The organism is Mycoplasma sp. CSL7491-lung (genome assembly GCF_018913965.1).
In the GTDB taxonomy this organism is placed as follows: Bacteria; Bacillota_I; Bacilli_A; order Mycoplasmatales; family Metamycoplasmataceae; genus Mycoplasmopsis.
This window is the reverse complement of record NZ_JAHMHG010000001.1, coordinates 230,687-346,029: the sequence shown is the minus strand read 5'-3', so window position 1 is coordinate 346,029 and position 115,343 is coordinate 230,687. Positions and strand designations below refer to the sequence as shown.

At 25.2% G+C, this 115,343-nt stretch carries 81 protein-coding genes, 1 tRNA gene and 1 riboswitch (2 of these 83 running past the window's edge); of the genes, 37 read left to right on the top strand and 45 right to left on the bottom strand.

Annotated features, from left to right (window positions below):
- Positions 1-522: the 5' portion of a hypothetical protein gene (locus KQ876_RS01490; RefSeq protein WP_205851809.1), read on the bottom strand. The gene continues 138 nt to the left of window position 1, outside the view; 522 of the gene's 660 nt are visible here — the first part of the coding sequence; the start codon lies at positions 520-522; its stop codon lies beyond the left edge, outside the window.
- A 162-nt stretch (positions 523-684) separates the two neighbouring features.
- Positions 685-1,512 (bottom strand): PTS glucose transporter subunit IIA, encoded by an 828-nt coding sequence (locus KQ876_RS01485; protein WP_205851810.1) that lies wholly within the window; start codon positions 1,510-1,512, stop codon positions 685-687.
- Positions 1,513-1,771: 259 nt separating this feature from the next.
- On the opposite strand from KQ876_RS01485, the gene KQ876_RS04310 reads away from it, so the two are divergent.
- The 3 genes from KQ876_RS04310 (at position 1,772) to rplL (ending at position 5,672) form a co-directional block, all read left to right on the top strand.
- The gene (locus tag KQ876_RS04310) at positions 1,772-4,411 is read left to right on the top strand and encodes a type I restriction-modification system subunit M (RefSeq protein WP_216489980.1); all 2,640 of its coding nucleotides are present in this window, start codon (positions 1,772-1,774) and stop codon (positions 4,409-4,411) included.
- Positions 4,412-4,776: 365 nt separating this feature from the next.
- Positions 4,777-5,268, top strand: coding sequence for a 50S ribosomal protein L10 (rplJ, locus tag KQ876_RS01475; RefSeq protein ID WP_205851812.1), 492 nt, complete (start codon positions 4,777-4,779; stop codon positions 5,266-5,268).
- A gap of 32 nt (positions 5,269-5,300) precedes the next feature.
- Complete coding sequence (gene rplL / locus KQ876_RS01470) at positions 5,301-5,672, top strand: 50S ribosomal protein L7/L12 (RefSeq protein WP_205851813.1); 372 nt, start codon at positions 5,301-5,303, stop codon at positions 5,670-5,672.
- Positions 5,673-5,779: 107 nt separating this feature from the next.
- Here rplL and KQ876_RS01465 read toward each other — a convergent pair whose 3' ends face one another.
- From KQ876_RS01465 to efp, 5 genes are read right to left on the bottom strand one after another with little or no spacing between them, the layout of a single operon-like run.
- The gene (locus tag KQ876_RS01465) at positions 5,780-6,787 is read right to left on the bottom strand and encodes a nicotinate phosphoribosyltransferase (RefSeq protein ID WP_205852553.1); all 1,008 of its coding nucleotides are present in this window, start codon (positions 6,785-6,787) and stop codon (positions 5,780-5,782) included.
- A 36-nt stretch (positions 6,788-6,823) separates the two neighbouring features.
- Entirely contained in the window at positions 6,824-7,804 is a 981-nt protein-coding gene (locus KQ876_RS01460; protein ID WP_205851815.1) for an MAGa3780 family membrane protein, read from the bottom strand.
- Positions 7,805-7,815: 11 nt separating this feature from the next.
- Positions 7,816-8,142, bottom strand: a complete 327-nt coding sequence (locus KQ876_RS01455; RefSeq protein WP_205851816.1) for a hypothetical protein — start codon at positions 8,140-8,142, stop codon at positions 7,816-7,818.
- Between the two features lie 5 nt (positions 8,143-8,147).
- The gene (locus KQ876_RS01450) at positions 8,148-8,456 is read right to left on the bottom strand and encodes an MMB_0454 family protein (RefSeq protein WP_205851817.1); all 309 of its coding nucleotides are present in this window, start codon (positions 8,454-8,456) and stop codon (positions 8,148-8,150) included.
- Positions 8,456-9,019 (bottom strand): elongation factor P, encoded by a 564-nt coding sequence (gene efp / locus KQ876_RS01445; RefSeq protein ID WP_205851819.1) that lies wholly within the window; start codon positions 9,017-9,019, stop codon positions 8,456-8,458. Before efp ends, KQ876_RS01450 begins: the two co-directional genes overlap by 1 nt.
- 99 nt (positions 9,020-9,118) lie before the next feature.
- On the opposite strand from efp, the gene KQ876_RS01440 reads away from it, so the two are divergent.
- Positions 9,119-9,565 (top strand): hypothetical protein, encoded by a 447-nt coding sequence (locus KQ876_RS01440; protein ID WP_216489977.1) that lies wholly within the window; start codon positions 9,119-9,121, stop codon positions 9,563-9,565.
- Between the two features lie 24 nt (positions 9,566-9,589).
- On the top strand, positions 9,590-10,825 hold the full coding sequence (locus KQ876_RS01435; RefSeq protein WP_205852550.1) for an ECF transporter S component: 1,236 nt from the start codon (positions 9,590-9,592) through the stop codon (positions 10,823-10,825).
- 13 nt (positions 10,826-10,838) lie between these two features.
- Here KQ876_RS01435 and KQ876_RS01430 read toward each other — a convergent pair whose 3' ends face one another.
- The 11 genes from KQ876_RS01430 to trmB all read right to left on the bottom strand — a co-directional run bounded on the left by KQ876_RS01430 (position 10,839) and on the right by trmB (position 20,666).
- On the bottom strand, positions 10,839-11,849 hold the full coding sequence (locus KQ876_RS01430; protein WP_205851822.1) for an HAD family hydrolase: 1,011 nt from the start codon (positions 11,847-11,849) through the stop codon (positions 10,839-10,841).
- 50 nt (positions 11,850-11,899) lie between these two features.
- Positions 11,900-13,456 (bottom strand): MATE family efflux transporter, encoded by a 1,557-nt coding sequence (locus KQ876_RS04305; protein WP_205851823.1) that lies wholly within the window; start codon positions 13,454-13,456, stop codon positions 11,900-11,902.
- A 203-nt stretch (positions 13,457-13,659) separates the two neighbouring features.
- A complete protein-coding gene (locus tag KQ876_RS01420; protein ID WP_216489974.1) occupies positions 13,660-14,835 on the bottom strand; it encodes a hypothetical protein in 1,176 nt (391 codons plus the stop codon).
- A complete protein-coding gene (locus KQ876_RS01415) occupies positions 14,801-15,916 on the bottom strand; it encodes a hypothetical protein (RefSeq protein ID WP_216489973.1) in 1,116 nt (371 codons plus the stop codon). The genes KQ876_RS01420 and KQ876_RS01415 overlap by 35 nt, the downstream gene beginning before the upstream one ends.
- Before the next feature lie 142 nt (positions 15,917-16,058).
- A complete protein-coding gene (gene pgsA / locus KQ876_RS01410) occupies positions 16,059-16,679 on the bottom strand; it encodes a CDP-diacylglycerol--glycerol-3-phosphate 3-phosphatidyltransferase (RefSeq protein WP_216489971.1) in 621 nt (206 codons plus the stop codon).
- Positions 16,657-17,319: an MHJ_0274 family protein gene (locus tag KQ876_RS01405; protein ID WP_205851830.1), complete on the bottom strand. Its 663-nt coding sequence runs from the start codon at positions 17,317-17,319 to the stop codon at positions 16,657-16,659. Before KQ876_RS01405 ends, pgsA begins: the two co-directional genes overlap by 23 nt.
- Positions 17,309-17,680 (bottom strand): hypothetical protein, encoded by a 372-nt coding sequence (locus tag KQ876_RS01400; RefSeq protein ID WP_205851831.1) that lies wholly within the window; start codon positions 17,678-17,680, stop codon positions 17,309-17,311. The genes KQ876_RS01405 and KQ876_RS01400 overlap by 11 nt, the downstream gene beginning before the upstream one ends.
- Positions 17,681-17,705: 25 nt before the next feature.
- Positions 17,706-19,181: a magnesium transporter gene (mgtE, locus tag KQ876_RS01395; RefSeq protein WP_205851836.1), complete on the bottom strand. Its 1,476-nt coding sequence runs from the start codon at positions 19,179-19,181 to the stop codon at positions 17,706-17,708.
- Positions 19,181-19,777 carry a DNA integrity scanning protein DisA nucleotide-binding domain protein gene (locus KQ876_RS01390; protein ID WP_205851838.1) on the bottom strand — a complete coding sequence of 199 codons (597 nt, stop codon included), beginning with the start codon at positions 19,775-19,777 and terminating at the stop codon, positions 19,181-19,183. Before KQ876_RS01390 ends, mgtE begins: the two co-directional genes overlap by 1 nt.
- 1 nt (position 19,778) lies before the next feature.
- Entirely contained in the window at positions 19,779-20,009 is a 231-nt protein-coding gene (locus KQ876_RS01385) for a hypothetical protein (RefSeq protein ID WP_205851840.1), read from the bottom strand.
- A 48-nt stretch (positions 20,010-20,057) separates the two neighbouring features.
- Positions 20,058-20,666 carry a tRNA (guanosine(46)-N7)-methyltransferase TrmB gene (gene trmB / locus KQ876_RS01380; RefSeq protein ID WP_205851841.1) on the bottom strand — a complete coding sequence of 203 codons (609 nt, stop codon included), beginning with the start codon at positions 20,664-20,666 and terminating at the stop codon, positions 20,058-20,060.
- A gap of 72 nt (positions 20,667-20,738) precedes the next feature.
- Between trmB and KQ876_RS01375 the strand changes: the two genes are divergently transcribed.
- From KQ876_RS01375 to KQ876_RS01320, 12 genes are all read left to right on the top strand, one after another.
- The gene (locus KQ876_RS01375; RefSeq protein WP_216489969.1) at positions 20,739-21,956 is read left to right on the top strand and encodes a replication-associated recombination protein A; all 1,218 of its coding nucleotides are present in this window, start codon (positions 20,739-20,741) and stop codon (positions 21,954-21,956) included.
- A complete protein-coding gene (gene pheS / locus KQ876_RS01370; protein ID WP_205851845.1) occupies positions 21,956-22,930 on the top strand; it encodes a phenylalanine--tRNA ligase subunit alpha in 975 nt (324 codons plus the stop codon). Before KQ876_RS01375 ends, pheS begins: the two co-directional genes overlap by 1 nt.
- Entirely contained in the window at positions 22,920-23,603 is a 684-nt protein-coding gene (locus KQ876_RS01365) for a uracil-DNA glycosylase (RefSeq protein ID WP_205851846.1), read from the top strand. The genes pheS and KQ876_RS01365 overlap by 11 nt, the downstream gene beginning before the upstream one ends.
- On the top strand, positions 23,603-25,870 hold the full coding sequence (locus tag KQ876_RS01360; protein ID WP_205851848.1) for a phenylalanine--tRNA ligase subunit beta: 2,268 nt from the start codon (positions 23,603-23,605) through the stop codon (positions 25,868-25,870). The genes KQ876_RS01365 and KQ876_RS01360 overlap by 1 nt, the downstream gene beginning before the upstream one ends.
- Positions 25,871-25,882: 12 nt before the next feature.
- Positions 25,883-27,178 carry a serine hydroxymethyltransferase gene (gene glyA, locus KQ876_RS01355; protein ID WP_216489967.1) on the top strand — a complete coding sequence of 432 codons (1,296 nt, stop codon included), beginning with the start codon at positions 25,883-25,885 and terminating at the stop codon, positions 27,176-27,178.
- A 75-nt stretch (positions 27,179-27,253) separates the two neighbouring features.
- Positions 27,254-27,901, top strand: a complete 648-nt coding sequence (locus KQ876_RS01350) for a LemA family protein (RefSeq protein ID WP_205851852.1) — start codon at positions 27,254-27,256, stop codon at positions 27,899-27,901.
- Positions 27,902-28,009: 108 nt separating this feature from the next.
- Positions 28,010-30,292, top strand: coding sequence for a hypothetical protein (locus KQ876_RS01345; protein WP_216489965.1), 2,283 nt, complete (start codon positions 28,010-28,012; stop codon positions 30,290-30,292).
- Positions 30,293-30,620: 328 nt separating this feature from the next.
- A complete protein-coding gene (locus tag KQ876_RS01340; RefSeq protein ID WP_216489963.1) occupies positions 30,621-35,954 on the top strand; it encodes an MGA_1079 family surface serine endopeptidase in 5,334 nt (1,777 codons plus the stop codon).
- Positions 35,947-38,595: a hypothetical protein gene (locus KQ876_RS01335; protein WP_216489961.1), complete on the top strand. Its 2,649-nt coding sequence runs from the start codon at positions 35,947-35,949 to the stop codon at positions 38,593-38,595. The genes KQ876_RS01340 and KQ876_RS01335 overlap by 8 nt, the downstream gene beginning before the upstream one ends.
- Positions 38,596-38,738: 143 nt before the next feature.
- Positions 38,739-40,124: a dihydrolipoyl dehydrogenase gene (locus KQ876_RS01330; RefSeq protein WP_216489959.1), complete on the top strand. Its 1,386-nt coding sequence runs from the start codon at positions 38,739-38,741 to the stop codon at positions 40,122-40,124.
- Between the two features lie 190 nt (positions 40,125-40,314).
- The gene (locus KQ876_RS01325; RefSeq protein ID WP_216489956.1) at positions 40,315-43,251 is read left to right on the top strand and encodes a hypothetical protein; all 2,937 of its coding nucleotides are present in this window, start codon (positions 40,315-40,317) and stop codon (positions 43,249-43,251) included.
- Positions 43,252-44,239: 988 nt separating this feature from the next.
- Complete coding sequence (locus tag KQ876_RS01320; RefSeq protein ID WP_216489954.1) at positions 44,240-47,173, top strand: hypothetical protein; 2,934 nt, start codon at positions 44,240-44,242, stop codon at positions 47,171-47,173.
- A 99-nt stretch (positions 47,174-47,272) separates the two neighbouring features.
- Here KQ876_RS01320 and scpB read toward each other — a convergent pair whose 3' ends face one another.
- The 17 genes from scpB to KQ876_RS01235 form a co-directional block, all read right to left on the bottom strand.
- Positions 47,273-47,845 (bottom strand): SMC-Scp complex subunit ScpB, encoded by a 573-nt coding sequence (gene scpB / locus KQ876_RS01315; protein ID WP_205851863.1) that lies wholly within the window; start codon positions 47,843-47,845, stop codon positions 47,273-47,275.
- Positions 47,835-48,605: a segregation/condensation protein A gene (locus tag KQ876_RS01310; RefSeq protein WP_205851865.1), complete on the bottom strand. Its 771-nt coding sequence runs from the start codon at positions 48,603-48,605 to the stop codon at positions 47,835-47,837. Before KQ876_RS01310 ends, scpB begins: the two co-directional genes overlap by 11 nt.
- On the bottom strand, positions 48,592-49,359 hold the full coding sequence (locus KQ876_RS01305; RefSeq protein WP_205852538.1) for a 1-acyl-sn-glycerol-3-phosphate acyltransferase: 768 nt from the start codon (positions 49,357-49,359) through the stop codon (positions 48,592-48,594). Before KQ876_RS01305 ends, KQ876_RS01310 begins: the two co-directional genes overlap by 14 nt.
- Positions 49,343-49,678 carry a holo-ACP synthase gene (locus tag KQ876_RS01300; protein ID WP_205851868.1) on the bottom strand — a complete coding sequence of 112 codons (336 nt, stop codon included), beginning with the start codon at positions 49,676-49,678 and terminating at the stop codon, positions 49,343-49,345. The genes KQ876_RS01305 and KQ876_RS01300 overlap by 17 nt, the downstream gene beginning before the upstream one ends.
- Before the next feature lie 108 nt (positions 49,679-49,786).
- Positions 49,787-50,050 carry an HPr family phosphocarrier protein gene (locus KQ876_RS01295; protein WP_205851870.1) on the bottom strand — a complete coding sequence of 88 codons (264 nt, stop codon included), beginning with the start codon at positions 50,048-50,050 and terminating at the stop codon, positions 49,787-49,789.
- Positions 50,051-51,323: 1,273 nt separating this feature from the next.
- On the bottom strand, positions 51,324-52,664 hold the full coding sequence (locus KQ876_RS01290; protein ID WP_216489952.1) for an ABC transporter ATP-binding protein: 1,341 nt from the start codon (positions 52,662-52,664) through the stop codon (positions 51,324-51,326).
- Positions 52,657-54,525, bottom strand: coding sequence for an ABC transporter ATP-binding protein (locus KQ876_RS01285; protein WP_216489950.1), 1,869 nt, complete (start codon positions 54,523-54,525; stop codon positions 52,657-52,659). Before KQ876_RS01285 ends, KQ876_RS01290 begins: the two co-directional genes overlap by 8 nt.
- A 6-nt stretch (positions 54,526-54,531) precedes the next feature.
- The gene (locus KQ876_RS01280; protein ID WP_205851873.1) at positions 54,532-55,509 is read right to left on the bottom strand and encodes an ABC transporter permease; all 978 of its coding nucleotides are present in this window, start codon (positions 55,507-55,509) and stop codon (positions 54,532-54,534) included.
- A 5-nt stretch (positions 55,510-55,514) separates the two neighbouring features.
- A complete protein-coding gene (locus tag KQ876_RS01275) occupies positions 55,515-56,594 on the bottom strand; it encodes an ABC transporter permease (RefSeq protein WP_205851874.1) in 1,080 nt (359 codons plus the stop codon).
- A gap of 12 nt (positions 56,595-56,606) precedes the next feature.
- Positions 56,607-59,600 (bottom strand): ABC transporter substrate-binding protein, encoded by a 2,994-nt coding sequence (locus KQ876_RS04300; RefSeq protein WP_205851875.1) that lies wholly within the window; start codon positions 59,598-59,600, stop codon positions 56,607-56,609.
- An 11-nt stretch (positions 59,601-59,611) separates the two neighbouring features.
- Positions 59,612-67,591 (bottom strand): PDxFFG protein, encoded by a 7,980-nt coding sequence (locus tag KQ876_RS01265; protein WP_216489949.1) that lies wholly within the window; start codon positions 67,589-67,591, stop codon positions 59,612-59,614.
- A 17-nt stretch (positions 67,592-67,608) separates the two neighbouring features.
- A complete protein-coding gene (locus KQ876_RS01260; protein ID WP_216489947.1) occupies positions 67,609-70,800 on the bottom strand; it encodes a hypothetical protein in 3,192 nt (1,063 codons plus the stop codon).
- A gap of 102 nt (positions 70,801-70,902) precedes the next feature.
- A riboswitch (Lysine riboswitch) is annotated at positions 70,903-71,069 on the bottom strand.
- 322 nt (positions 71,070-71,391) lie between these two features.
- Positions 71,392-73,548, bottom strand: a complete 2,157-nt coding sequence (gene nrdE / locus KQ876_RS01255) for a class 1b ribonucleoside-diphosphate reductase subunit alpha (protein ID WP_216489945.1) — start codon at positions 73,546-73,548, stop codon at positions 71,392-71,394.
- Positions 73,541-73,996, bottom strand: a complete 456-nt coding sequence (nrdI, locus tag KQ876_RS01250) for a class Ib ribonucleoside-diphosphate reductase assembly flavoprotein NrdI (RefSeq protein WP_205851880.1) — start codon at positions 73,994-73,996, stop codon at positions 73,541-73,543. Before nrdI ends, nrdE begins: the two co-directional genes overlap by 8 nt.
- A gap of 1 nt (position 73,997) precedes the next feature.
- Positions 73,998-75,050 (bottom strand): class 1b ribonucleoside-diphosphate reductase subunit beta, encoded by a 1,053-nt coding sequence (gene nrdF, locus KQ876_RS01245; protein ID WP_205851881.1) that lies wholly within the window; start codon positions 75,048-75,050, stop codon positions 73,998-74,000.
- A 427-nt stretch (positions 75,051-75,477) separates the two neighbouring features.
- A complete protein-coding gene (locus KQ876_RS01240) occupies positions 75,478-76,368 on the bottom strand; it encodes a GIY-YIG nuclease family protein (protein ID WP_216489942.1) in 891 nt (296 codons plus the stop codon).
- A gap of 163 nt (positions 76,369-76,531) precedes the next feature.
- Positions 76,532-78,421, bottom strand: a complete 1,890-nt coding sequence (locus tag KQ876_RS01235) for a ribonuclease J (protein WP_216489941.1) — start codon at positions 78,419-78,421, stop codon at positions 76,532-76,534.
- 58 nt (positions 78,422-78,479) lie between these two features.
- Between KQ876_RS01235 and rsmD the strand changes: the two genes are divergently transcribed.
- Together rsmD and rlmD are read left to right on the top strand one after the other, a co-directional pair.
- A complete protein-coding gene (gene rsmD, locus KQ876_RS01230) occupies positions 78,480-79,100 on the top strand; it encodes a 16S rRNA (guanine(966)-N(2))-methyltransferase RsmD (RefSeq protein WP_374978436.1) in 621 nt (206 codons plus the stop codon).
- Complete coding sequence (rlmD, locus tag KQ876_RS01225) at positions 79,093-80,403, top strand: 23S rRNA (uracil(1939)-C(5))-methyltransferase RlmD (RefSeq protein ID WP_216489939.1); 1,311 nt, start codon at positions 79,093-79,095, stop codon at positions 80,401-80,403. Before rsmD ends, rlmD begins: the two co-directional genes overlap by 8 nt.
- A gap of 21 nt (positions 80,404-80,424) precedes the next feature.
- On the opposite strand, the gene KQ876_RS01220 is transcribed toward rlmD, so the two are convergent.
- Both KQ876_RS01220 and KQ876_RS01215 read right to left on the bottom strand, forming a co-directional pair.
- Positions 80,425-80,625 (bottom strand): hypothetical protein, encoded by a 201-nt coding sequence (locus KQ876_RS01220; RefSeq protein WP_216489937.1) that lies wholly within the window; start codon positions 80,623-80,625, stop codon positions 80,425-80,427.
- A 3-nt stretch (positions 80,626-80,628) separates the two neighbouring features.
- On the bottom strand, positions 80,629-81,483 hold the full coding sequence (locus KQ876_RS01215; protein ID WP_205851886.1) for a DegV family protein: 855 nt from the start codon (positions 81,481-81,483) through the stop codon (positions 80,629-80,631).
- A 142-nt stretch (positions 81,484-81,625) separates the two neighbouring features.
- On the opposite strand from KQ876_RS01215, the gene KQ876_RS01210 reads away from it, so the two are divergent.
- From KQ876_RS01210 to KQ876_RS01200, 3 genes are read left to right on the top strand one after another with little or no spacing between them, the layout of a single operon-like run.
- Positions 81,626-81,991, top strand: a complete 366-nt coding sequence (locus KQ876_RS01210) for a PTS sugar transporter subunit IIABC (RefSeq protein ID WP_205851887.1) — start codon at positions 81,626-81,628, stop codon at positions 81,989-81,991.
- A complete protein-coding gene (locus tag KQ876_RS01205) occupies positions 81,981-86,039 on the top strand; it encodes an AAA domain-containing protein (RefSeq protein WP_216489935.1) in 4,059 nt (1,352 codons plus the stop codon). The genes KQ876_RS01210 and KQ876_RS01205 overlap by 11 nt, the downstream gene beginning before the upstream one ends.
- Positions 86,020-86,388, top strand: a complete 369-nt coding sequence (locus tag KQ876_RS01200; RefSeq protein ID WP_205851889.1) for a helix-turn-helix transcriptional regulator — start codon at positions 86,020-86,022, stop codon at positions 86,386-86,388. Before KQ876_RS01205 ends, KQ876_RS01200 begins: the two co-directional genes overlap by 20 nt.
- 45 nt (positions 86,389-86,433) lie before the next feature.
- Here the strand turns inward: KQ876_RS01200 and KQ876_RS01195 are convergent, their stop codons facing one another.
- Together KQ876_RS01195 and KQ876_RS01190 are read right to left on the bottom strand one after the other, a co-directional pair.
- On the bottom strand, positions 86,434-87,702 hold the full coding sequence (locus tag KQ876_RS01195; RefSeq protein ID WP_205851890.1) for a hypothetical protein: 1,269 nt from the start codon (positions 87,700-87,702) through the stop codon (positions 86,434-86,436).
- Entirely contained in the window at positions 87,689-88,066 is a 378-nt protein-coding gene (locus KQ876_RS01190) for an RNA-binding protein (protein WP_205851891.1), read from the bottom strand. Before KQ876_RS01190 ends, KQ876_RS01195 begins: the two co-directional genes overlap by 14 nt.
- Before the next feature lie 163 nt (positions 88,067-88,229).
- Here KQ876_RS01190 and KQ876_RS04295 point away from each other — a divergent pair, with 163 nt between their 5' ends.
- The 7 genes from KQ876_RS04295 to KQ876_RS01155 all read left to right on the top strand — a co-directional run bounded on the left by KQ876_RS04295 (position 88,230) and on the right by KQ876_RS01155 (position 102,401).
- Complete coding sequence (locus KQ876_RS04295; RefSeq protein ID WP_216489933.1) at positions 88,230-93,626, top strand: PDxFFG protein; 5,397 nt, start codon at positions 88,230-88,232, stop codon at positions 93,624-93,626.
- Positions 93,627-93,644: 18 nt separating this feature from the next.
- Positions 93,645-96,689 carry an ABC transporter substrate-binding protein gene (locus KQ876_RS04290; RefSeq protein WP_216489931.1) on the top strand — a complete coding sequence of 1,015 codons (3,045 nt, stop codon included), beginning with the start codon at positions 93,645-93,647 and terminating at the stop codon, positions 96,687-96,689.
- Entirely contained in the window at positions 96,689-97,747 is a 1,059-nt protein-coding gene (locus KQ876_RS01175) for an ABC transporter permease (protein ID WP_205851894.1), read from the top strand. The genes KQ876_RS04290 and KQ876_RS01175 overlap by 1 nt, the downstream gene beginning before the upstream one ends.
- Before the next feature lie 2 nt (positions 97,748-97,749).
- Complete coding sequence (locus KQ876_RS01170) at positions 97,750-98,781, top strand: ABC transporter permease (RefSeq protein WP_205852523.1); 1,032 nt, start codon at positions 97,750-97,752, stop codon at positions 98,779-98,781.
- Positions 98,782-98,787: 6 nt separating this feature from the next.
- On the top strand, positions 98,788-100,173 hold the full coding sequence (locus KQ876_RS01165; protein WP_308699358.1) for an ABC transporter ATP-binding protein: 1,386 nt from the start codon (positions 98,788-98,790) through the stop codon (positions 100,171-100,173).
- Entirely contained in the window at positions 100,173-101,489 is a 1,317-nt protein-coding gene (locus KQ876_RS01160) for an ABC transporter ATP-binding protein (protein ID WP_374978433.1), read from the top strand. The genes KQ876_RS01165 and KQ876_RS01160 overlap by 1 nt, the downstream gene beginning before the upstream one ends.
- A gap of 147 nt (positions 101,490-101,636) precedes the next feature.
- Entirely contained in the window at positions 101,637-102,401 is a 765-nt protein-coding gene (locus KQ876_RS01155) for a hypothetical protein (RefSeq protein ID WP_216489929.1), read from the top strand.
- Positions 102,402-102,447: 46 nt separating this feature from the next.
- Here the strand turns inward: KQ876_RS01155 and KQ876_RS01150 are convergent, their stop codons facing one another.
- From KQ876_RS01150 to KQ876_RS01130, 5 genes are all read right to left on the bottom strand, one after another.
- Complete coding sequence (locus KQ876_RS01150; protein ID WP_216489928.1) at positions 102,448-103,671, bottom strand: hypothetical protein; 1,224 nt, start codon at positions 103,669-103,671, stop codon at positions 102,448-102,450.
- A gap of 252 nt (positions 103,672-103,923) precedes the next feature.
- Positions 103,924-104,895 carry a bifunctional oligoribonuclease/PAP phosphatase NrnA gene (locus KQ876_RS01145; RefSeq protein ID WP_205851899.1) on the bottom strand — a complete coding sequence of 324 codons (972 nt, stop codon included), beginning with the start codon at positions 104,893-104,895 and terminating at the stop codon, positions 103,924-103,926.
- Positions 104,895-105,860, bottom strand: a complete 966-nt coding sequence (locus KQ876_RS01140; RefSeq protein WP_216489927.1) for a bifunctional oligoribonuclease/PAP phosphatase NrnA — start codon at positions 105,858-105,860, stop codon at positions 104,895-104,897. Before KQ876_RS01140 ends, KQ876_RS01145 begins: the two co-directional genes overlap by 1 nt.
- An 8-nt stretch (positions 105,861-105,868) precedes the next feature.
- Entirely contained in the window at positions 105,869-107,008 is a 1,140-nt protein-coding gene (locus KQ876_RS01135; protein ID WP_216489926.1) for a hypothetical protein, read from the bottom strand.
- Positions 107,009-107,121: 113 nt separating this feature from the next.
- Positions 107,122-107,206: transfer RNA gene (locus KQ876_RS01130), tRNA-Leu, on the bottom strand.
- 483 nt (positions 107,207-107,689) lie between these two features.
- On the opposite strand from KQ876_RS01130, the gene KQ876_RS01125 reads away from it, so the two are divergent.
- The 8 genes from KQ876_RS01125 (at position 107,690) to KQ876_RS01090 (ending at position 114,152) form a co-directional block, all read left to right on the top strand.
- A complete protein-coding gene (locus KQ876_RS01125) occupies positions 107,690-108,202 on the top strand; it encodes a GIY-YIG nuclease family protein (RefSeq protein ID WP_216489925.1) in 513 nt (170 codons plus the stop codon).
- A gap of 9 nt (positions 108,203-108,211) precedes the next feature.
- Positions 108,212-108,487 carry a DUF4357 domain-containing protein gene (locus KQ876_RS01120; protein ID WP_216489924.1) on the top strand — a complete coding sequence of 92 codons (276 nt, stop codon included), beginning with the start codon at positions 108,212-108,214 and terminating at the stop codon, positions 108,485-108,487.
- A gap of 377 nt (positions 108,488-108,864) precedes the next feature.
- Complete coding sequence (locus tag KQ876_RS04285; protein WP_216489922.1) at positions 108,865-109,908, top strand: Fic family protein; 1,044 nt, start codon at positions 108,865-108,867, stop codon at positions 109,906-109,908.
- 89 nt (positions 109,909-109,997) lie between these two features.
- The gene (locus KQ876_RS01110) at positions 109,998-110,324 is read left to right on the top strand and encodes a hypothetical protein (RefSeq protein ID WP_216489920.1); all 327 of its coding nucleotides are present in this window, start codon (positions 109,998-110,000) and stop codon (positions 110,322-110,324) included.
- A gap of 516 nt (positions 110,325-110,840) precedes the next feature.
- Positions 110,841-111,023, top strand: coding sequence for a hypothetical protein (locus KQ876_RS01105; RefSeq protein ID WP_216489918.1), 183 nt, complete (start codon positions 110,841-110,843; stop codon positions 111,021-111,023).
- An 85-nt stretch (positions 111,024-111,108) separates the two neighbouring features.
- The gene (locus tag KQ876_RS01100) at positions 111,109-112,017 is read left to right on the top strand and encodes an IS1595 family transposase (RefSeq protein WP_216489916.1); all 909 of its coding nucleotides are present in this window, start codon (positions 111,109-111,111) and stop codon (positions 112,015-112,017) included.
- Positions 112,010-113,434, top strand: coding sequence for a class I SAM-dependent DNA methyltransferase (locus KQ876_RS01095; protein WP_216489913.1), 1,425 nt, complete (start codon positions 112,010-112,012; stop codon positions 113,432-113,434). Before KQ876_RS01100 ends, KQ876_RS01095 begins: the two co-directional genes overlap by 8 nt.
- On the top strand, positions 113,427-114,152 hold the full coding sequence (locus KQ876_RS01090; protein ID WP_216489911.1) for a hypothetical protein: 726 nt from the start codon (positions 113,427-113,429) through the stop codon (positions 114,150-114,152). Before KQ876_RS01095 ends, KQ876_RS01090 begins: the two co-directional genes overlap by 8 nt.
- A 227-nt stretch (positions 114,153-114,379) precedes the next feature.
- Here KQ876_RS01090 and KQ876_RS01085 read toward each other — a convergent pair whose 3' ends face one another.
- Positions 114,380-115,343: the 3' portion of an IS1634 family transposase gene (locus KQ876_RS01085; protein ID WP_216489909.1), read on the bottom strand. It continues 347 nt past the right edge of the window; 964 of the gene's 1,311 nt are visible here — the last part of the coding sequence; the start codon falls outside the window, past its right edge — the gene reads right to left on this strand; it ends in the stop codon at positions 114,380-114,382.

Below are 115,343 nucleotides of genomic sequence, written 5' to 3'. Positions count from 1 at the left end.
AAAACTAATTTCTGTTGAATTATCATCAACGCCCGGAATAAATTTATTTGCATCCATAAACTTTTCAATTCTAATTGCTATAACTCTTGCTAAATGTTTTTCTTTAGTAGGGTCTATTATTTGTTGAATGTCTTTTAAATGTTTTTTGAAATAATCTAATTCATTAGGAAAACGCAAGTCATCAATAATAAATAAACTATTTTTGTTTTCTTTTGCAGATTGCTCTGCAATCTCTGTAATACGTTCAAAAACACGTCCACATCAAATGTTATTGTTAATATTTCTTCCGACTTCACCCATCGCTATTCAAAGAGGTCTAACCACTTCTTTATCTTTTTTATCTCATTCAATTTCATCTAAAATTGGTTCTGTAATCTTTTTGATAGGTTCAGCAAAAGAAAGTATGTGAATATTATCTTCAAATTGCTTTGTTAATAATTTTTTAAGACCTTGACTTAAAATGCCTTTACCGCTTCTTCTTTTACCGTTAATTAAAATTATTACATGTTGTTTTGCTTTCATACATCGTCTCCTTTGATTGTTTTTTAAATTGTATTTTTAATATTATATATAAATTTCATTTAGTAACTTAAAAATTAAGTAATTTAATGAAATATTGCGTAAATAAAAACTCAGTAATAAGTTTACTAATATAAACTATTACGAGTTTTAATAATTTTTTTATTAGCTTAATTTAAATAATTTTTTACCAGAAACTGCTAATTCTTCTAGTTCTATAACTTTTTTAAGTCTTGAATCGCTTGTTGTTGAAATTATTAATGTTTTATCAATTTTTTCGTTTGTAAATTTTTCTAAATCTACTACAAATAATGTATCTCCCGCTTTAACTTCTTCATTAAGAGAAACTTTTCCTTCTATTCCTAAACCATCTAATTTGTAACTATCTTGACCAATTAAAACAATTAGTTCAACATCGCAATTTGTTTTAAAAATAAATTGAGTTTTTGATGCGGGCATACTTGTAATTCTACCATTAAAAGGTGCTAATAATTCAACTTTTGAATTACCTTCCATTTTAATTGCTAAACCATTACCAACTAAACCATTTGAAAACACACCGTCTTTTAAAGATTCTAGAGAAACTACTTTTCCGGATAATGGAGCAACTACTTCCATTTCTTTTGATGCTTTTTGACCTTTTGCATTAACGTTGTTTGTTGTTGTAACCAAATTGTGATCAGAATTATCTACAATAACTGAAGCATATTTTTTAATTACTTTATTAATTGTTTCAACAATATCACCCATTTCGACTTGAATATATTTTTGTTCTGTAAATAAATTTACCTTTTTTGCTCCAAGTTTTTTTAATAATTCTTCATTAACTAATGATGGATTTCTAAGATCATATCTTAATTGAGAAACACTATTATTGAAAGATACTATATTTTTTATACCACCCATAGCATCTGTTAATTCTTGAACTTCTTGTGGCGCATGTTCTAAATTTTTTGACTCTAAAAGTTCAAGTCATTTGTTTAAATTTGACATATTTCCTACCTTCTTATTATAAAAATATTTATTTAAGTGTTATATTTATGATATTTTACCAAAAATTGACTTATTTTTTATATTAAATTAAATTATTTTAAACAAAAATAAGGATTAGCTTTTTATTATAGACATTTAGTAAATATAATAAACACAATAAAAAAACTAAAAAAGAACAATTATTATAAAAAATATAGTTATAATTAATTTATAAAAAATATTTTAGAATTATAATTTACCATTTTAAAAAGGAGCACAAATGAAAAAAAGAGTCAATAAAAAAGAGTTATCAGCTAAAATATGAAATTCTGCTAATAAATTAAGAAATAATTACAACACAGAGGATTATAAATATATAATTTTGCCATTAATTTTTTATAAATTTTTATCTCAAAAAATAATAGATTTTGTCAACGAAAATGAGGGAATTACATTCGAACAAATGAATGAGTTAGACCCAGAATATTTAGATCCAAAAACAAACAAAACCCCAAATAATGGTTTCACAAAGGAAATTATTGAAAATATTGAAGAAGTATCTATTAGTGAAATGGGATATTATATACCATTTAAATACTTATTCCAAACATGAATCAAATTTGGAAACGATAAAAACTCACCTTTTAGTTTTAATATAGAAGTATTAAGAAAGGCAATAGTTAGTTTTGATGATATAGTAAACAAAAGTAATAATCAACAATTCAAAGAACTATATAAAGGTTTATTAAGAATAATTCTTGTAACGTTAGATAAATCTAATATAGAAAATGATAAAAAACAAACAGCTACAATGATGCAATTAATGGAAATAATTAATGAAATACCAGTTGATGGACAAAATTATGACGTCATCGGGCATATTTATGAATATTTATTAGGTAAATTTGCTACTGGTTCAGGTAAAAATGACGGAGAATTTTATACACCTCACGAAGTTTCTGTTTTAATGTCCGAAATAATTGGAAATCACATAAAAAATAGAGATAAAATAACAATATACGACCCAACATCTGGTACAGGTTCTTTATTATTAAATTTAGGTAAGGAATTTGAAAGAATAACAAACAGCAAAGACAAAGTAACTTATTATGCACAAGATAAAATGGATGCCGCTTATGTGTCAACTCGTATGAATTTAATTATGAACGGAATACAACCTTCTTTAATTAAAGTTAGACGTGGTGATACATTATTGGAAGATTGACCTTTTAAAAAGAATAATGATCCAAGCATTAGAGAGCCTCAAAAAGTTGATGCAGTAGTTTCTAATCCCCCTTATTCACAAGAGTGAAAACCTGATGATAACACAAATACCGATCCTCGTTTTTCATCATATGGTGTTGCTCCGAAAAGTAAAGCAGATTTTGCGTTCTTATTACATTCATATTATCATTTAGAAAACGACGGAATTATGGCTATAGTTTTACCACACGGCGTTTTATTTAGAGGCGGTAGCGAAAAAGAAATTAGAACTAAATTAGCAAAAGAATTTGCTATTGATACTATAATTGGTCTTCCATCAAATATGTTTTTCAATACAGGTATATCAACTATCATTATGATTTTAAAGAAAAATAATAATTCGAAAGGAAATATTCAATTTATTGATGCTTCAAAAGAATATGTTAAATTTGATAGTCAAAATAAATTTAACATATCTCACATTAAAAAGATTGCACATGCTGCGAATAATAAAACAGAAGTTGATAACTTCTCTAGAATAGTAAGTTATAAAGAAATCGAAGAAAACGATTTTAATTTAAATATTTCTAGATATATTGATAATTTTGAAAAACCAGAAGAATATGATTTATATTCAATTATAAACGGTGGAATTTCACAAGAAGAAATAAATAAATTTAACGAATATTGAAAAGTATTTCCTAATTTAAAAGATAAATTGTTTGTAAAATCTCAAAAACAAGAAAATTATTACCATTTTAAAGATATTGACAATATTAGCGAAACAATATGAAATAATCATGATATAACAGAATATCTAAATACTTATAATTTTGTTTTAAATAAAATAGATTTCTTTTTAAGAAATCACATAAAAGATATTAGCAACTTAGAGAATTTTAACTCAAAATCATTCGAAGAAGAGTTTAATAATTTTTTCTTTAGTGATGCAATTCAAATTCCACTACTAGAAAAGTATCAATTCTATCAATTATTACACAATATAATTGACTTAATTTCAAATGACATAGAAAAAATAAATTCCTTCGAAGAAAATATACCAAACAACTTCATAAAAGAATATGCAGAAATCTTAAACGAAAACGAATTAGAACAAGAAGCAACTAAAAATAAAAAGAAAACAAAAGAAATTAAAGAATGAGATATTCAGTTATTAGACTATAAAACAATAGCAAAATTTTATTTTAGTGATCAATACGAAAAAATTCAAAAACTACAAGAAGAACTTAATTCACTAAAAAGTAAAATAACTGAATTAAATAACGAATTGAAGCAAGATGAAGATTCTGATGATAAAACTGACGAAACAATAACAAGCACTAAAGATGAACTTAAAATAGTTAAAAACAACGAAAAAAATGCAAAACAAGAATTGCAAACATTAAAAGAACTATCAGTAAAACAAACTTGAGAAAAATTATTATCACTTTCAAATGATGAATTAATAGAAACTTTATTCTTTAAGTGAACTAATGACTCGTTTATTAAAATTAAAAATCAATCTAATGAAATAATTGATGAATTTATTTCAAAATTAAATATTTTAAATAGCAAATATAGCGAAACTCTCGAAGATATTAACAAATCTATAATAGAATCTCAAAATGAATTGGCTTCCTTATTAAAAGAATTAAGCGGTAGTGAAACCGATAACATCGCATTAAGTGAATTTATAAAGATATTAGAAGACAAATAGTAATTTAAAAATGATATGAATAAATTAAAGTTCATATCATTTTTCTAAATTTTAAAGTTTTTTAATTAACGATCAATTAATAAACAATCGGTTGAAAAAGTAAAAATGAAAATTATTAATTAACTTTGTTTATATTTTTTCTTGTTCCTTTAAACTTATTCTTTTTATGTTAGATTAAATTTTATAATATGAAAAATATAAAAATTAATTTCAAAAATATTTATTTTTATTTATCAAAAAATCTAATATAATTAAAAAGCAATACGTAAAGACAGTAACTGTGAAAACTTAAATATGTTACCTAATGTATATTTACTTACTATTTATTCCCGTATTGCAATAATTAATTTTGAAAGGGGGCATAAATGTCAGAATCAAAATTTAAAACAGCTAAAAGAGAAGTTGTTGCAGAAATCGTTGATAAAATTCAAAGCACACAATCAATAGTATTCGCTGAATACCGTGGACTTACAGTTGCAGAATTAGAATCATTGAGAAATGAAGCTGCTAAGGTTGGTGTAGAGGTTAAAGTTTACAAAAACCGTTTATTTAAAATAGCTGCTGAAAAAGTTGGTTTAGGTGATTTATCACAATATTTACTTGGACCTAACATTTTTGCATTTTCAGAAGATCCTATGGCTGCTGCAAAATTATTTGTTGCTTTCGCTAAGAAACACAAATTATTTGTAATTAAAGCAGGAACACACGAAGGCAATGTTGTTAATGCCGACGGTGTTAAAGTTGTTGCTACTCTTCCAACATATGAAGAAGCACTTGCTATCCTTGCACGTTCAATGATGCAACCATTACAACAACTTGGATTATCACTTAAAATGTATAGTGAAAAATCAGAATAATATAATAATTTAAAATTGAAAGGAAAAATATTATGGCAAAATTAACAAAAGAAACATTTATCGAATCATTAAAAGAAATGTCAATTAAAGAAGTTATGGAACTTGTTGAAGCAATGAAAGAAGAATTTGGAATCGACCCTATGGCTGCTATGGCAGTTGCTGCTGCTCCAGCAGAAGGTGGTGCTGAAGAAAAATCAAGCGTTAAAGTTGTTTTAAAAGCAGATAACGGTAAAAAAATCCCAGTTATTAAAGCGGTTCAAGCAGTTCTTGGTTTAACATTAATGGAAGCAAAAAAAGTTGTTGACAACTTACCAGCTGTTATTAAAGAAAACATTAGCGCAGACGAAGCTGAACCTATCCGTGCAGCATTAGCTGAAGCAGGTGCTGAAGTTTCAGTTGAATAATTTCATTTGATAAATAATTTAAATATAACTCTTTATTATTGGGTTATATTTTTTTATAAAATAAAAAAATATAATAAAAATGGAAATTTAATCTATTTCCATTTTTATTATATTGTTAATTTAATTAAATTTAAATTAGGACGATATTTTCTACCTTCTTTAGCTTGATGCTCGCCATTTAAAATTGTAGCATCTGCTGAAAAAGAGTTATTAAGTTTAAAAATTGATTGTCCTACTCCGTAATAATCAACAGGTACTTTTAAATCTTCGAATTCTTTTATTTTAGTTTCGTTGAAACCTGAAGAAACAACAATTTTATATTGTGTTGCACCCGCTTTATCCAAAGCTTTTCTTAAATTAAAAATTTGTGTTGGATTTACGCCATAATGTGGTTCAACATTATCAAACATATGATCAACCATATTCTGCGAAGTATCGATTCTAACACCTCACACTTTATTGCCGAAAGCTTCCCAAATTCTTAGGGAGTCTTTAATAATATCATTATGATAATCAACTAAAGATATTATTTTAGCTTCTGGATAATGCTTTATAAATGCTCTAGTAGCTTCAACCACATCTCCATTAAAACCTTGAATTAAAACATGCGGCATACTCCCAAAAACTGTAAACTCTTCTTGCTCACATCATTCTTTTTGCGCTAATGTTGAAACGATTTTTATTCCACCTATTTTGATTGCCTTACCATCTATTTCTTGATTTATATAATGGTCGGCTCTATCTCCCATAAAAATAACGTCTTTATTTTTGGCGGCTTTTTTCACTTTATATCCATTTGTAGCTATTGAAGTACTTCTTGATAAAATTCCATCAATAACCCCTTCTCAAATACCAAAATCTTGATAATGTCCCTCGAGTTCTAAAACAACATCTAAACTATTTATTTTTGAACCCTCGGGAAGATATTTTATTTTGTATTTAGAAACATCAGTGTTATGCTTTAAAAATTCTAAAACTTCATTGATACCAGCTAAGATAGAATCATCTTTTCTTTGAAAGAATTGCATAACAATAATATTATTTGGTTTTTCTTTTGCTAATATATGTGAAGTTTTATGAAAGTAACTAGCAACATATTTTTCATTTTTATTCATTTTTTCCTTTTCTAAAAATAAGTTACTTAAGAGTAACTATTTTTTATTTTCTTCCTTAGTTTGCTTTTTTATACCTTTATAAGAGGTTGGGGACACGAACCAAACTTTAGGTAAATTATTTTCGTGTGGTTGTCTAATTCTAAGTACTCTACGTAATATAAATCCTATAATTGGAGATGTTAAGAACGAAAATAGAACAATTAAAATGATATTTATAACTTTAAAATAAATATTAGACCCTCTATACCCTAAAGGATGTTGAAATGAAATTATAGAGTATATAGCAATACCACGATCTATTTCTCTGTTAAATCTTTGAGGAACATCATTTGGAAAATTATTCGATGACAACGGTGGTAATTTAACTAAACTATTAAAATTATTATATTTATATGAAACAAAATAAATTGTACTTGCAAATATAAGATATAAAACAGGGAAGACAAAAGTTACCCATATAGTTTTATTACTAATTTTAATTTTTTTTCGTTCTCAACACAAAGTTGATAAACCGATTAATGGACCTATAACGTGCCATATAATAGTCCTATAAATATCATTTTTACTCATATAACCTAAAATAGTAGAGTCTGTTATTGTTCCTGATCAAAAAACAATAACAACAATAATAATATATATCATACTTGAAAAATAAATTTTATGTGCAATCAAAGATTTATGATAAAAAGGTAATAACAAAATAGAAACGGCCATTAACACATTTGACATAAATGTAAATCAATGTGTGCTACCACCTCATAAATCATTTACTGCATTTGGTAATATATTCTCATATATTATTCTTTGTTTTTGAAAATCACTTTCATTATTTGCTAATTTATTAATTTCTCTAATGATTTCAGGGTTTTTATGATAAAAGTCTCAAACATCATCAGTTCTATCATTTCATTCTCAAACAACTGTAGAAATATATAAAAATATTAATATTATACCTATAATAAAAGTTAAAATATTTTTACTTTTATGACTTAAATGCAATTTAACTTTTATCCTCATAGGTACCTCTTTTATAAAAACGTAGAAAGTATTATCGAAATAACTAAAATCATAAATAAAATTCCAGCCAAAACTATATACTTAGTTATTTTTTTGATGTTATATTCTTTTTTTATTTTTAAAAAAGCAAGGTAATTGATTCTTAAATCCTCGCTTTTTATGACGTTATTATAAAGTTGAAATTTTAAATTTGATAACATTTTTAAATACTTATTATCACTTCTCTTTTTATTTTTGAGTTTTTCAACTTTTTTTATTTCGATATCAATATCATTAATAAACCTATTTCTTAAAATAGCAAAATTAATATCAACATCATTTCTTTTATTTTTTTTCATTTATTTTAATATAATGACAGTAATCTAATTTGAATATTTTTAGGAGTAACATTTATTAATTTTTTAACACTTGTTTCTATATTTTTTGTTAATTCTTTAATAATAATATTTACTTTTTTTTCACTATTCAATTTTACTTTTACATCTAAAAAAATATAACAATTATTTCTTTTTGAGTCAATACTAATTCTAGGTTTATTAATTAATTTTAATAATTTATTATTTAAAAAACATAATTTTATACAATCAATTATCGCACTTTCCTGAACTACATAAACCTGATCAGAATGATATGAAACATTAATTCAACTCATTATTTATTACTTTTTCCGGCGTATTTACCAGTTTCAGTAGAAACAATTATTTGATCACCCTCTTTTATGAACATAGGTGTTTCAAGTTCAAAACCAGTTTCTACAATAACTTTTTTTTGTGGATTTGTTGTTGTATTACCTTTAACAGCGTCAGGAGCAGAAGTAACTTCTAAAACTATATTTGCTGGAAGCTCAATATCAAGAACTTCTTCTTCAAATTTTCTAACTAAAACTTCAGAACCTTCTTTTAAAAAGTTCAACTCTCATTCTACTAATTTAATTGAAATTTCAATTTGCTCAAATGTTTCTCCATCCATTAAAATAATATTTTCTCCATCTGAATATAAGAAACTCATTTTTCTTTTATCGATATGAGCTTTTTTAACTTTGTCTCCACCTGTAAAAGATTTTATGGTTGTAGAACCACTTCTAAGGTTTTTTACTTTTGCTTTAACATTCGCTTGTCCACGACCTTGTTTTGAATGTTGAGCTTCTAAAACAATAAAAATTTCTCCGTCTAACTGAAATGTAATACCCGGTTTAAATTCATTAACATTTACCATATTTACTCCTTAATTTATAATTAATATATTAATTATACTTATTTTTTACTATTTTTGTTTCATTTTTATTCTTTTTTTAAATATTAATTGGAGGAAAAAATGAAAAACAAAAAAATAGACAAAATACAGTTGTTTAAACTTTACAAAATAAAAGATAGATTAAAAAAATCAATAGAAGAATACAACAAAGATAAAGTAGAATATTTATTACCTATAATGCGTGTAGATAATGACTTACTGCTTGGAAAAGTTATTTTTAATTATAATAAAGAAGATCAACAAAATTATATTGAACTATATGATCATAATTCATTATGAGAAATGTCGATGTTATTTGATAATTTTTATCGAATGAATGCAACTTTTTTTGAATTTTTATCGGAATTAGATGATCAATTTAAAAATGTTAGAGTCAGTGAGGTTAATGAGTTAGCAATTTTGGATAAAGTAAAATTTTATTTTACACAAGATGATAGTTTTACAAAACTAACATATGTATATCCTCAAAAAAAGGAAGTAGAAAAAAATTTATATAATTCACACTAATTGTTTTTGTGTTAAAATTAGTTGATGAATATAGAAAGAGAAACAAGTAATATTAAAGGATTTTGAAGCTCATTTTTAAAAAATTTATTTTTTACAGTTAGTTCGATTATTGTTCTAATTTGAGCCATTATAAATTCATTTACACATTTAGAAACATATAATTTTTTTGGATTAAAAGGTAGGGAGCAATTATCTTGAATTATATGACCAATATTTTTAATATTGTTAACAATTAATGTTTACACATCATACAGAGAATATTCGGTCTTTTCGAAAGTAAATACTAATAATAAATATTTAAAAAAATATAAATATTTAATTATAGGTAATATTTTTACATTACCGTTAAGGTTTCTTATCTTAGTAGGAACAGTTTACGAAGATGAAGTATTTTTCATAGATTATAAATTAGCAAAAAAACGAAGAAATGGATCATTTACAGTTAAAGAAATTAGTCTTGCTGGTGTATTTTTGGGACTTTTTATCATTTTAACAACAATCACCCATTATACAATTGCAAGAACAATAAGTTTTAGTTTTGAATATGTTTTTTACATAATATTTGCATTTTTTTTCGGTAAATATAAAGGATCATTATTATCATTTATTGCTGATTTTTTTGGATTACTTATTTCCGGAAAAATAGGTTTTTACCATTGGGTCTATGCTATTGTCCCTATAATTTCAACATTTACAATATCAATTTTTATCGAAATGTTTAAAAATAACAAAAAATTATCATATATTTTTATGGATATTTTTTTAATGTTAGTTTTTACAGCATTAATAATTATATTTATATATAAAACCGGAGATCCAAGAGTATCTAAAAAAGGTTATAAAATATCTGAATTTCTTGGGTTATCATATCTATCATTTGGTACTATGATAGGATTATCTATACTTTCAGGAATTTTACTAATAGCTTTTAATATAATGATTTTTTGAGCTTTTTTTACTAAGAATAAAAAAGTAAAAACTAAATTAAATTATATGATACTATTTTATTTTTTAATAGTTTCATTAATTGTTATATCTCGTTGAATTTGAGGACCGTTCGCATTTATCATTTTTGCAAACACATTCTTAGGAAAAGCATACACATTATCTAACCGCTATTTAATTTTAATGTATCCGATAGTTCTAAGATCTGTCATAATTATTCCTATTTATACTTTTGTGTTATACACCATTTTCGTTCCGTTATCATTTTTAAAAGAAAATAAATTATTAGACATTAAAAAAATAAGTTATTTTTAGATAACTTATTTTTTTAATTTATTTTACCTATAAAATCTGATAATCAATCAGAATCATTATTATCCATAGTTAATAAAGCGCTATTTTGAACAGATTTCATACCATTTGGCATAACACCGGAATATTTGGTTGCTTCAAACATCGATTCATCATTGTCCGCATCTCCAAAACTTATTGTTCTATTCACACTTAAATCATATAAATCTAGTAAATATTTAATGGCGTTGCCTTTTGTTGCGTTTATACTCATAATATCTAAAAATGGTTCTTGCGAAACGACTCCATATATTCCATCAAAATCTTTTTCTAAATTTAAAATTTGGTTTCATTTTTCTGCAGGATTACTTTCTCTTAAAACTAAAAATTTGCAAAAAGTTCAATCTTCAATCTCATTTGAAAAATCTCCCTCTTTATACTCTCCATCTCTAATTCTAGAAAAGTATTTTTTCTTTACAAAAAAATCAGTTTTATAAGTATTATATCCGGCCACAAATTCAGGAGTATAAACCAGAAAATCATATTCCAATTCGATTAATTTTTTATAAATTTGTATTGCTATTTTGTTTGGAATATGAAAAGTTTTTAATAAAGAATAATCATCATTCAAAATTATTGATCCATTAGCGAAAATTAAAGGATGCTTAGTTGGTACATTTTTAACAATATCTCAAGCCGTAAAAGGAGGTCTTCCAGTTGCGACAAAAATATTCTTATTATTTTCAATTAATGAATTAAGCGCGTTTAAATTTTTATCATTAATTTCTGTTCGAGAATTCAATAATGTACCATCTAAATCAAAGAAAAAGTTATCAATATCATTTAATTTAATTCAAAAAGGTTTTAATTCTAAAACGACATCATGACTAATAAAATTGATTGATTCAATGCTAAAAACTTGTTTATCAGTTGTTTTTGTTTTTAAAGTTATTAAATCATCAACTTTTAAATTAAATTTTTCCTTACAGTTTCTTAAAATAATTCTATTATCAATTAATTCATTATCTGTATAAAATTGTTTTATCATTTGACCCCTTAAATATAAGACATTATATAATAAAAAAACTTAGAAATAAACTAAGATTTTTTATTATTGTACTCTTTTGTTATGTTTCTTAACCAATCTAACTTAATATATAAAAACTCAATAATAAACATTTTTACTAAATCAGATAAGTAAAATATAAAGTAAAAGAAACCTACCGGATACTCCATTGATTCAATAGTATTCGGAACTATTAAATATGCAATTATAGCTAATCATGCCATTTGTAAAACTCCGGTTATAAAAACTGTTATTCCAGTAATATTATTTCTACCACCTGTTTCTAGAATTCTAACACTAGTTGCGAAGAAAATTCAACTAGGATTAAACACGGCAATAGAAATAGATGTTAATTGAACTTCTTTTAGATAATAATATGATGCTAAAAGTTTTTCTTTAGCGATTATTTCTTTATCAGTAACACCATCTACCATTAAACTCTTTGCAACATTTTCTTGAATACCGTTCGATAAAAATGTCATAAACGGAATAAAAATTATTACAAACCCAAAAATGGAAGATAATGTCAAGGCTAATGTAACATGAAAGCCTTTAAGTTCTTTTGCGTTTTTTTCTGCAAGTTCAAACTCATCATTACCTAATTTTTGACCAACAAAAAGAGCTATATTAGAACCAACAACACCAAATGCTGCTGTAAATATATTAGTCAATGAAGCCGTAATTCCTAATACATCACCAGAACTTAGACCTCAATGTTTATAATTTGAACTTTGTTGACTCCCTAGGGAACCAATTGGAAACGCAGCCGCTCACAAAAACACCCTTACTGCAACAAAGACAAAATTTGTTGAACTTAATAAAAAACTTGGCATTCTTTTTAAGAATTGTAATCAAATTTCCTTTGAAACTTTAAAAATCTTAAAAGGATTGATTAAATATTTTTTCGTCTTTAAACGAATAAAAATTAAAGCTAAAACTATTGATACTAACCCAGAAATTATTGTTGCATATGCAGATCCGACAACTTGAAATCTAGGAATTAATATTAAATTAAAAACTACATTAGATAATAACGAAGCGAGAGAAACAAAAAAAGATGCTCCACCGTTTCCAGTTTCTCTTAATATAGAAATAGTAGAAAAGTTAATTCCTGTAATTAATCACGAAAATGAAATTACTTTAATATATTCCGTACCTAAATTAACAACAGTTTTATAAGAAATATCATTTGGATCTCCTTTAGTAACTGATCTCATAAAAAATTCAGGAGCAGACATTATTACTACAAAGAATAAAATAGCTAATCCAAAAGATAAAATATACCTAGCTCTTACTACTTGTATAGACTCTTCTTGTTTAACGGAGCCACGATATTGGCCAAAAATAGATGTACCTACAATATTAATACTAATTAATAAACCTCTTATTATAGCTGAATATCCATTCGCAAAACTAAGAGCTGATACACCTCCTTCTATATTAGTAACCATAAAATTATCAATAAAACCATTTAATGATACAATGATACCCGAAAAAATAATAGGTATAGCTATTTTAGAATATAGGATTCATCTTTGTTTATTCGATGGAAAGTGAGATAAAAATGTATTAAGAATGCTTCTATACATTTTTATAATTTAAGTTATTGTTACTTAACTTACTTAAATATCCAGAAAAAATCTGGTTTATACGATTTTTTTCGCTCATTTTTAACTCCTCCAAACTATAAAAATAAAAAGTTAATTCAATTATAAATAATTATTATAAATAATTAAATATTTTTCTTAAAAAAATAATAAAAAAGCACTTTTATTGTACAAAAATGCTTTTTTTATTTTGTTTTTATATGGCCGTATAACTTTATATTTTCTCTATATGTTAAACTCTTTTTATCGTTTAAAAAACGAACATTATCAAGAATATCTGAATTATATATAATAACTATTTGTTCTGTTTGTCTACCGTAAAAATATTTGTATTTTGTATTTTTTCAACTGGATTCCTCTTTACTTTGAACTATTTTTTTATATTTTGATTTTCCTTTATTATTCAACTGATTTAAAATTAAATCAACAGCATCTGAACCATTATCATTAATTTCGGTTAAACCAACAATATCAAACCCTGATTTTTCTATAAAATAAGCGATTGCTTTGTATTTAAATTCCTTTTTATGTTTATATGTGTTTAAATTTTGATTTCCATAATTAAGGATATTTCAATGAGCAATTCTTAGTTGATTAGTATCTTTTTTTGGGTTTATTGAAGCGAAAGAGGTATTAATATTTTTGTTTGTTTTTATATTTAAATCAACATAAACAGGAGCGTGGTCAGATAAGCGATTTCTTATATTTCATCCTTCATCTTCATGATTGTTATATCATTTCATACTTTTAAATTCTTCTTTATTATTGAATTTTTTAAATTCTTTTATTATATCTATTTTAAAATCTAAATGAGGATCGTCGTTATCATTTACTAGGTCGTAATATTTATTTTCTCCATTTAAATAATAAATTTTGTCATAAGGTTGAACATAACCAGTACCATTTTTATTTAAAGAAGTAAAATATTTTTGCCCTATTCCATATGAATTTAAAACTTTATTAATTTCTGGGTCAAAATTATTATCTAAATTAAAATTTTCTTTTTCAATATTAGTATCCCCTCCAAAGATAACTAATGAATTTTCTTTTGAGTGCTTTTTATAGTATTTCATTAATTTAGGTATAGATAAAAATTCACTAGCTTCTTGTGAACCTAAAGAAGAACCATAACTTTTATATGCTAAATTACTTGTATTAGCTCCATATTCATTGTATCTACTATTATTTTTCTTTCCGGGACTATCTAAATGATCAAAAACGGTGACTATGTTAGGGAAATTTTTTTCACTTTTTAATTCAAAACTAGCACCAAAAGGGGGTCTTACATAAACCGTTTCTTCTGAACGTTCAACTTCATGGTCATCACTATTGGCTACTACTGGATGCGTCGGTATTGCCATCTTCTGCGGAATTCCCAGAAGATGTATTTGATAAATTTGAAGTAGATTCTGTCAAAATAAATGATTGTTCTACTAATTCATCATTATATTTGTAAGATATTTTTAGTTCTTTAGCGGAATCGTTTCATGTCGCAAAAATATTTTTTTTATTTGTTGCGCTTTTTATATTTTCTTCATTGTATTTTTTATTAATTGTAAATATATGATTTTGTTCATTATTTCCACCACCAAATATTCCATAATATTCAGAGTTTGCATACTTGTGTAAACGAACTTGATTTTTTCTAACTTTTGAATTAATTAAGGATATTAAATCATTTTTATTTAAGTTTTCATTTAAAACAAAAGCTTCAACATTATTATTATCATCGTTTTTGTTTGAAGTATTCTCATCTGAATTTGATTCACTTTCTGATTCTTCAGACTTTTCTGGTGTTGAATTTAAACTAGAATTATCTTCATTATTTTCAATTAATTCTTCTTCATCTTCGGATTTATTAGTTTCAGATGTATTATTAGAAGAATCATTATTAGAATCTAGAGAAGTTTTTTCTTCTGACGAATTACCTTCTTGATCATTATCTACTTGGTTATCATCTATTATTTTTTTGTCTTCAACATCTGAAGATTTCTGATCATCTTCTGATTCGATACTTTCTTTTTTCTCAACTACAGAATTTTTATCTTCACTAGTAGATGCATTATTATTAGGCTCTACATCTGCGACTTCTTCCTCACTTTTAGATGAAGTATCTTCATTTGAAGAATTATTATTGTCTACAACTTCATCTGATGAAGTTTTACTTTTTTCTTTTGAAGAAGCTTCCTCTAAATTACTGTTTTCATCACTACTTTTGTTATCGCTTATATTTGTTTCTAATTCTGTACTAGAATTAATGGTATTACCATTCGATTTTTCCTTAACTTCAATTTCAGATTTCACATTTATATTTTTTTCATTTTTTTCAATGTTTCTCTCTTTTTCCTTCACTTGAGATTGAGAACAACTTATAGTTGTGACCGCACTTACTCCAGAAATTGTTATTAATATATTTTTTATAATTTTTTTATTTAATTTCATTTATTAACCCCTTTTTAAAATGTTTTACAATTTATTATATATTAAATAAGACAGTAATTCAAGAGAATAAATTATTATTTATTTTTCCTTGTGTAATATGGGACTTTTTATGAAATATAAAAAAGAAGCTCGATAAGCTTCTTTAACTAAATAAAAATTGTTTGGCTTTTTTGTAATATAAATATCCCGAAAATGTCGATAATGTCACTGGTATTACAAAGTATATAGAATAAACCCATTTACTTCAAGTTCAATAATATAGAAAGTTATTTTCTGTATGTATATCCACTAAAATTAATATGAATAAAATCACTATAGCAATCGACAATGTCATGGTTTTTCACTTAGCAGTTTTAATAGCCTCTACTTTAACATTATTTTTAGACATAATTATTCTAAATGCATCTACAACTATATCTCTTAAAATAAGCAAAATTATATATGTATAGGGTAAAAAATTATTAACACTTAAAAAAATTAAAACGGAGGTTGTCATTAATTTATCCGCAATAGGGTCAAAAATTTTACCAAAAGTAGATACTACTTTTCATTTTCTCGCTAAATAACCATCAATAAAGTCAGTTAACATAGCAATAATAAAAAAAACTAATATCATTAAAAGTATAATTGTTTTGTTCTTTTGATCGAAACGGAGATAATAATCATTTGAAAAACATATCGCTAAACCTATAACAGGAATAATAAATAAAATACGTAAAATAGTTAGCAAATTAGGTACTTTATTTTTCTTGAAAATCTTCATTTAAGCTTTCTTTTTTACTTTTAATTAATGCTTCATTGTGCATATTCTTAAGTTCTTCTTTAATTAAATTTATGTCTTTTAAATCATCTATTTCTGTTTTATTTTGTTCTTTTACTTGTTTATGTATTTTATCTTCTTCTTCTTTAAAATAGATAATTATTTCGTTCAATTTTTTATTTCAAAGATTTGAGTTTAAATCTTTTAACATATTTATTTTTGTTTTTAAATTGTTTAATTTTTCATCAGGGATAACAAATGTTTTATATTCATAAGAGCTCATAATATTTTCTAATAATTCTCTTGTGGCATTATTTATTTGTCCCATTTTATATTCACCAATACTTACAACAAAATCATCGTGAATTTTGGTGTTTAATTCAATTAATTCATTAATTTTAACCATTAATTCGTAACGATATTTTAGAGAATCATTTTCAAATTCTTTAGCAGCAATTCTTGTTCTTTTTTTCTCTATTTTTTCTTTAATATATGAATATACAAAATAAACACCTATCAAGGATAAAAGAACACCTAATATTACTCAAATTATTATATTACCACTTCCTAGTGCACTAATAGAACTAGAACTTGTAGTAGTTGTATTAGTTTCTTCAAACATTCTATTGACTTTAATTAACATTTTTACCTTTCTTAATTGTAACTTTTCATTTTACTTCTTTTTCAATTGTGCATTCGCTTTGAATCTTATCTTTTAACTCTTCATCATTAGGTATTTTCTCATTTTCTCGATCAGCATCTATTATGATCTTATAGAGAAGATTTAAAAGCATTTTTCTATCCACTTTTGTTACTGTTGTTGCTGGCTTATAACTTAAAACACCACCATCGTTTAATCTTTCGTTAATTTCGAAGTCCAAGCCACCAAGTTCACTTTCAATTTCTTTTTTAATTCTTTTAGCTTCTTGATTATGATCGTTATATTCTTCCGCTAATGATTTTAATTTGTCAAAGTCTAAAACATTATCTAAATTTTTATCCATATTATTTCTCCTTCTATCATGTTGTTTATGATCCTAATAATCCGGCTACATAAGCGATATACATAACTAATATATTTAAACCAAAGAAAATTAATGTAGCTAAAGCATCTGATAAAGTTGTCAAAATTGGCGCCGACATCACGGCAGGATCTTTTTTTAATTTAATAGCCAAAAGAGGTATAACTGTTCCTAAAAATTTTGCCAAAATAACTACTATTCACAAAGAAAATGAACTTGCTATTATTATAAAAGATAATTCTCCTCATTTTAGAGAAGGATCTCTAAAAAAAGGAATTGAATAATAAATATATAACCTAACAATATTTACTAAAAACATTATTAAACCTATTATTAGTCCTATAGTAGTCTCTTTTCAAACTACCTTACCATATTCGTTATTCTTAAAATCACCTAAAGAGGCTGCACGAGTTACCGTAGTTGAAGATTGAGATCCTGCATTACCTGCTGCACCACTAATTATAGGAATTAATGAGGTTATTATACCGGTTGAAATAGTAACGTGCACCACACTACTAAAAAAACTTTCACTTATCGAAGTAAATTCTTGGATTATATATTGAGAAATTGTGGCCGATATCATCAAAATAATTAACCAAAAAACTCTTGCTCTTACTATATTTTTAATTGATTTTTTAATATAGCTATCTTCAACATTTTCATCGCGAATACCAGCCATTTTATAAATATCTTCAGTAGCTTCATCTTGAATAATATCAATAATATCATCAGAAGTAATCATACCTATTAATCTTTTATCACTAGAAACAACCGGTAATGTTGACCTATCATGATTAGAAAAGATTTGTGCTGCATATTCTTTATCATCTGTAGTTTTTACACTCGCAACAGCGTTGTATAATTCATCTAATAATGAATTTTCGTCCGAGAAGACCAACTCTTCTAAAGTTATATCTCCTACCAGTTTGCCTTGTTGATCTACTATATAAAAATTATGGCCCATTAAAACATTTTTATTATAATCTGCTCTAATTTTAGAAATAGCTTTTTTTGCAGTTCAATTAGATTTTAAAATAGAAAAATCAACGCTCATAAAACTACCTATTTGGTCATCCGAATAGGATAGTAATTGATTAATCTTATCTCTTTTATCTTTGGATGTATTGGATAAAATTTTTCTTGTTATGTTTACAGGTAAATCTTCTATAATATCAGCTAATTCATCAGTTTCTATTTCTTGTAAAACTTTTTCTCCTAAATCATCGCTAAATTGAATAACTAAATTAGTTTGAATTTCATCATCCAAATAAGAAAAAACTTCCGCAGCTTCTTCAGTTCTAAGTATTCTAAGAACATATATTTGTTGTTCGCTTGTCAACGATTCTACCGCTTTAGCAAAATCGGCGTGTGGAGTTTCTTCTTCCAATTCTCTTAGCAATTTTACGCTTTTTGTTGATATTAAGTTTTTTATTTCTTCATGAAGAATTTGGTTTTGTAGTTGTTCTATATTATTATTTTCCATTATGATTTTTCGATTAAATATTTAATCAATTCCTCTTGAAAATATTCAATTTTAACAGAACTAATATTACGATCCTTCATAATCTTAACGCTACCATTTTCTTCTGAAACCACTATTGTAGTTGCATCGCTTTGTTCTGAAATACCAATCGCTGCACGATGTCTAGAACCAAAATCACTCTCGAGTGATTTTTTAGTTATTTTATAAAAAGTTGATGCATAATAAATTTTATTATCACGTATAACAACTGCGCCATCATGTAATGGTGAATTTTTATTAAAAATAGAAATTAAAAGAGAACTAGAAATATTAGCATTCAAAATAATTCCGTCTGTTCTTAAATTATCAATATTGTCATTATTTTCTATTGTTATAAGAGCACCTATTTTATGTTTAGAAAAATATTCAACACTTTCTCTAAGTTGATTTATCAAACGAATTTGACTGCTACGACCTAATTTATCATACTTAGATTTTTTAAAATAATTACTAAATCAATTTTTTAAATGTGGTATTCCCACAACTAACAAACTAAGTAAAATTAAAATAAAAATCGCAATAACAAATCCTAAAATTACGTAATTAATTAGGACCATTTTACGCAATTCTCCCTACCACATAAGCTATTACAAGAAAAGTAGCAATTAAAGACATTGCGACAACTGCGCCGAATATATTATAAAAAATATCTCTTTTATATCAAATTAATTGTTTTTGTTCGGTAAAATATTTTGTATTATTTTGTTCTTGCAACACTTTCGCTCTAGCATATTCAATTTCATTTTTTCTGAATTGAATAAAATCTATTTTCTTATTTTCTTTATTCATTTTTAACTCCTAATAATATAATTATAATTCTTTTAGATAAATAGAATATTATTTTTTTCTAGCGAATAAATAATTAATATTTTTTCCTTTGCTAGATCATTTAATTTCATAACCTGTTTTGTAATTATTTTTATTATATTTAGAATTGTGTAAGTCGGTCGTTGAATCTACAATTTCTCAACCATTTTCTTTTAAACTCTCAGTTGAATAATCAAAAAAACCATCATTATCAGTTTTTAAATGTAACTGACCACTTTTAGTTAGTAATTTTTCGTATAAACTCAAATATTTTTTATAGGTTAATCTTCTTCTTTCGTGGGAATTTTTTGGTCAAGGATCACTGAAAGTTAATCAAATTTTATCAACATTTCCTTCGAAAATTTCACTTAAATTATCTGCATTTTCTGTAATTACAAATAAATTAGTTAATTTTAAATCATTAATTTTATTTAAAATTTTGTTAGCTACAGTAGGATATTTTTCTATTGCAAAAAATCTTATTTCAGGATTATTAAGTGCTAATTGAGAAATCATCTCCCCTTTACCTGCTCCGATTTCTACAACATCATTTGGATACAATTGGACCGGAAATTTGTTTAAATAAAACTCTGAATTATTTAATTTATCTTGTGCTGTGTTATCATGTCTTAATCTCATAGTTTAAATTATATAAGAGTTATTTAAATATATGATATAAAACTATAAAAAAATAATATAATATATAAAAATATGAACAATAATTTAGCAAATAATCTAAGACCACAAACGTTTGACGATGTTGCGGGTCAAAAAAACATAGTAGAACTTTTAAAAAAAGTTTCGAAAAATAAAATTACTACTAGTTTTATTTTTTTTGGTGAGAGCGGCGTAGGAAAAACTACTATGGCGCTAATTTTAGCTAAAAATATGGGCTTAAATTACGAGTATTTTAATGCTTCAATTGATGATAAAGCTAAATTAACTAAAATATTAAAAAACAACGAAATAATCATAATAGACGAGATACATAGATTAAATAAAGATAAACAAGATATATTACTCTCATATTTAGAATTTGATAAGGTAATAATTTATGCAACTACAACAGAAAACCCTTACTTTAAAGTAAATCCTGCATTAAGGAGTAGAATGCAAATTCTATCATTAGAAAAAATAAATGAAACTGATATTGTTGAATATATTAAAAAATTAATAATAAATAAAAAGATTAAAGTAAAGATAAGTGATGAAGTTTTACTCGCACTTTCTCGGTTTTCATCAGGAGATTTAAGATTATGTTTAAATAATTTACAATTAATTTCGTTGATATTAGATGATGAAAAAGAAATAACTAAAGAAGACTTAAAGAAAATAATACCAAATATAAATTTTTATAGTGATTCGAATTCTAGCGAACATTACAATAACTTATCAGCATTTCACAAAAGTCTTAGAGGAAGCGATATTGACGCATCTCTTTATTACGGATTATTGATTTTAAAAACCGGTGATGTTAATGGTTTGTTTAGAAGAATGCTTTGTGTAGCGTACGAAGATGTTGGAATGGCTAATCCAAATTTGGGTTATCGAACAGAAGCTGCAATTAGAGTATACGAGAGGCTTGGAGAGCCAGAAGGAAAATTAGCCATTTCTGTGGCTATCATAGACCTAGCTAATTCTCCGAAAAGTAATTCTGGATATTTAGCTCTTAAAAAGGTTGAAGAATTACTTAGTGAAGGTAAAATATATCCAATACCAAAACATTTAAAAGACTCGCATTATAAGTCTGCAACAAAATTGGGTCATGGAACTGAATATAAGTATCCACATGACTTTAAAAATAATTGAATTGAACAAAATTATTTACCTAAAAAAATTAAAAATATTAAAATATTTGAATATGGTAATTCAAAATTTGAACAAGATTCAAAAAAATATTGAGAAAAAATAAAAACAGAGGAGAAATAATGATAAAAATTGATATTAATACAATAAACAAACTAGAAGACCTAAAAAAAGTTAAGGCGGAACTTTTGGGTACAAATGGTGAAATTTTTAAATTACAACAAAAGATAAAAACAGCATCTGTTGAAGAAAAAAAAGAAATAGGTAGAAAGATTAATATTTTAAAAAGAGAATATGAAGATTTTTTTAAGTTAGCGGAATTAAGAATTAAAGATATCGAAATACAAGAAAAATTAAAATCTAGTTTTGTAGATTTTACCGAACCAGTGAATTTAAAATCATCTTTACACCCAATTACAATTATTGAAGAAAGATTAAGAGATTGATTTTTACAAAGAGGATATTACGAACAAGAAGATGGCGAAATCGTATCGGATGAATTTAATTTTGAACGTCTTAATATACCTTCAAATCACCCAGCAAGGGCAATGCATGACTCTTTATACTTTGATCCTAAAACATTATTAAGAACACACAATACAGGTATTACCGCTCGAGCCTTGGACGAATATAAATATTCTAACGAGAAAAATAAAGAAGTTTCAATTTTTTCTATTGGTAAAGTATACAGAAATGACGAAGATGATGCAACTCATTCTCATCAATTTACACAATTAGATTTCGTTTCAATCGGTAAAGTGAGTTTTCAGAACTTAATTTGAACTCTAAAATCACTATTATCATATGTTTTAGAACAAGAAATTGAAATTAGATTAAGACCAAGTTACTTCCCATTTACAGAACCAAGTGTTGAAGTTGATGTTTTCTATAAAGGTAGATGAATTGAAATACTTGGTGCTGGTATGTTGCACCCAAAAGTTTTAGAACTAGCAGGATATAACGCAAGAGAATACAACGGTTTCGCCGCAGGTTTAGGTTTAGAAAGAATAACAATGATTAAATATGGATTTACAGATATTAGGGATCTATATAAAAATGATTTAAGAATTTTGGAGCAGTTTAAATATGAAAAATAGTTTTTTAAATATATTAACAGAAGAAGGTAAAAAACCTTACTTTAATAACATTATCAATCAATTATCTATTTCCGAAAAAGAAAATAAAGTTATCTTACCATATCAAACAGATATTTTTAGAGCGTTTGAATTTTTTCAAGTAAAAGATACAAAAGTTATTTTTATCGGACAAGATCCATACCATACATTAGGAACTGCGGATGGTTTAGCGTTTTCTTCTAGAGACAAAAAAACTCCCCCATCATTGAGAAACATTTTTAAAGAACTTCAAAAAGATTATCCGGAAGTTAAATTAGAAACAAATTCGCTTGTTAATTGAGCAAAACAAGGTGTTTTGTTATTAAACACCGTTTTAACTGTAGAATACGGTAAAGCAAATTCTCATAAAAATATCGGATGAGAAAACTTTACTTTAAAGGTAGTTGAACAAACGATAAACGAAAATAATAATGTCATTATAGTTGCGTTAGGAAAACAAGCTCAAGAATATATTAAAAAACTACCAAACATACATAAAATATCAAACGAAAATATTCTAGCAACTTCTCACCCTTCCCCTTTTAGTTACAAAAGGGGATTTGAAAATTTTCAATTATTTAAAAAGATAAATAATTTACTAAAAAAATATAAAACAAGACAAATCAATTGAGATTTAACTAAGGAGGTAATTTAATGCTTTTATCATTAAATCACATAAATAAATTTTTACCTAATAAAAAGCTAACTCACAAAGAAGTAGAGATTGCATTAAATAATTTAGGAATTGAAGTCGAGGGTACTAAAAAATTTAGTGATGTTGAAGGATTATTATTCGCAAATGTTTTAGACGTAAAAGATAATCCAAACTCAGATCGTCTTGATATAGTGAAATTAGAAACTAAAAACGGAATAATACAAATACAAACAACTAATAGAATTTTAAAAAGCGGTGATTTTATAGTTTGTTTTCCTGTTGGTGCTAAAAAAGGTGATTTTACTTTCGGTGCAAAAAAACTAAAGGGCGAACTATCAGAAGGTATGATGGCCGCTTGAAGTGAAATCGGCTACAAATGAGATCTTTTAGCGGAAAAAGATGAAATTCTAGTGCTACCCAAAAACTTCGCAACAATTAATGATGATCCTATAAAACTTTTAGGTTTAGATGATTATATAATTGAAATTTCGTTAACCACAAATCGTAACGATCTTAATTCGTATTATTTTGTAGCAAAAGAAATTGCCGCATATTACAAAACAGAATTTAAATTTAACTTAGAAAAAATTGAACCAACATTCGAATCAAATATTAAGGTTAAAAATACAATTTCTTCTGAATTAAGTTTTAGTGAAGTTAAAGGTAATAAAGAAACAACTTTATATGAAAAAATGCTTTTAGCTAAACATGATATTTCTTCTCAACACAATTGAGCCGTAAACTTAACCAATCTTACTTTATTAAACACAGGAGCAACAGCACATGTTTATGATAAAAATAAAGTTTCAGATCAAATAACAGATGAAATTTTTACAGGCAAAATAAAGATATTAGGAAACAAAGAAATTGAAATTAAAAATGTATTAATTATAAAAGATGACAAAAGACCGATTTCAATAGCTTCTGTTATGGGTCTTGAAGATACCAAAAGTGATTTAAATTCCACAGAATTTATCTTCGAAGTAGGTGTATTTCCTACCGAATTAGTAAGACACGGCGCAAAAGAAATCAAATTGTCGTCTAATAGTTCTTCCCAAGCTTCAAGAGTGATTTCTTCACAAGTTGCAAATATTGGAATGGAATATATAAGAAATTATGTAAAAGATTTAAAAATCTCACAAACTGTTAATCCTATCAAAGTTCCAAGTAATAAAAAAATATTTTTGGATTATTCATTGTTGAAATTGTACGGTCAATTTGATGATTTGGATAAATTAAAAGACTCAATAGAAAAATTATCAAATTTAGATTTCAAAATTAAAAATAATGAAAAAGAACAAAAAATAGAAGTTATAGTACCAAATTATAGATACGATATAGAATTAGATGTAGACATCATTGAAGAATTATTTAGAATTTACTCTTATGACAATTTTAATCCTAATGAATATTTATCTAAACCATATCATGTAACTCAAAAAAGAAATAACTTAAAACAAAAAGTAGTTAACCAAGGATATACTGAAGCTAGAACGTTCACTTTAGTTTCAGAAGAAAAGAGTCTTTTTAATCCGTTCCAATTTGAAAAAAATATGTCCTTAATGACCTTTGTTTCTAAAGAACGTCAAGTTGTAAGAAATTCTATTATAACCTCCCTTCAAGAGGTTGTTGAATATAACCAAAAAAGAAAAATAAGCGATATTAACATTTTTGAGAAAGGAATGATAAATAATAATAGAATGGTTTTAGGTTTAGCTACGACAACAAAAGATTATTTAACATTTAAAAACGATTTAATTAACATTTTAAATCAAGAAGTTAAATTTACACGTAATTTTAAATATCAAAATAAAAATTTTGATTTAGATAATATTGGAAATGATATAAACTTACAAATCAACCCTTATGCTTCTGCATATATAATTGCAAATAATACTTTAATAGGTTGAATTGGAAAACTTCATCCAAAAAATGATAATACAAATGCCTTTTATGCAGAAATATTATTAGACTCATTCAGTAAACCTTCTATTTTAGAGGATAATAAATTACAAAATATATCTAATAACTTTTCTTATAAATCAATTGATTTAACACCTTTAAAAACAATTGATATAACTTTCAGTATTGAAACTAATATGGTTATAGAAAATCTAATAAACGAGATAAACGAAATTACTAATAATGAAATTTATTCAATTAAGAAAATTGATGAATATCAAAAAGATAACAACAAACAGATCACATTTAGAATAAGCGCTTCAAACAGAATAGTAGAAGTATTAAACTCAAAATATAACGCCTAAAAGGAGCATAAAATGTATAAAAAAATAAATTTAAAAGATAAAGTTGTGTCAGATGCAATTAATGGAGAATTAAATAGACAATCAGAACATATCGAACTTATAGCAAGTGAAAATTATGTTTCTGAAGATGTTTTAAGAGCGCAAGGTAGCGTATTAACTAACAAATATGGTGAAGGGTATCCAAATAAACGTTATTATGGAGGTTGTGAATACGTAGATATTGTAGAATCGGCCGCAATCGAACGTTTACAAAAACTTTTTGATGTCAAATACGCAAACGTTCAACCATATTCAGGTTCAGTTGCTAATGCTGCTGCAATAGCTTCTGTTGTACCTAGTGGTGGAAAAATTATGGGTCTTTCTTTAAGTTCAGGAGGGCACCTAACACATGGTTATAAAATTTCATTTAGCGGTATATTTTACGACTCTATTTCTTATGATTTAGGAAAAGACGAAAAACTTGATTATGACGAAATTGAAAAGCTAGCTTTAAAAGAAAAACCAAATTTAATTATTTGTGGTTACTCAGCTTATTCAAGAACAATTGATTTTAAAAGATTTAAAAAAATTGCTGACAAAGTAGGTGCAAAACTAATGGCAGATATTGCACATATAGCAGGTTTGATAGTAGCTGGAACCCATCCCTCACCGGTTGGATATGCTGACATAATTACTTCCACAACTCATAAAACCTTAAGAGGAGGACGTGGGGGAATTATAATGACAAACGACGAAGAAATAGCAAAAAAAATAAATCGTTGAGTATTCCCTGGTTATCAAGGAGGCCCTTTATTTCACGCTATAGCAGGAAAGGCTGTTGCTTTTTATGAAGCGTTACAACCTCAATTTAAAGAATATGGTAAAAAAATAGTTGAAAATTCATCGAAATTTGCAAAAGCTTTTTCAAATCTTGGATATCGTTTAATAAGCGGAGGAACAGATAATCATCTTTTTATGCTTGATATAGTACAAAAATTTAATAAAAACGGAATTTTTCTAACAGGTGCTAAAGCAGAAAAAATACTAAATAAAATAAATGTCACTTTAAACAAAAATAGCATACCATTTGATAAATTGCCACCGACACAATGTAGTGGAGTTAGAATCGGGACAGCTGCAATGACAAGTAGAAATTTTGACCAATGAGAAAAACTAGCTTCCATAATTGACCAAGCATTAAAAATACAATTTGAGATTGAGTTGAACGATGGTAAGTCGGAAGAAAAACATGAGAAATTAATTTTAAAATTAAAGGAATCTGTTTTAGAAATAACTAAACAATACCCAATAATTAAAGAATATATATAAAATTCTTTTGTTTTATAATTTAAAAATTATATAATTAATTGAGAATTAGTATTTCAAATAACAATAAGGAGAGAAATGTCAAATTTATTTAATAATAGAGAATATACAGCACCACAAGGATTAGAACCTGCTGTAGATAACTCAGTAAAAAAACCAGAATCAAGTATTTTAGGAAAAATATTTTTTTGATTAGTTGGTTTGTTGATTTTTTCAGCAATTTATTATGTTGTAAAAACAAATATGTTTAAGAGAATGCAAAATGATGTTAATGAAGCTGCATCAACAATTGATACACAATTAGCCAAAAGAGCAGATACATTATACAAATTAGTAAACTCAGTAAAATCATTTAAGGATCACGAAACAGAATTATACACAAGCGTCACAAAAATGAGATCATTAACAGGTACAGGAAATATTAATGATTCCGTGCAACTAGAAAATTTAAGTAATTCTGTCTTAGGGAGATTGATTGCCGTAAGAGAAAACTATCCTGAATTAAAATCATCTGATTTATACAAGGAGTTAATGGAACAATCCGCTTATTTAGAAAGAGAAATTAGTGCTGCTAGAAGATTATATAATTCTAGAGTTAACGAATTTAATTCAAGTATATTTACATGACCAAATAACGTTATATCATCAACAATGAAACTAGTTACACTCCCTCTATTTCAAGCTAGCCAAAAACAAAGAGAAGACGTATCGTTTGATAATTTATAATTATAAAAAACCAAAAGAAATATCTCGTTTTGGTTTTTTTATCTTTTTTTATATAACAACATAAAGTTACTATAGAATAATATAAAACACATCCAAAGGAAGGTAAAAATGAAAATAAAAAAAATATTCCCTATTTTAATTGGTATTTCAACACCATTTTTGACAATATCATGTGAAACTGGTTTGAAAGAACAAAAACAAAATAATAATAGTAATCCAAATAACGCTTCAAAAATAGAAAAAAATAATGTTGAAGATCAAATGATAAAAATTGATATCACAAGAGTGTTGTTGGAAGATAAGATTTTGACTTTTGAAACAAAAGAAGAAAACATAAATAAACTAAGTAATTTAATAGTTACTCTAAATTATAAAATAAACAATAAATTAATGAAAACATCAACAACAATAGACAATAATTTATCTTTTAATCTAGAGGAAGTAGATAATTTAACGACTTTTGAACTGATTTCAATTGAATCAAAAAATAGTAGCGTTCATTTTAATATCATTAATAAAAATATTACAAGAACAGAAAGTAATAAAACAAATCCTAACAAAGAAGTTTCGAATAATAATGATAATGAAATTGCAAACGAAAAACAAGGCACAACTGTTTCTAAAGAAAATTTAAAAAATAACAATCAAAAAAATAATGAAGATCAAAAAGAGATAAATAACGATGATGAACAAGAAGAAAATAATGAAATAACAAATGCAGGAACAATAGGAAATCCTAAAAATATTTTTAGTTTGGATTCATTTCCCAAAAATATTGTTCTAGAAGATAACAATAACAATAGAATTGTAATTGAAAATTATTTTAAATCAGAATTATATAAGGCTGTCTCATTTATAAACGGAGATAGCTTGAGCCAACCTGAAAAATGAACAAAATTATCTTATCAAAACTATGATAAATTTGACGCCTATAAAAATATTCCAAATTTAATAGTAAAATTCAAAAAAGATAATAAAACCGTGAAATTTATAAACAAAATAATGCCTGTATTAATACAAGATAATGATTTAAAAATAGAAAATAACGAAATAATAATTAATAGAAATATCGCAAACTTTTTAAATAAAAACTTTGAAAATAAAAAAATTACTTTTTACATTAAAATTAACAACGGAAATATGATTGAAACTTTACCTATAACAGTTGATTTAAATAATATTAATAATAATTTTTATGAAATTGTTGAAGAAAAATATGATTTTGAATTTAATGTAAGTCTAAAAAATGAAATATTAGTAGTAAAAATAAGAAATAAAATTAATAAAAACTTTTCATTTACAACAAATGATGAAAAGAATATATTTGTAGAACAATTTGGAACAACAAGTTCCGTATCATATGAAACAGAGAAAGAAAGTGATTTTACCCTCTTTAATTCTCCGATAAATACTAGTTTATCAACATTAAATTCAAATGAAAAATTTTATAAAAACAATAGAAGCGCAAAAAGATTAGACGTTCAAAGTAACCAAGATACATTGTTCCAAAAAATAAGAGAAAGAGTTTTTGTTGTTGGAGGCGGAACAATGACAATGCTATCCAAGGTTAAGCCAAATGATAACAATGACCAAAGATACTATTTTATAACCAATAGACATGTTATAGATATATTAAATTCTAGATGATCAGACCCAAGAGTTATGAAAAAATTTATGATTCCTCATTATGATGACTCATTAATTAGAAATTCCGATAGTCAAGTATCGATAGATATACAAAAAGAATGATTTAATTTTGGTTTTTGAGAATCTTCTAATCAAACAAATAGAAATGGAACATTAACAAACAATGGAACTCAAAATGCAGATATAGCCATTTCGATAGTAGACATAAAACCTATTTTAGAACATGCAAAAGAAACTAATAATATATCAATAATAAATTATTTAAATAAATGAAAGACATTAAAATCAATAAAATTAAGCAAATATTCAAAAGGTTTAAGTGAACATTCAAATGTAGATTTTAGAATAGCAAGTTTTCCGTTAGATAATTTTGCTGGTTTTAGCGGAAGAAGATATCGAGAACACATAATTAGTAAAATTGATAAAATCGAATTAAATGACCAAGCAAGGGAATTTGAAAAATATGGACACTTTAGAACTTTTATTTTAAAAGATATACCTTCTAGCAAATTGGATTTAATTTCAGGTGCTTCAGGTAGTGTAGTTTTTGATCAAGACTTGAATATGGTTGCCTTATTTATGCAAAATATAGGAAACGATGACCAATATGGTTTTGGGCTTCTTTCATCTAATGAATACGATTATTTTGGATTTGAAACAGATAATAACCCTAATTCATTTAAAAATAAATTAAAATCAGAATTAAGAAAGAATCCAGAAAAATTCGAAGACATTGAATTTTAATTAAAAATAAACCAATAAAAATAACTAATTTGTTATTAAAATGTAATTTTAAGTGTTACACAATTAATATAAAGGTAAATTGTGCAACACTTGTTTTTTTAATAAAGCGGATTACACTTATAAAACAATCTGTCTTGTATATAAAAAGCTAAAAAGAAAAATAAAATAGTAAATCAGGAAAATAATATTTATTGAATATTAAATTTTTGAAATAAAGTATTGATTTATATTAAGAAAAAACTTAAAATAATAATTATTTTAATGATAATTCATTATTTTTATATAATATATAAATATAATATTTAACTTTCCAAATAAAGGGGGTGAAGTGAAATTGAAAAATAATAAAAAGGCATTAATTGCATTTTTTTCTGCTTTAGGAATTACTTCTATTTCTGTCGCAACAACTCTTGGGGTTTTATTACAAAAAAAACCTAACAATACGCAAAAAAATAAAAATATTCAACTCAGAGAAAAATACAAAAAAATATTAGAAACAAATTTAACCATTAATTCAGATAAAAATAAAATTATAAATTTTAAAAATAAAATTTTAGAACAATATCCTTATTTAGAAAGCGAAAAAGAATATGTTCAATTAAACTCAAATATAAAATCAACATTAGAAAATTATGAAAATATTTTAAATGAAAATTTTAACACCACTAATTTAGAAATTAATAAACCTCTAGAATCCAATATAATGAGTAGTCTAAATTGATTCGAAAGTATAATTACACAATCTAACATAAATTTCAATAATTTTGACTCGAATCTTACATTAAATTCATCTAAAACTCTTTCTAATATTGACCAAGTAAAGAAAAATGAATTTAACTTATTTAAACAAGATTTAGAAACTAGTTTAAACAGGTTTGAAGACAAAGAAATTCAAAAAATAAAAAATAAAATATTAGAATTATATAAATTTCAAAATATTCCTAACGAGTATTTGAAATTAAATAAAAAAATATTAGTTTTTATTAAAAACTTAAATAATTTCTTAAGTATTAATTCTATCGAACCTCTTGAGGGTGTTAAGGTAATTTTTGATCAAAACGAGTTATTCCAAGAACTTCTAGAAAAATTAAATAAAGTTATAGATCCTAACGACTTTAACTATAGCGAATTAAATGATGAAACAAATGAAAAAATTACAAAATTAGCATCACTTTTAAATATAAGAAATAAAATCATTTCTGACAATAACGATAAGATGACAAAATACTTAAATAATTTACCTATTTATCAATTTAACCAACAAATAACAAAGGATATTTATTTAAATCAAAAAACATTAGCATACAATAATATAGAATACAAAAATTCACTAATAGAGAAACTTTATGAATTAGATAAGAATGCTTCAATTGTAGATTCTATATTAGATAATTATTCATTCGAAGACAAAAATACATGATTAAACAATTATCAATTAATCCAAAAAGAGTTAAAAAATGATATTAATTTAGAAACTATTTTTAATTTTAAAAATAATTTAAAAAGCGAAATTAGAAATTCATCTTCTCAAAGTAATGAAAAAAACTTTGAAATAAATAAAACAGAATTATTAGACAAAATTGAAAATGACTCAAAATTAGAAACAAAAATTAAAGAAAAATTAAAAGAAGAGATAAAGGATTCGCTTACAAATTTGGAGTTAAATTACGTAAGAAATATTTCTAAAAATGAGCACAATGATTTAAATAAATCTAAGGAAGAATTAAATATTCTAATAAATTCAGCATTAATTAACAATAATTTAAAAAATGATTTAAATATAATAACTTCTCAGCTAAACAGTAGTAATAAATTTATAGATTTTTTTGATAAATTCAAAGAACTAAAATTACTTATTGATAAATTAAAACTAAAAATAGATGAATATTATTCAAAAATAATGGATAAATCACTTAACGGGAATGCAGAATATAATTTTTATATACTTCTCAATAAAAATAGAAAAATATACAATAACAACTTAATTCAATATTTCGATCTAAGCAATATTCAAAATAATATAAATATTATTAAATTATTTTATGAAGAATTAGAGAAATTAAATTCGTTGCCAAACGAAAATAAAACAGCTTCTCAATATTTAAAAGAGAGTGCCGAACAAAAATTTAATATTGAAAATTATCAAGGCGAAGCTAAATATGATTTAGAAGAAATAAAAAATGCTGCATCGTTTAATTTTGATAATGCAAAAATATTTTTCGATCACTCAGATACCGAACAATTTAACTACACAATAAAAAATATTGAATTAGAAGGTGAAAATCTAGATACTTTAGTGTTAACAATTGAAGTAAAAATTAAAGGTATTCAAAATTTTGCATACACTTTCAAAAAATCTAAAAAGTATAAATACGGCGGTATAGAAGAATTAAATAATTTATCTTATGATAATTTAGATCAATTATTTAATATTAACTATGAATTGCTAAATTCATATACCAGAGAAGAGATAGAACAATTAAATGAGAATCAAAAACAGGAATTACTTGAACCTAAATTTGTAAATTTAGGAAAGTATTTTAAATATGATGTTTCAAATATTTTTATAACAAGTAAATTGAATTCATTCATTAATATTAAATTTAATAACCAAATTATTAAGTCAATTTCGTTGAGCTCTATCCATAATTTTAATCCAATAACAATTGAAAAACAAAGTTATTGAGATAATATAAATAAAGAAAAAATACTAGATATCATTAATTCAAATGATAAGAGAAAATTTTTTATGAATATTTCCTTGAAGGACCCTAAAAATAGATGAAATCACTCCGATTTCTTAGCATCCGAAGCTATTGAAAAAATGAACGAATTTTATAATATGCCTAGTTTTGGAAAATACGAAATTTACATAGATAAAATAACTAATGTAAATAATTATAATCGCAAAGCAGATTTACAACTTTGATATAAAGAAAATGGAATACCTGCACCTAAACCTGTAGAAGGTATTAAAAATTCATTTACCGTAGATAATTTCATGTTTTTAAACTATGAAGATATAAAACCTAAAGATGAGTTTTACACTGAAAAAGACTTTAATTCCCAAGAATTTAACTCTAATCAAATAGATTCAAATATTAAAAATTTAATGAATCAAATTAACGAATCTGTTTTTGGTTGAAATTTAGGTAGCGGTACTATCGAAAGGAAAGATGGTACTACAGTAAAAATTGATTACAGAACTTTAAATCCTATTAATTTTATAGAGCAAAAAGCTTTTAATAAATTAAATTATTTTATCGGGATAAAAAATAAAAACCAAGAAAGAGCTATTGCCGGAGAAAATAAAGACAATCTAGATTTTATTGGAATCGAAGATAAAAATAAAATTTATAACTCAGGAGTAACTACAGTTTCAACAGATTTACAACCGCTATTAAGAGATTATTTTTACTACTTTTATGATATAAAAGCAGTTGGTTTAAGAGGATTGACTTTTAAACTTGGATGAATTAAAAAAGACAACAACTTAGTTAGATATTCAAATAACAAAACATATACTTTAATAAATCTTGTTAATGATTACGAACAAGCTTTATATCCCGAAATAATGCTTAATAATATCAAATTAGATGATATTATAATAAATAAACAAATGCTTTCAGAACATAATGTAGATTATTTTTTAAATAATAAAGAAGAATTTTCAAAAGCAATAGATTTAAAAGGCCAAGACGAAAATAAAAGATTAACTTATCGTAATTTCAAACTTAATGTCGATAAATTTAAGATAAATGATATTAAAAAATACAATAATGGTGAGGTTTATATTAAACTACAAGTAGATGGTTTTGACCCTGCTCATAATGTAAGTAAAACATTTGTGGGTAACTCATGATATAAGATAACCGGCTTCAAACAAACTGAACAATCGGAGAACTCAGACATTGATTTTTATTCAGGTTTTAACCAAGAAAAAAGAAATTTAATAACTATTTTTAATTCTAATGATGAAATTATTAGACAAAGAGTTATTGAACAATATTGAAAAGATACTTATTGAAAATACAATAAAAACGAAGAAAACGTATATTGATACTTAGATAAAAAATATCTCGAAAAAACCGTTTTAAAAGATACTACAACAAAATCAAAAATTAAATTTACAATTCACGCAGATATATTATTAAACGATAGTTCTAAAGCACAAAGATTAACAAGAACTAACGATGATAACACATATTTGATTGATTTCAATCAACTTAAAAATGAATCAATAATTATATTCGATAAAAGTACTTCTTTCGGATTTGGAAGCAATAGAACAACCGTAGAATATAAAGTCATTTTTAAATGAGATGAAAACGGAGGAATAAAAGTAATAATAGATAGTAAAGACAAAAATAATAAAATTTTTATTGGTGATCCTAGTTTAATAAAATACTCAAATGGGGTAAATTTTGATCCTAATAAAGCTATTGGCGTGTTACCTACAGCTTCCGAAATAACAATTAATTATACAAGTACATCACAAGAAGAAAATTTTGAAATAAATTCAAATAAATTTGATTACAATGATGTATTTTACACAGATAATGATCAACCAATTTTATTTAGCAACGACACTTCATTTTTAGAAAATAATGAAGTGTATTACCCAAATCAAAATGTTCCATATAAATTCCATGAAGGTTATTTAATGGATGCGGACATTTTAAATTGAAACAAACAGGAACATTGAGAATTAGCTAGAGATACATGAATGAGATCTGTACAATTTGTTGCTGATGATAGACCAGAAAATTGAGAACACAAAAATGATTTATGAGGCTCAACTTCTATAATAGGTAAAGTAAATAATGACAAAAATGACCATAAATATTATTTAATTTCAAATAGACATGTGATCGGTGAAAATATTAAAGATTTCAATAAACTTGCCAATAATGAATATTACTACAATTTAAATTTAGCTCCAAAACATAGAAATAATATAATAAATGAATATTGAAGATTTAACCAAGATGGTTCAAACGACAAAATTAAGGCTAAGACCGACATAATTTGAACAGGTTTAGACCAAAAAAATGAAAATGATCCTTCAAAATCTGCAACAGTTGATTTAACTATATTTATCGCTGATTTTAATGAACAATATCTAGACGCCAAACGCAACGGAAAAATGAATATCGTATACAAATTAGATTATATAAATAACTACATAGAACCCGTTAAATTCAACATAGATTTTGAAAAAGGTCATATCACAGTTCCGTCAAATCGTAATATTGCTTTAATAGGATATCCATTATCTAAAATTTCTGGAATAATTAGTCGAAGACCAAGTGGCTCATACACAGGAAGAGACGATGATCAAATTAGTATTAAGAGTCAATCTAATTATGCTCCTGTATACTTAGGGGCTGGAGGATCAGGAACAAGTATGTACTTAGATAATAACACATACTTCGCAACATGATGAGGTGGAAACAAAGGATTTGATAGTTATGCGTATAGATATTGAACAAGACAACATAATTATATAGGTTCAAATTTAGAAAATCAAAACCCGTTTGATGTCAACAATACAAATTCATTTGCTAGCCAAATAATGAGAGCTAATTTAAAAAATCCTAATGAATATAGTTCTCCATGATTCTATAACTACAATTTCGCAGAAGAGGATAAAGATGAATAAAAAGATTAGAAAAATAATAATAACCGGTACACTATTAAGTTCTTTTACTTTGACATCAATATCTTGTTCTAATAATTACCAAATCCCTAAAAAAGAAGATAATTTTGAAAACATTATCGTTAATATAAGCTATAAAAATTCTTTAGATGTCTCTTTTGACAACTTATCAGATTCTGATATTAATAACAATGAAAATTATTATATTTTGGCACCTAATAAATATTTAGTGCAATTAATTTCAAAAGAAAAAAAAGAAAATGAAATATTAGTTAAATATAATTTAGTTTATAAAAATAAGATTTCTAAAACATTTACAACAAGTATTCCTAAAGAGGGCTTTTTTACAAATAAAGAATTAAATACCAAAGAGACCGAATTAGCCCCAAATTTTGAAGAACTAAGAAAAAAAATTAATTTTCAATACCAAGCAAAAACATCTAGCGCTACTCAAATTGATACATCACAAATTTCACATAACCAATTAAATAACTTTAATATTAAAATTGTTGATGTTTATAATTTTGATAATTCTATAAGCGTTAATTACATTATTTATAATAATAACTACAGTTCAAAGTTATTTACTTATAACATAAAAAAAATAGTTAATAATAATTCAGTAGAAGAAGATAATCAATCAACTGAATATAATTTTGAGCTCGAAAATAATAAAATTTCAATTGAATTTACAAATAAAAATTTTATTGATTTTAACTCAATACCAGAAAATGAAATAAATAACCCGGAAAATTACAATTTCTCAGGAACTACATTAGAACATCAATTTATTAGCGCATCAAAACAAGAAGATAATAAAATTCTTGTTAAATATAAGTTGATCCATAACGGTGAAATATCAAATAATACTTTTCAAAGTCAAACAATTAATAGTTATGATGGAATAAATTTTATGCTTTTAAATAAAGCTAAAATTAATTATAAAAATTCAAATAATACTTTATTTAAAGATGTAGAAACATCGGAAAAAAATAAAGTTTCTAATGACAAAATTGAATTCGTAAACAAAAATAGTAAAGTTCAGTTTATATTAATTGATGCTATCAAAGAAGAAAATAAAATTAAAGTTCTATACAAAATAAAATATAATAACAAGTATTCACAAATATTTGAATATCATATTAATAAATATGAATTTAAACTAAACGAAGATGAAATAAACGAAATTAAAAATGGTATAGAAGTTTCATTTAACAATCCAGGATCTTATTCTTGAGATGAAATTAAGCAAAATATAGATAATGAAGAATTAAAAAATAGTTTTGCTGCTAAAGAAATATCTATTGAGTATTCAAACAACATATATATCCCTGAATTTAATTCAATAACATACGATGAAAATAATATTATTATTACTTTAGCATTTAATAATAATCAAATAAAGCATTCCTTTGACAAGAAAATTAATAAGAACATTTTTGTTAAAACACCAGCTTCTCCAGAAGAAGCTAAGGTTATTGTACAAAACATAACAACTTTTTCATCCGCAGTTAGGTTTGAAGACATTTTTAACGAAAATATGACTATTGAAATCAAATCTAATGACGAAAACGCTATAAATAGCGGTATTAATCCAGGTGTATATAAAATACAAGTACCTAAAGATCAAATGAAAAATGTATATAGTAAAAATGATGAAAATTCAATCGTAAAAAACGGAATAAAAGAGCAAATAATATATGCCGATTTAAGTGGTCTTTACAATACTGAAAAAATAAAAAATATTAGATATGAATTACACATTAATTTTAATAATAGAAATAACTCTGAAAACTTATTAAGCTATAGTCCAAGCACATATAAGTTTAAAAATAACGAATTTACAATCTTAAGCGATCAATCAAATGGCAAATCAGGATATATTAATATATTTGATTATGCCTCACGTAATCGTTGAGATAATTGAGACGTACACAATACAGATCAATCAAATCAAAAAAACTATATAACATTTAAAACCGCTAATAATAATCCAAAAACTTTTTATAGTTTTGAATTTTCTACATGAGCAGGATCTACTAAATTAGACTCAAAAATAGTAATGCCTAAAAATATTGTTATAAAATATTCTGATGACGGAACGAATTGAAAAGAAGCTAAATATCAAAGCAAAAAATCTTACAAAGATTTTGGTCCGTATAGATTATTTACCAGTTCAGAAACCGGAAATCACGGACCACAACAATACTATGAAACTTATAATATAAATAGAGATAGTTATACTAAAGGATATCCGCTTATGAACTTTGATTTTCAACCTTTTAGAGCGAAATATGTAAGATTCGAATGAGAACCTCAAAATAACTTATCACCGGATATAAATAATAAAATTCAACAAGCTATGTTTAGTTTAAGATTATTAAGCTTTAGATATGCAAATAATGATATAAAAAATTATGATACCCAAACAACAACTCAATATGTTAATGATATTAAGATTAATCTTATCAATAAAATTGATGAAGTGAACAAATATGTTTATACATTAAAAAGAGAGACTAATGGAGATTTAATTGATAAAATTTTTATTGAAATAGAAAAAGCAAGAAAAGTTTTTTATTCTGAATACAATGAAGAATTATTTAATAACAAAATAAAAGAATTAAATGACTTAATGAATTAATAATAAATCAAGCAAAATTTATTGCTTGATTTTACTTTTAAAAAAACTAAAAAGTTATTTTTATAGGTTAAAAAGATTATTTTTTCAACTTTTTTTAAGTTATTTATATAATTTTAAAGACAAAAATAATTAGAAAGGTAATAATGAAAAAATTTGATATAGCGATCATAGGCGCAGGTCCGGGAGGATATACATTAGCATCTATTTTAGCAAAAAACGGTAAAAAAGTAGCCTTATTTGAAAAAAAACATTTTGGTGGGACATGTGTTAATGAAGGTTGTATTTCAACTAAAACATTGATTAAATCTGCTAAAGTTTTAGATACTTTAAAAATGTCAGAAAAATATGGGATTACATCAAATAACACTTCTTTTAATTTCGGCAAAATTCAACAAAGAAGAATTTATAATAAAATAAAAATTAATAACTCAATAAAAAACCTGTTAGAAAATTCCGGAGTAAAAATATTTTTTGAAGAAGCCAACGTAATAAATTCGCATACTATAGAAACACAATCAAAAAAACAAATAAAATTCCAAAAACTAGTTCTAGCAACAGGATCTAGATCAAGAGAATTAAACTTAAAAGGATTTGAAACAGCAAAAATAAATAACGTACTATTAGATTCTATCAATGCATTAGAATTAAAAGAAATTCCGGGTTCACTAATAATAATTGGGGGTGGTCCAGTTTCTCTTGAATTTGCATACTTTTATTCAACATTTGGAACAAAAGTAACCATTCTTGAAGCAAGAAAATTTATGAATAATTTCGATCAGGAATTACAAACATCAGTAAGAAAATACTTAGAGAACAAAAATATTAACGTTATTGAAAATGTTAATATTATAGAATATAAAGATAATAAACTAATAACAGAAATAGATAACAAAATCAAAGAATTCCAATCAGATAGAATTCTTTTAGCTATAGGCAGAGTCCCTAATAATGATTCATTTAAATTATTGAACTTAAAAATGAATCAAAAAGGATTTGTTGAGGTGAACAAATATATGCAAACAAGTGAAAGCCATATTTATGCACTTGGAGATCTTACTGGACTAATGATGTTATCTTCTGTCGCTTATAAAACAGCAGATATAATAGCTAATCATATTTTAGAAAATGATAATTTTGAGAAGTTAGATACTAAAACTATTCCTTGGGCAGTTTATTTAAATCCAGAATTTGCAGGTATAGGATATAGCGAAGAAGAACTAAAAAGAAAAAATATTGAATATGATTCCATTATAATTAGATCTTCACAATTACCGAGAGCATATGCTGATGGAGCGAATTTAGATCTTGAATTTTTAAAATTTTTAGTAGATAAAAAAACTGGTTTAATATTGGGATCATCAATGTTTATAGATGGAGCTAGTTTGATAATTAATCAAATATCACAAGCAATGAAAAAAGATATTAAATTTAATGATTTGGAAAAAATAAGTTTAACACACCCTACTATTTCTGAAGCTATTTATTATGCTTCAAGAAATTATTATTTTTCTAATAAAGCTAGAAAATAATATGGTAATTAAGTAATTATTTTTAAGAAATTAAAAATAAATTGTAAAAACTTAATTTTAAACAATAAATAAAAACTATTTTGTATTTTTTAATGCATAAATTATGTACTTTCTTAAAAAGAATAAATTTATTATATACTAATAATAAATGTTAAATTTTATATAAGATGATTGAGAGGTTTATAAATTTATGAAAAAAAGATATAAAGTTCTTTTAGGAAGTAGTATATTTGCAACTATTGCAATAACCACAACATCAATAATTATGATTCCTCAAAAGAAAAAAACACAAAATAACATTATTAGATATATTGTTGCTGACAATAAAGACCCGAATAAAGTAAATATTGACTATACAACATTGTTAATAAATAAGTTAGCTGATAAATTAACCGAAGCTCAAAGGTTTATAAGAAATAATAGTAATTTAAAAGATAATCCTAAAATTGTAAAACTTCAAAACAAACTCGAGGATTCTGGTGAAAAATTAAGTAGTACAATAAGAGATAACAAATTAATTACCAATGAATTAGAAGAAATTAGCAAACTATTAAATGAAGCTAGAGAAATACCTAAATCAACAGAAGATAATGGTTCATATTATGAAAATATAAACATTAACAACAACACAAATAAAAAAGACAAAATTATAAATGTATCTCTTGAAGAAGCTAAAAACAATGTTAGAGAGGAATTAAAAAAAGCTGTAGAGGATATTAATAATATCAAAACAACTTTAAATGATAAAGCTCTTGAAGAAGTTTCAGAAAAAGCAAACGAATATATAGCAATAGCTAATGAGGCTTTAGAAAAAGAAGATGATGTTAATAAATTACAAGCTTTTTTAACAATAACATTAGATAAAAAAACCGAAGTTTTATTATCTGCTAAAAAAATAGAAAAAAGAAAAGAAGAAATTAAAGATGAACTTTTGACAATAAAAAATAGTTTAGAAAATTTAAATAACTTTTTCACTAGCAATAACATTAATTTAATAGATGGTATATCTAAATACCTAGCGTTTAATTTTTCGAACTTAGATATTTATGATTCAGGAAATGAATATATATTTAACTTTTTAGACTTTTATAACAAAAATAGAAAATCATATGCTGATGACGAGATTACTCTCCCAAGAGATCTTGTAATGGCCAAAAAGAAAATGATCGAATTCTTAAATAAAATAGCTAACGATGAAAATTTTGTTAATAATATACAAAATGTTCAAATAAAAGATTTAGAAAACTTAAATCAAATTATCGAGAATTGACTATTTCCAAACTACACAGTAGATAGATTCTCAAATTATAATAAAGCAATTATAAATCGCTTCCTACAATACTACGACAATCATTCAAGAAAAAAATTATTTGATAATTATGATAAATATTTAAGTATCTATTCTAAAGAACAACCTTCAAACAATCAAAATAGCAATGTTGATACAACTGATTATACAAAAGATACAAGAAATAGTGACTGAATGTGACTCGATAACATCAAAAATAATAAATTATACTCTAATGATGAAATAACTAAAAATGAAAAAAATTTAGCTGAAACCTTTAATTTTAATGTTATTTTAAATGAAATATATAGATTTTCAATAGAAATTTTAAATAAACAAATTAATAAACTCGAGTTATTTATTAGTGAAAAAACCCCGAATGATGAAATAACTTTATTAGATTTTGTTGAAATTGTTTATTCAGACGAATTTATAAAAGAGTTATATGGATCATATAAAAATGACATTACTGAAATTATAGTTACTCCTACATACAATCACGGGGAAATAAAAGAAATATCAACATACGATAAATTTAAATCATATTATGATAATATGTTAAAATCATTTAAACAATTCGCTTCTAACGAGAACAAAAATATAAAAATGAATATAAAAGAAATTAAAAATTCATTTTTAGAAAGTATAAATTTATATAAAGAAAAAATAAATTCAAACAAAATAAATTTAAATGAATTAAATTCAATTTCTAGTGGTGATTTTAGAGATCTTTTTATTTCTTCGTTAATGTGAAAATTCAATCAAAAATTAGTCGATCTTGAAGAAAATAAAAATATTTCTGATACATCAAAAGATGAAGGTTATAATCAATATAGAAACCAAGAAGAGAACAATAGAACTAAAGATGAATATAAATATACAACCTATAAAGATTGATTAGAAAGTAAAAATACAGAATACAAAAATAATGTTTTAGAATTACTCTCAAGTTTTAAATCTAATATAAATGATACTGTGTTTCAAGATAATGCATTATTAGTAGAAGGTATATCACCATATCCAAGAGGAAACGAAGAAGAAGCGAACAAAGAAGAAACAATAGACATATATAATAATGTTTCGAAAAAAATGCTCCAAAAAACAATTTTTGATTATCGAGAAAACGGAATTGACAAAAACTTTAGAAATAACATTCAAAATGGTTTCGACTCGTTTGTATATAATTTATCAAATCAAAATAATAACAAAGAAAATCTTTCAAATCTTTATAACTATATATTAAAGGCGTTCGAAAGTAAAAAAGACTTCTTTATGAACGAAAATAATAAAGTTGATGTAAATTATAATCAAAAAAATCATTTAGATAGTGATAATGGTAACGATAAAGAAAAACTTAACTTTTTGGATTTCCATATTAAGAAAAGATTTAATAAATTAGTGGATTTAATAAATGAAAAAAATATTAAATTTGCAATTTTAAATAAAAATAATAATTTTATTTCTCAAAATAATAATTTAAATAAACTAAATTATTTATTAAACAAAAACAATTTTTATTGAACAACACCTTTTTTTAAACCTGACGAAAATTTATATTATGTATTATATTCTGAAAATCATATTGTAAATTATAAAAACTTTATAAATTGAAAATACAATAATATATTAATTAACTACGAATTATTATATACACTAGTAAAAATTGCAGATTATATAAATTCTAGTTCATTCGAAGAAAGTAAATTAGTTGAAATTTGAAACATTTTTAGAGAAAACTTCGACTTTGCTAATAAAGATTATGAAGTTGATTACTTTATAACACAAAATGAATTTACTATAAACGATGAATTAGCTAAATTATTAAATAGTATTGAATAGATTAAGAAAGCTTAACACATAAGTTGAGCTTTTTTATATGTTAAGCTTTTAAAAAAGTTAAAATAAACAATATTTTTAATAAAATTAAAAGTAATACATATTGATTTCATTATTTTAGTTAAATCTAATTTTTTTCTACACGTTAATATATTTTTAAATTTAAAATCATTATTAATTTTATGAACTTCAATAACATAAAATTTCAAAAGACTATTTTAAATATTAAAACACCAGTGTACCTTAAAATAACTCGACAATTTAATTGTTGACAAAATATTTAAAATCCCAGTTTTAACTTTTAACTGTTACATGTTTTAAAATAATTTTTATCGAAGTCTAAATTAGTTTTTTTGTGCTCTTAACTTATTTTTTAGAATTTTATAGATTAGTATGTAATTGTCAAATTTCTCTTTATTTTTTAAATTAAAGAATAAATAAACATTATATTTTTTATTAGTTATCACAAATACTTTTCTTTTAAATTAAAAAATTAACTTTTTCAAATCTAACAATATTTTAAAGCATTATCACTAGTTATATTCTTATTTTCTTAAATTAATTTTGTAGTTATTAATTACATTGTTTTTTTATAACGAAATCGTTTTTTGATATAAAATTATTCATCGAAAAATAATTTAATTACATAAAAAATCAATATGATTTATGTATTTAATTTTACTAGAACAACTTTTTTAGAACCTAATATGAAATTTTTACCATATTTTTTAAAAAAATATAGATAGATAAAGTTTAATATTAAAAAAGTACATTTTTAAAATGAAAACATTTTTTTGCCTATATACAAGGGAGAAAAAATACAAAAATTTTTAAAAAAATGTTTTTTTTACTAAAAAACCATGTTTTTTTTTTTTTTTTTGAGTAAGTTTCTACAAAAAATAAAAAATTGCTATTAAATTTAAATAAATTTTATATACTATCTAAATATAAAATAATAAATTGTTTGTAATAAAAAGGAAGGATTATAAAAATGAAAAAGAGATATAAAATTCTTTTGGGAAGTACCGCTTTTGCAAGTGTAGCAGTGACCACAACATCCATCGTAATGATTCCGCAAAGGAAGAAAAATTCAGAAATCAATATTAGTACAGATAAGAACAACTCTAATAAAGTAAATGTAGATTATACAACATTGTTATTAATAAATAAATTGGCTAATAAATTAACTGAAGCTCAAGGGTTTATTAAAAATAATAATATTTTAAAGGATGATCCAACAATTATAAAACTACAAAATAAACTTAAAGAGTCAAGCGAAAATTTAAAAGATACAATAAAAGATAATAGTAGGATTTCAAATGAATTAGAAGAAATTAATGAATTACTAAATGAAGCTCAAGAAGTACCTGGAACAGTAGATAATAATGGATCTTACTATAACAACGTCAATATCAATAAAGTGAATAAAAACGACAAAATAATAAATGTTCCTGTTGAAGTAGCAAAGAACAATGTTAGAGAAGAACTAGAAAAAGCTGTAGAAGATATAGATAATGTAAAAATAAGTTTAAACGACAAAGCTCTTGAAGAAATATCAGATAAGGCAAATGAGTATATTACTATTGCAAAAGAAGCTTTAAACAAAGAAGATGACGTTAATAAATTGCAAGCCTATTTAACAATAACATTAGATAAAAAAACTGAAGTTTTATTATCTGCTAAAAAAATTGAAAAAAGAAAAGAAGAAATAAGAGATAATCTTTTAAAAATCAAAGAAAGTTTTAATAAACTTAATAACTTTTTCACAGACAAAAATATAAATCTAATAGATGGAATTTCTAAATATTTAGCTTTTAATTTTGCGGAATTTGATGTCTATAATGAAGGTAATAACTATATTTTTAATTTCTTAGACTTTTATTATAAAAATAGAGAATCATCAAATGATGATGAAATCGTTCTTCCAAAAAATCTTGTAATTGCTAAAAAGAAAATGATTGAGTTTTTAAACCAAATAAGCAATGATCAACATTTTATTGATAATATTAAAACTATTCAGTTAGAAGATTTAGAAAATTTAAATAAAATTATCGAAAATTGATTATTCCCTAATTATACCGTAGATAGATTTTCAAATTATAATATTTCAATATTAAGACGTTTTACAAGATATGATGACCGTACAAGAGATGAAATAGGTGATAATTTCGATAAATATCTTTATAAACCAACTAGTGGTCCAGGAGCTCCAGGTAGCGGACCTGACGATGATGATATTGAAATAAAAAATTATACAAAAGATACAATGAATAGCGATTGAATGTGACTTGACAATATAAAAAATGATAAATTATATTCAAGAAATGAAATTATTAAAAATGATAAATATTTAGATATAAAATTTAAGTTTGATGTAATTTTAAATGAAATACATAAATTTTCAATTGAAATTTTAAATAAACAACTAGATAACCTTAAATTATTCATCGATGAAAAGACACCAAAAGATGAAATAACACTAGAAGAGTTTGCAAACATAGCTTATTCTGATGAATTTATAAAAGAGTTATATTTAGCATACAAAAATGATGTAGATGAAATTTTAGTAAAAACTAATTTAGATTATTCTTTTAATACAAAAAAAGAAATATCAACATACGAAAAATTTAAAGCATACTATGAAAATATGCTAAAATCATTTAAATTATTCGCTGCAAATGATAATAAAAATATAAAAATTAATATTAAAGATATAAAAGACTCATTCATTCAAAGTATAAACTTATACAAAGACAAAATAGAGAACGATCAAATCCATTTAAATGAACTAAATTCAATTTCTTCAGGCGACTTTAGAGACATTTTTGTATCTTCAATAATGTGAAAATTTAATGAAGAATTAGTTAAACTATCTATAAATGAAAATATTTCTGATACAACTAAAGACGAAGGTTATAATCAAGATAGAAATAGCAATGAAGATAAAGAATACACATTTAAAACTTACAAAAATTGATTAGATAATAAAAATTCAGAGTATAAAAACAATGTAATAAAATGACTTTTAAGTTTTAAATCAAATATAAATGACACATTATTCCAAGATAACGCTTTAATAAGAGATTTATCTGATTTACAATACCCAAGGGGAGATGAATCTAAAGCTAATAATGAACGAAATATTTATTTTAGTAATGGTCGATCAGAAAATGTATCTGGAAAAATAATTTTCAATTATCACGAAAACGGAATTGATAAAAACTTTAGAAACAACATTCAAAATGGTTTTGATTCATTCATATATAACTTATCAAACCAAAATAATAACAAAGAAAATCTTTCAAATCTTTATGACTATATTGAGAAAGCTTTTGAAAGCAAAAAAGAATTTTTTAGCACCGAAGATAATAAAGTTCAAACAGATAATTACCAAAGAAAATATTTAGAAGAAAATAACGGACGAAATCAAGAAAGGCTTGATTTCTTAGATTTCCATATTAAGAAAAGATTTAAAAAATTAATCGATTTAATAAACAATAAAAATATTAAGTTTGCAACAATAAGCAAAAACAATGAATTTAATTCTCAAAATGAGAGTTTAATTAAATTAAATTATTTATTAAACAAAAATGAATTTAATTGAGAAAATCCTCATCAAGAACAAGGTGGATACATGGGTACAGGTTATGAAAATCATGATATAAACCACTCTGTAAATTACAAAAACTTCATAAATTGAAAATACAATAATATATTAATTAACTATGAATTACTATATACACTGGTAAAAATTGCTGATTATATAAATTCAGATAATTATGATGTTAATAAACTAACAGAAATTTGAAACGCTTTCAAAGAAAACTTTAATTTTAGAGATAAGGATTATGAGGTTGACTACTTTATAACCCAAAATGATTTCACTATAAACGATAAATTACGTGAACTACTAAATAATATTTAAGAATTAAATGCCCTTTTAAGGGTATTTTTATATAAAACAAAAAAAGGAGCTCCGCAATAAACTGAGTTCCTTTTTTGTTTGTTTATATATAAATTGTTATTATTCTTCTCTTTGGCTTTGAAATAAGTCAAAATCATTAGATTCGTTTTCTATACCGTCTATATAATTAAAATCATCCATTTTAGGTAATTCTCTTAATGTCGAAATTCTGAAATGATCATAAAATTTATTTGTAACACCGTATAATACCGGACGTCCTGGTGTATGTGCTATACCAACTTCTTCAATAACACCTTTAATTAATAAAGTATTAACAACTTGTTCTGAAGCTGCTCCACGTATTTTGTTAATTTGACTTCTAGTAATTGGTTGTTTGTAAGCTATAATTCCTGCAACTTCGATGGCTGCATTTGATAAACGGTTAGGTCTTACAATAGAAACCATTTTTGTTACATATTCTTTAACAGTTTCACGAGTTGCTAATTTATAAACATCATTAAAATTAACTACTTTTAAACCTCTACCTTGCTCATTAAATTCTTTATGGAAATCCATCATTATTTTTTTAGCTTCAGCAAGGGTTTGTGTACCAAAAATTTCTTTAACTTGTTCTAAAGTTAAGCCTTCATCTCCTTGAATGTATAAAAGTGCTTCGATAATATTATTTTTCATTGTAAGATTCTCCTCTAGTAATATAAATAGTATCAAACTGCTCATCTTGATGAATTATTAAAAATTGTTGTCTTGCAAGTTCGAGTAAAGCCATTAAAGTTACAACAAAATGATTTAAAGAAGGTTGATTGAATACTTTCTCAAAACTCACTTTCTCATTTAATTTCATTAAATTTTTAATAAAAGGAAATTGATCTGAAGGTGTTAAATTAAATTTTTCTAACCTAGTTTCACGTAACCTTTGAGCATAAACCCTTTCAAACATTCTACGCATCACGTTAATAAGTTTTAAAGGACTAGAATGACCATCTAACTTACTATTATCATTATCAATTAAATAATCCTCAATATCGCTTGGTTTCTTAATGAAGATATCTTGACGTAAGCCTTGAAAAGTTTTCAATGCTTCTCTAACATTTTTAAAATGTTCGTACTCAATCAATTCTTGAATTAGTTTTTGTTTCTCTTCTTCTAATTCTTTGTCTGGTTCATCTTCAGGATCTCTTAAAATCATTCTAGATTTTAAATTTATTAAATTAGCCGCCATCGCCAAATAATCACCAGCTACATCTAACTCGTCTTCGGTTATCTTATTAATTATTTCTATATATTGTGTAGCTAATTCTACCAAATTAACTTCCATAATATCTATCTTTTTTGCTTTAATTAGTTCAAGCAGTAAATCAAGAGGTCCATCAAAATTATTTAAGTTAAATTCATATTTTGTATCATAGTTTATATTTTTCTTAACTATCTTCATATTTTTCAATTTCCTTATCAACAATCATTTGCACTCTCTTAGCAACCGATGAAGGAGTTTGTGTCATTAAATCTTTTGCTTTTATTTCTCTCAAAAAGTTTACAGTGATAGTTCTTCTACCTTTACGATTGATATCGAAAGAATTAAGCGCACCTGAAATAGTAACAGGAATAATATTCATGTATGATTCAGCCGCTACTTTAAAAACTCCGGCTTTATATTCTCCTACCTCTTCTTTATAGACTCTTTCTCCTTCAGGAAACACAATACCAAACCTTTTGTTTAACTTAACAAAAGAAGTAAATTCCTTAAATGTGTTTAAACTATTTTTTACCGATTGTTGATCAATTAAAAATGTATCCATTAATTCCATTGCACGATTAATGTATCTTGAATTTTTTAATTCTTTTTTAGCTATAAAAACAGGTATTCTTTGTTTAATATTATATTCATTTGATTCTTCTTCTAAAGCGACCATTAAAGCAACAACATCTAAATAAGATTTATGATTTGGTACTAAAATGCTACCACCATTTGAAGGTAAGTTACTAAGACCTTTAACCACTAAATCTATGTTATATATTTTCAACACCTTTTTAGCAACTTTAGTTAAATATGCATATCTTTGCTCTTCACTAATCATCTCCGGTGTTTTCTTATATTTTTTTAACATTTTTTTTATTTTCATCATTTTAAAAAAGAAAGGTACTGCTGAAAATAATATTTTTAACTTTATATTAATTGATTTTTTCATATTTTGTCTCCTTGTTTGCAATTACAAAAGCGATTAAAAAATCATCTTCATGAGATATACTAATTGCAAATTCTTTAAATTTTCAAACTTTATTTTCCTTATGTAAGCTTATTTTCGAAAAATCAAAATATTCATTATTAGCTTTAAAAATTGCTTCTTTAATAGCTCAAGACCTAGCTAAAAATAAAGTTTTTTGTTCATTGGGTAGGTTATTATATTCCTTTAATTCATTTTCACTCAATATTCTCTTGGCAAAAGTTAATGACTTATTATTAAATCTTGAAATTTTCACTAAATCAACACCTACATTATATTCCATATATAAAATTATATTGAATTTATTTATATATATAAATAAAATACTAAATTTAATATCAAATTGATTAAGTATATAAAAAATCTCCAGAAAATCTCTAGAGATAATATATTATATTAATTCAAGTGATACAAATGTATCATGAAGTGCTTTAATAGCTTCGTCTTCGTCTTCTCCTGAAACTTTAACAGTAACTTCGGCACCATGTTTAATGCCTAAAGCCATAATGTTCATGATTGATTTAAGGTTTGCTTCACGACCGTTACTTGTTATAAAAGAATCAGATTTAAATTTAGCAGCAGCTTGTGATACTAATGTTGTTGGACGAGCGTGTAATCCAATAGGATCGATGATTTTTACTGTAAATTCTTTCATTTTTCACCTTTCTTGATTAAATTTTAAAACTTAACAAAAATATTATAGCACAAAAGATGCTAAATAATATTCACTATAAAGAATAATGAATAATTAAATTGTTATATCATTGTAATTCAAATTATAATATTAAATAGTTTTAAAATTCTCTTAATATTATAAATTAATTAGCGTTAAATGTATTATTTTTTATTAATAAAAAAATGAAATTATAAAAATGATATGTTTTTTAATATGAAAATAGTTGAATATGAATAAATAATTCAAAATAAAATTATTTTATAGTTTGTTACTATTTTAAAAATAAGTGATATAATTCTATTCGAAAAAATGGCGGAAAAATCAGAAAACTTGCTGATAACGCACATCACTATTGTCGAGGCTTGAATGCCTTCATAGCAAAATGTATTTGCGAAGACGTGATGGTTGAAATGAATCTATTATTTATTAAATGACACGCCAAACCGTTATGTTGTTTACTTGCGGCTGTGGTAACCGAAGTCAAACGATACCAAAACATAAAGTCCAGTTGAAGTTGGCGTGAGCTGACTATAAGGTTCTGTGGTGTTGGTCTGGTTGAAAAATCTGGATGTAAAAAACAATTAAACCAAAGTGAAAATCAGTGGGGAGACCCCAACGTTTAATTGGTGAAGTAATTGATCACCAAGTTGTGCATGAATAAATATTTAGTAGAATCACTTGGGCGACTTGGTTAGTGTCGCTCTTTTTTCTTACCTAAATTTCTTCAAAACATTAAATTAAAAATTAAAAAATGTAATTATCATTAATAAAATAAACTAAAAATTATTAATTTGTAATTTCAGCACAACACAATTTATATAAAATATAATTCTATTGCATTGAAATTTTTAATAAAAACTACTCCATCTAAATTGATGAACAATATCAGCTGTAAATAAAAATTAAGACTAAATTACTAAAGAATTAAGGTTTTTATACAAAGTAGCACTCAAAATAATTTTTATTTAAAAAGTATTTCTAAAGTTTAAAAGAAATGTTTATTTCATTTTTATTAAATAAGAAAAATGTGATTATTATTGTAATTGTTAAATAAAATAGATACGAATAAAATCACATAAATGTCTTTTTTTAATTTGAATTAATATTCAAATACTCTAAAAAATCTAGAAAACAATTTTAAAAACTTTCTTGTGAAAGAAGAATTTCACCAAACTTAAAATATAATAAAAATACCAAGCACAGATATTTTTATGCTTGGTATTTTATTTTATGAGTCAAATGAATATTTAGTCTATTCATTAGTTAAATTTATTTTTTTATTTCTATATTCTACTGCTTTTTGTTTAAATTCTTCAATTTCGTTTTCAGAAGCTAAGACAAAATGTTGTTCGCCAACTTGAATTCATTTAGGTTGGTTTTTTTCATCATAATTATGAATGTTAGGATCGTATGTTTCACCTACTAGAGAGCCTTTTTCAGCTTCAATAGAAGGAACTGCATCTAATAAACTTTGTGTATATGGATGGTGTGGATTGTGAACTATAGATTTTGCCGGACCAACTTCTAAAAGAGTCCCTTTATTCATAACAGCAATACGATCGGAAATATATTCAACCATACGTAAATCATGTGCTATGAACAGAATTGTTAAATCATATTTTTCTTTTAATTCTTTAAATATATTAATAACTTGAGCTTGTATAGAAACGTCTAGAGCTGAAATAGGTTCATCAGCAATTAAAATTTGTGGTTTAAGAACAATCGCTCTACAAATACCAATACGTTGCTGTTGACCACCGGAAAATTCAAGAGGATATCTACCTAATACTGTTTCGTCTAAACCTACTGAACTTAATATTTCTCTAATAAGTAACGCCTTTGCTTCTTTCTCAGTAAGTTTGCTTATTTTTTCTCTTTCTACAATATAATTATTTAAAAATTTATTTAAATAATTATTTTTTAATTCTTTTACTTTTGAATAAAAATCAACATAAAATGCTTGATAAGCTTTTTGCTCGTCGATTGCCAACTCTTTGTCTAGTCATTTTTCGTATTCACCAAAAAATTCTTTATGGTGAATATTACATAATTCTCCATAAATCTCTTTTTTAACTCTACTATCATAATTATAAATGTATATTTCTTTAGCGTTTTTTGTGTTAGTTAAACCTTCGCCGATTATTGATTCAACATCTTTAAATGGGTTTAAACTATTTGTAGGATCTTGGAATATCATTTGAACCTTATTTACCATAAAGTTGATGATATCTTTTCCTTTTTTAGATCACTTAAATACTTTATTTTTATTTTTAGGTATTACCCTATCTAATATTTTTATTTGTCCAAAACTATGAGGAGTTAAACCAATAATTGCTTTACCTGCTGTTGTTTTACCTGAACCCGATTCACCAACTAGTCCTAAAACTTCACCCTTATAGATATTTAAATTAAAGTCTTTAAGCGCATAAAAAGTTTTAGCACCATGTCCGTATGTAACATCCATATTTCTTATCTCAAGAATTTTTTCTTTATCAACAGAATTCAACATTTGTTCAGTACCTTCTCTAACTTCACGGTACTGTTTTTTGCCAAGTCAATTCGATTCAACATAATATTTTTTTTCTTTATTCATCAACTTGCTCCTGTTCATTTTCTTCTTGTTTTCTTATTAGTTCAACAACTTTATCGTTATATATATTTGTTTCTTCTAATTTTTTAATATACTCATTATGAGTAATGAAATAATTATTTCCATAAAGTTTTTCTAAACGATTGAAATATCTTTTTCAAAGATTTTCAATAATTTTATGAGGACGATAAAATGGTGCTTCTTTGTCTAATAAACTAGATTTTACATAGTGTGTGTCTGATAAGTAATAAAAGTCAGATTCTTCTTCTAAATCCTTACCTAAAGCATAATCATTACGGATTGCAAATGCATCTCCTTTAATATCATTAAGAGAAGATGGGACTGCACCTTTAATAACACTTAAACGTTCATCATTATTATAATCAGGCATTGATGAGATTAAACCTCAAGTATACGGATGTTGCGGATGCATTAAAATTTCTTCACGTGTACCAGATTCAATTATTTGTCCAGCGTACATAATATTTATAAATTCAGAAATAGAAGCAACAACACCTAAATCGTGGGTAATAAATACAATTGCAATTTTGAATTTTTCTTGTAATTCTCTTACTATATCTAAAACCAAAGCTTGAACTGTTGGATCAAGTGCCGTTGTAGGCTCATCCATAACTAAAACTTTGGGTTTTAAACTAACTATAGCGGCTATCGCAATACGTTGAATCATACCACCAGAAAGTTCATGCGGATATAAATTCATTACTTTTTCGGGATTGTTAATTTTAGCTAATTTAAGATACTTAACAGCTTCTTCTATCGCTTCTTTTTTAGTTTTTGCAATACCATTAATTAACATCCCTTCAGTAATTTGCCTCCCAACTTTCATAGTAGGGTCCAAAATTGACATTGGGTTTTGGAAAACTGCACTAACAATTCTTCCTCTTAATTTTGATTTTTCTCAGTTAAATAGGTTGAAGTTGTGGACTTCTAAACCATATAATTTAACTGAACCTGATTCTATAATAGAATTATTACCTGTAAGTCCATATAAAAGTGAAGTTATAACGGATTTACCTGAACCTGATTCACCAATAATTGCGTGTATTTTTCCTTCATAAACTTTAAGTGAAGGACCTCTTAAGACTAAGTTTTTTTCACTTGGATTAGCAGGGTTTTTGAATGTTAAATAAATATCTTCTATCTCTGCGGCCACTTTTAGATCTTGATCTAATACATGTTCTGTTCTTGCATTATCAATATATTTTTGAAATTCGAAAGTTACATTTTGTTTTTTTAATTTAGATAAATTTTTTAATTTATTAAAAATGTTTGTTCAAAAATCTATAACACCTCTTGAAAAAGATTTGTTTTTGTCTTTTCTTACTTCTAATAAATTTTTAGGATGTGGCTTTGCTAATTTTTTAATTACTTCAGGATAAAGTTTTGTATAAGGTGCTTTATCTAGTTCGAGATTAGAACTTAAATTAGTAGTCATTACTAACGAATAATATTTAATTTTTTCTTGATAAGATAATGTTTTTCAGTTTTCTATATTTATGTTCTTTATATCTATATTATTATTAATTAACTTTTCATCTAAATCTTGTTCTTTTTCTTGGGTAGCAACATTTTGTTCATTATTACTTTTTGTTTTTAAATTTAATTCTTCTTCGATAATAATTTGTTCTTCATTATTCTTTATGTTTTTTTCATTTATTTTTTCTTTTATTTCATTATCTTCGTCTACTTCTACATAAATAGTGTTTTCTATTTCTTCTTGATTTGTTTCTGTTACATATTCTACTACATCTTCGTACCGTCTAATAAATATATAATCTATTTCTTTTTTAGATTTTTTTGTTTTAAACTTTGGTTTTTTGTATCTTTTTGATTTTACTTTCATATTTTCCTATCTTTGTCTTAATAATGAATCTTGAACACTTGCAGATATTAACTGAATTGAAGTTGTAAGTAAAACAAGCATAGTAGACGGGATTAAAACATATCTCGGGTAAGCAGTAAATACTTTAGAACCTTCAGAAATTAAATTTCCTAAAGTAGGTATATCAATACTTAATCCAATAAATGCCAATGATGTTTCACTAAGAATAACCCCTGGAATATGGAACACTATTTCTGTAACTAAAAGCGGAACTACAACAGGTAAATAATTAAGAAGAATTTTATAAGTAGGCGTACCTAAAATACTTGAAGCTGCTACTCATTCAAAATTTTTAGCTCTTAAAACTTGGGATCTCATTTGATTTGCAATACCTGTCCAAGATGTAAAAGTAAGAGCGAAAACTATAACTCAAAATGTAGGTTTTCAAACTATTGTTATAACGATTAAAATAATTATTGACGGAACATTAGAAATAATTTTAATTATATATGTCATAATAGTATCAAAAATTCTAAAATGTCCCATAGTTATACCGATTAATAACCCAATAGCAACTTGAATAATTGTGGTAACTAAAGCAAGAGCTAAAGAATATCTTAATCCTCATCATAAACGCCCAAATAAGTCGCGACCTAAATAATCTGTCCCAAAAATAGATCCGTTTTCGAAAAAGTTTTCATATTTATTTTCTATATGTAAAGTTTCAGGATTTCTTGTGAAAAAAGGAATTATAAGAGAACTAATAACAATTGTTAAAAATAATATTAGACCAAATACACCTGCATAACTTCTAGAATATCTATAAAATAATTCTGATCATTTATTTTGTTGTTTTTTAATATTTTTAGATTCATGGTATTCGAGTAAATTACCAATTAACTCTCATTTTTTATAATTAAGCGGTTGAATAAAACGATTTGGCGCTAAATCTTTACCGTGTTCATTGTTTGGTGATACATGTTGTTTTTTTATTTTAAAAATCATTTTTCCTACTTTCTTCTTCTAACACGTGGATCAATTAATTTATAAAGAGCATCACGAGTTGTATATGAGAGAATTGTTAATAATGAGAATACTGTAACCATGAATAAGATTATATTGTAATCTTTTGAAGTAATTGCATTAAGTAATAAACCACCAGAACCTGTAATAAAGAATATTTGTTCAACAAACAAACTACCAATAAAACTACCAAAAATAACTACAGGGAAGAAAGTTGCGATTGGGAATAATGACGGCTTAAGAGCGTGTGTTCAGACAAATCTTGATTTTGATAGTCCTTTTAAATAACAAAACTTAGCGTGTTGTGAGTTTAACTCACGATTTAATTCTGTTCTAATATATTTAATATAAACAATAATTGAACCTAATGATAATGCTAAACCAGGTAATATATAAGTTGTAATATCAGTTTCAACATATAAATAAGGTATATTAATGATACGACCCAATAATAATAATCATAAAGCAAAAACTAGTGATGGAATTGATGAGAAAATTGAGACAACTACTGTAGCAATATGATCGGGTAATTTATCAGGATTCATACCAACATAAACTCCAATTGGTATACCGATAACTAAAGTTAGCATAACTGAAAATATTCCGATCAAGAAAGATTTATAAAATCTTACTCAAACAAAATCATTAATATTTTGCCCAGGAAATACAGAATACGAAATTCCGAAATTACCATGGAATAAGTTTTGTAAATAAATTAAATACCTTTGAAATAACGGTTTATCTAGACCATATTGTGCTTCAATTGCTTTTTTTGATGCTTCATCTAATCCTGATGTTAAGGTTGTAGACCCAGGTATTGAGTTTATTAAGAAGAATGTAATTGTCACAACTATTCAAGCTATAGTAAAGAACTCAAAAGCCATAATAAAAAGTCTTCTTAATGCTCTCACTAAACTTGATTGAGTGTTAAAAACTTCATTTACAAGTGTGGTTTTTGGCTTAATTTTATTTGCAAAGTCAACAAACGAATTATTATTGGATAATTTTTTATCTTTAAAATTCAGTTCATTTTCTGTTACAAAATTATTTGTATTTTTTATTTTCATCTATTTTTCTCCTTATTTAATTATTGTTGGTAAATTAGCAACAGGCGGATTAAGAACATCATAAGCGTATTGCAATGAATATGAATATAATCCACTAACACCATTTACTCTTGTAACTTCTCAATATGTATCTACTTCCATAAGTGGGATTACAGGTGCTGTTTCACGCACTATTTTTTCAAAACCTGCTATTACAGCAAAAGCAATAACCTCAGTTCAACCTTCTTCTTTTTCTTTTTCTGTAAATTGACTTGTAAAGAATCTTAAATAACGTTGAGTATAGTCGTTTAAACTTTCGTCATTGTACATAACAGAAAGATCCACTATTTTTTCTCAAACATTCGGACCTTTTGGTTTATTAGGTGCTTCTTCACCACCTAAAATTCTCAATCTTTGTTTAAGATCTTCTATCTTAATTTTATCTTCGTCGTTTTTTATGACTAAATTATTATTTTCGTCTCTTGAATAACCTAAATTTTTAAAATAATCATTATAAATTCAACTTCCAACAGGATTATTTCTAAAACCAGTTGTCTTTTGCTGATTTGAATTTATTTCATCCGGTTTTAAGAAAACTCTTATATAAGAATAAATATCACTTCCAAATGTATCGAAATTACGATAAATTAAATCAAATTTACCTGTAGTTCTTCAATCTTCATAAACATTTTCTGGTAAGTTTTTAATATCAATTTCAATAAAGTCACCAAATGCTTTTTGCATAAAATCTTTAAGCGCTAAACCGGCATTTTTTTGTTCATCTGTAGAATTTGAAATAAATCTTAAAGTAACATGGTTTATACCCGGATGTCTTTCTTTGAATTTATTTATATATGCTCTAGCAACATCTAAATGATAACCTTTGTCAGTTCTATCAACTGTCTCAAATTTCATAGCTTTTGAAATATGATCAATATGTGTATAGTTTTGAACAGGGATTGGAATTCCTCAATTATTTTTATCTGCTTGTTCTTTAGATTTTTTAAACACTGTTTGATTTAAGTAATTTGATGAATCACTTTGATCTTTAGGGTATGTTCCATATTTTGCATACATATAATCATGTTCAAAACCAGCCTCAACAGCGTCTCCAAAACTTGAAGAAGCTTGACCAAATGCAGTTCATGTTATAACAGGGAACGAAGTATTTCATCCGACTATATTTAACATTTCATTTCTATCAATGGCATAATAAATTGCGTTTCTTAAATCTTGATCATTAACAAAAGAATCTTTATTGGTTTCCTTATCTAAATTAAATCCAAGAGCAATAGTTCCAAAACCATTTGATTTATTCATGTATTTTCTTGTAGCTAAATTTGATCAATAATCTCACTGTAAAACCGATGGAATTCTTGTTGCAGAAATATACCCATCTTCAAACATAGCAGAATTAATGTTCGGTTCATTTGAAAAGAATATTTTAATTCTATCACTTATTGTTTTAGATGCGGAATAGTATTGATTATTTTTAGTAAGTAACACATAACCTTGTGGCCCTAAAACTAAGTCATCAATGTTAAATGGTCCATTAGTTAAAAAGTTTTCTTTTTTAAGTCCAAACTCCTTAATTCCACCTATTGATTCTATAAATAACCTATTAACCGGAATTAATTCACCTTCTAAATCACGATATGCACTGTTAATGCTTGAAGGTTCATATTCGTCATAACCGATTCTTAAAGTATATTCATCAAGACCTAGAAGTCGATTTTTGAAATATTTTTTAGGATTAAGTTGTTTAACAAAATCATTATCAAGTGTTGTTTGTCCGTTAGAAACTAAATTTTTATATAATTTATTAATTTTTTCAATATATTCATTTTTAGTATCTTCAGAATATTTTAAATCACCCATTTTATGTTTTAAACTTCTTGATTCTTTTAATAATGACTTAAAATCGTCAGAAACTGTTTGTTTAGGATCAAAATATAAATACTTTCTAATTCTTTTTGGTAATCTTTGAGGTATAGTTTCTAATTCTTTTTCAGTATGAAGTTTTAAAGAATATTCAGGATTAGGTAACATAATCAATGTATCTTCTGCTTCAAAATCAAAATCAGGAGAATAAGGAATAGCACTTAAAATTGTTTTATTATCATAATTTCAGTACATTCTACCAGAATATAATCCTAACGCTAAAGCATTATTTTTAATTTTTAAAACTTCATCATCATCACCTATATTTTGTGATGCTCAAGGTTGATAATCAGGATTAAATACATCATATTCTCATTTCCCATTAACTTCTATAACTGGAGGATAAGCAAACGGATTCTTAAATGCAACACTATGTTTTTGAATATACTCTTGTTGAGCTTGCATTAATTCATTTGCATTTTGAAATTTACGTTGCAATGTAGATGTTATTCTTTGAGAACCTGTTTCTAAATCTAAAATATAATGAATTCCGTCAATATAGTCATCTGCAGTAACGGAGTCGCCGTTACTTCATTTACTTTGTCCATCATTTAAAAATATGTTTGATGTTAAAAACTTATTATTTGTAGTAATAATTGAATTTACTGAATAATATTCTGTTTGGTCGGTATTTATAGTCCCGGGAGCAGATCCAAAATTATCTAAAGAGTAAAACATTCCCGAATTTTCCGGATTTGGATTTTCTTTTAAAAACGAATCAACTGTCCCATCTTCGGATTGGTATAAACCCCAATTCATCCTTGGTATATTAGCAATTCTTTTAATAGCTTCGTTAGGTCCGGATTTAATTGGCGATTCAACTAATGAAGGTAATATTTTATTAACAGAAGGGTACTTAATGTAATTTAAAGAGTTGATTGGGTTGGCTGCAAGACCTAAATTATAATCTTTCACAGAATTTAATAAACTAGCATTAACTCTAACTTTTTCATTTTCATTCTTAAGTCCACTAACTTCTTTGTTTCCTTCTTTAGTTGGAGCTTGCGAACAAGCAACACCAACAAGAGGAATTGAAAAAGAACTAATTGCTAATAAAAATGTTTTTATTTTTTTTCTTGATTTCATCTTTCTCCTTTTTATTTAGTTCCGTTAAATTGAACACCAACTTTAAATACAGGTACTTTTTTGCCATCAATTTCTTTTAAATAAATTGATGTTGGTGCCTGTGAAAATGTTTTTCCGTTTTCTGAAATACTTTCTGCTGTACCTAAATCTATTTCTAATGTTTTTGTTCCTTTAGAATTATCTGAAAAGTAAATTTTATATTCATGGTTTGGTGTTAATAATTTATTTGAATAATTAGACATGATCGCATAATCACTTACTCATGCGGTAAACCCTTGTCCTTGATGATGACCATTTGAATCAGTATAATTATATCTTTCATCACCTAACCAATGACGTGAAGTTGGGTTGTTTTCGTTATTAACATTTTGAGTTTTATAATAGAACATATTACTACTATTCTTTTTGTTAATTTTAATTGTTTTAACCTCTTGTGTTTCTAAATCTTCAAATACTAAATAATCAACTTTGTTTATATCCTCATTATTTAGATAACCAAACATAGCTATTGCGTCTTTATCTGTATTTCTTCAAATGTTAGAAACATTACGTTTTCCGACACCTTGAGATTGAATATAGTATTCTCAATAAGCTTTTGCTCTATCTGATACAACATTACCTTCTAAATCAGTGATACGTATTGTATCATCTTGGATTGAGTTACCTTCATCATCATAAAGTCTAAAATTAATAAAATCTCTATATCAACGATCTTTAAATCAACCATTATTAATTGATTGGAAACGTCCTAAATATAAAGGAGATTTATTTTGGTCATCAGAGAAATTATCGTTTGATGCTAAATCACTAGGTGAATATGATGTTCCTATTTTTTCTGATCTATATTTATCTTCGTTATCATTTTTTTGTTCAAATTCAACAATTGTATTTTGAACAGTTTCTTTTTCTTCACCCTTAAACTTAAACATTAAATCTCTTCATTTAGCTGTATATGAACCGTCTAAAACATATTCTAAACCTGTATTTGATTCATTTAACCCTGATAAAAAGCTTGGTAAGTTTCTATATTCATCTTGAGAAGGTGAATATGTTATTTGTAAGTTATCACGGTTAATTGTTTCAGCAAATGAATATGTATAATCTGAGAATAATTCATTAAATTTACGTTCTGTTTTTGTCTTAAAGTAAGCTTCAACATCTGAAGTTGGTTTAATTTTTTTGGTTTTTCCTCTTGCGAATGATAATAATATATCTTTAAATTGGAATTTTGAAAGTCTTAAATTGTATAAAAGTTGAGTTGTATACATTTGAATTTTATCGTCCAAAATTAAGTCATCAAATAATGAAAATTGGTCTAAGTCAACTTGATTTTCATCAGCAAAACTTTGATATGTATCAAAGAATTTTTTAACGGAAATTGATCATTGATCATTTTCTCTCGCTTTATCACTTACAACAACACCATCTGATTTAAATAAACCGTATCCTAAATCTTTATCAAAAATTCAACCGTATCTTAATTCATTTTCCTTACTTTCATTGATTTTATCTCTTATTTGTTTAAAAGTATGATCTCTTGTAAATAAGTTCAATGATGAATTAGTGAATCTTTTCATTATTTCATTTGCATATTGTTGTTCGTTATTACTTTCTATCAATTTATTATAGTAAGATTTTTCTTCAGAAGTTAATTTTTCTTCTTTGGCTAAGGCAATCTTTAATTCTCTTGCAAATTTAGGGATATCAAATCTAGCTTTAACATAGTCTAAATCTCAATTTACTACGTTATTTGCGACATCTAAAATTGCTTTTGTTGTATCGACACTTGTAAAAGCAAGGAATGTATCAAAATCATTAAATTGAATATCAAAACCATAATTTTTGATTCCATTAGTACCTGTTACATAGTAACTATTAAATAGATTGTTTTCAATATCTTTAGCAACAATTCCTTGATTAATTTTTAATGTACGAAATTCCGCAAAATTAGGAAGAGTTGGATTTATAGTATTTTTCGAAACAACATCACCGCTTCCGTTAATCATTAAGAAACTATTATTTGCGACATCACGTCCGATAAATTTAGCAACAAAAGGACTCATTCAATCCATGAATTGTTTTTGTTCTAATTGTTTTAAAATATCAGCACTTAATTGTCCATCTAGAAAACCTGTTGTAAAAATTTGTTTTAAATTAACATTTGGTAAATACTGTTCATTTTCGCTTAATCATAATACATGTTTACCACCAGCAGAAAGAGTTTCGTAAGTACCACCTGTACCTAAATATAATTCAAGTATTACATCAACAAATGATGAATCTGCTTTTGATTTTTCAGAATATGGATTTAAATAAAATTCTTCTTGAACTAATGGATTTTTGATGATATTGTTTTTATTAATTTTTGCAAATCTATCATAAAGAACTTCTCCATCTTCTCCATAATATTTAGCAATAAAGTAAGATGCATTTATTCCGCCATCACTACGTTTTCTTGATTTTACATTATCTAAATATGGTAATAATAATGTTTTATTATAATTTGGACTAAGTTCTGAGAATAAAGTTCCTAAAAGCGGGAATTCAACACTAGTTTTTGGTTCTAATGAAGTATTAGATGTATTTGAATCTCACCCATTAATTGAGTAATTATCTACAATAAGTGATTTAATTGTATCTTCGGCATCTTTAATTTGTTTGTTTACATATTGTAGTGTTATATTAACATTTGTATTTGTTCCTTGTTTACCAATTTGATAAAAAGGGTTATTTTCAGCGGATGTAAAATCAATTCCTAAAGGAACATTAATAATAGGGGTTTTATCTTTATTAAAGATTAAAACTTTATCTATCTTAATAAATTCACCCTTATCATTTCTTTCACCTTCAACAATTTTAGGTAATATTTCTCCGTTATATTCATAAAAATCTATCAAATTACCCATACCATCTTTAGCTTTACCTTTAAGCATATCTAAAGACGCTTTTTTAAATCTTCAAACTCCGTCTGCATCTTGAACCATATATTTTACTGGATATTGTTCATCTGAATTTTTTGATGGGTTAAGTGTACCTGAGTTTTGATCTAATGTATTCATCAATCATAAGTCAGAAACATTTAATCATTTCTTATCTTCTGTCGAAGTTAGTCCGTTTTGTTTTCTACGTGATTCGGTTGCTTTAAGAAGTCCTTCGTATGTTTGTAAAAATCTACGATTATTATTTAATAATGCATCTTTCAAGTTTTCGTTACCAACTTTATTTCCTCAAACATTTTCAGGTTTTTCAACTGTTCTTTCATTGTTGATAATTTCGTTATTTTCTTTTTTAGGTAAATTAAATAATAAATATTCTCCATCATTTTCTTCAGAAACAATATTAGGTTGGTTTAGAAGTGGTGAAGAATTTAAACTTAAATGTGTTCTAGCTTTTAAGTATAAATCAATAACATCTCTTTTGTAGTAATTTTGTATATTAGGTGTTGAACCAGGTGTTAATGCAGAACCAAAAATTGGTTTGTTGCCTTTATCACCTAAATCTTGTGCTGAATTTAATGTCATGTGGTGACCATATTCGTGAGCAGCAACAAATTTAAGAAAATCAGCCGCAAGTCCTTTGTAATTTTTATTGTTCATTGCGATTAATGATCAAATACCAACACGTGAATCTGGGTTCAATCCAAAATATTTACCATTTTCTAAAACATATTCGAATTCACCTTTAGAATTTAATTTTCTTACTAGGTGCTCTCCTTCAAGAGTTTCAGTTGCTCAAGGAACTTTTTTAACAAGCGAACTAGCAAAACCATCATAAGCTTCTACATAAACGCTATATGTAGAAACATTTTTAACACCTTCTGGTGTACTAATATTTTTGCTTCCTTCTTCTTTAATTGCAAATGGTTGCACAACTGATTTATATTCAATGACATTAAATAAATCTTTTACTTGATCAAGGGCATCACCATTTTCTTTTTCATCAATATTTGCATCTACATTAAACTTAACAAATCTAGTATTTAAATAACTTTCAAAATCATTTCCTTCATTATTAACATATTCTTTAAGTGTTAGATAAAGTTTTGTTCCTTTTTTCTCAACTTTATTTAGTTTTACATTGAAAATATTATTTTCACTAAACTCTACTAAATTTGTCTCTGGTGTTATAATTCCAGCTTTAGTTAATTTTTGAATTAAATCGATTTTAGAATTTGAAACATATAAAGGGTTTTTCTTTGAAATTGTTAATCCTTCAGAACTATTCATAGCTTCTAATCACACTTTTGAAGCAATATCTCTATTGATAATTTTCTTTGCATTTTCAAAAGTTTGATCCATTACCGTTTTATATTTTGATTCAATTTCCTTAAATGTATTAAAGCTTAATTTTAATTGATCTGCATAATCGGAACTTTTACGTGTAAATGCTTCTGCTAAATCATAAGTTTTATCTCTAAGTTTTGTATATTCTGTTACATCTGTATTAAATCTATCTATTTGAGTTTTAAATTGTTCTCAAGCGGCAGGATTTTCTTCTTCGAAGTCATATTCCATTTCACCACCCTCTTCAAAATCTTCATTATCCCAATGTTCACTTAAGATATCGTATGCTCCATTTGCGATTTTTCCAAAGCTTGAATCTTCATCCATTTCAGTTTTAGCCACCAATCCTTTATAATACTCAGCTAAAACTTCATATTTTCTCTTTATTTCCTTTAATTCCGCAATTTTTTCAGGTTTTTTTTCTTCGCTAGAATTCAATTTGTCTATCTCGTTTTCAAGTTCTTCAATTTTTTCTGTGTAATCTTCAACTAATTTATTATTAGTTTCATATAAATTGTATCTATATTCGATTATTGGTTTAAAAATTGCGGCAATTCATTTAATGCGCTCTTCTTTGGTATCATTTTCTCCGCGAAAACCAAAACTCATAAAAACTGGATTGGAAATGATAGAAAAGTATCTTTTAATTAAATCGTCAAAATTATTTAATCCAAATTCTTGTTCTAATCTTCTTAAATAATTTAACGAATCTTTGAAATCATTCAATATTGTTTGAAGATTTTTATTTGAATTAGCTAAACTAATATTAAAGCTATCTATAGCATCAATGCTTTCTGAAATTAAATCATTCATGTATTGATTGGCGGTTGGGTCTAATAAATCAGCATCAGCTATTTTATTAATTATATTGTTTAATGATACTTTAAATTTTTCTGAAACCATTTTATGGTAAGAATCGAATTCCGGTTTTAAACTAGCGGTAATTTCTGCGGCTTCAGTATAAATTCTTACAAAATCTTTTAATTTTTCACTAACTTTCGCTTTAAAGAAAACTAATTTTTCTTGTATCTCTTGTCTTAATGAATCTGATTTGTCTAAAATAGACATAAAATCATCTTTATATTCTGCCAAATCATCATTTTCCAGCAATGATTTTTCAATTTCTTTATAGAATACTCTAGATCCATTTTCTTCTGCTTCTGATAAACTTTTTAAAGTCATAACTACAACATAATTACGAATATTTTGTTTATATTCTTTAGAAAGGTCATCTAATTCTTTTTTTGTATTTTCAAACTCTTCTAATAAATTAGAATAATTTGAACTATTTAAACTATTATCAATTTTAGTTGATTGATTTTTTAACTCTTCATCATTTAAAAATTCATCTTTAACTTTCAAAGTATCACTCAATTTTTTATTTATTTCTGTAATAGCTTTTTGTTTAAAATCATTTTGTTCTTCTGTTGTAGCATAAGGATCTGAAATAGAATTCATTTTTGGTGCATATACATAAAAATCACTTCTTTCAGAACGACCAGTAGCCTCTTTATCTGCTTTGGTTCTTAAAAATCCATCAATATTGTAGTACTCTCTCCAATTAATTTGGGTGTCGTCAGACAACTTATTAAGTTCATCAACTGCTATTAATTGTGTTGGTATATAACCTAAATCAATAGAATATAAAACATAACGATCTGATTCTGGTTTTAACTCAGCAAAAACATTACCATTTAAAACTTCGCTATATAAGTTGAATGATGGTCTATTTTGAATAATAAAATCATGAACTAATTTAACATAGTCAAATTTTTGTTGAATAGTAGAATTATTGTAATCTATCTCATTTTGTTCAATCTCATTTAATTTGTCTAATAATTTTTTCAAATTAATTACAGTTTCAAACTTTTCTGAACCTAATCCGGCTTTAACTAAAGTTTCTTCTAGCAATCTTTTTTGTTCTTCTAAATTAATTTCTCTTTTTCTTGCAACTAAATCAGAAATATTTTTATGAGCTTGTTTTAATTGCTCGTCAGTAGGAATTAATTGAGTGTATTCATCAATTTTAGCTTGAGATCTATTTACTGCATCTAAATAATCTGAAATTTGTAATTCTAAATCTTCAATTTCTTTATTTAATTTATAAATTTTAAAATGTAATTCTTTTAAATCTTCTTCATCTTCTGTTTCTTTTAATTCTTCCTGAAGTTTTAAAATTTCGGAATTCTTAGCTTCTACCTGTGCACTTAATTCATCTACTTTAGCTTGATTAGTTTTTTTGTTTTCTTCATACGCAACTAAAATATCTTTAAATTCTTTTTTACTTTTTTGAACGACATCATTATTTTTAACAATTTCCTCGTCGATCTCTTTTAATGATTGTTGAGATTCTATATATTTATCAATGTTGTCAAAGACTTGTTGATCTAATGATTCATTTTTTAAAATAAATTGATCATATAATGCTCTAATATCAGATGATAAATTACTAAAATTAATACGGTTATGGTCTATACCTTGTTCAATACTTTCTACTGTTTCAGGAACTGCATATTGTTCATCACCTTTATCGTCTATATATCTGTATTCAGCATCATTAATAGCATTAAATAAAGCAATTGATTTACCATCATCAAAGAAAATTCTTAAATATTTATCTGAATAACCGTGCTCAATACCTTCGTTATAGAAATCGTATTTAATATTAATAATTGTTTTTTCTTCAAAAGTAAATTTATCTAAATCATTTAGAGTATTAAATTTATCTAAATTTGAATACTGTTTGGCATATTCATTAAATTTGACTTTAGCTTCTTCGATGTTTTTAGCGTAGACAATTGATAAATAATCTGAAGGTATATTAATTCTTGATTTTTCAATTGAACTAAATGAATTTTCTTTTATTGATTCAGGTAAAGAACCTGAAACAACAAAAACTTTTTTATTCTTTAAAGAACGAACATCGCTAATTTTTCTAAATGAAAAACGACGAAGTGTTTCTAATGATGTATTTGAAAATGAATTATATTTTGTAACATTCGATAAGAATTTTTGAACTTCTTCATAACTTCATAATTTTTTATTAATTTTATACAATAAAGAATCTGAAGCATTTCCGGCACCACTGAGGGTACTGTGTAATGGTATTGAACCAAAGAAAGCATCAGGGTAAAATTTAATTTGTGTATATTCTTTATTTTCGTTTGAGTGAGCCCCTAAAGTAATACTATTACCATGTTGTTCAACCCCTTTAACAATTGAAAACTCTTTAAGTGTTATTATTTCAGGACCTCATGAAACGTTTTTCATGAATCATTGTGTAAAATTATAAAAATCAACAGCATTAACAGCTTCTAAATATTCATTATAAAAGTCAAAATTACCATATCTTATATTTAAAAACGGTAATGAATGATTCTCTTCGAAATAATCATTCAAGAATTTATCATAATCAACTCAATTACCATTGACTAAAACTTCACCATTTGCTCCTTTTAATGGATCAAATTCAGCAATTAATGTTGCTTTGTCTGTGGTAACAAAAGACACTTTTGCTTTGCTAACTTCAACAAATTCATTTTTTAATTCATTTTTTTCAACACCTTTTTCGGCTTGTTGATTAACTGAATTATATTTAAGCAAAGAAATTGTTGTCGCTGTTGCGGCAAAAATAAGAGCAACTGAAATTACATATTTAGGTCAAACAGAAGCTCTTCAATTGAACTTTTTTCTTTTTTTGTTTTTCATATTTCCTTTCGTAAATATTATTTAATATATTTTTCATGTATTTCTGTCATTATTTCGCTAACAGCAGCGGTTTTTGCGTAGTAACTTAATAAATCACTTAATAAGAAGTTACTTGAAGTATCATATTGATCATAAATTAATAAATCAACACCAAATCTAATGTAAGAATTAGATAAGAAAACATCCATTTCTGATAATTTATTTAAAAATGAATAATATGTTTGTCTCTTTTCAAATAAATCATTTTTTAGATCAACACTATTATTTTCGTTATTAAATAAAAATTCGTATAAACTTTTTGCATAATTTGTTTCGATTTCTTTAAACTTATCATAAATAACTTTTGGTGTTATTTGATCTACACCTTCAAAAAAATCATTTTGATGATCATTGTTTTTATTATTATCTTCAACATTAACATCAAAACTTTCTAATGTTCCATCCACATTTAATATTAAATTGTATCCTTCGCCCTTCGAAACATTTGAAATTTCTTTATTTAAATAATTTGCCATTTCTTTATCATGATATGTGTCATTTCCTTGAGGATCAACATGTAACTGAATTTTGTCATATTCTGGCTTAACATTATTTTTTCAATAACGAAGCAGAACCACAACTTCTTGAGTAGCTAAAATTTTAGACAATGAAGGAATTGATTCTTTTTTTCTTTGACTTCTTTCTATTGTTCTATCGTAACTTTCAAGTGTTTCTTTTAAAACCTCTACTATTGGAGGAACTCCATCTGATAAATCACCAACTTTATCATATTTCTCTTTAGAATACTCTTTTAGTTCTTTTAATAGTTCACTCTCGAAATTATCATTATTAATTCCTTCTTTGGCCGATTCTATTTTTTGTTTAAATTCATCTAAAGTATTTTTTAATGTATTTCTTATTTCTCCCACCAAGGATTCATAAAGTTCATTTCAAGGTTTTTCACTTTCAAAAATATGTTCTAATTCGTTGATATATATATCAATTAGAGAAACTTTTGACTCTAAATCTTTTTGAATTCTTTCTTTATCAACTGATTCTAAATCAATATTTTTAAAGAAACTAAATAAAGATTTTATATCTAAAAATATTTTTATTTGTGAATCATATGTTGAACCATCTAAATCATACGCTTCGGATGATAATTTTTCATTAAACTGTCCGACTAAAGATTTTTCTTCTGTTTCATTTTCGTTACTTGTTCCTTCTAAATTACCAATAAATAATTTTATAAATTTATTTGACTGATTTTTTATTTCAATCATTTTTTGATCTAAAATATCATTATTTGTAGATTCATTATCATCATTTATTAAACGAATAGCAACGCCTATTAACTCTTTAATATTTGTTAAAGAAATTATCAACTTATTAGAATTTGACTCCCCATACATATAACCTCATTCGCTTATAATGTCATTATTTTCATTCTTAGTTGATTGAAGTTTTTCAATAAAAGTATCAATTACTGGAACTAATTTTTCATTAACATCATTAAGTTTATCTTGAACATTTTCTTTATCGGAATTTGAATTATATTCAATATTAAAGTTTCTTAATAATTCCTTTTGTTCGTTGAAATTATTTGTATCTCTTTCTTTATTTAAAGTAGCTTGTCTTATAGATTTATCATATTTAGCAGAATTATTCAATCTCAACAAATTGTTTAATTCTTCATTTTCAAGATCATCACCCGTTTTTTTGTAAAAATCAATAATTTTTTTAGAAATTTCTATTTCTTTTTTTGTAACTTGATATTTAACATATCTTAAAAATGACTCTTGAAAAGTGTTTGTGCTCATTGATTTTATTTGATCCATTGTTCTTGAATATTTAGTATAAAAATCTTTGTATAAATAAACTGCTTTCTTTTCGTTTCCTATTGATAAAGGTTTAAATTCAGTATCAAAAACTTTATAAAAACTACCATCACGATTTTTATCAAACTCTTGGTTAACTTCAGCATCATAATCTTGCTTCTCTTTTGTATTATCTACTAAGTATCCATCTAATAATACCGCTTTTGCGTCATTAACAAATTTATTTAAATCTTCTCAAACATTAAATTCGTTAAAGTAAGTTAAATTATTTGGTAATAAAAGAACATTTATTCTATCAATTATTGATTTAACTGAGTTATATAATTTATCATATCTAACTGAGTTGATATATGTTCTAACATTAGAATCGATTCATTGTTTATAAATACTTTGTAATTCAAGTACTTTAGCTTTGGCTTCTGAAATGAATTTAGGATCAATTATTTGTTTATAAACAGGGAATAATGAAACTCTAAATTCGCTATCATCAATTTTTAATGAAGGCAATAAACTACGCATATTTGGTGATGAAAAATCAATAAATTTGTTTGCTACACCATCGTCACCATCTTGTTCAAGATTATATCAAAATGAAATTTGATGTTGAAGTAATGATGATTCATCAATTGCTTGTTGATATTTTTCTACATAAGATTGAAGTCTATCTAATAAGTCTTGTTTATTTTCATAAGTACCTTGCGGTTTCGAATTAACAATACTAATGATTTTATTTAAATCCCTAATTCTTCATTGAAATAGTAGGTCCATTTCTTCTGATTTAGGTGTATATACAGTTATAGGATTAATTGTGTCATCGATGTACTCATAAATTAATTTACTTCTACTTAGAAGGTGGAATACTGTACTTTCTCAAGTTCATAAATTAGCAAAATCTTCTTCAGTTGTAGCAACATCTGCATTTGTACTAATTATACTTGCTACTATTTGATCTAATAGACTTTTTTCTTTACTATAAGTTTCTGGTTTTTGTTCTTTAAGTGCAGTGGTAAAATCAGAAACTATAAAATTGCTAATTTGATTATATAAATTTCTTACTGATAAACCGTTTCTCTCGATAGCAGTTCCACTCATAACTTGAATTTTTCTAGTCAATTCATCTATTTTTCCAGATAATTCTATTAACTCGTTGTTTTTAGAATCTTTTTCTGTCACTGATTCACTCAATTCATTTTTTAATCTTGTGATTTCATTATCTTTTGCTCTTGAATTATTTTCATTTTGTTCTCTATACTTTTTATATTCTAATTGTAACTTTTTATAATCATCACTATTTTTTGTATTTGAGTTAGTATTAGAACAAGAAGCTAAAGATACTAATCCAGCTGATGTTAGTGTTAAACTTATTGTTTTTAATCAAAATTTTCTTTTCATTTTTATCTCCTTTTATAAACAAATAAAAAAAGCTTTATATGCTATATAACATACAAAGACTTTTTAAATATTATAATATATTGAATAATACCAAAAGAAATGTATATCTATAGCGCCAATGGTTAAACCAAAGAGTAGAAATCTTTTATGCTTTTCTACCAGCAAAAGTAATTGTCATTACTTAAGCTTCGGCTATTGAATCCTTTCATTAATTTCTTCGTTTACCAACTCAATTAATTACTAATATTAACAGCACCTCTATAGACACAATAGATTTCAATACAATCATTAAAATCCATTATGTATAGTTCAACAATACAAAGTGAATTTTATGACTAAATTAAATAGATTTAATCCGGGTAAATCTATTTCTAATAATCATAAACATATTAGAGTAATGTTGATTTGCTTTTTTCATATTTTTATTATATATTAAAAAACTAAAAAATAAAATAAAAATTGTTTTTTAATTTAAAAAGTATATAATACTGCTTTTTTAAGTGTTTAAAGTTATTTATAAACGCAATATAATATATAAATTCTCCTCATTTAATAATTAAAAAATCAGACTAAAATCTGATTTTTTAATTATTATATTTTGCAAGCTTGACATTCTAAATTTTCGCTTCCTTCAAGAACATCTTGACGAACACGAACATAATAAATAGAACTACATTTTTTAGTAAATGCTCTTATATAAGCTTTATTCAAATCACGTGTAGTAGCTTGATCTGTCATAAATAATGTCAACGAAATGGCCTGGTCAACATGTTGCTGAGCAATGGCAACAAGATCAATAATTGGATTTGGACCTAATTCATAAGCACCATCTAAATAGTATTTTAAATTTTCATTACTTACTTGATAAGCAGGTACATAAACACGGCCAACTTTACCTTCTTTACGAACTTCAACAGGAGAAACTACAGGTTGTAAACTTGGTGTACATGAAGATAAATAAGAAATACTTCCTGTTGGGGCAATTGCCATCAGATGCGAATTTGCTAAGCCGTATTTTCTAATTTTTAAATCTAATTCAACTCAATCTTGCTGTGTTGGGATTTGAACATGATATTTATCGAAAATATCAATAATTTTTTGTGTTTTAGGAGTAAACTTATCAGGTTCACATTTTGTATATTTTGATAAATATTCGCCATTTGCAAATTCTGAAATATCAAATGATTTAAATTTACCAACTTCTCTAGCAATTTTGTTTGAAGTTTTGAATGCATGATATGCCACTGTATAAAAGAAAATATTAGTAAAATCTAAAGCTTCTTCACTACTATAATAAATTTCATTTCTTGCCAAAAATCCATGCATATTCATCGCTCCAAGACCTAAAGCGTGATTATTACTATTTCCGTTATTAACTGAAGGAGCAGAACTTAAATCAGCAATTCTTGATACTTTATCAAGAGCACGAATTGAACGTTCAACTACAGAACCAAATTCACTTCCTGAATCCATAATTTTAGCTATATTCAAACTACCTAAATTACATGAAATATCTTCACCTATTTTTTTAACAGATAAATCAGTATCAAATTCTGTTTCTGTTGAAACCTGAGCAATTTCTGAACATAGGTTTGACATAACAATTCTTCCACGATTTTTATGTGGATTGTTTTGATTGACAGTATCATCGAAAAGTATGTATGGATATCCTGACTCAAAATGTAATTCAGCTATAGTTTGAAATAACTTACGAGCACTAATATAAGTTTTTTTAATTTTTGGGTTTTTAACTAAATTATCATATTCTTTAGTGATTGAAATATCACTCATTGGCACACCGTAAACATCTTTGATATCTTTTGGAGAAAATAACGCCATTTGTTGGTTTTGTTTAGCTAATTCAAAAGTAATATCAGGAACAATTAGACCTAAAGAAAGCGACTTAATTCTTATTTTTTCATCTGCATTTTCACGTTTAGTGTCTAAAAATGACATAACTTCAGGGTGGTGAACATTTAAATAAACAGCACCAGCACCTGGCCTTTGACCAAGTTGATTTGCATAACTAAAACTATCTTCTAGAATTTTCATTACTGGGATAATACCAGATGATTGATTTTCTAATTTCTTAATAGGAGCACCAAATTCTCGTAAGTTAGTTAAACATAGTGCAACACCTCCAGCACGTTTAGATAATTGTAATGAAGTTGAAATCCCACGGGCTATTGATTCCATGTTATCTTCAACACGTAATAAATAACATGAAACAAACTCTCCACGTTGTTTCTTACCAGCATTTAAAAATGTTGGTGTAGCAGGTTGAAAATACCCTAAAATCATATCCTTTAATATTTTTTTGGCTAATTCTTTATCACCTCCGCCAAGTAATAATGAATTCATTACAACTCTATGCGTATAAGTTTCAAGATACTCTTTTTCATCAAAGCTTTTCAAACAATATGTTGAAAAGAATTTAAACGCACCCATAAATCCGGGGAATTTATGTTTAAAACTTAAACCATATTCTGTTAATTCGATAACATATTCATAACCATATTTACTTACTAATTCTTCTTCGTAGTAGTCGTTTTTTACTAAAAATTGTAATCTTTCTAACTCTGAATCAAAATGTTTTAATCTAGGTAAAACATGTGAAATCATATATTGCTTAGCTGCTTCTTTATCTGCTTCAAAATCATATTTCCCATTCATTTGAAGACCAGCTAAAGCATTTAATGCAATATATTTATCATCTTCTTTATTTAATTTGTTATAGGTTTTATTCATTTATACCTCAAAAATTTTTTAAGATCTTTTGTAGTCTCTCTACATCTGATGGGGTACCTCTAAGTTCATATTGATATAAAAGAGGAACTTTTAATTTTGATGTTAACACACTTCCTGCTAAGGCAAAAGTGTTATTAAAATTTGTATTCCCTGATGCAACAACACCTCTACAATGAGATCTATTCTTTTCGTTATTTAAAAACTTAATGACTTGTTTTGGCACAGCACCACTTGTAAATTCTCCGCCACCAGAATATGTTGGACAAAATAAAACATAATCAAAATTAAGTTCAATACTTTCTTCTATTTCATAAGGAATAGCTGTACTATTAAAACCTAATTTTTTAACAAATGTTTCTGTATTTTTTGTATTTGTACTAAAGTAAACGCAATGAATATTACCGGTAGGTTTCACAACGTTATCTAATTTAATTGTATCTAATTTCATATTAAAAATCTCAATCCTCATCTTCTGTTTCTTCGCTTACACCCATAACATAACTACTTCCATTTCCTGAGAAGAAATCATGATTTTCATCTGCTCGAGCAGATAACTGCGCAAATACTTCTGGTTTAATTTTTGTTTCTTCATCTGTAAACGGTGAATCATAACCTAAATTTTGTAAAAATTTACCTGCATTATATAAACTAAATTTTATTGCATCCTCAGCTAAATTTTCACCATCACTTAGATGGAAACCATCATAAAGTTCGTATAAGAACTTTTTCTCTAAATCGATAAGTTCATACATTAATTTAAAAACAAACTCTTTCATTTCTGCTTGTTTTTCAACCGATTCTTTTTCGATCTTACGTTGATATTTATAACCGCTATAGTAATTATGAATTACTTTATCACGTAAAATTAAACGAATAATGTCACTTGTGTTTGGTAATTTTGAACGTGCAGATAAATAAAACGGCAAGTAAAATCCACCATACAATAAAAATCCCGGCATAAGCGCTGATGCCACTTTAGATTTAAGCGGATCATCTCCTACATAATATGGTATAAGAGCCTTAGCTCTCGCTTGTAAAGCGTCATTTGCCACAACTCATTCATGAGCTTCTTCAATTTGTTCACTTGAACATAGTGTACTAAAAATTGTTCCATAACTTCTAGCATGTACACCAACCATAAATGCAAAGTTAGCATAAATTACTTGTTCGTGATCTGTTGTAGAATGCGGAATTTGCGCTGTGTCAGAAACTGTTGCTTGAACAGTATCTAACAATGTTAAACCTGTAAAAGTTCTTGTCACTAATTGTTGTCATTTTTCATCTAAAGTATTTCATGATTTTAAATCATTTGATACAGGAATTTTTTCTGGTAGTCAAAAGTTTTGTGTAACTCTATTTCATACTTCTAAATCTTTGTCATCATTTATTCAATTTCAGTTAACACTTCTTAATCTACCTTTGAAACCATTTTGATAATATTCAATTGGCGAAACCGAATCATAATAATATTGATTTTTTATCTTTATTTTTTTATTTTCCATTTTTTGTTGCTCCTCAATTTTAATTTAGTTATTAGCCCGTAAACCACTACTACGGGTTAATATATAATACAATATTTCAATGCTGTTTTTTAGAAAAAAATTAAAATAAAAAATAGTTAAAAATTTTTGTTTTTTATCCTTAAATTTTGGTATGATTTTAGATTAACTTATTTTGTTAAACTAAAGTAAAATAATTATTTTATGCCTATACCGTAGGCATTTTAATAATATAGCTTATTATTTTCATAAATTTTCCGTATGCATAATGAGATATATTTTTGTACCACATTTACCACTTTTATTTTTATATTTTAATGTAGATTTAGTGTTTAATTAAACTATATGAATATAGGTTAAAATTAGTAAAAAATATCAAACAATTTTACCTTATGCTTGATATTTTAAATTTTAAAATTTTAAACTATTTTTAATTGTTATTATACCCGTTCTTTACTGTTGAAAAAACTTTTTTTCAATAATTTTCACGTTTTAGTATTTTATCATCATCATATGATAAACTGAAATATTCTACTATAGAAAAATAGAAGTTTTCTTCAAAATATTTTTCACCTTCTTCTTTATAGAGTGCAATTAATTTTTTATTACCACCGTGTTTAGAATCAAGATAATTACCTCATCTTTGGGCTACGCCTTCTACTCCGGTCGCTGAACCAATATATAATTTTCCGGTTTCTTTATCTGTAAGACAATATACGCCTTTAACATTCTCTAGCGCTTCTTTGTATGTTGGTAATATATCTCCATTAAAAATAGCTTTTAATTTTTTGTAGCTTAAATGTACATTATCATAACCTTCAAATTTTTCACCGCTATATATAGTTGGCAACAACTCTTTAATTGTTGGATTTTGCTCAAGAAATGTATCTATAAAAATTAAACGGTTTTGGCTTTTCTTTTTATAATTAACTATTAACCTACCAAAATATGGTTTATATTTTTCCGAAATTTCTATTTTTGCTTGATTCTCTTCGAGGTTTATTTCATTAAAAATTTTACTTTCAGGTCAACCTTTAACCACGCCGGCAGACACAAATAATCATTCATCTTCTTTTGGTAGATGAAGAAATGCGAATACTAATAGTCCTAACTCATTAAAATTATGATTTCCTTTAGGTTGAAAAGCACGAAATAAATGTTCAAATTTCCCATTTTCTTTTTCTCACTCACTTTTTGTTAACCATTCATCATTAAATAGAGAACCATTTTTTTCTATACTTTTAGAGGTTTCTACTTTTATATTCTTTTTTTTAATATCTAAATCGCTTATATTGAAAAAATCTTTAAAACTTATTTTCATTTTTGCTCTATTTTAATACTATATTTTAATATTTGAATTATATCATTTTTTTATTGCTATAAATTCTTGGTCATGGGCCTAAAATTAATTCTAAATTTTAAAACGTTGATAATAGTCAAAAAGTATAAAAAATAGCAAAGTATCATTTGCTATTTAATTATAATTAAACTTCATCGTCTTCGTCAATTAAATCATCTTCAACATCGACATTTCCAAATATTTCGTTCTTAATTTCTAATAACATTTCTTTTTGTTTATTAGAAATTCTCTTATTATTTTTAACTGGTTTTTGCTCTTCTTGCGGTTGAGTGTTTCTATTATTTGTAAACTTAATTTTTTTAGTAATTAAATCTGAATCAGGTTGTTCATCAGTGAAAATAATTGTAGGTATAATAATCGGATTTCTTCTTTTTTCTTTGTAGAATAAAGAACTTAAACGATCGATAATTATTTTTTCTAAGTCTTCTTTAGTTCAATCTTTTACATTCTTAATTTGGTGTAAAACAGCACCATTACTTACCCTTTTAGCTTCCTCAACTAAGTTCTTAGAAGTTTTAACAAAGAAACTACCACGAGTTATTATTTGAGGTCTAGAAATAATATTATTATTTTCTTTATCAATATAGAAAATAATATTTACAAAACCGGATTTTTTTAATATCTCGCGTTCTTTTAATGTCTCTGAACTAGTGGTTAAAACTGTATGACCATCAATATAAACCGGACCGTAATTTACCTTTTTATTTGTTTTGTAAATTTCTTGATCTAACATTTCGTAAACAACACCTTTATCAAAAATAATTACATTAGAATCTTTAACACCATTTTCTTTAGCAGTATTACCATGAGTAACACTCATACGATACTCACCATGATATGGTAAAAAGTATTTAGGTTTAGTTAATTGGAATATTTTATCATGTTCTCATTTGTAAGCATGACCTGAAGTATGTAAGTAACCATCTACTCCGTTTTCTTTTATAATTGCGCCTAATTTGTATAATCTATTAATTAATAATTCAACAACCATCCTGTTTCCTGGAATTGGGCTAGATGAAAAAATAATTGTATCATTTTTTGTTATTTTAATACTTGCATGTTTACCGTAGCTCATTCTAGATAAAGCTGCAAGTTGTTCCCCTTGAGAACCCGTTGTTAAAATAACCAAATCTTGGTCTTTCACTGTTGCTAATTGTCTTTTTTCAATTAAAACATCATCACCAACATTAATGTAGCCTAATTTTCTACCGATTTTAACACCTTGAATCATTGAACGACCAAATGTTATAACTTTTTTACCTAATTTTTCAGCAAGTTCAATAATTACCTTTACTCTAGTTAAGTTAGACGCAAAAGTTGTAATGATTAATTTTCTTTTTGCATTAACCATGATGTTTTCAATATCGTTCAGAATATCGCTTTCGGAAGGTGAGTGATTTGGTCTCATGGCATTTGTCGAATCGGAAAGTAGCGCTGTAAGTCCTTCCTTACCAATTTGATCTAGACGAGCAAAATCTGTATAGTTACCTATTGGTGTATAATCAAACCTAAAATCACCGGTGCACATTACACTACCATTTGGTGTAGTTATTCTAACTCCGAAAGCATCGGGAATAGAGTGTTGCGCTGTTCAAAAATCTACTTTACAATTATTTTCAAACTTATATACAGCACTTTTTTCTATTTCTATAAATTCTATTTTTTTATTAATACGTTGCTCTTCGAATTTAAGTTTTAAATATTGAATTGCAATTCTTGGCGCAAATATTTTGTTTAAATTTGTTTGTTTAACTAAATAAATTACTCCACCAATATGATCTTCGTGACCGTGTGTTATAAACAAACCTTCAATTACTTTATTTTCTTCGTTTAGGTATTCATAGTTAGGTATGATACCTTTAACACCAGTGTTAAAAGTGTCAGCAAACTTTATACCAGCATCAATTACAAAAATATGATCTTCATGATCAATAACTAAAGTTGATTTTCCAATTTCCTGAAAACCACCTAAAGCTATCAATTTTGTAGGTGTTTTTTCTTTTTTTGATAGCATGAAATCTCCTAAATTATTAAATTTGAAAAAATGAATAATACTTTAATTTTAAGTACTAATACTATTATATAATAAAATAAAATATACTAAAATAAGTATATATATTATAATACTTATAAAGGAGTTTTATATGTTAAGAATAATAAGTGGAATCTATAAAAATAGACTAATACAAGAGCCGGACTTAAAAATAACTAGACCCACAACAAATAAAGTTAGAGAGGCTATTTTTTCATCTATACAATTCAAAATTATTGATAAAAATATACTTGATTTATTTTCAGGTTCGGGGGCTTTATCTATTGAAGCCGTAAGTAGAGGTGCATCAAAAGCAATCGCAATTGAGAAAAATAGAGAAGTTTATAAAACATTAACTTCTAATATTAACTCATTAAAAATTAAGAATATAAGAACTTTAAATATTGATGCAAATGATTTTTTAAATAAAAACAGCGACTCTTTTGATTTTATTTTTTTAGATGCTCCGTACAATGAATATCAACTTGTAAATAGTGTTTTAGAAAAAATCGGTGAAAAGTCTTTATTAAACTCGAATGGTGAAATAATACTAGAAACAAATAAAATAAACGAAATAATTATTCCGGATAAATTTAGAATTTTTAAACAAAAAAGATACGGAAGGATAGATATTTTATATATTTGTTATGAAAATGAATAACTTTTTTAAGGATGATATTTTAAAAATTGAATGTAACGAAATAACATACGAAGGATATGGAGCTGCTAGATTTGAAAAATATAGTATTTTTGTCCCGAACTTTTTACCAGGAGAAATTGCTAAAATTAAATTAAATCAAGTTTATTCAAAATATGCATTCGGAGAAGTTGTTGAATTTATAAAAAAATCAAGTTTTAGATTGAAAGATAAACAATATCTTCAATACAATAATGCTTCATTAGTAAATTTAGAATATAAAAAACAAATTGAATTTAAAAGCGAATATTTTCATAAATTAATTAAATGAAATTTAGGTATTGAAGATAAACTAATATATGATTTTGTAAGTTCTCCAGTTACTAAAAATTACAGAAATAAAGCAAGATTCCCTTTCTTGATAACTTCAGATAACATTGACATAGGTCAATATCAAAGAAGAAGTAATAAAATCATAAAATTAGATCAAGATTTAATTTTAGTTGATAAAAAATTAGAATTAAAAATTAAACAAATAATTACACTAATTAAAAAATATTATTCAAACAACGAGAATAAATCATTTTTCAAAGAATTAACGGTTAGAATTGGAGAAAATAATAAGTTACAAATAATAATTGAAATTACTAATTTTTTTAATTTAGATAGCAACTTAATTGAAGAACTAAAAAATACAAATAATATTAATCAATTATTTTTAAAACTGGAAAACAAATACATAAAATTAATCAATATTAGTCCTTTAAATATGAGAATTAATGATAAACAATTTCTTGTAAATCCAACTAATTTTTTTCAAGTAAATAGTTTTGTTTCATCTTTAATGTTTAACAAAATAAAAGAAATTAATCTAAATTCAAATAAAAAAATACTAATAGACTTATTTTGCGGTGTTGGAGTAATTTCTCAACTTATTGCAACTAATAATCAACGAATAATAGGTGTAGATATAGATAGAAACTCTATAGATTTGGCGAACCAAAATAAAGAAATTAATAAAGTTAATGGTACATATTATTCTGGAGATGCTTTTAAAATAATTGAATCTAAGGCTAAAAAAATAAATCTTGAAGATTCATTAGTAGTGGTCGACCCTCCAAGAAGTGGATTAAACGAATCTATAATACAGTGATTTGAAATTAAAAAAAATAAAGAAATAATTTATATGTCTTGCGATCCTAAAAGTCTAATTAGAGACTTAAAATTATTTCAAAAATTAAATTATAAAATTAATTATATACAAGGTTTTGATATGTTTCCAAATACAGAACATATCGAGTCAATTACTTATTTAAAAAAAGATTAGAAACATACAATCTAATCTTTTTTATTTTTGTGTTAAAAAAATCAAATATACAACAACGCCTATTAGAGCTAAAACAGCTATAAACGACAATAATGCAATTATATAAATAATTTTGTTTTTATTATATTTTTTTATTTCTTCAACGGGTAAATGGTTTTCGTTGATTACTTCTTCAATAACTTTAGTAAATTTCTTTTCAATTTTATTTTTACTTTTTTTCATAAATTACTTTAATTCAGGCATTATAGAAATACCAATAGCCTCATTACCAGTATGCGCTGCAATACTTAATGGTAAGTAGTTTTTTGTCGAAGGTTGTAATTGCTCTTGAGAACCAACAAAATCATTAGCTTCTTTATCTAAACCGTGGACAATATCTAAATAAAATTTAGTTTTAGGATCTAATTCTCTCATTTTGTCAATGAAACTATTTGTTAATCCATAAGCTTTATTAAGAGCGTTTTTAAAAGTTAATTTAATAGAATGAGGACTAATTGTGCCATCTTCCTTATATTCAAAAATGGGGAAAATTTTAACTTTACTTAAAATAAACTTTTTAATCGAACTTAACCTACCGCTTTTTATAAGATTTTCTAGGGCTTTTGGAACAAAATATGTTTTTGAAGTTTCGTTAATTTCATTAACTTTTTCAAATAAATCATTTATTTGAAAATCTCTTTGTTCATAAAGTCATTTTATATGCTCGGCAACTCTAACTAACTGAGTATTAAATAAATGAGTTTCCATTATAAAAACATTTTTTAATTTTTGTGCAATATTTCTAGCATGTTGAATGGTGCTTGACATATGTGATGAAATACCTAAATAAACAACTTCATCAAACTCTTTAGAAAACTTTTCGAAAACTTCTGTCATAAAACCTAAACTAGGTGATGATGTTTTTATAACAAGTTCTTTATTGTCATATTCTTTAAGTATTTTTTCACTATTTTCTCCTGTATCATAGTATATTTTATTATTAAATTGAATTTCCAAAGGTAAAAAACCATACCCCTTTTCATTTGCCTCGGTAATTGACATACAAGAAAATGAATCTAAAATAATTCCTAATTTTTTCATATGATAAGTATAGCAAATAATAAAAAAATTAATATTAAAAAAGTACTTTGTTATTTTTAATAAAAAAATTACAAAAAGCCTTAAAAAACACTAATATTAATTTATATTAATATATTTAATATATTAAAGTATAATTAAAAGCATGATTAAAAACAAAATTAAATTAATTTTTTATACCGTAATATCTTTCGGTTTAATATGAATTAAATGAAAAAAACAAGCTAAAAAACCTGCTAACACTTTTTTTCAACTAGATTACTTACCGTTCAAACTCGATGATGTTATAAAAAGTTTGGGTGGTAAAAAAAATATTATAGATTTAGATTTAAAACCTTCAAGAGTAAATTTGCATATAAAAAATTCTAAAATTGTAAATACTGAAGAATTGAAAAACACAAAAGGAATAACAGGTGTATTTTTAAAAAGCAACTCTATTTCATTAATACTCGGAGAATTTTCAAAAATTTTCTACGAAATTGTTCTAAAGGAGGTTCGTGATGCAAAATAAATATCAAGTCATATTAGATAATATGTTAGATGTATTACAAAACGATGCATCCATTTTTACTAGTGTTGACAATAAAAAATATTTTGATATTTTTAAAATATTAAAAAACGATGATTTTAACAAATTGATCAAAAACAAAGATTTTGAAATCAGTTTAATTAATGATAAAATCAATAATTTAATAACAAAAATTTCTTACGCAAATAGCATTGAAGAAATTAATCATATATTGGTAAACCAAAATAAAACAAATTTTGCTTTTAACGAAATCGGAAAAGATGTTGAACTTAAAGTCGCTCAGCAAAAAATTATTAATGAATTAAGTAAAAGGTATCAAAAATCATTAAGAAGTTGAAACGAACTTAAATTAAAGGTAAATGAAATACTTGATGAAAGTAATGTTTGATCTTTACATATTGGTTTCTTATTTGTTAGGTTGAGAAAAGATGAAAAGGCAATTTATGCACCTTTATTTCTTAAAGAAGTAGAGATAATTAATAGAAACAACAAACCTTTCTTAAGAAGTAAAGGCGGAATTAAAATTAATGAAAAATTAATTTTTTGATTAAATGCTCAAGGATTCCAAATTAAACTAGATGAAAATTTCGAAGAATTTACAATTTACGACTTAAGAAATAAAATAAAATATGATTGACAAGATTTATATCAACTTCCAATCCATGATTTTGACAAATTCACAAATATTGATCCAGAAAAAATAACAAATGAAAATATTATATTTTACACAGGTACTGTTTTAGGTATTTTTATGCCTTCTGGTGGATATTCTAGAAATAGAATGAAAGAAATTATTGAAAATAATGAAATTGATTCTATTATAAATGTTGACTTTAATAAAAATAGATATAAAAATACTATAAACAATCGTTTCTACACCAATAATTACAGCCTTAGAAACATAACTAAAACAAACAATTCTCAAGATACTGCTATTTTTTCATCACTATTGCAAAATACAGTTATATGAGGTCCTCCTGGTACTGGAAAATCCGAAACAATAATTAATCTTATTTCAAATATATTATTCAATGAATTAACAGCAGTTGTTGCTTCACAAAAAAAAGCAGCATTAGATGTTATTAAGGAAAGATTGGGTGTACTAAGTAGTTTTTGTTTATTTTTAAGTGATTCTAAAATATTAAAAAAAGAAGAATTTTATAAACCCATTAGAGAATATATTGATTATTTAGAAAATTATAATTCTAAAATTGAATTAGGCGATAAGCCAAATTTTAATGAAGCTGAAACACAATTCGTTCTTCAAGCTTCTGAATTGTTTAAAAATTCTCAAATACACTATATTTTAAAAGCTTATTATTATCTTTATAGAAAAAAAGTTAAAGTTAATTTAGATACCGATATCGAATATATAATGAATCTACCAAAGGATATTTATTATCCTTCAGAAGAATTTAACTCAGAGAATAATGTTAAAAAATTAATCTTAGAAAACAAACTTAAATATATGTTTTTCTTAAAAAAATATTGAAATGTAAAAAATATTGCTAAAGATATAAATTTAAAACTACCAGATTTTAACGGTAATTTACAAGATTTGACAAAATTCTTTAACGCAATTAATTATGATGGATTAATTTTTAATAATAATAGTCCATTTAAGCAACTTAACAACTTAATTCAATTAAGTAAGAACCTAAGAGCTAAACAAACATTTTACAAAAAAGAAGATATAAAAAAACATGTTGCCGGCGTAATTTTTAATAAAGTAAATAATTTTAGCGAAGAAAAAATGAAGCGTTACAAAGAATTTGCGCAGTCCGTTAAAGTAGAAAATTACCAACCATATAAATTCGTAAAAGAGTACATAGACATAATAAAAGTATTATTCCCAATCATTGTGGCCACTCCCGATTCGGATTTATCCGGTTGATCAAAAGAAGAGTTTGATTATTCCATTTTAGATGAATCAAGCCAAATGTTTATTGAAAACGGACTACCCATTCTTTATTTATCAAAAACTAAAATTCTTGCTGGAGATATAAAACAAATGCGTCCAAGCAATTGATTTGGATCTAGAAATACCGATGATACTATTTTTGGTAAAGTAGAATCATTATTAGATTATGTAATTTCCTTAGGTGTTTACCAAACTATTTTAAATAAAAATTACAGATCGAATTATGCTTCCTTAATGTCTTTCTCTTCAAAATATTTTTACGAATCTAATCTTGATGTAGTTGATTCTAACCTCGAAAATATCGAAGAACCTATAGAAGTATATGATGTAAATGGTATATGATCTGATAATAAAAATATTGCAGAAGCAAATAAGGTAATTGAAATATTAAAAGAAAATATTAACGATTTTAAAAAAATAATAATTTTAGGTTTTAACGCTAAACAAAGCGATTATATAACTAATTTAATTTTTGAAGATATGAATAATTATGAATTATTTGCTGAAAAACTAAATAATAAAGAATTATTAATAAGAAACGTAGAAAACATACAAGGTGATGAAGCTGATTTAATTATTGCTACAGTAGCATACGATCAAAACACAAAATTAAGTTCTACATATATTTGTCGTGAAAACGGTAAAAACGCATTAAACGTTGCTGTTTCAAGAGCAAAAACAAAAATGATAGTAGTAAAAACTATCAATTCAAGAGATATACAATTAACTCAAAATTCAACTTCAGACCTTATACTATTTAAAAATTGATTAGAGTTTTTAGAATCAGGTTCAAGTGGTAGACGTACTTTCTTAAAAAATATAGATAACTCACAAAAAGACACTCAACAAAACAATTCAAATTCTTATGAAGAATGATTTAAAAAATATGTAATAGATAGATTTGAACAAACTATCAAAAATGATCAAAATTATGAACTATTGAAAAATTATTCAGTAGGCTCAATAACTTTTGATTTTGTAATTCTTAAAAACAAGAGGGTTTTTAAAGGTTTTATTTTTGATACATTAAATTATGATAAAAGCATTAAAAGATATGCTTTAATAAGAGATAAATATTGATTCTTAAAAAGCAAAAAATATGACGTAACTATTATTAGCCCAATCTCTTGAATTGAACAACAAAAATTAATTAATATTTGATTTGAAACCGATGAAAATAATACAGAACAACAAACTCAAATATTAACAAACTCATATTTACTAAATAAAAATATTAATACATCAGATGAATCTATAGATAATAAAGAAATTAAGATAGACGAAAGAAATACTAAATTTATTTTTGATCAAAATAATGATAGTTCAAATTCAAAAGAAATTTTAAATAAAAAAGAATCTAATGTGGAAATTGAAAAACAAGAAGAAATTAAAATAAACAACAAAAATTCAAATACAATTTCTCAAACAAAATTTATAAATTTTGTTGAAGAAGAAAAAGATAAAAACATAAGCAACGATATATTGTTAAATGTTAAAAATCAATCACAAAAAGAATACACCCAAGAAATATTCGAAAATAATTATAATGATTTTATTACGCAAAAAACTAGAGAAATAAGCTTGAACAATAACAATGATAACGAAATAAAATTTGAACCTCATCAAAATTTTGATAATTTAGAAAAAAACGAAACTTTAAATAATAATGAATTAAATTACATTGAAAATAAAATTAAATATTCCGATATTTATAAAATTCCGGAAGATGAGTGAAGTTTGGACGATGAAGAATCTAAAGATATAGAAGATTTGCAAAATAATAAAAATTACTTTTTCAACGAAGAACACTCATTCGAAAAAAAAGATGATGAAATAACTAAAAAAGAGTTAAATCTAGAACAAAAAATAAATTCTGCTATGTCTTTTATCGCGAACTCAAATGAAGAAGAAAATAAAAACTTCAATCATATTGATCAAATAGTTGAAAACATTAACAAAGACGACGAGTGAATTAATTTTGAAGGAATACCAGGAACGGAAGAAGACGAAGATCTTTTAGATAATAACGAAGAATTCGAAAACGAAATAAAAAATATTACAAAAAAACTTAAAATAGATTTAGGAGATTATGAACAAAAAGACAAATAATAATGATTTATCATCACTTTTAGGATTATTCTCTAAGGATATCAAAAGAAAAATTATTTTGCATTTATATTCATGTCATGAAAATGAATGTGATGTTCTAACGCTAGCTAATAAATTTAATTCTAAGCAAGCTAACATTTCTAAACATTTAATGAATTTAAGAACTATGGAAATAGTGTACGCAAAAAAAGAAGGACATAATTTATATTATCAATTAATGCCTGATTTTAAAGAAAAATACTCAGAGTTTTTACAAATGATGTACAAAATGGACGATTCAAACAATCTAGAATGTGAATGTATTTACGATGGACACGAAGAAGGAAATGAGCTATTAAAAAATAGTTAATTATAAAAAATCTAAATAAGAAAAAAATATCTTATTTAGATTTTTTTAAAAAGGATTTATATCATTTAGCACACAATAAAATATTTTACTTCAATAAAGTAAAGAAATTAACTCCCCTAAACTTTCTTCATCGTTTTTTTCAATTTCGACACATAGCGAAGTTACATCATCATTAAAAGAAGTTAAATAATTATCGAAAGACTTATAGCTAATTTCGTTAAATTGTTGCATAGTTAAATTACTAAAATTTGTTAATAAATCATTATAATCTGCATTAGAAGATAATTGAAAATCAAAATATTTCTGTTTTATTTTAAAGTAAACTACTAATTTATTAATGTTATTAGAAAGAATAGATTGCCCCAAAACAGAAATATCTCCAGGAAATTCAGCATAATCATTAAAAGTGTTTTTATTTAATGTTTTTTGATTAAAGTTATTAGCAAACAAGTTCATTAAATTTGTCAAAAAATCGTCATATGCAATAAACAAATTTAAACTACTTTTTCTAATTTTCATTTTTTGCTCTTGCTTACTAAATTTATTTAAATATAACGCTAATTTTAATGAATTATTGAAATATAAATTATTGGTCAAAATATATTTAGATGCATTTTTGTAACCATTGATTAATTTAATTATATTTACTCCCTGTGTTGCTAAAACAATTAAACAAATTTCAGTTAATATATTATAAGTTTTATTAATTTGCTCTGATACAATAAAAATATTTTGATTTGGTATATTGAAATTATCAATATATTTTAACCAGGTACTTTTTCCAACGAAATAAATTAATTTTTTTATTAAAAAATTACTGGCTTGACGACTAAATTTATCTAATAAATAATTAGAATAAAATAAATTATCCTTATCATCTTTTGAATTAAAACCATCTAAAAACATTATTGCAAGATTATTTCCTTTTGAAAAATTAAAATAATAATTAACTTTTTCTTTAAAAACCTCTTTAGAATCTGAGCTATTTAAAAATAATAATTTTACTTTTTTATCTATATTATAGTCATATAATCCAAAAATATAATTTAAAACACTTTTTAATGCTAATTCAGTGTTTTTACTCGACCAAACGATAAGGTACTCAACATTATTAGAATAAATTAAATTACAATATTCAATAATTTTATCAATTCCATTAATAGAATAATTTATAGCAATATCATCGAATTCTAGATTTTCTGATCCTTTAAAATTTAATGATTTAATTTGATTTAACAAGTCACGATAATCTTCATTTTCAATTTTATTATTAATAATTAAGTTATTATTGGCTATTATTTTAATTTTTGACATTTTCGATACCATTTTTTGTGTTTTTGTCCATTGTCTTCTTTGAAATATTAGCTAATGTGAATGATAATAAATTTTTAAATCCACCAGGAGTTTCCTTTAACTTATAAATAATACGATTATTTAATTCGTTAGTATGATTTCTCTTAAAACTTCCTTTTCCTTCATTTTTTTCACTATTAAACGACAAAACAACAAAATTAATCAAGTCATTTTGTCTTAAAATATTATTAATATTTCTATTAAAATCTGTAATTTCATTTTTGAAAATCACAAATTTTTCTAATTCTTTTGTCTGAATTATCGCATAGTCATTGAATACTTTTTGAACTTTTCCAATCTTTATTTTTGGGTACTTATTTTCCATATTTTAAATTATAAACTTTTTACAAAAATACCTATTATAATATGCTTATTTTTTTATAATTTATACATTAAATGATATAATAAAAAACATATTAAATTATTCACTAATATTGCATTTATGCAATAAAATAAACAGCAAAATAGCATTCTCAAAAGAGGTGAAAATGAAAAAAAGAAGACTAAATTTAAAATCTAAAATACTACTGTCATTTGGAATAATTGGAATTGGTTCAGCAATTAGCATTGCGTCAATGTTTTCGTACGCTAATAATTCTGACGAAGTAAATGGTTCATACTCATACATAAGCTCAAAAGAGTTAAAAAATGACTATTCAGCAATATATGATGAAAATAAAAATTTAAAACCCGAAATAGTAATTTTGGATCCGCTAAAGAAAAATATAGTGGCTAAATCAAATGAAAATCAAACATTGTTTTGATTCACAAACGAAGCTAACACAAAATATGGTTTTGATGACTTTTATAACGAATATTTTGAAAAATATAAAGAATCATTTATATTGGAAGTTAAATACGGTTCATTTAGTTTTTATGATGAATATGTATTAGCAGTAAAACCACGAAAGTTCGTTCAATTTACAAAATGATTTATCAACAACGTCTCATGAGGTCCAGACTTACTTACACTCGAGAGTTTTAGAATAGTTCCCGGAGTAGAAGAAAATGGTAATGCAATAACTTTAGGATCTCATTCAACCATACATAAAGAAGTTAGTGAAATCAAATTCTTTCCAGATGCTTTTTTTGGTTCTATGCCTATATATTCAATTAAATCTGGTCCAGGTAATGCGTCAGATTCTTTAACATATTCATTATTTAAAGAGTTGACAACTAAACAAAATGTTGACGAATATTTAAAGTCTATTCCCGAAGCTTCGGCAATTAAAAATTCAAAATTGCAAAATGGAAATGATACATTTTTATCCTTAATAGGACCAAAAAGATTAATAGGTAAAAGATTTCTAGTTTATAATCCTAAGAATTTAGGTTCAAATAATTCAAGTAAATTTGTTGTTTTACCATTTGAATATACCGAAAAACAATTTAATAACGATTTTAACTCTAACTCCTTTGATTCTGAGTTGCATTTTAATGATTTTCAAGAAGCTACGATAGAAGATATTGTTACTTCAAAAGATAGAAACCAAAATAATAAACTTTTTCTAAATATTACTTTTAATTTCGGCAATAGAAAAGAAACAATCAATTTAAATGAAGATATGAATAATAAAAACTTCGAAGTAACATATCAAACATTTGAAAGCGCTATTTCAAACTCGTTAATTCACTTTTTAGATTTCTATGATGTTAAGATGTATGAAAATAAAAAAATTATCAAATTTATTGATTCACAAAAAAATATTTATTTTTTCTCTTCAAAAATTGAAGCATATAATAAACTAAAAGAATTTAAAGATTTAAATAATATTAAAGAAGAAGATAGAAATTCTTTAAAAGAATTTATCGTAAATAAAATTGATGTCAAAAATGGGATAATTACCTTTTCATTAAATGATTCGAATAATAACATCGAAAAAATAACGTTTAATTCAAAATCAATAAGTGATGAATATCTTCAAAACTTGAACAAACAATACAAGAACAAAAATATAAATAAAATAAATTATGAAAAATTAAAAAATAATTACTTTAAGTTAAAAAACGAATTTAATAACTTAAAATTTGCGCTTAAATACAATGGAGCAATTACACCTAGATCTCTAACTGCAGGTCCTGAAGATGTCTCATTATTAGATAAAAACGGAAAGCCTATAGGTGGTTTAGAAAGCAGAAGGTACCAAGTATATAATGATGTATATTCAGACTTAATCGACAAAGTCATTGAAAAATATCCTCAATTATTAAAAACACAAAATGGTCCGCATATAGTTAAAAAACTAAATGATAAAGGATATTATGAATATCAATTAGAGGATGGTGAATATCAAGGATTTTCAGAAAGCGACAGAATTGGTATTCCTCTTATTTTAGGGGCATCATTTGATGATTTTCAAGGTATTTCAACTGACTTTTTAAAATATGTTGCAACTCACGAATATGGACATCATTTTACTTTAGACCAATCTCAAGCATTAAACGAAAAAGGTAACGCTGTTATTGTTGGTGGTTTATCAACTAGAGGCGGTTTAAACGAATCATCATACTACTCAATAGAAGCTTTAAAAAATTATCTTTATGCTAGAACTCATTTAGATGTTTCAAGAGTGAATGCACTTGGTACAAATGCCGAAAAAGGAGCTTTCTTTAAATTTATTTTCGGAAAAAAACAAGATGATGGAACATATAAATACGAAGAAAAAGAGACAGAAAATCAAATATGAGGAAATAAAAATAATGGTGAAAACATATATAAAACTCTTGAGAACCCTGAAAGAAGATTTTTACAAGATTTTGAAGGATTACAAAATGCTTCTAAAATAAGAAAAAATGACTTAGGTGATTTATTTATAGCCAATTCATTCGATGAAAATTCCGGTACATTAAATCCGTATATTACAGGAAAAGCAAAAGCTTTTAAAAGCAAAAATGATCAACAACCAAATAATACTTATGAAGAAATTAGTATTTTAAAAATAGCAAAAGATTTGAAAGATGGGTTAGGTAATAATTACTTAGATTTTATGACAATCAATAATGATGATTCCATAAACTTGAGAATAGTCGAATTAACCCAAAAAAACAACCAAATAATTGCAACAAAAATTAATTTATTCAACGAAGACGGCACTCCTTTAATAAATGTTAAATTAAACGAACCTCTAGATCAAGAAAGCATTAGATTTATTAACGAAAAAACTAGAATTATTCAAAGAAGTATATTAAATTCTATTATCTCAAATTACAGTGAAACTGGTTGAAATAACGAGGAAACATTTTTGGGTGGAGAAATTAAATCTTATTTTAAAACATTATTCGGTTATAAAGATGATAGCGGCTTATATAATTCAATTAAATATAGAAATAACTTAATCGAAATAAATCCACAAACAAACGGGTATAGACCAGATTCAGGAAGAAAATCCTTTGAATATACTTCAATAAATGAAGGGCAAAACAATGCAAAAACTTTAATTCAATACATTATAACTTCAAATAATTTAAGTAACGCTAGAGTCTCACAAGGACTAGTAGGGAATATTTTGGCGTATGTTAAAGATAACAAAATTACTAAATCATATTCATTCCCTTACGTTAATGATTCAAACTTTTTATCTAGTCAATTCGGTTATATAAATGCATTAAATACTTACAAAGATCAATTTGGTATATCACAAATATCAGGTTTTATTCAAACAAATCCTATTTTTACACTTTTAAGAACAGGCACAGGCCTTTTAACAACAGGAAATAATCAAACAAATCCTGTTATACTTTTTACTAACTCACAAAATAAAGTAGCAACTAGCCAAGAAATATTAGACGCATTAAGAAATCAAAATAATGAAAAATTATATGAATTAACTAATAAATTAATTTTTAACACTCAAAAAAAAGATTCTACACAATTGTTATATAATTCGTTCTCGACTAATCAAAATAAAGTTACAATCAACGATGTAGAAACAATTTCGTTTGATTCTTTTGAAAAACTATGAGAATTTAGTTCCATCGATTATTCAAAAGCACAATTAGAAAGTGTGACAATAAACGATAAAGGTATCGAAGAAAGTCATTTTAATTGAAATATTGATTATGTTAAAACTAAATTTGATTTAAATACATTTAAAAATAAAATTTCTAGTTCCGAAAACGACCCTCTTAAAAATATTATTTCAACATATAGCGAACAACAACTTGCTAATATAGCAATGTTTAGATTTAGACATTCAAATTATTTTATGGCTGTTAAAGATTTTAATCCGATTAATAATTTAATTGAAAATCAAGCTATTTTCTCAAAAGAATATGGAATTGTAATTTCAAACAATAACTTTAGAGAAGGTTTAACTTTCAATAAGCAAGATCCTCATTTTATTGATAATGAATCTAAATTTAGCATTAATGATATTCAAGACGCACTAAAAAAATATGTTAAAAAAATTCTTAACACAAATGAAGATGATCAAAATATATATAATTCGATAAATTCTCAAGACTTATATAAATTTATTGGTAATTTAATTATTTGAGAAGGGAATGGTTCATATCAAAGTTATGCGCTTAATCAAGTTCTTTTCGTTAATTTCTTAAACGGAGAGCCAACTAGCGATGTTATAAATTATAATCTTTCTAGAGTTGAAGCTTTATTAAGCGATAAATTTACCGACTATGTCTACAATTTAGCAGAAACACTAACTAGAGATTATGTTCAAACTACTTATGTGCCAAACTATAAGGATTTTGAGAACCTACCTAAATATCTAAAAGGTTTAAATGAAGCTACTTCAGGATTGGATTATATTGTTGACTCAATAGAATTATCTGTTTGAAATGATAAAAAAAATAATCAAGAAAACATTAATAACGGTGTATTAGAGGCAGTAAGAGCCCTAAAATATAGAGAAATTAACAAAAAAACTGCACAAATAAATTCTAAATATCAAGATGATTTAAATCAAAAACATTTAAATATATTAAAAATTCAAAATCAAATTAAACAAATTCAAAATGAAATCGAACAAATTAAACAAAATGATGATTTAACAGACGTACAAGTTCAAAAAATAAAAGAATTAAGTGAGCAAAACGATTCAAACGAGAACAAATTAAGCGTACTTAGAAAAGAATTTTCAGATATTTTGAACAAACTTAACAACGAAATATCAAATATTAAAAAAACTGCATTAGGCGACTTCTCAAATGAGAATATTATTTCAAGTAACGAACAAAGAAATTCTTCATATTTTGGTCAATTTTCCGTCAAAAGTAATGGTTTCTTTAAAGATAGATGACAAAAAACAAAAATTGGAATGGAATTGTATGATGATAATGGTGAAGAAATAACCGATAACACAATAAGATTAAAAGATTTTAATGGACAAAAAATTAACTCAAGAGCAAGAGCGTTTTTCATATCACAATTATTAAATTATGGTATAGGAAAAAGAAATGTATCTGGTATTTTTAGAAACAAAAGAAAAGACGCATTGGCCTTGTATGGTTATTTAGATAATCAAACTGCTTCAAAAATTGATAGAATACAATTTATAGACAAAGAAACTGGTGAAGCTAGAACTTTAAAAGTTAATATAAAAGATACTAATAACATTTTTTACCTAACAAAACAAGGTGATTCAAATTCAAAACACACTTTAAATGATGAAGGATATTCGACTTGAATTTCGGATTATGCTCTTATGGGTAAATATCGTGATACTTTACTAAAACCAAAACATCAATATTATGCTTACTTTATAGATTCTGAAGGTAAAAAAGTTTCGAACATAAACCTAGGAGATCTTGAATATATAGCAGAAAATGGTAAAACATTCGATCAAGCATCGATCAAGTTAATTAAAGAAGAAAATACAAACGAAACATTAATATCTGTAGATTACCAATTTAATATCACAGGATAATAAATAAGAAGGAGAAAAATGAAAAATAAAAAAATTAAAAAATCAATTTTTTATTTAGGAAGCATAATTTCTTTCGGTTCGATAACTGCCATTGTTTCTTGCTCAATGCAAAATAATGATAATGAACAAATAAATAAAAATAATTTAATAAATTATGATTTTGGACTTACAGCAGAACCAATTAATAATTTAAATTACATTAAATACAAGTCAATTGACAAAATACTTCCTTCATTAGTTGATTCTTATTTAAAAACAGGTCCTAACACAACCTTAAAAAGCGTTATCACTACAAATAAATTTAATTTTGTTATGGTGGACTCTTCTAACACAATCGACGTAGACGGAAACATATCTTCTAAATACTCTGATTTCATAAAAAACAATAAAAACTCTTTGGAAGAAGAAAGTGGTTTTGGTAGAGTTCAAGGTACTTGATATAGCATTGATGAATTTCAAATAGTCGGAGGGTTAGGTTCTGCAACTGTAGGTGACCCACGTACAAATGCAACATTATATGGTTTTAGAAATCCTAAAAACTCTAATAATTTTATGGCAATTACAGGAAGAGTAAATGCAAAAAGAAATCGTTGAAGCAATAATGATTTTGTTACAGCAAATGACATTAGAGATTATTTAGAATACATTTTAGACTTAAATACAGGCTCACAAAAGCTTGATGAAATAAAAAAATACGGAATTAGAGGAACAGATAGATTTATTGAAGCACAAAAAAATTACATCCAAAAGTTTAATAAATCATATTTAAATCCATGAGGAAGAAGAAAATATATTTTGGATAAATCTTCAAATACATACATCCAAGATCCAAACCAAAATATATGACAACCACAAGTTTTTAATGACAAAAATGAACCTTTAGATTTAAAAGAAGTTGAAGAAATTAAAAATGCATCATTAGATTTTGGGTTTTATACAGGTCAATTATTTTTAGATTATACAAATGAAGAAATTTCAGAAAATTTAATATATAACATCCATCAAGAAAATCAAAAAAATAATTTTGATTTAAATAAAGAAATTCAAGATTTTAAATTTATGGATAAAAACACAAATACTTTAATAACAAAGAAAATTATTAAAAATCCATTTGTTAATCCTGACCAAATTTTTAACCTTGAAGGAGAATCTATTTTAGCTAAAATAAAAAGTATTAGTTCGGACGAAAACTCGTTTTCAATGATATTTGATGAAAATAAAACACCAAGTTTAAACTTTTTATTATCAAATATTTTAAACGGATTATTCCCGGTTAATAGAAAATATATCGAAACAATTGCAGGCGGAATTGATAAATACGGCTCTGATACAAATATTTTTTTAACATCAGGACCGTTCTTAATGGATAGAAACAACATTTTGCTCGGCCCACAAGGATATATTAATTTAGTGAAAAATAATGATTATTTTGATGCTGATAATACAATTTCTAATAAAATTAAAATTTATTTATCTACTGATAAAAATACTAATTCAACATTATTTGAGGACGGTTTCGTTTCACAAACATATATACCTGCCAATAAAATTAATGAATATTGAACAAATCCAGAATATAAAGATTATTTAAACAAAAATCAAGGCTACGGTACAATTGGTTTTGGTTTCAATTTAGATAGCGAAACTAACGGTGAAAGTTATTTGAATGATCAAGATTTAAGAAATGCAATTTATTACGCAATCGATAGAGAAAAAATATTAAAAATGGTTGGTTGGGACTTTTCATTCCCTGTAAGCACATGGACTGCTTATGGACAATATAAAACTTTTGACGGTAAAAACATCGAAAACTACTTTAGTGACTTAAGTATGAATACTAAACCAGATGCTAATGGCGAAGGATCTAAGGAAATGTCATTGCAAAACTATGATTTTGTAGTACACCTAGCTAAAGGTTTTACATTTGAAAAAACAAGAAGAAGCGATATTGCCCACAATGAAACAGTTGCAAAAATTTATCTTGAAAGATTTAAGAAAAAATATCCTAACTTAAAAGATGTAACATTAAGATTTTTAAATAACTCAACTGATGAGCAAAAAAAAGCTGGTACTTTTTTATCAACCGAACTAAATAGAGTTTTCGATGGTTTTATTAAGATTGAAAACAAGAGCTTACCAGAAAATGCATTTGCTTCTTGAATTGAAGAAGGTAAATATGACGTAATTTATCAAAATTACGATAAATTAGGTGGAAACGGTGCGCAAGACTACGTATCAGTTTTCTTTAAACCTGATGAAGTAGATTCTTCAATACAAAAAAGAATAGCTTTCAAAGATAATCCTGTAGGTTCATTTACTTACTCAACATATATTAGCCAATTAGTTTTAGATAAACTTAATATTAATAAAGGAGAATTATTAAAAAATTTATTAAATGAACTTTTTAATTTTGCCACAAAACAATCTCAATTTAAAAATGAATTTAATAAAATTAAAAAATCCCAAAAGTTTGTAGATGTATCTTCTTTAGCAACAAAATTAAGTAATGATTTTAAAGATTCATCTTTTAGCAATCAATTATTAAAATACGCTTTTGAGTTTTTATTAATCAACAATCCAAAAATTAAAAATAATAGATTAAACCATCTTGCAGAATTATTTATTTTTGAAAAATACGGAGTAAATGGAATTGAAAAATTAACATTAGACACTAAAAAAAGACTAAACATACAACAGTCGTTAAAAGATAAATCTGATACATCATCAATTGATTTTTGATCTAAATTTATCGAATTATCTTTCCTTAAAAAGGATGAAACATTTGCGCAATATACAGATCGTTTAAATGCATTCTTTTCGGCTAATTTCACAAACGAAGAAATAAAACAAAAATGAACCCAAGAATATGTTTACGTTTTCATTGGAGAACTTGAAAAAATAGTTAGAGACTCAGCACCTGTTATACCTCTTATGGAAGTTGATACTAATTGAGAAATAACAAGAATTGGTGGAATTGATTCACTTTTTAGATTTAGTTTGCAATATGCCTACGATTTTACAAGACCACCTAGACCAGGATTACCAAGAAAGAGAGGACAATAATGAAATTCAAAAAAGAGATAAGAGATAAAAAAACTTATTTTGTTGATTCAAATAAAATATTTTTTACCAATAAAAGAATTAATGACTCAACTTTAAAAGAAAAAATATTTACTATAAACTCACCATTTCTAAATTCAATCATTAGATTTATTAAAATAATGTTAGAATTTTTCGTAATAGGATTGATAGTTATAACAATTACATTCTTCTTAATAAATCTTGTCCCTGGTTCAAATTCAATTACTAGTGGTCTAAGTGATGAAACTGCTAGAAAAGTTAAAGAAGCTCAGTACGGATTAAATTTACCACTTATACAAAGGTACGGATTATACTTAAAAGGATTATTTAGAGGAGAATTTGGAATTTCACTTTCTCTTTTTCCGGAAAGAGAAATCAATAGTTTTATATGAGAACGTTTTTATAAATCATTTTTAGTTGGAATTTTTTCAGTATTACTAACAGTAGTTATTGGAATTAGTTTAGGTATTTGAGTAGGTAAAAATCCTGGTGGATTAGTTGATAATATTTCAACAATTTTAGTAAGTATATTTTCGTCAGTTCCGTCTATTATTTTCGCTTTAATCTTGGTATTTTTAGGAAGGTTAATGAATATTCCTTATATATTTGATGTAGATAATTTTGCAAGTTATATATTGCCTGGTTTGGCATTATCGTTAGGAAGTATTATTGTATATATTAAGTATATTAGAACAGAATTGAATCGTGAACTTAATTCTGTTCATGCTAAATTTGCATATTTAAAAGGATTAAGTAAAACCAAATTTGTTTGAAAACATGCTCTTAAACCTTCTTTATTCCCGATAGCCACATTCTTTCCGGCCGTTATTTTCGGTAGTTTTATTGGTTCTATTTTCATTGAGCAAATATTTTTTATACCAGGTTCTGGAGCAACCTTATTGCAAGCTATTCAAACAAAAGATTACAATGTTATACTATTTTTAATAGTTATGTTTACACTTTTAACAATATTATCATATGCGACAAGAGATATGCTATACGAAGTAATTGACCCACGTGTAAGAAGAAAAGGAGCATAAAAATGACAAGTAAACTTAATACATTTATTAAAAAATATGCCGATAAAATTCGTTCAAGAAATGATGTTGGCGAATCTAATAATTGAAAAGGCAATATTGCTCCCAATCCATTTTTACAACCTTTTCAATATCAAGCATGAAAAATAGTTGGTAAAACATTTGATTATCATGCGGATAAGGAACTTAAAGAAGAAACAAAAATATTTAAAGAGTTTGTTTTTAGATATTCAAAAAACTTCTCAGGTGTATTTGGTTTTATTTTATTAATTACAATAATCGTTTTAGCATTAATTATGCCCTTTACAACATTTGATCCTAATTTAACTGATGTTAATAATCGAAATTTAACTTTTGATCAGTATGATTCAAACAATGTATATCACTTTTTTGGTACCGATGATATTGGACGTGATTATTGAGCAAGGTTATGACATGGATTAAGATATTCTCTTTCATTAGCGTTAGTTGTTACTTTAATAGAAGTAGTAATTGGTTTAACAATAGGTATTATGATGGGTCAATTTGAAAAATTTGATAAAATAATGACTTTTATAATTAAAATTTTATCTGTTGTTCCGACAATAATAATTTTAATATTAATGACAATTGTTATTAGACCAAGTTTTTGAGTTATTGTATTTTCACTCTCATTTACTTCTTGAACAGGAATGGCAAACCAAATTAGAGCACAAGTAAAAAGAGCCAAACATTTTGAATGAGTTTCAGCATCAAAAGTTTTAGGAACTCCCATTTGAAAAATATTAAAAAATTACATACCTGTTATTTTACCAATCTTAATTACTCAGCTAGTATTTACAATACCAGGAGTTATATTATCAGAAACATCATTAGCATTTATTGGTTTAGCAATTGATGATGTTCCTACATTAGGTAACTTAATTTCTGAAGGACAAAAGGTATTCCCGACTTATTTAAGATATGTATTCGTTCCTTCTTCAATTTTAATTTTATTGACAACAAGTGTTCAATTGATTGGCGCAAGTGTTCAAGACGCCTTAAGAAGACAAAGATAGGAAAATATGAAAATAAAATCAAAAAGATATAAAAAACCAAAATTTAAATCAAAAAAAGTTAAAAAAGAAGTTGAATATATTTATATTAGAGAATATGAAGAAATTGAAGAATTAATAACTGAAACACATGAACACATATCTCAAAAACACGATGAAAAAATTAAATATGCTGAACAAAAAACTGAAGCAAACAATAAACTTGAAGAAGAAATAAAAAATAAAGAAAAAAGGAATAAACAAAAAATAAATTTTTGTAATTGATTTAAGAATAAATTACTTCGAAAAAAAGATTTTGATTGGGAAACATTCTATAAAAATGTTGAATATCAAGAATTTAGTGATGGTACTAAATTAAAAATTGCAGCTGAAATTAAGAATATTAATTTATCATTTACAAATCCTGCTCGTCCCGGAGAAAAAAATAAGGTTTTAAGAAACCCTTCGTTAAAAATATATGAAGGTAAAGTGCATGCAATTATTGGAGAATCAGGTTCAGGTAAATCCGTTATAACATCTCTTTTATATGGGTTAACAGGCGATAATGCTGTAATTGATTCGGGAGAAGTAAAACTTTACAATAATAATGTAGAAAAATTTTCTTTTAAAGATTGAGAAAAATCACATTATCGCGGTAGAGTTGTATCGGCCGTTTTCCAAAATCCAATGTCAACTTTAAATCCAACCATGAAAGTTGGAGAACAAATAATAGAAGGTATGCTCGAAAACAAAGTTGTGCCAAATCGTAAAGAAGCATATAAAAGAGCGGTAGAATTTCTAAAATTAACAAAAATTAATGACCCAGAGGCGGTCATGAAATTATACCCACATGAAATGTCGGGAGGTATGATTCAACGTGTTGTTATTGCTGCAATAGTCGCTCTTGAACCAAAAATATTAGTTATGGACGAACCTACAACAGCGCTAGACCCAACAGTTCAAGCACTTGTTTTAGATATAATTAAAGAATTGCAAGAAAAACTTAAATTATCAATTGTATTCATAACTCACGATTTAGGAGTAGTAGCTTCAATTGCTGATTATATTTCAATTATGTACGCCGGACAAATCATTGAAGAAGGTACATCAGATGAAATTTTACATAATCCACAACACCCTTATACATGAGGTTTAATTTTAAGCATGCCTGACTTAAATAAAGGAAAAAGACTTTCTATAATTCCGGGGAGCGTTCCTTCAAGTTTAAATAACATTATTGGTGACGCTTTCGCAGTTAGAAATTCATATGCTCTTGGTAGAGATTTTAGTATCGATCCAGATTTTTACCAAGTAAGCGAAACTCATAAAGTAAAATCTGCATTACAAGATCCGCGAGCACCAAAATATCAACCGCCCACATTAATCCAAAAACTATGAGAGGAATATAAAAAATAATGACTGAGAAAATTTATAAAACTAAAAAATTCCTTTTTGGTGAAAAAAGATTTATTAGAAAACAAACAAAAGGCACTGAGCAAATGCTAGAACCTAATGAAAATCAAGAAATTTTAGCATCACTTAGAAACGTTGATATAAATTACGGGACCGGAACAAAAGAATTTAGAGCAGTTGCAGACTTAAACTTAAATATATATAAAGGCGAAGTTTTAGGATTGGTAGGTGAATCAGGTTCTGGCAAAAGTACTATCGGTAAAGCTCTTGTCGGTTTAGTTCCTTATAACTTTGGAGAAATAAAGCTTTTAGATAAAACCTTACCTAAGAAAATGGGCAGAGGTTTTAAAATGGGTAAATCACTAAAAGAGTATAAAGAAATTGAAAATTTCTTAGTTAATAAAGTTCAAATGATTTTTCAAGATCCTGCAAACTCGTTAAATCCACATGCAAACGTTGAAACGATAGTTTCAGAAGGTTTAACCAATACAAAAAATGCTAAAGAAATATATTTATACAATATAGATCAAGAAAATAAAAAAGAATTTTATTCTCAATTATGTGACATACACCATAAAGAATTTTTTGGAGAATATGAAACTTGATTAGATGAACAAATTTCTAAAAATAATCAAATTGCCTATGAGGCATTTTATGTAGAAACTAATAATAAAGTTAGAAATATTAAAAATGAATATCTAAATAAATTTATGGATAAATATATTGAACAAAGAAATAAATTGAACAAACTAACCGAAAACGATTGTAAAAGATTATTAGTTCGCGATATTTTAAGTTCGGTTGGATTAGATGATTCTGTTTTAAGAAGATATCCACTTGAATTTTCGGGTGGTCAGCAACAAAGAATTGGTATATCAAGAGCAGTTGTTTTACGACCACAACTTTTAGTCGCCGATGAACCTATTTCAGCATTAGATGTTTCAATTCAAGCACAAGTTGTTAATATCTTTAACGAACTTAAAGAAAAATATAATTTAACTATTCTATTTATCGCTCACGATTTACGTATGGTAGAATACATCTCAGATCGTATTGCCGTCATGAATAAAGGAAGATTATTAGAGATTGGTACAACTGATGAAATAATGAATAAATCTTTACATCCTTACACAAAGAGTTTATTGGATGCTGTGCCATCTATTAATGGAAAAAAAGGAAGTTTGATTGGTTATAAATATGACATTAATATGCATAAATACACCGATGATAATCAGCCGCAATGACTTAAAATTAATGATGATCATTTCATTTTAGCAACTGAAGAGGAATTAGATTCCTGAAAAAATAATAATTATTAAACAAAAAGAACGCATTTCAAAGAATTCGTTCTTTTTGTTTGAAGATAAAACAGAATGATTTATGTACTAGTTTATAAATTCTCAAAAAGAATTTTACGTATATAATATATTAGAAAACTTTAAACTAAAGAAAAGAGAAAGGAAAATATGAAAAAGATTTTTTTAAAAAAATATTACTCATTATTAGCAGTTAGTATCATCCCTGTTTTTGTGACTTCTACAGCATGCGCAAATAACAATTATGACAAAAATAAAACGGATGATAAACTAGACAAAAATATTAATACTGACAAAGAAAACAATAAAAACGAGATATCTGATGATAAAAAGGATAATCATTCATTAAATAAAGAATCTAATGATAAAATTACAATAGAACAAAAACAAAATAAAAAAATTAGTACTTTTAAAAAATATTTAAATTTAAGCGAAGAAAAAAGAAAAATATACGATAATTTTTTCTTAGGTATGTTCACGTTACCATGAGGAGCAGTTGAAAAAATAGATAAAACATCTGATATATTAGATAATAGTTTAAAACCAAATAATGAAGAAAATAATAAACAAGAAATTGATAAAGAACCATTAAAATATGGAATAATTACAATCTTAAAAACTAAATCAAGTGTAATCTTGAATTTAAGACTAGAAGATGATTATTCAAAATATGATTTTTGAACATTTCCTACAAAAGAGGAATTTTCACATAGACTTCAAAAAAGTAACAAAAAAAGTAGTAAAACACCTAATAATACAATATGAATAACATTTGATTTAAGTGATTATTTAAATAGGACTGATTCAGAAAATTTAAGATTCTTTTTTTATTATAATATTAATAATGGCGAATATAAAAAATTAGAATTCGATAAAAAGGTAATAATAAAGAACAAAGAAATTGTAATAGAATAAAAAACGCATAGTAATCTATAAAAGATTATTTGCGTTTTTTATTCTATTAAGGTTCAGGGTAATATGCATTTAAACTATAATCTTCTAAAAATTCATTTAAAGAAGAATGGGCATTTATAATGTTTTTTATTTTGGAGAATAATTCGTTTTTATTATTCGAATCCACAGTTCATAATGAAGAATCTAATTCACATTCTTTTATTTTTTCGGCTCTTTCAATAATTTCTTTCGCACGAGATTTTAAAGGATGATAAATATTGTAAGTTTCAGAATGTATTTTAGCATATTTAGCTCTTTCGATTAACGATTGCAATGTGGTTAAATTAATATTTTTTATGCTATTATTTAATTCTAATAAACTTAATATTTCAGAAATTTCATTTATATTTCGTTTAACTTTTTCAATATTACTTAAAATATTAGAATGTTCTAAGTTTGATTCACTTAAATCAAATAATTGTTTTTTAAGTTCATCATTTATTGTTATTTTATTGTCATTTTTAATTGTTGATATATTTAATTTATCTTTTAGAAGATTATATTTCAGAAATAATTCTTTTTGTACGTTAAGTAAATTAGATCTATACTCAAATTTTATTTTTTCTTTTTGTGTAATTAACTTTTCTTTTAAGTCTTTTAATTCTTTAAAAGTATTTTTAAAGTTTTTTTCTTTTATTTTCATTTTATTAATAAGCTCATTTAATTTTACTAAAGTTTCTTTAGCGTACCCAGAACCTTCAACTTCTTTTATTAAACTATTAATGTCAACGATACATTCGTTTATAGAGTCAATTAATTTGCTTTTTTCAACTCCTTCTCGCATTAATTGTTTAATATTATTAATTGATTTGTCTAATTCATTTTTGTCATTTTCTAAAAGTTGAATGTTTGTATTTTTATTTAAGATACTTTTTTTATGTTTTTGGATAATCGTATATAAATTATTTACATCAATTTGAAATTTTTTTATTTGAATTTGATTTAAGTTTAAAAATTTTTCAGCCTCTTTTACGTGTTGCTCATATGATTTATAATTTATATTTTCCATAGTTTTATTTTCTTTGCCAAAAATATCTCTCTCTTTATTTAAGGCAACGTTTGTGTTAATATTATTTTTTTCTTTTCCGTTACCTCCTTTCTGTTTATTGTTTGTAATAATATTTTTTTCTATTTCTTTTTTATCGCTAGAACAGGAAAGAGTTGAAATAGACATAACAACTCCTATGTTAATTGATAAAAAATACTTTAACTTATTTTTTAGTTTTTCCATAGCGCATAAAAGTATAACATAAAATTATTTTTTAAGTAATTTTTAAAAAACATAAAAAAATATTTTCTTTTTCAAATTACACTACTATTTTTATTTTTTGAAAGAAAGTAAGTAAAAAAATCATCTCTTTTTTATCTCAGAAAGTTAAAAATGATATGTAAAAATGCTATATTTTTAAACTTTTTTAAACAAATTATAATGTTAAAAATAAATAAAAAATCGCACAAAATGCGATTTAAATGTGCAATAAAATTATTTTTCTGATAAATATCTCATTACTTCAGCCGCACAATCATCAACAACCTCTTCGACCTGGTCGAATGAGTTTATGATGCATCCTGATGCACGTTCATGACCTCCGCCACCTCATTTAACGGCTACATTTCTAACGATCGGACCATTTGAACGTAATTCAACTCTAATTCTTCTATCTTCTTCCTCTGTAAATTGAACTCATATCGGGAATCCTTTGATATTAGCGATTGTATTGACTTTAACTGATGATTGAGGGTTTTTACCTAATTTGAGTGTATCTTCAAGAGAATTTTGAATATAAGCAACCCCATCTCTAGTTTTCAAAGTCGATAATAATCATGAATTATATTTTAAATCTTCTAAACTAGTTGTTGCTAAACTTTTATGTATATAATCAGCATCCAAACCAGCCTCATATAATTTTGAAGCCAAATATAAGGTTCTTGCCTTTACGGTACTAAATAAAAATCTACCTGAATCTGTATTTATTCCTAAATAAAGATAATTTGCTGCTTTAGGTGTAATTTTTCAACCGTTCACTACCGCAATTTCTGTAACCATTTCGTCAGCCGCAGAATATGAACTATCGACTCACCTAATTGTATTATCACCTAAATCATCACCGTTAGGATGGTGATCAATTCTTATAATTGTAGGGAATAAATTTTTATCTAAAACTTCTCTAGATTCGATTCTTTCTTTACCATTTGCATCAACTACTACACCTAGTGATTTTGATAAAATTTCATCATCAGGAATTTGATCCATTGTAAAATCTAAAAAATTATAAGTATTTTTACTATCTCCTATTGCGTAAACTTTTTTATCAGGAAAATTTGTTTTAATTAGTTCTTTTAAACCGAATTGTGAACCTAAACAATCACCGTCTGGTCTAATATGATGAAATATAACTATCGAATCATATTTATAAATTTCTTTAGTTACTAGTTCTAAATTACCAACTTTCATTATTTTGCCTCTCATTCAACTATTAAATCATTAAGTTTTGAAATAACTTCAGGAATTTGTTCAAAACTTTCTAAAGTTAATCCTGCAGCGTTGTCGTGACCACCACCATTATATTGTTTTGCGATTTTATTTACAAGTGGTCCGTTAGATCTAAGTCTTCCTCTAACCTTACCATCTTCTAATTGAACAAATAAGGCTCAACAAGAATTATTGTCAATATTAGCTAAATCATTAACATATTGTGCAGCTTTAAATGAATCAATGTTAAATTCTTTTAAGAAGTCTTCTTTTATGACATAATATAAAACACGTCCTTCTTGCTTAAATTCAGACAAGATACGTCCAGAAATTTTAATATCTAAAAGACTTCTTTTTGAAAGTTCTCTTAAAATTTCTTTTGGATGGAATCCGTTTTTCATTAAAAACGAAACTAATTCGTAAGTTCTTTGTGATGTATCTGGATATAAAAATCTACCTGAATCAGTGTTGATTCCTAAATAAATATGTGCAGAAGCCTTTTGAGTAACTTCTCAACTTCCATCATAAGCAATTTTTGCTATCATTTCAGCGGCTGCTACATAATGTTCATCTATTCATTGATACTCATATTCAATATCAGCATCATTTGGGTGATGATCAATTCTTAGTCTAGCGGTTGTTTTTTTCTCGTAAAGCAATTCAGAACATTCAATTCTATCACCACTAGAAGCATCTACAACAATTGATAAAGAATCATTAAAATCAATTTGATCAATTGGTGTGAATTTATAGTCCATAAATTCAAAAATACCATAATTATTACCAATTGTATAAACATTTTTATCTGGAAAGTTTGTTTTAATTAGTTCAGCGAGCCCATGTTGTGATCCTAAGCAATCACCATCTGGTCTAATATGGTGAAAAATCACTATATTTTTATATTTTTTTATTGCATCAATTGCAACTTGGGAATTTCCTATTTTCATTATTTCTCCTAAATATTTTTATTAATTTTATCTAAATATTTATCTATTAATTCTAAATCAAAAATATTATTTAAATATGAAATTAGATAACTTCTAAAATCATCTAATTTTTCACTTGATTTATCATTTTTTAGAACATTAAACTTTTCTTCTATTTCTTCTATTTTATCATTTTTAATCGCATCATAGCTTATGATTTTTTTATAAATCATTTCTAATGCATCAAATTTATTGTCTGAAAAATCAAAAGCATATAAATTTGTAAAATAATCATCAACGATTTGGCTCATATAATTCCAGTTATTTCTTAGTTTCTGGTAATCTCCAGAAGGAATAATTAATTTAAACTCTAAAGCATTATAATAATTGTTTAAAACTTTAACAAAAATACTTTCAGATCTCTTATAGTATAAATCAAATAATTTATCAAATTGTTCCATAAAATCGAATGATAAAGAAAATTTCAAATCATCATAGTATAAATTTTTAAAATCATTCTGAATTTTGTTAATTTGTTCCAAATCTTCAAACTCAAATCTTTTATTAGTGTTTATTTTATCGACTAAAGTTTTTATAGATCAAGATAAATTTTTAATTTTACCTTCTTCACTAACTATTGAATAAGTCATTTTTTCAAGAAAGTACAATTTTTGCTCATAATAATCTAATTTTAACTGATATAATTCTCTATTTGATTCATCAAAATAATAAGAATCTATGCCTCCGAAACCATCTATTAAAGCGTAAAGTAAAGTCATTTTTTCAGATCTTATTTCAGATTCAATACTTTCATTTGGTATTTTTTCAATTTCCAAAATAACATCTTCAATTAACTTAATTTTAGCTTCTTGATTTGGTATATAATGATTTCAACCGTTTGTATTAATATCATAACCTTTAACATCTTCATTAATTGTCTTTTTCATTAGATCAATATTTTTTTTGATTACTGGCAATAAAAAACGATATTTCGGATCATTTTTAGACTGAATGTTTATATATTTTTTTTCTAAATAGTTTATATTGCTTGCAAACTTTGCCTCGCTTGGAATCGAACAAGAAACAACCATAATCGGAAATGAAATAATTAAAGAAGAAAAGCTAATTTTAATTAACATTTTTTTTAATTTATTTTTAATAAATAACATATTTATATTTTACTATAATTGTTATTAAATTCACTTAATTATAAAAGAAAAAAACAATTATATTTACTATTTATCACTTATAATAAATAAAAAATATAATTGTTTTATTATGTTGGTGCCCAAGACAGGACTTGAACCTGCACGGATTGCTCCACTAGATCCTTAGTCTAGCGTGTCTGCCAATTTCACCACTCGGGCTTAATATTATTTTACATTATTTCATAAAAATTAAAAATTATTATTTATTAAAAACACAGCTCTTTTTTATTTTAGATCGAATTAGAGCTGCGCAAATAAAATTATAGAACGATTAGTGTCTTCACTAATTTAGAAATAATAAAGTATCATTAAATCTTAATTAAACTATTTCGAAAACATTTAAGCCTAATGACTTCAATTTATTTTTTTATTTTTGGCTGACTTATAAAAATCAACCTATACTAATTATAAACCTTTTAAAAAAATAAATTTAAAATATACATTATAATTCTATTTCTTCTTATTATAAATAAGAACTATTTTATAATTTAATAGTAATAAATATTAGAAGCAAAATTTCGGAGACACAAAAAATGAATAATAGCAAAAATTTTAATCTCTATTTGATGGATGGTGATGTTACTGGAAGAATAAAGTGTACATTAGCAAATTGAACTGGCATTGTATATAAAGTGCCAAGAAGTGCCAAGATCACATATTGATAAATGCAAAGATAGACAAGACTTGAAACAAAGTGGAGTTTATTTTCTATTCGATAAAAACGACAACGATGAAGATGAAGTTTATATAGGACAAGCAGGAATTCGTAAAAATGGTGAAGGTATACTTTTTAGAGTGACGAAACACTTAAGGGATAATACATACTTTAGCGACGTAGTAATGATAACAACCCAAAATAACTCGTTTGGACCAACAGAAATAAGTTATCTCGAAAATAAATTTACTAATATGACCGTTTCCACAGATAGATTTAAAGTTAGAAATGAAAACGATCCCAATCCTGGTAACGTTACTGAAGAAAAAGAATCAGAACTAGAAGACTTAATTGAATATTCAAAAATGGTGCTTGGTGTTTTAGGATATAAATTATTTGTCCCACTAATTGATCATACAAGTAAAAATACCCCTAAAGAAACAAAAGAATTAATGTTGTATCTTTCTCGTAAAAACAAAAAATCAAACAAGATAATTTAATCGAAATGTATGAGAACTAATGAAGGATTTGTAGTACTAAAAGATAGTATTATTGAATTAGAAGATTCAAATTCTATACCTAAAACAATAAAAGAAATTAGAAAAAAATGTAAAAATAATAATGAAATAGTAAATGGAAGACTTACAAAAAACTATCTTTTCAATAGTCCATCATACGCAGCAGCATTTGTGTTAGGGATGAACACAAATGGTAGAACCGATTGAAAAAATGAAAATGGTATAACTTTAAAAGATATAGAAGAGAATGGTGATAATACAATATAAAAAAATGATACTAATCAAACTATAAGTTGAATATACAATTTAGCAAAAGATATTTAAAGAAAAAATGAAATTAAGAGTTAGCCCTTAATTTCATTTTTAATTATTCAATATTATTTTTAAACGAAATATCTTCTATTCGTAGCCAAACTTTAAAAATAGGAACCAAGTTTAATATAAAAATAATAAAATATTTCTTAAATATTAGGTCTACTTCATTAATTTATTCTGATCATTCTTAAAATTCATAGTATTTTAATAAAAAAACAAAAATGCTTTTTAATTTATCTGCTAAACAATGGTATTAATTAATCGACTAAATTATTAATAATCGCCTAATAATATGCTATAATTAGGCGAAACAAAAGGAGAGTAGGCGAATGAAAATATTCGATTATAAAAACTTAAAAAAACTTAAATGAGATAGCGAAATAGTAAATCTTTTAACACAAATTCATGAACACAAAGGAAAACAAGAACTTTTTTTAAAAAGAAAACCTGCTGTTTTAGATAAATTAGTTGAAATTGCTAAAATTCAAAGTGTAGAAGATTCTAATAAAATAGAAGGAATTGTAACAACTACAGTTAGAATAAAAGAGTTAATGAACCAAAAAACTACACCCAAAAATAGAGATGAAGAAGAAATTATCGGATACAGAGATGTACTCAATACAATTCATGAAAGCTATGAGTATATTCCAATTAATAGTAACTATATTTTACAACTTCACAGAGATTTGTTTAAATATAGCGAAAAAGGGGTTGGTGGTAGATATAAAAGTACACAAAACTCTATTATTGAAAAAGATAAGTACGGTGATACAAAAGAAAGATTTAAACCTTTATCCGCGCACGAAACACGAGACGCAATTAAAAATATTTGCAATGAATTGAATATTGCATTTGACAAAAAAGAAATAGATTCACTACTTTTAATTCCAATTTTTATCCACGATTTTCTTTGTATTCATCCATTTAATAATGGAAATGGTAGAATGAGTAGATTGCTAACCACCCTTTTATTATATAAACAAGGTTATGTTATTGGAAAATATATCAGTTTAGAAAGAAAGATCGAAAAAAATAAAGATAGTTATTATACAGCTTTAGAAAAGAGCGGTATAGGTTGACACGACAACAAAGAAAACCCTTTACCATTTATAAAATATATTCTTAGAACTATATTAGCTGCTTATATTGATTTTGAAAAAAGAGTAGGTTATATAGAACAAAAAATTCCGACAATTGAACTTGTAAAAAATGCAATCGATAATAAATTAGGAAAATTTACAAAGAATGATATGATGGAATTAGTTCCTAGCGTTGGTAAAGCTACAATTGAAAATATGTTAAAACAGTTAGTGGAAGAAGATTATATTCAAAGACGCGGAAAAGGCAAAGCTACTTTTTATGTTAAAAAATAAAATAAATTAATATGTTATACTATAATAGTAGTAATCATAAAATAGATTAATCGATAATTTTATTTAAAACATATATCTGAGGTAAAAACATGTCAACACGTAAACATAAAGAATATATAGAAAATGTTGATGATAGAGAAATTGCAATGCATAAATACCTAAAATTATATTTAGAAAATAATGTTGATCATACTAAATTTGAAGTTGTACATAGAAATGATATTTTAATACAAAATTTTAATAAACAGGATCAAGAATATTTTTATCAATTTTTATTAAATTCGCATAAAGAAATTAGTTTATGCACTAATAATAGTAAATTATGCCCTTTTGAAGTTTCAAAGGAAGAGTTTATGGATATAGATTTAACTAAATATGGCAGAATACTCATTAAGCATATTTTCGAACTTTTTTAATAAATTCATTAATAAATTGAGATAGTCCAAATAATTAGTGAGTTAAAAACAATTTTAATTGAAGGCAATAACAAAATAGGTTAAACCCTATTTTTTTGTCTTTACTAAGATATAATCATTTACGAACAATCCCTATTTTAATTTTACAAACACTAAAACACAAACTTGCTAAAATATAAAAAATAAAAATATCATTTTTTAAGATTAAATATTAAGTCAAAAACAATTATCCTTTTGTAAGATAGCCAGAAAAATAAGAAATAAAATTTTATACTAATAAATTTAAAAAATAAGTTTTTTGTACTAGTTATTTATCAAAAAAATAATTTAACATCTAGAATTATTATTTTAGATAGAGAATACTATGTAATTAAATGGATATTCTAAAATATAATTTAATTAAAACACTTTATATATAAGTAAGCACTTTGATTTTATTATTAAATCTTCAATAATGATAATTACAAAAATTGTTTATAATTAAAATATATTAAATTATAAGAATGGATTAAATATATGGAAAATAAATATTATTCTCAATTACTTGAGGATTACAAAAATAAAATTGATCAATTATCTGTAAATGATCTTAATAAAGATCTAAAATCATTATGTAAAATGCTTTTAGATAATTTAAAAGATAAAACTCAACTTCAAAAGGTAAAACAATTTTGGTATATATTCCTTAACGGTATGTAAATCTTCTAAAATTAACTAAATTATTTTATACCCTTATGGTAAGTAATATGGTATAATTATAATATAGGAAATAAGGAGGTTTTTTATGTCTAAAACATACAATATTAAGAACTTAAAAAAAGAATTTGGAACTGATAAAAAGTGTTTAGATTATATCTATAATCTTAAATATAAAGACTTAAACCATTGTCTTAAATGTGGTGTTATATCTAAACATTATAATGTTGAAGGAACTAAAAGATATGTTGCTAAATGTGGACACACTTTATTTCCTTGTAAAGACACAATCTTTGAAAATAGTTCAACACCATTAAGTTTATGATTCCGCGCTATCTTTTTATTTAGTATTAGTAAAAATAGAGTTAGTGCTAAAGAGTTAGAAATAAGTTTAGGAATAACTTATAAAACTGCTTGAAGAATGGCTAAAAAGATTAGAAGCGTTATGGATGATGATGGAAATATTATGTTTGAAGGAATCACTGAAGTTGATGAAACTTATGTTGGTGGTAGAGAAACTAATAAACACCAAAGAAATAGAAACACAGATTTATCTCACTTCAAACAAAAAGCATCAATTATAGGACTCAAGAATAGAGATACAAATAAGGTTAAGTTTGAATTAGTTAATAAAGTTGATGATAAAACCATTTCAGCATTTTTAGGAACAAATATTTCTAAAGATTCCACTATAATTAGTGATGAATGAAAAGGTTATCGAAGAGTCCTAAAGAATGCTGATGATTGATTTAGTCATAGAGTAGTAAATCACTCTAATAAAGAGTATGTAAGATATGAAGACATTAGAGTATTAACTAATGGAATAGAAGGAATGTGAAGTTGCTTAAAAAGAGGACTCAAAGGAACTTATATCGAGGTTTCTAAAAAGCATTTACCATATTATCTAAATGAGTTTGAGTGTAGACAAAATCATAAAGATGATGTGATATTTAAAGAGATAATTAAGAATATATGGAGAGGTGGTAGTTATGAGTAAAGTTAAAGAACTTGGTAAAGTGTATACTCCTCCTCATATTGTTGATTTAATTTTAAACCAAGCAAAATATAACAATTCTAAAATATTAAAAAAACATATCATTGATAATTCTTGTGGAGATGGTGCTTTTTTAATAGAAATAGTAAAAAGATATTGTTTAGAATATTACAAAAAATTCAAAAGTTATAATGGAATTGAGCAAGAATTAGAAACATATATTCACGGAATTGAGATAGATTTATCCGAAAGAAATAAATGTATAGGTAGGTTAAATAAAGTTATTAATAATTTAGGTATTGAAAATATTAAATGAGATATTATTAATGATAATACTTTGAATGTTGAAAAATACAATAATAAAATGGACTATGTTATTGGTAATCCACCTTATGTTAGAATACATAATTTAAAAAATAATTATGAAGCAATTAAAAAAATGAATTTTTCAAAAAATGGTATGACTGATTTATTTATTGTTTTCTATGAACTAGGTATGAATATGTTAAATGATAAAGGTATATTGTCTTATATAACTCCTTCATCAATAATTAATAGTAAAGCTGGTTCAGAATTTAGAAAATATATAGTAAATAATCAAATGTTTGAAAGTTTTATTAATTTAAAACATAATCAACCATTTAAAAGCATAACAACTTACACAGGAATATTTACTTTGAATAAAAATCATAAGCAAAATAAAGTCGATTATTATGAATATATAAATAATGATATTATTCTAATATCTACATTAGATTCTAAAAACTTTTATATAAATGATAATTTCTATTTTGGAACAAAAAAAGATATTGGTAAACTAAATAAAATATTAACTTATGATTTAAAAAATGATAATTATGATATTTTGGTAAAAAATGGATTAGCAACATTATCAGATAAAATTTTTATTAAAGATTCATTTGGTTTTAAATCAAAACATATTATTCCTGTATTTAAGGGTTCCATAAATAAAGAAAAAGAAATAATTTATCCCTATGATGAAAAAGGAAATATATTAGATTTTAATCAATTAGAATCTAATATTCAAAATTATTTTTTAGAAAATAAAATAGAATTAGAAAAAAGAAGTATAGATAAAAATTCACCTTGATATGCTTTTGGTAGAAGTCAAGGTATAAAAGATATTCACAAAGATAAAATTACAATCAACTCATTATTAAAAACATCAAAGGATATAAAATTAAACATTGCTAAAAAAGGTGTTGGTGTATATTCGGGATTATATATTTTAGGAGATATAAAAATAAATGATTTAAAAAAAATTTTAAATGATGATTTTGTTAAATATATCACATTACTTAACAAATATAAAAGTGGTGGATATTACACTTTTTCAAGTAGTGATATTAAAAGATATATAATTTATTCATTAAATAATAAAGGAGAACTGTATGAATAATGAATTATTAGAAGTGTTGAGAGAAAGTTTTAATTTATATATTACTAATGGACCAAGAAGCAATAAAAAACTAAAACCATTACACGGAAGAATTTCTTTTGATTTAGAACATAAATTAAATGAATTAAAAACTAATAATGATACTTATAAATGTTTTAGTTTAAACCTTGAAAACGGAATAGAAAAAGAAATTAATGGTAGATATATGGATAAAGCAGTTGATATTACTATTGAAAAAAATAATGAAATAATTGGTGGTGTTGCTGTTAAATTTGTTATGTCCAATTTTAAACAAAATAAAAATAATTATTTTGAAAATATGCTTGGAGAAACAGCAAATATTAGGACAAACAATTACCCTTATTATCAAATTTTTATTACAACAGATGTATTACCATATTATGATAAGAATGGTTTTATTAGTAAATGAGAAAATGTTTCAGTAGATGATTTACAAAAATATTTAATTTTGTCAAGAGATAATAATCAACTTTTTTATCACACACCTAATAAAATATTTTTAGGACTAATTAATATACCTATACCTAGACCTAATGTTGAAAACAAACGAGAATATAAAAAATATTTTGAAGAAAATCCTAATTTTAATATTTCATATTCTCAATTAGATTTAGAAAACCAATATGGAGATAACCTTATTTACAATGATTATGAAGATTTTATAACAAAAATATCTCACCACTTATTGTCTTTATAATGAAAGGAATTATTATAAATATTAAAAAAACAAAACCACAACATTATGAAGAACAAAAGTTGAAAAATTTACTTAACAAAGCAATAATCAATCCTAAAAACAAGCGAAAAATTCAAAAGCAACCTTAATAGTTGCTTTTCCTGAGTTTCGGAGTTGTAAAAGAAAAGAGCAAAATTAGGCTATTTTTATACCTAATTTGCTCTTTTTGATTTTTTATATACAATTTTTTATATATTATTTATCTCATCAAATTCTTGTTCTGAATTCGAATTTATTGTTGGTTCGACAAAGCTTCTTTCAATAACTTGTCCGTCTCTTATTTTATTGATTTGATTACATGTGTTTAATAATGAAATTAGACTATCGTTTGTGTATTTTTGAATAACTCCATTATCAAAATAGAATTTATTTAATTTATATAATGTGTATTTTAAAACTATGAGTGATATAAAGTTTAAAATGAAATGACCTTTAATATGTTTGTCTGTTCTAACATGAACAGGTCTAACTCTTAATGCACTTTTGAATGTTCTGATGTTTTCTTCAATTTGTCATTGTTTTTGGTAAAAATCAACAATTTCTTTCGGAGATAAATCTTGTCTTGAAGTTTCGTAAACATAATAACCATCATATTTCTTATCTTCATTTACTTTTTCAGCGTCTAAAACAAACTTCATATTTCCGACTTTTTTGTAGAATTTATATTTTTTAATCAAGATTACATCATCTGCTTTAACGACACCATTTTTGTTTTGTTTTTTAAGAAAATTCTTCATTAAAATTGTTCTATCGTTTAAGTCTTTTTTAGCACGTTTTTCACTATAAGTAATTATTATACGTCTTTGTTTATTATTTGTTCTTTTATTTTTTCGTTTTGAATAATAAAAATATTCTTTATATTTAAAATTATCAGATCCTTTAATATAACCCTCTGGATTTAATGAAAAATCCTTAAATCCCTTATTAGATAACTTCAATCTATATGATATTATGTAGTCTAAATTATGACTTTCTAAGAATCTTATATTCTTATTTGTTGACACACCCCTATCAGCTATAATTGTTACTTTTTGAATGTTATAAGTCTTCTTCAAATCAACAATAAATGGGATAAAAGTAGTTGGATCACCTATGTTTCCTTTAAACACTTTTAAGAACATAGGAATTCCATTACTATCTGTAGCCATACCT